Genomic DNA, 113,964 nt, shown 5'->3' with positions numbered 1-113,964 from the left:
AGCTAGCCGGCAAGGAACAGGTGAGTGTGCCCTATAAGGCCACGGCCATACGCACCGTCAAGATACTGCCCTGAGTATTCAGGTGTCGTTTTTTTTATGTTCAACGTGAGTGGCCAGGCGTGGGCCGAATGCCAATACTGCCCACGCCACCAGCGTGCTAAGCACGGCCGTGCCTTCGCGGCCCAAGCCTGCTGCAGTACCAATGGCAGCGGTCATCCATAGCCCTGCGGCCGTGGTTAGGCCCTTTACCTCGTGCGCGCTAAGGTTCTGGCCTTTAAGAATGGTCCCGGCACCCAAAAAGCCCACCCCCGCCACGATACCCTGCACCACGCGACTCAGCGCATCGGCTTCAGACCCCGCCAACTGCGGCACCATCACGAATAGCGCCGCGCCCACGGATACCAGCATATGGGTACGCACGCCGGCAGCCTTGCCTTTGTTCTCTCGCTCATAACCCAATATGCCGCCCAGTAGCGCAGCCACTATCAACCGCACAGTAACGCGGGTGATCTGCTCCAGGTCGGTTATGTCAGCAAACTCTGATTGAAGCGCATCCACTATTTGCATCCAGCCGCCGCTCATCATGACTCCGCTTTTATCAATAACGCGCTTGGACCTCCCACCTGGCTGATAAGTGCCAGCATCGGTTAGAGAAGTGCGTTAAAGCGAGGCGCCATTGAAATGCGATCATTCCGGCTGCACGTGGCGTCAGCGTTTGGCACACTATGCAAACAGTGGAGACCAACATGCCAAGCCTTGCCCCCCTTTCCGACGGTTCACAACAGACGCGAAAAGCCACCGCCAGTGGCTGGGTAGGTTCAGCGCTGGAGTATTACGACTTCTTTATCTATGCCCAGGCCGCCGCCTTGGTGTTTCCGCAGATTTTCTTCCCCACCACTGACCCCAAGGTTGCGATCGTGGCGTCTTTAGCGACCTACGGTGTGGGGTACGTAGCGCGGCCGATAGGCGCGATGGTGCTGGGCCACCTGGGCGACACGCGCGGTCGCAAAAACGTGCTGCTGGTCTGCATGTTTCTTATGGGCTTTGCCACCATGGCGGTGGGTGTGCTGCCCACCTACAGCCAGGTGGGCATGCTTGCCCCGACGCTGTTGGTGGTACTGCGCCTGATCCAGGGGTTTGCAGTGGCCGGGGAGATCTCTGGAGCCAGCGCGATGATCCTGGAGCACGCGCCGTTTGGCCGGAGAGGCTATTACGCCAGTTACACATTGCAAGGCGTGCAGGCCGGCCAAATACTGGCCGCTGCCATCTTCCTGCCTTTGGCGTACTTTATGCCAGATGAAGCCTTCAACCTATGGGGCTGGCGCATTCCCTTCTTGCTTAGCGCGGTGGTACTGATTGCAGGCGTCATCATTCGGCGCGAGGTGCATGAAACCCCAGCCTTTAGCCAAAGCGACGTCGGTGACACCCCCCAACGGCTGAACCTGCGGTCCCCGGTGGCGGAGGCTTTTCAAAACAGCTGGCAGAACATGGGCTTGGTTACCTGCATGGCCCTGATGAATATTATCCCTGTGGTGGCAACGGTCTTTGGCGCGGCCTATGCCGTGCAGCCGGCTTATGGCGTGGAGTTTTCAAAGAGTGTGTACCTGTGGATACCCGTCGTCGGTAACCTGGTCGCCGTACTGGTGATCCCCTTTGTAGGCAACTGGTCAGACACAGTAGGCCGTCGCCCTATGATCATCAGTGGCGCACTCGGGGCGGGTGTGTTGTCCGTGGCTTACCTGTATGCCATCAGCCTGCACAGCGTGCCCTGGGCGTTCGCGCTGTCCATCCTGATGTGGGGCGTGGTGTATCAAGGCTACAACGCGGTGTTCCCCAGCTTTTATCCCGAACTGTTCCAGACCCGCTACCGGGTATCTGCCATGGCGATTTCCCAGAACCTGGGCACGATGGTCACTGCGCTGCTTCCGGCCCTGTTCGCAGCAGTTGCCCCGCCAGGCTCGGACAACATACCGCTCACGGTTGGCAGCATCGCCTTGGCGGTCACCCTGGTAGCAGCCCTTGCAGCGTACAGCGCGCGTGAGACCTACCGGGTTCCCCTGCACGCGCTGGGCAATCCCAACGCCAAGGCAATGGGCAAAGCTGAATACGACACTCTGCGGGCTGAACCCACCCGGCCTCGCTCGCGCTAGAGTACGCACTGCACAAGACGCCAGTATGGGCGCCGATGGCGGCCATGAACCGCATGGCCGGCTCTGGTCGGCCAAACAAATAGCCCTGCACGCCATCACAACCCAAGCGCGTGAGGAAGGCTTGTTGATCGGGGGTCTCCACCCCTTCGGCTACCGTACGCAAGCCCAAGGCCTGCCCCAGTGCCGCGATTGCGCCGACGATGGCCGCATCGTCACTGTCTTGGGGTAAGCCCTTCACAAAGCCCCGGTCGATTTTCAACTCACTGGCAGGCAGCCGCTTGAGGTACATCAGACTGGAATAGCCTGTGCCAAAGTCATCGATGGAAATATCTACGCCCAGGTCGGCCAACTGCTGCAAGACCGCCATGCTGGCATCCGGGTCGCTCATGGCGGTGGTTTCCGTGACTTCCAACGTCAGGTTGCTGAAAGGCAGCCAGGTGCATGGCGTCATCAGGGTGATGCAGGGAGACCAGCCCATCGCGGCTTAACCCACGTGCGCCATCAGCGGCGCAGCAGCTGCCTTCCGGGAAGCGTACCGCCGCCATGGCGGTGTAATGCATGCCGGCCATGCCCGAACCCAGTATCAGCGCACCCACTGCCAACCGAGGCCAGGATAAGACGGCGCGGCTGATGACCCAAAGTGCAAAGCCTGCGCTGGCGACCGCGATGGCCAAGGCAAGCGACGTAATATCCAGGTCATAACCCAGCGCGATAGGTAAGTTGAACGCAAGCATGCCAATGAAGTGCATCGACCAGATGCCGATACCTAGCGCCAATGAGCCACCGCAGATCCACAGCGCAGCGGCGCGGCCAGTGGCGGCTACAAATACGCCCAGCCAGGCTCAGCGCCGTATAGGCGGCCAGCATGGCAACCAGGCAGGAAATAACGACTAGGGGTGAAGAGTACGTACCTGTGAGCATGCGGCTATTCCACACAACCTTTGATGAAAGAGACCTCTGCCCTGCCATGGCCTAGCACTGGCTACACGACCGGATGCTACAGGCGCTATGCAACTGTATTGAGCGATTTTAATTCGCGCGCTAAATAATTAACAAACAGTCTGCATTATGGTGTTGATTGTAAATTTCTATTCAACGAATTACCCAATCCATGGTTTGCGCCGCCCTGCCAGGCTGAGTAGCAAGGGGCCGCTCCATCCGCCAAAAGCAGCTGTCTTCGCCTACCATCGCCAGCCGCTTACGGGCGTACAGCTTTTGCGCCGGGTTGTCTTTGAACACCATTAGCCTCAATCGCCTGAGGTTTCGCTGCTCACCCAGGGTGACGGCGTAGTCCAGCAACGCAGCGCCGGTGCCTTTGCCCCGTGCCACCTCGATCAAATGCAGCTCACGGATATACAGGGCCTGGGCATCGACGCTCAGGCTGACAAAGCCCAGCGGGCCCTCACCTCGGTAGAGGAGGTAATTCTCGCGCCAGCCCCAGCCTGTGTCGAAGTCATGGTCACGCCACAGCAGGCCGTGGCGGGTGTAATAAGGCATCATCGTGCGTCGAGCCAGGGCCCGCGCGAACGGCAGGTCTGCGTCACTGGCGGGCTTCAAGACAAGTTCCACAGGCCGCTCCAAGGTATAAACAGATGGCACCAAAGCATTGCGATGGCTGAAGCGCTCACGTAAGCTTTCTGCACATCAGGAGCCCTTAGCATGCCCGCCCTTATCCTCACTGCCAACCCTTCCCCAGCCTGCGCACAGCGCATGGCGGGCACAGGTGTGGCTGTTGGTCAGGCACAAGGCGGCGCGTATTTTAGCTATTGGTTTAGCCAACGGCGCCTCTGAGGTTCAGATTCAGGCGCCCCGCAACCGGGTAGCCTGACAGCGTTTTCAACAACCCCCGGTCGGCTAGCTGATCGGGGGTTTTGTTTTTTCTACGTGCAATCGCTGGAGCACCACCATGCCTTACGCCACTTACCGCAACGCGTCGACCGACACCTGGCGATTTACCCACTGCACTGCCCTTCACACCCGCGCGCACATGCGGCCTCGAACACCCTCACCTGCCCGTTTGCGTGCCTGACACGCAACGGGCGACAAGGATCGCCCCATGAATACCCAGGTAGCACTTTCCCTCTCCACGCGTAACTCGCCGACATCACTGCCAGCGCTAACGGCATCATCCAGTGGCCACGTACTCCCTAGCGTGCGCCAACTGCGCCAGGTTCTCCCCCTTCCCGATCATTTGCACCAGCAGGTAACCGGTCATCGCCAGGCCATCCGCGACATCCTGACGGGCCGCGATTCGCGGCTGTTGGTGATCGCTGGCCCTTGTTCGTTGCACGACCCCAAGGCCGCCCTTGACTACGGCAAACGCCTTGCGGCCTTGGCCGACGCGCTTAAAGACAGGCTGTTGATCGTGATGCGTGCGTATGTCGAAAAGCCCCGCACGACCGTGGGCTGGAAGGGGCTGTTGTACGACCCCCACCTTGATGGCAGCCACGACATGCCGCACGGCCTGAGGTGTGTCCGTGAGCTCAAGCTGGCGCTGCTGGAGCTGGGCCTGCCCTTGGCGGGTGAGTTGTTGCAGCCGCTTGCCAGCGCGTATTTCGACGACTTGCTGGCCTGGGCTGCGGTTGGCGCCCGTACCACTGAGTCGCAAGTGCACCGCGAGATGGCCAGCGGCCTGGCGCTGCCGATTGGGTTCAAGAACGGCACCGATGGTTCGCTGAGCGTGGCCTGCGACGCCATCCGTAGCGCTGCCCATGCCCACAGCTACTTGGGCATCAACGCCGACGGGCAGCCAGCTGCAATCGAGAGTGAGGGCAACCCCGACTGCCATCTGGTGCTTCGGGGCGGCCATGGCGGGCCTAACTACGACGCCCTTCATGTGGCCCGTGCACAGGCAGCCTTGCTCAAAGCCGGCGTCAACCCGCGCGTGGTGGTGGACTGCAGCCATGGCAACAGCGGCAAGGACCCGCTGCGCCAACCGCAAGTGCTGGCCGAGGTACTGCGCCAGCGGCGGCAGGGCAACGCGGCGGTGGTGGGCGTGATGCTGGAAAGCCACCTCTTCGGCGGGGCTCAGCCCCTCGGGCCCACCCTGCGCTACGGAGTGTCGGTCACCGATGCCTGCCTGGGCTGGAGCGCGACCGACGCTGCGCTGCGCGAGGCGTGCCAGTAGCCAACGCCCCTACCGCCAGCAATCCCGCTGGCCTCATGCGCCAGCGCGGGTTAGGCTAGCCCGTTCATTTAACGAGGAGTACTTCACATGGCTAAAGCCACCGCACGCCACATCCTGGTTTCCAGCGAAGACAAGTGCAACGAACTCAAAGCGCAAATTGAAGGCGGCGCCGACTTCGCCGAAGTCGCCAAGGCCAATTCGTCCTGCCCGTCGAGCCGTCAAGGCGGCGACCTGGGCTCCTTTGGCCCAGGCCAGATGGTCAAGGAATTCGATACGGTCGTCTTCAGCGCACCGGTCAACACCGTGCAGGGCCCGGTAAAAACCCAGTTCGGTTATCACCTGCTGGAAGTCACCAGCCGTCAGGATTGACCGCTGGCGTGAGATAAAAGCGGCTCGCTCTATGGCGGGCCGTTTTTTTTCCACGCGCGGGCGTGCATGATGGCAACCAGGCATTTCCCCGAACCTGCTCAAGGCTGCCAATGCGATCGGTTTTAGTGTTTCTAGGTTGCGCGCTCGCGCTCTGTTCAACCGCTCCAGCCCTTTGCATCGCCGCCGCCCAGCACGCCCTCACGGTCTATGGTGAGCCCGCCAAATACCCGGCCGGCTTTGAGCACTTTGCCTACGTCAACCCCCAAGCCCCTAAAGGCGGTAGCTTTCGGCGCGCCGCGCTGGAGATTGGCCAGTTCGATCACCTGATGCCCTTCATCGACAAAGGCACAGGCGTGTCACAGATCGACGGCTTGGTGTACTCGCCCCTCGCGGTGCGCTCGCTGGACGAGCCTTACACGGTATACGGCTTGGTGGCCCATGCCATGGCATTGAGCGAGGACGGCCTCACTCTCCGCTTCTACCTGGACCCTCGTGCCCGCTTCGCCGATGGCACGCCTATCACCGCTGAGGACGTGCGCTTTACCTTCGAGTTGCTGATGACCCAAGGCAGCCTTCGCTACCGGGCGCAGTTCGCGGACGTGGCCCGTGTTGAGGTAGAGGGCGAACGCCAGGTGCGTTTTGACTTCAAGCGCCGTGACAGCCGGACCCTGCCGCTGGACGTGGCAACGTTGCCGGTTTTCCCGGCGCACTGGTGGAAAACCCGCGACTTCGCCAATGGCGGAGGCTTCGAGCCGCCTCTGGGCAGTGGGCCTTATCAGGTGAGCAAGGTCGATAACGGCCGCAGCCTGACGTTCCAGCGAAACCCCAACTGGTGGGGCAAGGATCTACCTGCAGCACGGGGCATGTACAACTTCGACCAGGTCAGCGTGGAGTATTTCGCTGACATCGACGTAGCCCGCCAAGTACTGCGAGGCGGCGGCTTTGATTACAACCGGGAGTTTTCAGCCACCGGCTATACCCTGGGGTATGCCGGCCCTGCCTTGGACGACGGCCGCCTGCAACGCGCGCACCTGGCGCCCAAAGGGCTGCAATCCGCCCAGGGCTATGTGTTCAATCTGTCACGGCCGCTGTTTCAGGACCGCCGGGTACGCCAGGCCCTGGCCCTGCTGTGGGATTTCGAGTGGAGCAACCGGCAGCTGATGCGCAACCTCTATATTCGTCAGCAGAGCTATTTCTCCAACAGCCCACTGGCGGCCACGCACGCCCCCAACCCGGCGGAATTGGCTATTCTGGAGCCCCTGCGCGGCCAGGTGCCCAACGAGGTGTTCGGCCCGGCCTTCAAGGCGCCCATCACCGACGGCACCGGCTACATTCGTGACAAGCAGCTGCAGGCCCTGGCACTGCTGGCCGACGCCGGGTGGCGCCCCGAGGGCGACCGGCTGGTAAATGCACAGGGCGACCCCTTGAGCTTTACCTTTCTCAATACCCAGGCCAGTCTTGAACGCCTGCTACTGCCGTATAAGCGCACGCTTGCACAGATCGGGATCGACCTGCAGATCCGCAGGATAGACCCTTCGCAATACCTGAACCGCCTGATGGCCCGCGACTACGACATGATCGTTGCCGGCTACCCGGTGTCCGCCTCGCCAGGGCTGGAGCTGTACAACTATTTCGGGTCGGCTGCGGCCACCGATACAGGGTCCGGCAACTACATGGCCTTGCGCGACCCTGCCGTGGACACGCTGATCGATGGGGTGGCCAAGGCCACCACCTACGACGACATGGTCGACCACGCCCATGCCCTGGACCGGGTGCTGCAATGGAATGACTACTGGATACCCAACTATTACCCACCAGGCACCTCCACCGTGTGGTGGAACCGCTTTGGCATGCCGCGCGAACAGGCCGCTTATGAAGAGGCGCCAGACACGTGGTGGGAAGTGAGCCCGCAGCCACTGACCAGCGCCCAGATGGCCGCCCGCCTCAGCACGGCGCCACGGCCATGAGCGGGTACATCCTGCGGCGCCTGCTGTTGATCGTGCCCACCTTGGTAGTGATCTTGCTGGTGAACTTCGTGATCGTGCAGGCCGCGCCGGGCGGGCCGGTCGAACAAGCCATCGCGCGCCTGCAAGGGCTAGGCGAGGGCCAGGCTGGCGCGAGCGGGGGGGAGGCGGTGCAGGGCAGCTCGCGCGCGAGTCGCGGCCTGGACCCGGCGATGATCAAGGACATCGAACGCCAGTACGGCTTTGACAAACCCGCACCGGAGCGGCTCTGGCTGATGCTCAAGCACTATGCAGTGTTTGATTTCGGCACCAGTTTTTTCAAAGGCCAGAAGGTCACTGACCTGATCGTGGAGAAGATGCCGGTCACCTTCTCCTTGGGGTTCTGGGCCACGCTCATCACGTACCTGGTGTCTATCCCTTTGGGCATCCACAAAGCGGTACGCCATGGCAGTGCCTTCGATGTGTGGACCAGCAGCGCCGTGGTGATCGGTTACGCGATGCCGTCTTTTCTGTTCGCCATGCTGCTGATCGTGGTGTTCTGCGGTGGTACCGGGCTGGACTGGTTCCCGGTACGAGGCCTGGTGTCCGAGGGCTTTGACCAGTTGTCGCCCTTGGGCAAGGTGGCCGATTACTTCTGGCACCTGGTGCTGCCGGTGTCGGCGCTGGTCATTGGCGGCTTCGCCAGCCTGACCATCCTCACTAAAAACGCCTTTCTCAACGAAGTGACCCGCCAGTATGTGGTCACCGCCCGCGCCAAGGGCGTCAGCGAGCGGCGGGTACTGTACGGCCACGTGCTGCGCAACGCCATGCTGCTAGTGGTCGCTGGCCTGCCCCAGGCCTTCATCAGCGTGTTCTTTGCAGGCTCCCTGCTGGTCGAGGTGATCTTCTCCCTGAACGGCCTGGGCCGCATGAGCTACGACGCCGCTGTGTCTCGGGACTACCCCGTAGTGTTCGGCTCGCTGTTTTTATTCACCCTGTTTGGGCTATTGATCAAACTGCTGGGGGACCTGTGCTACACCCTGGTCGACCCGCGCATCGACTTTTCGAGGCACCGCTGATGCGCCTCTCTCCCCTGGCGCAGCGACGCCTCAAGCGCTTACGCCAGCACCGGCGTGGCTGGTGGTCCCTGTGGCTGTTGGCACTGCTCCTGCTCATCTGCCTGGGCGCAGAGCTGGTGGCCAATGACAAGCCCCTGGTGCTCAAGGCGGGTGGGCAGTATTACTTCCCGGCGTTCACTCGCTATACCGAAGCCCAACTGGGCGGCGTCTTGCCCTTCCAGCCCGACTACCGCAGCGACTACGTCCGCCAACTGGTGGCACGCCAAGACGGCTGGATGCTGTTCCCCCCCATTCCTTTCGGCCCGGACACACCCAACTACGACCTGACCCAACCTACCCCCAGCCCGCCCAGTGCAGTGAACTGGCTAGGCACCGATGACCAGGCCCGCGATGTGCTCGCCCGGGTGATCTATGGGGCGCGGGTATCAATTCTATTCGCCTTGGCCCTTACCCTGCTCAGCTCGCTGATCGGGATCGCGGCCGGTGCCTTGCAAGGCTATTACGGGGGCTGGGTAGACTTGCTTGGGCAACGGCTACAGGAGGTGTGGTCAGGCCTGCCGGTGCTATACCTGCTGATTATCTTGTCCGGGTTCGTGGAGCCTAGTTTCTGGTGGTTACTAGGGATCATGACGCTGTTTTCCTGGCTGGCCCTGGTCGACGTGGTTCGCGCCGAATTTCTGCGCGGACGCAACCTTGAGTACGTCAAGGCCGCCCGGGCCTTGGGCGTGCCCAGCCGCACCCTGATCGTGCGGCACATTCTGCCTAATGCCATGAGCGCTACCCTCAGTTACCTGCCGTTCATCCTCACCGGCGCAATCACAACGTTGAGCGCCCTGGACTTTCTGGGTTTTGGCATGCCGGCCGGCAGCGCGTCGCTGGGCGAACTGATCGCGCAGGGCAAGCAGAACCTGCAGGCCCCGTGGCTTGGGCTGACAGCGTTCTTCTCGTTAGGGGTCATCCTTTGCCTGCTGGTATTCATTGGCGAGGCGCTGCGCGATGCGTTCGACCCACGAGTTTGAAACGGAGGCTGCCATGAGCGCGCCCTTGATCGAAATCCGCGACCTGTGCATTGCCTTCGACGGTGCACCGGTGGTGCGCGGCCTTTCGTTGGACATCGCCGCCGGTGAATGCCTTGCATTGGTCGGCGAATCCGGCTCGGGCAAATCAGTAACCGCCAACGCCATCCTGCAATTGTTGCCCGGCAACAGCCACAGCCAGGGCAGCATCCGCTACCGAGGGCAAGAATTGCTCGGCGCCCCCGCGGCCACCTTACGGCAGGTACGGGGTAACCGTATCGCGATGATCTTTCAGGAGCCCATGACGTCCCTGAACCCCTTGCACACCGTAGCCCAGCAAATCAGCGAAACCTTGCTGGTGCACCGCGGCCTGGCTGGGCCGGCAGCCAGGGCCCGGGTGCTCGAACTCCTGGCCCTGGTCGGCATCGCAGACCCTGCGCAGCGGTTGAAGGCCTACCCCCACCAGCTCTCCGGCGGGCAGCGCCAGCGGGTAATGATTGCCATGGCACTGGCCTGTGAACCCGACCTGTTGATCGCCGATGAGCCCACCACCGCGCTGGACGTCACGGTACAGCGCACGATCCTCTTGTTACTCAAGTCGTTGCAGCAACGCTTAGGGATGTCGCTGTTGCTCATCAGCCACGACCTGAACCTGGTCCGTAGCATCGCCCAGCGCGTGTGTGTGATGCGGGCCGGGCAGATCGTCGAGCAGGCCCCGTGCGAGACACTCTTCCAAACCCCTCAGCACCCCTACAGCCGCCTGTTGCTGGACGCCGAGCCCGCAGGCGAGGCGCTGCCCGGTGGCACGCGCGACACCGTCTTGCAGGTGGCCGATCTGAAAGTCTGGTATGCCTTGGGCGGTGGCCTGTGGCGTAAGCCCTGGCGGTACATAAAAGCCGTGGACGGCGTAAGCCTGGAGGTGCAGCACGGCAAAACCCTGGGGATCGTTGGCGAATCGGGCTCGGGTAAATCAACCCTGGGCCAGGCCATTCTCAGGCTGATCGATGCCCAAGGCAGCATTCATTTTCAGGGGCACGACTTACAACGCTTGAGCCAGAAGCAACTGCGGCCGTGGCGCCGCACGATGCAGGTGGTGTTCCAAGACCCTTACGGCAGCCTGAGCCCCCGCATGACCGTGGCGCAGATCGTCTCCGAAGGCCTTGAGGTTCACCTGCAGGCCAGTGCCCGTCAGTGCGACGCCGCCGTCATCGAGGCGCTTGAAGAGGTGGGCCTGGACCCAGCCACCCGTCACCGTTACCCCCATGAGTTTTCCGGCGGCCAGCGGCAACGTATCGCCATTGCGCGCGCCTTGGTGCTCAAGCCTGAACTGATCTTGCTGGACGAGCCCACGTCGGCATTGGACCGTACCGTGCAGAAGCAGGTGGTGGCGTTGCTGCGGGACCTCCAGGCCAGGCACGGCCTCACCTATCTGTTCATCAGCCACGACCTGGCCGTGGTCCGCGCCCTGGCCCATGACATTCTGGTGCTCAAGGATGGCCAGGTGGTGGAGTACGGCGCCAGCCAGGACCTGTTCACCGCGCCACGCCACCCCTATACCCGTGAGCTGCTCATGGCGTCGGCGCTGGGCGACCCCACCAAGGGCCCAGCTTGATGGCCCGGCGAACGTCAGCCAGGTATGCTTGACGCTCGCCGTCGGCTTGCCGGGCCACCCTGCCAGCCTCTACTTGCCGGACACTGACATGACCCAACACCCTCACGATCACGCCCCACTAACGTCCGGGCTGGTACTGCTTTTTGCCTTTTGCTGTGGCGCTATCGTTGCCAACATTTACTACAGCCAACCCATCATCGAGCTGATAGCCCCAGCGGTTGGCCTGTCGATGCACGGCGCCAGCCTGGTGGTGTCGCTCACCCAAGTGGGCTATGCCCTGGGGTTGTTCCTGCTGGTGCCGCTGGCTGACCTGCTGGAAAACCGCCGGCTGATTCTGGCCACCGTGGTAGTGGCTGCACTAAGCCTGCTCGCGGCTGCCTTCAGCGCGAAAGCCAGCCTGTTCCTAGGCATTTCCCTGCTCATCGGCTTTAGCTCCGTGGCGGTTCAGATGCTCATTCCCATGGCGGCGCACATGGCGCCCGAGGCACGGCGTGGGCGGGTAGTGGGCAACATCATGAGCGGTCTGCTGCTGGGCATTTTGCTGGCGCGCCCCCTCGCCAGTGTGGTGGCCGACCACCTCGGCTGGCGTGCGGTGTTCATCCTCGCTGCGCTGGTGATGGTTGCCATCCTGGTGCTGCTGGCCGTCACCCTGCCACGGCGCCAGCCTGCCCACTCGGCCACCTACTGGCAATTGCTGTGGTCCATGGCGCAGTTGATCAAGCGTTACCCGGTGCTGCGCGAACGGGCCTATTACCAAGCCTTGATGTTTGCAGCCTTCAGCCTGTTCTGGACCACGGTCCCTCTGCAGCTATCGCGGGTCCATGGCCTGAGCCAGACGCAGATCGCCCTCTTCGCCCTGGTAGGCGCCATGGGCGCCGTGGCTGCACCCGTGGCAGGCCGCCTGGCCGACGCCGGCCATAGCCGCGCGGCCACCCTGCTGGCTTTGCTGCTGGCGCCGGTCGCGTTCCTGTGCGGCGTGCTGCCCGGCAATGGGGTGTTCTGGCTGGGCGTGACGGGGGTGCTGCTGGATTTTGCGGTGCAGATGAGTATGGTCACCGGCCAGCGCATCATCTACGCACTCGATGCCCAAAGCCGCGCACGCCTGAACGGCCTGTACGTGACCAGCATCTTTATTGGCGGGGCCGTGGGCTCGGCGTTTGCCAGCAGCCTGTACGAGCGCGCAGGCTGGGCCGGAGTGGTGGCCCTTGGCACCGCGCTACCGCTGCTGGGGCTCGGGTTGTTTCTGGCGCGGCCACGCAGCAGGTCATAGGGCACTGCCCAATTGCTCACGTAAAAACTCCACCAGCACCTGCACCGCCCTTGAGGCCTGCCGGTGCTGCGGGTACAGGGCGGACAGCCCTAGCGCCGGTGGCCGCCAGGCGTCGAACACCCGGACGAGCTGGCCGGCCTCCAGCGCCCGGCGCACGATGAACAACGGCAGGTACGTGATGCCCAGCCCCGCCACGGCCGCGTCGCGCAGCACCTCACCGTTGTTGGCACGTAACCGCCCATTGACGTTCACCACCTGCGGCTTGCCGTCCCGTTCGAATCGCCATTGCGCCGTGCGGGCATGGCCGTAGGGCAAGCAGGCATGGGCCGCCAGCGCCGCGGGGGTTTCAGGCAGCCCCCGCGCCGCCAGGTACGCCGGGCTGCATACCCACACCCGCTCCACTTCAGCGATGCGTCTGGCGATCAGGGTGGAATCCTGTAGCTCACCGATGCGCAAGGCCAGGTCGAACCCCTCGGCCAGAAGGTCGACGGAGCGATCGCTCAAGTCCACCTCCAGGGTAATGGCAGGGTAGCGTTGCATGAATAACGGCAATAACCCGCTGAGGTGTTCAACCGCAAACGACAGCGGTGCGCTTACGCGCAGTGTTCCCTGAGGCTGCCCTTGCTGACCCGCGATGCGCTGCTCCACCTGTTCTACGTCGGCGACCAAACGCAATGCGGCCTCATGGTAGGCGTGCCCTAAGGGGGTGACGTCCAGGCGCCGGGTGGAGCGGTTCAGCAGCCTGACGCCGAGGCGCGCCTCCAGTTGCATGATGCGCCGGCTGATGAACTGCTTGGACACACCCAACTGGTTGGCTGCACCGGTGAAGCTGCCGGCCTCCAATACCTGTGCGAACAAGCGCATGTCTTCGAACGGGTTCATGGCACTGCCTATTGTCAACCAAGGTGAGACAGTATGGCCCGAGCTGCCTACTTAATACAGGCGCGGCAGGACAGTACACTGGCCGCACGCACCGTTGATCGAGGTAACTCACATGCTGACCTTACGCAAAGCCCACGACCGCGGCCTGGCCAACCATGGCTGGCTCACGTCCTTCCATACGTTTTCCTTCGCGTCTTATCGCAACCCGGCTGAACAAGGGTTTTCAGACCTGCTGGTCATCAACGATGACCGCGTAGCGCCTGGGAAAGGCTTCGGCCAACACCCCCACCGGGACATGGAGATTTTCTCCTATGTGCTGGAAGGCGAACTGGCGCACGAGGACAGCCTCGGCACGGGCTCGGTCATCGCCCCCGGCGACGTGCAGCTCATGAGTGCAGGCAGCGGTGTGACCCACAGCGAATTCAACCACTCCGACCACGCACCGGTGCATTTTTTGCAGATCTGGATCGTGCCTGATGCTCAGGGCGCACAGCCGCGTTACCAGCAGCAGCACTTTACCCCTGAAGCCAAGCGCGGGCGGCTGTGCCTGATCATCTCGCCAGACGGCGCTGATGGGTCGTTGCAGGTGCGCCAAGACGCCAGGGTGTATGCGGGCGTGTTCGACGGTGAGGAGCAGGCTGAGCTGAGGCTGGCGGCCGACCGCTACGCCTATGTTCATGTGGCCCAAGGCAGCATAACCCTCAACGGCCAGGCCCTGAGCGAGGGTGACGGGGTGCGGGTACGCCAGGAGCAGGCCCTGACGTTCAGCAAGGGCAAAAGCGCCGAGGTATTGGTGTTCGACCTTCGCCCCAACGAGTTGCCTGGCATGGCGTGAGGGCACTGACCCTGCGTTCTTCATGCACACCAGGTACCGACAAAAGCAACTCAACCGTCCCCTCGCGGTCAGCTTCATAACCAGCACGGTTACGGAGCCGGCCGCGCGCCGGTCCGCTAATCGACTCACCGTCGACCAAGGACCTGAACCATGCAAGCACCCTCCTCCCTGTCTACCGCTGACCGCGACGCACGCGACCGCCTGTGTACCGACACCATCCGCACGCTGAGCATGGATGCGGTACAAAAAGCCAACTCCGGGCACCCGGGTACGCCTATGGCCCTGGCACCGGTGGGCTATACCCTGTGGAGCAAGTTCCTGCGCTACCACCCCGACCACCCGGATTGGCCCAACCGCGACCGTTTTGTACTGTCGGCGGGGCATGCTTCGATGCTGCTGTATTCGCTGCTGCACCTGGCCGGCGTGATCGAGATAGACGCCCATGGCAAGCCCTCCGGGCAACCGGCGGTGAGCCTGGACGACATCAAGCAATTCAGGCAGATGTCTTCAAAGACGCCAGGGCACCCTGAGTACCGCATGACCACGGGTGTGGAAACCACGACCGGCCCCCTTGGGCAAGGCTGCGCCAACAGCGTAGGCATGGCCATGGCCAGCCACTGGCTGGGCGACCGCTTCAATCGCCCGGCCGGCACGCTCTTCGATTACCGGGTGTTCTCACTGTGTGGGGACGGCGACATGATGGAAGGCGTCAGCAGTGAGGCCGCCTCCCTGGCGGGCCACCTCAAGCTGGGCAACCTTTGCTGGATCTACGACAACAACACCATCAGCATCGAAGGCCATACCGAACTGGCCTTTAGCGAAAACGTGATCACACGGTTCAAAGGCTATGGCTGGGACACCTTGCACGTTAAGGATGCCAACGACATCGCTGCGCTGACGCAGGCGTTCGAGCAGTTCGATGGCAAAGGCCAGGCCCCCTTGTTGATCGTGGTAGACAGCGTGATCGGCTATGGCGCGCCCACCAAGCACAACACGGCGGCGGCTCACGGCGAGCCGTTGGGCGAAGAAGAGATTCGCCTGGCAAAAACCGCCTACGGCTGGGACCCGGACGCTCAGTTCAGCGTGCCCGAAGACGCCAAGGGGTGGCTGCAAGCACAGCTGCGTGAACGCAACCAAGGCGCCTATGACGCTTGGGAAGCCAGCCACAAGGCCCTTGAGGCCAGCGATGGCAACCTGGCAGATCAACTGACGCGCATGCGTGCCGGAGAGATGCCAGAGGGCTGGAACGCCAGCCTCGAACTGTTCCCCACTGACACCAAAGGCATTGCAAGCCGCCAGGCCGGCGGCAAGGTACTCAACGCCTTTGCGCAACAGATCCCCTGGTTGTTGGGCGGCTCAGCCGACTTGTCGCCCTCTACCAAAACCAACCTCACCTTCGAGGGTGCCGGCAGCTTTCAGGCGGGGCAGTACCAAGGGCGTAACCTTCACTTTGGGGTACGCGAGCATGCCATGGGCGCCATCGCCAACGGTTTGGCCCTGTGCTACCTGCGGCCCTACACCTCAACCTCCCTGGTGTTCAGCGACTACATGAAGCCGCCCATTCGCCTGGCCGCGATCATGGAACTGCCCGTGGTGTTCGTCTTCACCCACGACTCCATTGGCGTGGGCGAGGATGGGCCTACCCACCAACCTATCGAGCAGTTGGCGCAATTGCGCGCCACACCTGGCGTGCTGACCCTGCGCCCAGGCGATGCCAACGAGACCGCCCAAGCCTGGAAGGTGGCGCTGGCCCAGACGTCCCAGCCCTCCTGCATCATTCTCAGCCGTCAGCCCCTGCCCACCCTGGACCGCAAGCGTTATGCCGCCGCCGAAGGGGTAGAGAAAGGTGCCTATGTGCTAGCCGATAGCGACAAGCCGCAGGTGCTGTTGCTGGCCACCGGCAGCGAGCTGAGCTTGGCCGTAGAGGCGCACGAACACCTGTACGCCGAAGGAATCGGCAGCCGCGTGGTGTCGATGCCGTGCTGGGAGTTGTTCGAAAGCCAGGATCAAACCTACAAGGACAGCGTCTTGCCCCCTGCCCTCACCGCCCGAGTGGCGATCGAACAGGCCGGCCCGCTGGGCTGGGACCGGTACGTTGGGATGACCGGAGCGAAAGTGGTGATGAACAGCTTTGGCGCGTCTGCGCCAATCAGCAAGCTGCAAGCTCAGTACGGCTTTACCGTGGAAAACGTCGTGAAACTGGCCAAGGCGCAAGTGGCCCAGGCCACCGGTAAGTAAACGGTTGGGCGCCAGGTTGCCTGGCGCCCAACCCTGGGTTTTACAGTGGCAGTGACGCGCTGACCACGCGCAGTGCCAGACCCTCGTAAGGGTCCAGGCTGATGGTAAAGGCACCTTCTTCGGTCAAGTCGCCTTCCACCCGCTCATTGATGATGTCTACCACCGGGCCTGGGGCGATGCCTGGCAGGTGCAGGGTCTCGACCAAGGCTTCGCTGCCGAAGTTGAGCGCAGTGATCTGCGTGCCTCGCCCCGCTGGCAACTCATGCACCATGATCAGCAACGACGGGTGCTCCGTGTCCGGCACCATGATCTGCTTACTGGCGGCAATGTCATACGCACGCCGCACGGCGAGGATTTTCTTCAGCTGGGAGGCGAAGGAATCCGGGCGTTTGAGTTGGTCCACCAAGCTCCCGTAGAGGCTGCGCGCCATAGGCATGCCGCCTGAGGACACTTCGGCGGTGGGGTCCAGCCCTGTCAGGTCGTAGGCACCCCGATGAATCCAGCGGGTGTCACCGTCAGTCATCAAGTGCGCTACCTGCTCGGCAGGCAACGGCAAGGCACCGGCCAAATCCCAGCCTGACAACGCAAACACGCCCGGCTGCATGGCGTTGTACATCACCAGCAACAGGTGAATGTGCTTGATGCGCTCAATGTCTTCATCGGTCAGGGTGTCCAGGTCACGGATACCCAGCGCGGCGGTGATGATGCTGGCGGTGGTACAGGACACGCCGTTGGTGACGAACTTGAGGTTGTAGGGCGCGTGCTCACCCGCCAAATGCTCGTACATCTCCTCACGGATGTGTTCGCGCAAGATGTTGCCGGGGAACGTCTGGCCCTGGTACAGGAACTGGTCATGGGCGTGCAACGTCCAGAAATGCACCAGCTCAAGGGTCAGCTCGTCATGGTTTTGCAGCGCATGGATCAGCGACGCCGGGTCAATGCCAAAGCGGTGCATCTCTTTGAGCATCAAGCGCAGGAACTCAGTGCGCCCGGTGAGCAAGGCGTGCTGGTAAGCAGGCCGCGTAATGAAGTCGTACGACAGATCCGCGCCGCCATGGGACATGGACGCGATGTCGTCGATGGTCAGGTTCAGCTCCTGGAAGCTAAACCCACCGGCTTTACGGATAGCCCCACCCAGCAGTTGGTTGCCGTTCACGGACAGCGGGTGGCTTTCAGACCAGGCATTACCTTCCGGCCGGCGCTCTACCCCCAGGAAGCCGTTGGCGTCCAGGCGCAGAATGCGCGCACCCACCACATCAATGGCGTGCAAGGCATCACCGATGATCATCTGCTGTGCTGCGAAGCTTGGGTCCAGCCAGTTCAATGACGGCTGGCCTTCCTTGAAGTAATGCAGGTACACCCAGCGCCGAGGCTTGCCGTCGACGCCTACCACTACGGGGGTAGCGCTCCAGTCGGTTTCCTTTACGCCGGGCTCGAAGAAGATCACCCGCTGCAGTTGCCCAACGATGTAATGCTTGTCTCGCAGCAGGTCTACCAAGGCTGGAGGCAGGTTAATAGCATCGCGGCCTTCGGGTATTTCAGGCAATAGCGACCAGTCTTCCTCACGGATCTCCACCATGTGGAACAGCCCTGGGTACTCTTCGTAGGCCATCTCGGCCAGACGGAAGTCTGCGCCTTTGCCCGTGTGAGACGGGATGGCATCCTCGATAACCACGGCATTGTGTGCCGCAGCCAGGCGCGCCAGGGACACCAGCTCTGCCTCGGTGCCCAAAGTAGGGTCGATCTCAAAGCTGATACGGTCGAAGTTGCCGTCGATGGTAGGCGTCTGGGTTTTGCCACGCAGCCCGCCGGAAAGTTTCAGCGGGCCGTTATGGATGCCCTGGATGCCCACCTCGGACAAGGCGTGCCAGAGGGCTTCATCACCCAAGGCCTGCAGCACCGAGCCGCCCTCTCGGGTCACGATCGACGCGGGGTAGGCGGTAAACCAAACGGAGGCAATGGCCGAGGCGTCACGTGGGCGCGCATGCGCGAACGGCCGCTGCCACAGTCGGGCCTGGCCTGAGTACAGCTTGGCCCGTTGCTTTGCGGCGTTGAGCATCGAGCGCTCCACCAGCCAACGTACGTGATCCGGATCCGGGGGGGTCATAGGCTACCTGCGGTTGAAGGGGTCTTGTTTCAGAGTGCGGGCAGCGACGAATGTTGCATCGGCCATGTGCGGCACTCACAGCACCTTGCTATGCCCCTGCTACACACGTGTCAGGCCCGTGCTACACAGGTGCAGCCTGCGCAAGAATGCGGCCTTTCGGTTGCGGGCGTTCGGGATCACGGTCATGATTCGCGCCATGCCCGATCATCCCCTCACCGCTCCCGCTCCCAGCCAGAATCCGGTCACCCTTGCGCTCGCGCTGATTGTGGTGATGGTGCTGTCATTGGTAGGCCTGGACCTCTGGCAGAGCTGGACGTCGCGCCAGCAAGCCTTGGCCAGTGCGCAGGCAAACGTGTCCAATCTGGCTCGCTCGCTGGCCGAGCATGCGGGTAACACAGTAGAAGAAGCCGACATCGTCTTGCTGGGCCTGGTGGAGCGCGTCAGGGTCGATGGCACCAGCGAAGCCACGCATCGGGCACGCCTGCATGAGCTGATGAAGCGGCTCACCGGGTCACTGGAGCAGTTGCACGATGTGTTCATCTACGACCGTGAGGGGCGCTGGCTGGTCACCTCCAACGACAATGCCCCCTCAGACGGCAACAATGCTGACCGCGAGTACTTCATTTACCACCGCACCCACGAGGACCTGAGCGCGCACCTTGGGCCGGTGATCCGTAGCCGTTCGAGCAATGAACTGATCTTTACCCTGTCGCGGCGCATCAACGACCGCCAAGGCCAATTTGCCGGGGTGGCCCTGGCCACCCTTAACGTGGATTACTTTCGGCGCTTCTACCACGCCTACGCATTGGACCCTGACGGGGTCATCACCCTGGCCATGGCCGACGGTACGCTGCTGGCACGCCGCCCCTACGCGCCTGCACTGATTGGCACCAGCATCGCCAAGGGCGTGATTTTTTCGCAACTGTTGCCCCTGGCCGGTGCCGGCACGCGCATGTTGCCGTCGGTGGTCGATGGCGTAGAGCGCCTGTACGCTTACCGGGCAGTGGGCCGTTACCCACTGGTGATCCTCGCGGCAGAATCCAAAGCGTATCTATTAGCCGACTGGCGGGCCAACCTGCTGCGCACCGCATTGGTCATTTGCCTGCTGCTCACCACCACCTGCGCGTTTGGCGCGATATTGATTCGGCAACTGCGCCAAACGGCCCGCACTGAAGCGCAACTGCGCGACGCCCATGCCGCGCTTGAGCAGATGGCAATGCAAGACAGCCTCACCGGGCTTGCCAACCGGCGCCAGCTCGACGAGGCGTTGCCGCGAGAAATCAGCCGGGCCCGGCGCAACGGCCTGCCGCTGGGGCTGATCATGCTCGATATCGATCACTTCAAAGCGTACAACGACCTCTACGGCCACCCTGCCGGCGACACCTGTATCCAGCAGGTCAGCCAGGCCGTCAACGCCACGGTAGGGCGCGCCAGTGACCTGGTGGTGCGCTATGGCGGCGAAGAGCTTCTGGTGCTGCTGCCTGAGTGCGATTGGCCCGGTACGCTGCGGGTGGCTGCGCGGATCGTTGAAGCGGTGCGTGACCTAAACATCGGGCACGCCGGTAGCCCTTATGGGACCGTCACGTTAAGCGCAGGCGCTCATGTATGGTCCAAGGACGATACCGTGCCAAGACCGCAGGCGTTGGTCGAGGCGGCTGATGCGGCGCTGTACCGGGCCAAGGCCCAGGGCCGCAATCGGGTGTACCCTCCGGCGCCTGAGGCGTGACGCCTGGCCCTGTCATCGTCAGGCAGGTACCACTTTCAGCTGCCCTAGCTCCAGCAGGCTGAAGTACCCCTCGCTCCAGCCGGCAGTGTCTATGTGCCAGACGTTGCCCAGGCGCTTTGGCCTGCGTAGCGGGGTATGCCCTACCACCACCGCCCTCACGTCGCGCACCGGGCTTTCGTCACGCTGCTTGAGCCGCGCCCGCGACCATTGGAAGGTGCTCTCCAGCTCGATGGCCGGGTCTATCGCACCACTGAGGTACTCACGCAATGTGGTCCAGCTACTGAAGGGGCAATGGGCATGCACCAGCCCTACCAGGCCCAGCGCCGTCTCCACTTCAAGGGCCACCGGCAAGCCCGTGAGGCGCCGGGCGCACTCACGCTGGAAGGCGGCAGGGCTTTCCATGAACCAGGTGCCGCCACTTCGCCGGTAGTCCACAGGGTCCAATTGCGGGTCACGGTCTACATACTGCTGGGTCAGCACTTCGTGGTTGCCCTGCACGGCGCAAAACCAGGGCTGGTCCAGCCATTCCAGTGCACGCGGGCTCTCCGGCCCTCGGTCGACCAAGTCACCTACGCTGAAAAGACGGTCTTGCGTGGGGTCGAACCCCGCACGGTCCAAGGTAGCTTCGAGGCGGCTGAAATGCCCATGGATGTCCCCTACCGCGTAGTCGCGGCCTACCGGGTTCGGCCCATAGTGTTCGAATCGCGCCATTGCCTGCTCCTTTACCGGCCGATCATTGTTGTGCATTGAGTACGAGCGAGCTGCGGATCTCCAGCACCGCCCCCTCATTGGCCAGGTAGCCGGCGGGCGTGCCGGCGTATGACAGCCCCCACGCCTGCGTAGGGCCAGCCGCCGCAAGCAGGGTCTGGGTAATCACATGCCCGCCGTTAAGCGTGATGGTGCAGGTGGTTTCGGCAGCCGGTACGTTATCGAGGCTACTGGTTTTGATTCGTGTGCAGGCACTTTGATAGCCGCTACGGGAAAAGTTCTGTTGGATTGCCTTGCGCATCTCTAGCACTACCCCCGCCACGTTGACCACGTGACTAGGCTCTACCGGGCTTTGGCTCAATTCCACGACCATTTCAGGGTCGCCGTTGGCGTTGGGCTTGACTGCGCGCTCTCGAATTACCTCGCTCCCCGGCTCTGCGGGCACAGGCTCGACGTTCCAGCCGGCAGGCCAAATGATTGAAAGTGCGTCCGCGCGCGCGGGTTGCGCTGCCGCACATGACATGCAAAAGGCGCCCAGGATAACGGCGCCGTGGGGCTGCCAGCGGTTCTGCATCACGATGCTCAGTCTCGGAAAATGCGGCAGTTTCGCAGCCTACCGTCGCTTCGTACAGCGGGCCGTTGCGGTGGGCCTCGCTTGGGGCCCATGAAGGCTCAGTGGGAACCTTCTGCAATGATCGCCTCTCCTTAACCTGAACCCCTAGTCAGAGGCATCAGCGTATGAACCCCCTTACCGAAGGCACCGAAGAACACGGCCCGAGCGGCGTTCCTTTTATAAATGACCCTGCAAAGCCTGCAAACCAAGGCAAACCCGGCACAGTGAATGACCCAGGCAACGAGGACCCAGGCTCGACCCTGGACGACGCTCAGGTGCCCCTGCTCGATGATGACGAAATGCCCGAGTAACGCTCAGATCCTCGAGCCGTTGCGTTGTTAAGCGCCAAATAGAGGCCTCGCCGGGAACCGCCGAGGCCTGGCCTGGGTCGGTATCTTTTCACGCCAACTGAGGTCTGCTCCATGGATTTTATTCCGCCTTCCTGGCTGGACCGTATCCCCCTGCCCTGGCTGAGCACGCTCATCGCCGCAGCAGCGGCCGTGGCGGTCGTGCTGTTGATCCGCTGGGTAGGCTACGTCGTGCTGATGCGCCTTTCTCGCCATCTGATCCTGGCCCGTCAGTTCGTCGACCACGCCAAACGCCCTTCCCTGTGGTTGATGCCGCTGTTGGCACTGCAATCGGTCTGGACCTCCGCGCCTGACGACCTGTTGCTCATCAATACCGTCCGGCACCTGAACGGCCTGCTGGTCGTGATGGCCTTCACCTGGCTGGGCCTGAGCTGCGTGGCCGCGGTGGCCGACACCATTGCAATCAGAAACCCGCTGGACATCGAAGACAACCTCAATGCCCGACGTATCCAGACCCAGGTGCGGGTGCTGGTGCGCTGCCTTAATGTGGTGGTGATCCTGTTCGGTAGCGGGCTGATCTTGATGAGTTTCCCCGCCGTTCGCCAGATAGGCACCAGCCTGCTGGCCTCCGCCGGGCTGGCGGGGCTCGCGGCGGGCTTTGCCGCAAAACCTGTGCTGGGCAACCTGATCGCAGGTTTGCAGATTGCGATTTCCCAACCGATTCGTTTGGACGACGTGGTAATCGTCGAGGGCGAATGGGGGCGTATCGAAGAGATCTCAGGCAGCTATGTAGTGGTCAAGATCTGGGATGAACGCCGCCTGGTAGTGCCGCTCACCTACTTTATCGAGAAACCCTTCCAGAACTGGACCCGCAGCGCGTCCAGCCTGATTGGCTCGGTATTTGTCTGGGTGGACTATTCCCTGCCGCTGGAAGTGCTGCGCGAGGAGGTTAAACGCATCTGCGCAGAAATCCCGCACCTGTGGGACGGCCGCGTGTGCGTGCTGCAGGTGACTGACACCAGCGAGAAGTCCATGCAGTTACGGGTGCTGCTCAGCTCGGCGGACTCCTCACGCAGTTGGGACGCCCGCTGCCATATGCGCGAGCGGCTGATCGCCTTCATTAATCACGAGTACCCCCAGTGCCTGCCTCAGTTGCGCGCCGAAATGCAGACGAAAACAGTCCGCCCCGATGTCCATCAAGCCATCAGGCCAGAAGATATCGAGCGTCAACCACCGGTATGAGCATTATTGTTGTAGGCATGCCGTGCCCTTCAGGGGCGCGGATGAAGCGAGGCGTAGCAGCGGAGTCAGAGCGTTTGTTCGGTCGCGGCCATGGATTGAATCACCACGGTCTTCTGCGCCTCGGTCAAATGATCCCAATAGTGCGTCTTGGCAAACATCCCCAGGCCGCCAGCGATATACAGGCTCAGCACGACCACGGCGAGGATGGCCAACGGTGAGAAGCTGTCTTCGGGATCGTCACGGCCGGTGGAGGTCAACAACTCTTGAATGCGTTTGAAGAAGTGGGACAGGTACAGCAATACTTGGCGACCCATGATAGGTATTAGAACCTCGGAAAAGATGCACTCAAATGGCCTGCTCGCGTTAAAGCGCCTTGGGGCAGAGGTCAGCGCGGCAGGGCTGAAGGAAATAATCTGTAACAGTTGTATGATAACCCAGGCTGCGGCAGTCAAATAGTTAGCCTGCTAGGCATTACGACGAACGTCGTGCGGCAATACGCCTCACCCCCAACCGGATACGTAGTGGTTAGCCCCCGCCGCGAACGGGTTTATACATCCTGCCCACCGGCTTGCCTCACGCGTACGCCTGGGCCCTACCTAAGGAGCATTCATGCACTATCGCGTATTGGGTAACACCGACCTGAAAGTGAGCGCCATTGCGCTAGGCACCATGACCTGGGGTGAGCAGAACACCCAGACCGAAGCCTTCGAGCAGATCCGCCTGGCCAAGGACGCCGGCGTAACCTTTATGGATACCGCCGAGATGTACCCGGTGCCGCCACGCGGCGAAACCTATACCAAGACCGAGCAGATCATCGGCAATTACTTGCGTGAGCATGGCGACCGGGCTGACTGGGTACTGGCCAGTAAAGTGGCAGGCCCAGGGCGCATGGACCACATCCGGGACGGCAACCCGCGCCTGGACCGCAAGAACATCACCGCCGCCCTTGAAGCGTCCCTGACGCGCCTGAACACCGATTACCTGGACCTCTACCAGTTGCACTGGCCCGACCGCAAAACCAACTTTTTCGGCCAGCTGAATTACCAGCACCACGCCGATGATGCATTCACCCCTATCGAGGACACCTTGGAGGTACTTGATGAGCTGGTGAAGGCAGGCAAGGTTCGTCACATTGGCCTATCCAATGAAACCCCCTGGGGCACGCATCGCTTCCTGCACCTGGCAGAAACTCGCGGCTGGCCACGGGCAGTCTCGATCCAGAACCCCTACAACCTGCTCAACCGCACCTTCGAGGTGGGCTTGGCGGAAATCGCCTTACGCGAATCGATAGGCTTGCTGGCTTATTCACCCTTAGCGTTTGGTGTGTTATCGGGCAAGTACCTGAGCGGCGCCCGGCCAGAAAAGGGCCGGCTGACCTTGTTCGAGCGCTTCCAGCGCTACAACAACCCACAGGCGCAAGCCGCCGCAGCTGCCTATGTAGCACTGGCGCGCGAGCATGGCCTGGACCCTGCGCAAATGGCGCTGCAATTCGTGACCCAGCAGCCGTTCGTGACCAGCAACATCATCGGCGCAACCACGTTGGAGCAACTGCGCAGCAACCTGGCCAGTATCGACCTCACCTTCACGGACGAGCTGCGCGCCGCGCTGGATGCCATCCATACCCAGCACCCTAATCCCGCTCCCTGAACCATGCCCGCCATTGCGCCCCCCACTAGGCGCAATGGCCGCGCACCTGGACCGAACCTTTACCCGCTTCGCCACGTCGTAACAAATTATGACTGCGAAGAGCCACCCTCATGCGCCTGCATCCTCACGCTCGCTTTAAGCCTTATACTCACGCTGCTGGCGGCTGGGGGTCGGCGTATTCCGTGGCCAACATACTGCTGCGTGAAAAAGCCTTGGGTAAGGGCCCGGCGGCGCTGCTCAAGCAAAATAAACCCGGAGGGTTCGCCTGCGTAAGCTGTGCCTGGGCAAAGCCGGGCAAGCCTCACGCCATGGAGTTTTGTGAAAACGGCGCCAAGGCCACTGCGTGGGAGCTAACCTCCCTGCGCACCGCGCCAGACTTCTTCAGCGAACACACCCTCACTGAGCTGCGCACCTGGCCAGATCACGACCTGGAGCAGCACGGCCGGATCACCCAACCCTTGCGCTATGACGCGGCGACGGATAAATACCAGCCCGTGGCCTGGAACGAAGCCTTTGCCGCCATTGGCGACTCTCTGAAGGGGTTGCCGCCTGAAAGCGTGGTGTTCTATGCCTCCGGTCGCGCCTCCCTCGAAGCCTCGTTCATGTACCAGTTGCTGGCGCGCAGTTACGGCAATAACCATCTGCCCGACAGCAGCAACATGTGCCATGAGAGCACCTCTGTAGGCTTGCAAGAAAGCATTGGCGTACCCGTGGGAACCGTGACGCTGGCAGACTTCGCGCAAACCGACTGCTTTCTGTTTTTCGGCCAGAACGTGGGCAGCAATAGCCCTCGCATGCTGCACCAGTTACAGGAAGCCCGTGAGCGCAACGCAGAGATCCTGACCTTCAACCCGCTGCGCGAGCGTGGGCTTGAGGCGTTCGTGAATCCGCAGAACCCGGTGCAAATGCTGGGCCCTGAATCGACCAAGGTCAGCACCCAGTACCATCAGGTGGCAATCGGTGGCGACCTTGCGGCGATGGCCGGGATCATCAAGGCCTTGTTTGCACTGGATGCCGAGGCCTTGGCGGCAGGCCAGCCTGGTGTACTGGATCGGGCCTTCATTGCAGAGCACACCACCGGCTTCGAGGCGTTGGTCGCACAAATCAATGGCTACGCTTGGAGCAGCCTGGAGCGCCGCTCTGGCTTGACCCGTGGTGCGCTGGAAGCAACCGCCAAGGTGTACGCACGAAGCGAGCGGGTCATCGGCGTGTACGGCATGGGCCTGACCCAGCACCGCCACGGTGTAGCGAACGTGCAGATGCTGGTGAACCTGTTGTTGCTACGCGGCAATATCGGCAAGCCTGGTGCAGGTATCTGCCCGGTGCGGGGCCATTCCAATGTGCAGGGCCAGCGCACCGTTGGCATTACCGAAGACCCCAAGAAAGTACCCGTCGAGAACATCAAGGACGTACTAGGCATCGACGTGCCGGAGCAGAAAGGCTTCTGTACGGTGGATGCCTGTGAGGCAGTCCTGGACGGGCGAGTAAAAGGGTTTATCAGCCTGGGGGGCAACTTTGTTCGGGCCGTGCCCGATACCTTGCGCATGGAGCCCGCCTGGCAGGGCCTGGCGCTCAACGTGCAAATTGCCACCAAGCTCAACCGCAGTCACCTGTTGCCAGGGGCAAGTCAATGGCTGTTGCCCTGCCTGGGGCGCATTGAAATCGACCGGCAAGAGGGTATCGAACAGCGCTGGGCCACGGAGGACAGTACAGGCTGCATTACCGGCTGGAAGGGCCAGAGTGAACCGGCCAGTGAACACCTGCTGTCCGAGCCGGCGATCATCGCAGGTATCGCTCAAGCCACGCTGCCCGCCAACCCCAAGCTGGACTGGGACGCTTGGCGCCGTGACTACCGCAGAGTGCGGGCCGCCATTGCGCAGGTGTACCCCGAGACTTTCCATGACATGGAAACCCGCATGGACGAACCTGGCGGCTACCACCGGCCGCTCGCTGCAGCCCAGCGCCAATGGAATACCGACAGCGGCAAGGCGCAATTCACGCTGATGCCTACCCTGGACGCCGACGACGACATGCAGGTGGGCGGCGAGCACCGAGCCGTGCTGCAACTGATGACCCTACGCAGTAACGATCAATTCAATACCACCATCTACGGGTACGACGACCGCTTCCGGGGTGTGAAGGGCACACGCAAGGTGCTGTTCATGAACACCAATGACATCACCCGCCTAGGCTTTAGCGCAGGTGAGTGGATCAAGGTCACCACTGCGGTGGAAACCGATGTACCCCGTACAGTAGGCCCCTTCCAGGTATTGCCGTATGACATTCCACAAGGGTGCTGTGCAGGCTACTACCCTGAATGCAACCCGCTCGTACCGCTGTGGCACTACGCGGAAAAGAGCAAAGTGCCTGCGTCTAAATCCATCCCGGTTACGCTCATGCGGGCCTCCATGGAGCCGGGCGCAGTGCCCATCGAGCTAAAGCGCGGCCAGCAGTATTAGCTGTATATTTATCCAGATAAACCCTTGCAACCTGTCACTCGCCCAGCCATCCTTTCGAGGTCTGGCAATGGGTGAGTGAGATGCGGCTGTTCCTGTGTGAAAAACCGTCCCAGGCAAGGGACATCGCCAAAGTGTTGGGGGCCACCGGCAAGGGAGACGGTTGCCTGTTAGGCGCCGGGGTAACTGTAAGTTGGTGCATTGGTCACTTACTCGAAACCGCGCCCCCCGATGCCTACGATCCACGTTACAAGCAATGGAGCCTGGATCACCTGCCTATCGTGCCCGAGCAATGGCGCATGCAGGTCAAACCCAAGACAGCGAGCCAATTCAAGGTGGTCAAGCGCCTGCTAGGGCAAGCCCATGAAGTGGTCATCGCAACCGATGCCGACCGCGAAGGCGAGATGATCGCCCGTGAGCTGCTGGACCACTGTCGCTATAAGGGCGCAGTACAACGGCTGTGGCTGTCGGCGCTGGACGATGCCTCCATTCGTAAGGCACTGGCTGCCCTGCGCCCTGGCGCCGCTACCTTCAGCCTGTACCACTGCGCCTTGGGGCGGTCGCGGGCGGATTGGCTTATCGGCATGAACTTGAGCCGACTGTTTACCCTGCTTGGGCGACGCTCGGGGTACCAGGGCGTGCTGCCCGTGGGCCGGGTGCAAACCCCTACCCTGCGCCTGGTGGTCGACAGGGACCGTAGCATCGAAGCGTTCGACCCCAAACCGTGGTGGGGCATTGACGTACACCTGGAAGCGCCAACGGTCCCCAAGAGGGCCAGGCAATCGGCTGCAGCCAGACCGAGTGCGGCCGGGACTTTTCTCGCCCAGTGGAAAGCGCCGGTGGAAGTCAGTGATGACGAGGGGCGCTGTGTGCAGCAGCCGGTCGCCCAGGCAGCAGCCACTAAACTCGCAGCCGCCGCCACTGCCAAGGTACGGGAGGTACGCACCGAGCGAGTGAAAGAAGGCGCTCCCCTACCCTTCGACCTGGGTACCCTGCAGCAGGTGTGCTCCCGCAGGCTTGGCCTGGGGGCACAAGAGACCCTCGACATCGCCCAAGCGCTCTACGAAACCTACAAAGCCATTACCTACCCGCGCAGTGATTGTGGCTACCTGCCCATCAGCCAACACGGCGAAGCCAAGGTGATTCTGCCGCGGCTTACGGGCGCAGATACCACCCTGGCTGCCCTTTCAACCTACCTGGACCCTTCACGCCGCTCACGGGCGTGGAACGACGCCAAGGTGTCGGCGCACCACGGCATCATTCCCACTGCCGCTGTTCCTACGCTGTCGCGCTTGCCCTCGAAACATCAGGCGGTCTACAGCCTGATACGCGCCCGTTACCTGGCGCAGTTCCTGCCCGACCACACCTACGACCGCACCCGCGCCACCTTCGAGTGCGCAGGCGAGACCTTGCAGGCCGTGGGTAAACAGGTGCTGGACCTTGGCTGGAAGCGCGCCCTGCCCGAGGCGCTGGCGAGCCAACCAGGGCGAGAGCCGCCACAAATGCTGCCCCTGCTTGAAGCAGGTAGCGCCTGCCCTGTGCGCGATGTGCAACTCAAGGACAACTGGACTCAACCGCCCAAGGCATTTACCGAGGGCGACCTGATCAGCGCCATGAAAAATGTCGCTCGGCTGGTCGATGACCCAAAGCTTAAGCAGAAGCTAAAGGACACCACCGGCATCGGCACCGAAGCCACCCGCGCTGGCATCATTCAAGGGCTGTTGGACAGGGGCTATGTGCAGAAGGCGGGAAAGGCCCTTCAAGCCACGCCGGCCGGCCGTGGGCTGGTAGACGCCGTGCCTAAAGCCATCACCGACCCCGGTACGACCGCCATCTGGGAGCAGGCGCTGGACATGGTGCAAAGCGGAGAAATGTCGCTGGACGACTTCCTCGCCCGGCAGTCTGCCTGGATGGGCAAGTTGGTAGAGCGCTGCCGCGGCCTAAACGTGGTGATACACGGCCAGGCCCCTGCGCCTGCATGGGGCAAAAAACGAAAGGCTAGCGGTTCGCAACGCACCACCCCCCGCAAAAAACGCCCTGCCAAACTGTAGCAGCCCGCCTTGGCGGTGCTGCTTCAATACGGTGTGGGGCCTGTCGCCGCCAAGGCAGGCTGCCACAGCGTGCTTACTCAGGTTCGCCGTCGTACGGCGGGTAGCTGTCACCCTCGGCGCGCTTGTTGGCGTCATCTACAGGCCCTGCAGGAGGCTTTGCGGGGTGAGTTGGGTCTACCTGAGGGTCAGCCAGGTCAGGGGACTCTTGGTCGAACCCCAGCGAATCGTCATCTGGCGTGTGCTGTGCGCTGAGCGTGTTAGCCCCTTCAGGGAGGGTGCGATGCGGTGAATCCTTGCCTTCGATAGCCATGATGATCTCTTTTATCTAGGAACCTAAGGGCTTTGAGGCCCATGCCGTGGATTGGTGCCCGTTAAATACCAGGGATCAGTCCAGCCGTGCCTGCATCTGCGCCTCGCTGGTCTCCAGCAGCGCCCTCAGCTCTCGCGCCGCTTCGCCAGTGGCCAAGGCGTTGACGGTGTCGCTGTCGCCCCGCTCCAGGGTGGCCTCCAGCTTGCCGGCACGGGCAGAGAGCGCTTTGGCACCGATGTTGGCCGCACTGCCTTTAATGGCGTGAAAGATCGCCCGGGCAGCGGCACGGTCGCCACTGGAGGCCACGTCTTCCAGGCGCTGAAGCAGCTCGCGCGTGTCAGTAGCAAAAATCGCTAGCACATTGCGCAGCAGTTCCAAGTCACCGCCAAAGCGGCCCGTCACCGTTGGCCAGGCCTCTAGCAGCCCCTCCGCTACGGGGGCAGGCAGTGCAGGCGCAGGCTGGGTGCGGCCGCCATTGACCCAGTTGTCCAGGCAGGTCACCAGGCCCGCGAGGTCTACCGGCTTGCTGAGGTGATCGTCCATACCGGCGAGCAGGCAGGCGTGGCGGTCCTCGGTAGAGGCGTTGGCTGTCATGGCGATGATAGGCAGGCTGGTAAAGCGGGCATCGATACGGATCCTGCGCGTGGCTTCGAGGCCGTCCATTTCAGGCATCTGCACATCCATCAAGACCGCATCGTAGGTATTGGGCGCATTGTCCAGGGCTGCGATGGCTTCATACCCATTGCCCGCCAAGGTAACGTTCGCGCCTTCCAGGTGCAGCAGGCCGCTGGCCACCTGCCGATTGACCGCATTGTCTTCCACCACCAACACATGCAGCCCGGCCAAGCGTTTAGGCTGGCGCTCTGGCGGCAGCGGAAGTGGCGGCATGGCGCGGCCCTCTACCACCCCCAGTACGCAGTCGCGGAGCTGACGTGGGGTCACCGGTTTGCTAAGGGTGGCAGCGAACAGCTCCCGATGGGCCGACGGGGTGAGCAGGGACAGGCGGTCTGCGTACGCCGTCACCATAATCATGTGCGGCACTTGCCCCTCGGGTAACTCTGCGCGTAACTGCCGCGCAGTGGCGACGCCATCCAGCTCCGACATCCGCCAGTCCATCAGTACTACGTCATAGGGGGCAGCAGTGCCCGCCACGCGGCGTACCCGCTCGACCGCTTCCCGGCCGGACAGCGCATACTGGCCTGTCCAACCCAAAGCCTGCACGGTGCGCGACAGCACGTCAGCGCTGGTAGGGTTGTCGTCGACCACCAACAGCCTCAGCGGTAAACGCCGCCCTGGCAAGGGCAGCGGCACTTCGCCGCCGTCCTGTATTCCCAGGGGTATGTCAAACCAGAACCGGCTGCCCACGCCTACTTGGCTTTCCAAGTGGATAACACCGCCCATGAGCACCACCAGGCGGTTGCTGATCACAAGCCCCAGCCCGGTGCCGCCAAAGCGCCGGGAGGTGGAGGTCTCGGCCTGGCTGAAGCCTTCAAAGATGCGCCCCTGCTGCTCGGCACTGATGCCAATACCGCTGTCGCTGACGCTGAACCGGAGGGTCACGTGCCCGTCTTCCTGATGCACCACGCTCAGCCGGATCACCACCTCGCCACTGAGGGTGAACTTCAGAGCATTGCCCACCAGGTTCACCAGTACCTGCTTGAGGCGCAGCGAATCGCCCACCAACATCGACGGCACGTCGGGGTCGATGTCGAACACAGCCTCGACATCCTTGCCCCCCTGGTTACCGGCGATGATAACGGCAAGCTCGGTGAGCAACTCATCGAGTTCAAAGGTGTGGCAGTCAAGCTTGAGCTTGCCAGCTTCGATCTTGGAGTAGTCAAGAATGTCGTTAAGCAGCTCGAGCAGTGAACGCGCCGCCTGCCGAGCCTTGGCCACGTAATCCCGTTGCTGGGCGTCCAGCACGGTGCGTTGGGTCAACTGGAGCATGCCCAGCACGGCATTGAGAGGTGTGCGGATCTCATGGCTCATGTTTGCCAGGAAGGCCGACTTGGCAGCGCTGGCTTCATCGGCGCTCGCCTTGGCCTGGCGCAGGGTTGCTTCGATTTCCTGTTGTAGGGTGATGTCGCGGTTGATGCCCGTAACCCGAAGCGGCTTGCCGTCGGCGTCCAGCTCAACCCGGCCGCCGGCCTGGATATGGCGAATCTGGCCATTGGGCAAGAGCGCCCGGAACATCATGGTGTAAGGCTCCTGCCGCTCCTGCAGGCCGCTCATGAAGGATTCACAGCGGGCTATATCATCCGGGTAGAGGCAGCGCAGCCAGTCCTCATAGTACAGCGGGCGCTCCGGCTGTGAGGGTGCCAGGCCGTACAGCTCGTACATGCGGCTGTTCCAGCTAAGCGAACTGTCGCCGAGGTTATAGCTCCAGATGCCCAGCTCTGCCGCATCGGCAGCCAGCAGCAGGTGGTCGCGCGCGGCCAACAGTTCGTTGCGCTGCTTGATTTCGCTGCTGATATCAGTGACCACGCACACGAATACCCGCGCATCGCCGCTGTGCTTCATGCCCACCGACACACGCGCCGGGAAGGTGCTGCCGTCTTTGCGCAAGCCATGGATTTCCTGGCTGCGCGAGAAGGGCGCGGTGCGCTCGCCGCTATGGGCCACAAAGCGCTCATAGGCCGGCCACTGGTGCTGAGGGATCAGCCGTGTCACATGCTGGCCGATAATTTCCGCCGCCTCATACCCAAATACGCGGGTGCTGGCCGGGTTGAACGACAACAGCGTGCCAGCCCTGTTGATGCTCAGTACGGGGTCGATCACGGTGTCGAGGATTGCCTGAGTCGTGGCCTGGCTGTCCTGCACCTGCTCTTTGAGGGCTTCGTTCTGGCCTTCGATACGGGCGGTTTGCGCTTTTTGCAGGGTGATATCACGGGCGGTTACCGAGGCCCCGATGATTTGGCCGTTGATGCCATGCACGGGGGATGAGGTGATGTCCACTTGCAGCAGCCGGCCACTCTTATGGATACGCACTGTCTCGAAATGCTCGGACGATTCGCCCTGGGCCACCCGCACCAGCATCGCAGCCTCTTCGGCCGCGCGGTCCTCTGGCACGATTAGCGAAGTGATAGGCCGGCCAATCGCCTCACTGGCAACAAAGCCGAACAGCTGCTCGGCGCCTCGGTTCCAGCTACTGATAACCCCTTCGAGGGTCTTGCCAACGATCGCGTCGGAGGTGCTTTCAACGATGGCGCCCAACTCCATCCGCGCATAGGCAATTTCTCGCCGCTGCGCCCGGCTCACCGCAATGGCCCCCGCGAGGCCTGCGAGTACCAGGCTAATCAGCAGGCCGCCCAGCCACAGGTACGCGGGCGCAATAATGCCCTGGCGGGTAATAAAGGTTGGGGTCACGCTAAATTCAAAGCGCCACTGACGGCCGAACATGTCGTGCTCGACGTGCCGTGCATACAGCGCCGGGGCGGGCGCGCGGTCACTGTGGTTGTCAAAGAAGATCACGGGCAAAGCGTCGCCGCCGGAGAGGTCTGACAATTGGACGTGTAGCAATTGGTTGTCGATGCGCAGCCCTTGCAACACCTCGCTCATCAACAGCGGCGCATAGCTCATGCCGATAACCTGTTCACGTCGGGCCTCAACCGTGGCGGGGGTCTTGGGGCCTTGGTAGATCGGCATCAGCATCAGGAAGGATTGCTGCGGCTTGGACTGCTCCTGCATCAGGGTGATGGGCTGAGTCAGTCGCACCTCACCGGTATCCACAGCCTCCTGCAGCGCTTTGCGTCGATGAGGCTCGGAGGCAATGTCAAAGCCTAATGCATTGCGGTTGCCTTGATTGGGCTCTATGTACTGGATGAACCACCTGTCGCCGTCGTGAGGGCCCAGGCTGCTGGTGGCGAAACCCGGCCCACTGTCGGTACGGGCCTTTGCCAGGAAGGCCGCTTCGCCGCCACCGGGCACTCTGCGCACAAAGCCAAAGCCCCTCGCGCCGGGGAACTCCACGTCGATATCACGGGACTCGGCGTAGCGCTTGAACAGCGATTTACTCAGGCTCGCCTCACCGGCCGTCAGCACCGCGCCGCGTACGCCCCTGAGGCCGTACTGGTAGAGCTGCACCCGATTGAACACCGCATCGGTCGTGTCCTGAACAATGTCGTCCACGGCTTGTTGCACCCGTGTTTGATTAGCCTTGGCCATCAGCCAGGCGCACCCTGCCGACAAAATCAGCCCGATGATCAGGGTGACCAGTGCGGTGGGGTAGAAACTGGAACGCGTCCGTGTGGTCATCGCGCTTCTTCCCTAGGGGCTTTGGAGAACGCCCTGCCCAATGTGTTCAGGATAGCCTCCTACAGCGCACAACAGCATGGTGAAGATCACAGCAGGCTACCGATGCTGAACGGTTAAACAGGCTCAACCGCCCGCCATTCCGTCGTATTATCAGCTATGCACTACAGCGGTGCGTCTGTCGAGACTCAAAGAGTAGAACTGGGTCACACTTCCTGCAATCTGTTACTCAGAGGGCTGAACCTCCTACCCCGACCACAGTCTCTTTGCTGACGCGCCAAACGGCGTGGTTGTTCGCCCGGAGTATGAACGATGCCGCTGCCCGCTTTATTTCTCAATGCTGTGTTTTGTACCAGTGAAGCACACACCACCTGCATGCCGCCTCAGTTTGTATGGGCCGCTGAAAGCTTTGTTCGTCAAGAGACGCGCATCGAGCAGTGCACCACCAAGGCCGCTGAACTCAATGCACGCCGTGACGACTTGTCCGTCCTGTATCGCTGCGACACCACCAAAGGCGTCTAGCGTCTCCAGCGGCACCTGCCCCCAACTGCGCAGGTTCACGGTCGGCCAGGGCCGTAAAGCCGAAGCAACACCAGCGTCACGCCGTTGGTCCAGCCGAAGCCATCCTGCAAGGCATACTCGCCCCCGCCGCCGCCCTTGCCCCCTTCGATATCGTACTTCTCCACCAGCTTGCCCTCATGGGCATACAAGTGCTGAACCTGCGCCAGGAAGCGCTCGCCAAGGGTACGCGCCAGTGCCTCATGCCCATAGGCCCTGAGCCCCTCTACAGCGATCAACTGCAAAGGCGCCCAGCCGTTAGGGGCGTCCCACTGCTGGCCATTGGTGACCTCCGTGGTGGCAAGCCCCCCCGGCCGCAACAACCGTTGGCCGACGCACGCTGCAACCTGAGCCGCTCGCGCCGGGTCGGCGAGCCCTGCGTACAACGGGTAGAGGCTGGCCGCTGATAGCCTGGCGCTCAGTTGTTGAGGGGCCCAGTACAGATCAGCGTAGTAGCCTGCGGGGTGCCAGAGGTGCTGCTCCACCGCCGTCTGCCGGGCGGTGGCCAGGCGCTCATAGCGTTGATGGCAGGCACTTCGCCCTACGCGGTCACAGGCCTTGGCCAGCGTGCGCTCCAGATGGAACATCAGGCTGTTGAGGTCCACCGGCACCAAGGCGGTGGTGCAGATGCTGGCCAGTGTCTGGCCGTCTGCCAGCCAGCGCGAAGAGTAATCCCAGCCGCTCTCCGCGCCAGCGCGCAAGTCGCGGTACACCTGCGCCGCAGGCCGGTGTGGTGCCAGCGCGGCGGTTGCGCGGTCCTGCGCCCAGGACTCCTGACGTGGCGTGTCGTTGGCATCCCAATAGCGATTGAACAGGCTGCCGTCCGCCAACCTGACCACATGGCGAACCGCTTCCCCCGGCTTGAGATCATCGGCGCCCTGCATCCAATAAGCATGTTCTTGCTCAAGCTGCGGCAGGTAGCGCGCATAAACGCTCTCCCCCTGCAACCCCGCCAGCAGGTCAACCATGTAGGCAAAGAAGGGTGGTTGTGAGCGGCTGAGGTAGTAGGTGCGGTTGCCGTTGGGGATATGGCCGTAGGTGTCGATCAGGTAAGCGAAGTTCGCCACCATGTCGCCCACCTGGGCGGCGCGCCCGCCCTCCGCCAGCCCCACCATGGTGAAGTAGGAATCCCAGTAGTACATCTCGCGAAAACGCCCGCCGGGCACTACGAATGGCCGTGGCAGCGGCAGCAGGCTGCTGTAGGCCGGCACCTGTTCGAAATGACGGCTCAGTACCGGCCATAAGTCGTTGATGTGCGTACCCAGGTCGGCGCCGGCCCGCGGTGGCTGCACATCAGCGGTGCCAGCCTGCTCGAAGTTTGCCTCAATGAAGGCCTTGAGGTCGAAACCCGGTTGGCCCTTATGGGCCTGGTAGACAGCGCGAATCTGGGCCGGCGGCCGGCGCGGCAAAGCGTCCACAAAGTGTTTCTGGTCGGTGAACAGGTTGCTGTGCTGCACGGCTAGAAACAGCTCGGGGTACGCCAGGTCGGGCGGCAGCTCGCGGCCGGGTTTCACACCGTGCCAGGACCACAGTGGGCATGGCTCGGCACGGCATGCATCCGCACACGCTGCTACCCTGGCCAGGTTGACCGACGCCGCCAGGGCGGTAGCACGAAGGGGCGATGACATCGGTACTCCTTGCAGGGAATGCGGGCACCAAGATCGACCGGCAAAGCGCCGGGTGGTTCGCCGGAGATTTACGAAGAAATGTTCAGGCGGGGCTAGTGCATCAGGCGCTCCAGGGCACCGGCCAGCCCCTCGGCCATCTGCCGTTGCCAGCACAGCATGTAGGGGTTGGCCAGTAGGCAGTCTTGCCATACGAAACTGCGGATGATCACGTTATAGCCTAGCCAGCGCAGGGGCTAGGGCGCGCTACTCGTGGCAAGATGGCAACCGACGCCAGAGGAAACGCGGCTCATGATCACCCAACTCACACCCTACTCAGCACTCACCGCGCAGCAGGCGGAAACGCTCAAGCGCCTGCGGGTCACCCCTGAACAGCAAGGGGCCTGCGGGCGAATCGAGGACGCGCTGTACACCCTCGCCCAAGGCCCCGCTCACGCCGTGACCGGATGGGCGCTGGTAGCGGACGGCCAGCCCCGTGCCTTTCTGTTACTCATGCGCGCCCCTTGCTTACCCCCGTGGGCCGCGCCTGGAGCGGCCTTGATGATGTCTCTGCAAGTTGACTACAGCTATCAGCACCAAGGCCTAGGCAGGGCGTGCTTACAGGCCCTGCCAGGCGCTGTGCACGCGCATTGGCCAGAAGTGACCCACTTGGTGTTGTCAGTGGCCCCTGATAATACGGCCGCCAATGCGCTGTACTTGAGCGAAGGCTGGGTGACGCGCGGTAATGGCCACCGAGCCCGTGTGGGCTATGAACGTCAGTATGTGTTGGGCCTGTCTTAAGCAGCGGGTGTCTTGAAATTTGACTAAGCTCAAAGTTGGAGCCAAGCTGATCGGCAGCCTGGCCTTAGCAGTGCTCACCGCAGGCTGCCGTTTACAGGACGTTGACGAGCGCTTCTGCTCACGTCACGCCGCCCTTTAATCTGGAAAGGCGTGTTACATGGCCACCCCCCCTAAAGCCTCACCCCTGCCTCAACGGGCGAGCATCGTCCCGAGCGACCTTCCCTTTCCCGTGGTGGGCATCGGTGCCTCGGCCGGCGGCCTGCAAGCGGTTCGCAGCTTCTTCGAGCACATGCCCAGCGACCCTGGCATGGCCTTTGTGGTGGTGCTGCACCTGTCGCCGCACCACCAGAGCATCGCGGACCGGATCATTCAGGAATCCACCCGCATGCCGGTGCAGCAGGTCACCCACCCCGTGCCTATCGAGCGCAACCATGTGTACGTGATTTCGCCTGGCCTGCAACTGGTGATGAACGACGGTTACCTGAGCGTGATCTCCCCCCTGCCTCGACGCGGCGGGCATGTGGCGATTGATCTGTTCTTCCGTGACTTGGCCGAAGTGCACAAGACCCAGGCCATGTGCGTGGTGTTGTCCGGCACGGGCACTGATGGCGCCGTGGGCCTGTCACGGATCAAGGAGCAAGGGGGCATTGCACTGGCGCAGAGCCCGGACGATGCCGAGTACGACGGCATGCCGCGCAACGCCATCGACAGCGGCTTCGTGGACTTCGTGTTGCCCGTGGTGGACATGCCAGACAAGCTGCTGGAACTGTGGGCCAACATGCAACACATCGCACTACCCGACGCCGCCGTAGCCGCCAGCACGGCTAACGACTACACCCCTCAGGACGCCACCTCCGACGAGCACTTCATCCAGGACATCCTGTTGCAGCTGCGTTCGGCCACCGGGCATGATTTCCGCCACTACAAGCGTGCCACGGTGCTGCGGCGCATTGAGCGCAGGCTTCAGGTCACCGCTCAAGCCAACCTGAAGGCCTACTACGCCTACCTGCTGGAGCATGCCGAAGAGACCAAAGCCCTGCTGGGCGATATGTTGATTGGCGTGACCAATTTCTTCCGCGACCGGGACGCCTTCGAAGCCCTTGAGCGGGATATTCTGCCGGCGCTGGTCGCAACCCCTGCCATAGGCCAGGCCCGAGAAGAGCTGCGGATCTGGTCCGCGGGGTGTTCCACGGGTGAGGAAGCCTACTCTTTAGCCATGCTGGTGGCCGACCAACTGCAAATAGAAGGGGCCTCTACCAAGTTTCAGGTGTTTGCCAGCGACATCGACGAGCGCGCTATCACGGTGGCCAGGTCTGGGAGTTACCCCGCTGCGATCGTCACGGATGTGCCCCCTGCCCGGCTGCGGCAGTATTTCGTGAAAGAAAACGACCGCTACAAGGTACGCAAGGAAATACGTGAGCACATGCTGTTCGCCCAGCACAGCTTGCTGACCGACCCGCCGTTCTCGCAGATGGACCTGATCGTGTGCCGCAACCTGCTGATCTACCTGGATCGGGACGTGCAGCGAGAAATCCTCAACACCTTCCACTTTGCCTTGCGCCCGGGCGGCTACCTGTTCCTGGGCTCCTCGGAATCCGCCGACTTCTGCTCGGACCTGTTCGCCCCACTGGACAAGAAGAACCGGATCTTCCGCGCCCGCGCCGCGACCGGTGCGACATGCCGCCCCGCCGCCATGCCCCGCAATGGCTACGTAAAAATGCCGCCCGTCACGGCTGCCGAGCCCGGTGCTCCCCGCAAGCAGTCGGTGCATGACCTGCACCGGGGGGCTATCGAACGGTTCGCGCCGCCTAGCCTGATCCTTGATCCGCAGGGTGACATCCTGCACATGACCGAAAGCGCAGGCGTGTTCTTGCGCCATGCCGGTGGCGAGCCGTCTCGCAATTTGCTCACGCTGATCCAGCCCGACCTGCGCCTGGATTTTCGCACTACACTCTTTCAGGCCCAGCAAAGCCATCAGCGCTCTACGTCACGTGCCATGCCCTTCAATACGGCCAGCGGCCATCCGCTGGTGCAAGTGGTCATCGAGCCGCACCGAGACCCAGGCACCGATGAAGAGTACCTGTACGTGGCGTTTCAGCCTGTAACGGGTGAAAGCCAGGGCGCGGCGCAACGCTCCGGTAGTGCGGCCGAAAACACCGTGATCGCGGCCCTGGAGAACGAGCTTCACCGGGCCAAAGTGCATTTGCAGGAGACCATCGAGCACGCCGAACTCTCAAGCGAAGAGCTCAAGGCGTCCAACGAAGAAATGCAAGCGGTGAATGAGGAACTGCGCTCGGCCACCGAGGAGCTGGAAACCAGCAAGGAAGAGCTGCAGTCCATCAACGAAGAGCTGCTCACGGTCAACCATGAGCTGAAAACCAAGGTCGAGGAAACCGACAAGGTCAATGACTACCTCACCAACCTGATCGCCTCCACGGACATCGCCACAGTGTTCGTCGACCGGGCTATGCGCATTAAATGGTTCACGCCCAGGGCCACCGACATTTTCAGCATGCTCCCGGTGGACACCGGGCGCTCTCTGCTGGACATCACTCACCGGCTGAACTACCCCACCCTGGCGCGAGACGCCGAAACCGTGTTCGACACCCTGTCGATTATCGAGCATGAGGTCAGCAGTAACGACAACCGCTGGTACATCGCCCGGCTATTGCCTTACCGCTCCAGCGAAGACCACATCCATGGCACGGTGCTGACCTTCATCGACATCACCAAGCGCAGGGCGGTGGAGGAGAAATTCCGGGCCGAAGAGGAGCGCCTGCGCCTGGTGGCCGAAAGCACCCGAGACCACGCCATCTTCATCATGGATGAGCACGGTGTGATCACCGACTGGTACAAGGGCGCCGAGCTGCTGTTTGGCTACCCTCGGGCCGAGGCTGAAGGCCGCACGCTGGACTTCCTCTACACCGAAGAAGACCGCGCCAGCGGTACGCCCGAGGCCGAATTGCGCACCGCGCAAGAAACCGGCCGTGGCGAGGACGAGCGCTGGCATGTACGCAAGGACGGTACGCGGGTGTTCTGCAGCGGCGAAGTGACGGCCATGTGCAGCGATGACCTTAAAGGCTTCGTGAAAATCGCCAGGGATGTGACCGGCCAGCGGCAATTGAACGAAGCGCGTTCCCAGCGGCTGATGGAAAGCCAGCTGAACAACCAGCTCAAGGATGAGTTTTTCGCGGTCATGTCCCATGAGCTCAAACACCCACTGAACCTGATCCAGCTCAACAGCGAGCTGCTTCAGCGTATACCGGCGTCAGTAGTCAGCCCGCCGGTACGCAAAGCGATCACGGTGATCCGGGAAGCGGTCAAGGGCCAAGCCAGGATCATCGACGACCTGCTGGACGTGGCCCGGGTACAGACCGGGAAGCTGAACCTCGATTGCCGCCCCATCGACCTGGCCAAGGTATTGAGCGACATCAAAACGCTGGCTGCGCAGTCAAACGCCGACCGGGTGATTACCCTTGATCTGGCGCCGGCCGACGGGGAGCTGTTGATTTCGGCCGACCTCACCCGGCTGGAACAGGTGATCTGGAACCTGATCAGCAACGCGATCAAGTTCACCCAAAGTGGCGGCCACATTCAGCTTCGCGCCTGGGCCTGCGACCCCCGTGCCTGTATGGAGATCATTGACGACGGCGCGGGCATCGACGCAGCCTGCCAGGACAAAATCTTCGACCTGTTTGGCCAGGCAGGTAACCAGCGCAGTTGGCAGGAGCGCCAGGGGCTGGGCATCGGGCTGTCACTGGTCAAGCAGTTGGTCAATGCCCACGGTGGCGAGGTACAGGTGCGCTCTGCGGGCCTGGGTCATGGCGCAACCTTCAGCCTCACGTTCCCACTGATCGCGCCGGCAGGCATGCCAATAAGCGTCCTGCCTGAACAGGCTGCGCCCAAACTCGCTGGGCTCAGCCTGTTGCTGGTGGACGATGACCCGGATGTGCTCGAGGTGCTCCAACTGTTGCTGGAGACTGAAGACGCCATCGTCACGGCGTTCTGCGAACCGCAGGAGGCCCTCGAATGGGCGAAGGCGGCAACCGCTGATGTAGTGATTTCTGACGTAGGCATGCCCGGCATGAATGGCCACGAACTGGTGCGCGCCCTGCGTGCACTGCCAGGGTGGCGCACGGTGCCGGCCGTCGCACTCACAGGGTTTGGCGAAGCGAACGATCCGCTGGGCGAGCACGCTTCACCCTTCACCCACCGCCTCAGCAAACCGGTGGCCTTCGATGCATTGGTCGAAACCCTGGCCGGTGTACGCAGCGCGCTGGGTAAGCTCAGGCACAGGGCCACAGGCTAAAGATTCTGGGCCGGAGGGCGATAAGCCTAGGAACCCCAACCCAGGATGGCCCTCATGTTACTTAGGAAGCTAAACCTAGCCTCTCGTTCTGCCGTGTGCTTCGGCTTCTTTTGCCTAATGATTGCGGCCACCGGCTTACTGGGGTTGCGCCAGGCGTCCCTGCTCAACGACGCAGAAAAATTTGTCGAAACCAACGTGGTGCCCAGCGTAAAGCTGCTAGGGCAAATTGACCGGGAATTCGTCAACATTCGGGCTAACAACGCGCGTTTACGCAACCCTATCGAACCGGAGGACAGAAAAGCTAAATCGCTCACTGATGTCCAGCAGGCGCGGCAAACCATTACCGGCTTTGTAAACGGGTTGGATGGCCTGATCGTTACGCCACAGGACCGTGAGGCCTTCGTCGAGTTCACCCAGGCGCAGGCGCGTTACAACAAGGCGCAGGATGAGTACCTGGCCTCGGTTACCCAGGGGCAGCTTGAAACCGCCGTGGCTATTGCCAACGGCGAGATGAAAGACGCTGCGGCAAGCGTGGATGGGTCACTCAAGAAACTCATCGCGGTTAATGAGGCCAAGGCTCAAAGTGCTGGCGAAAACGCGCAAGCCACCTATCAGGCGACGCTGTGGGCCGTAGGGGTCTTTATCGCGCTCGGCGTATTGGCTTCTTTGATCCTGGCCATGCTGTACACCCGCAGCCTGGCTGTACCGATTGGGGAATCCTTGAGCATCGCCGAGCGCATTGCCGCCAATGACTTGGGTAAAGACATCAAGCTTGAAGGCTCGGACGAGCCCGCCCGCTTGATCGCAGCCCTTGCCAAAATGCAAGCCAACCTGCGCAGTGCGCTGTCGCTGATCGGTGACTCCTCTACCCAACTGGCCGGCACCTCGGAAAAGATGCACGCAGTGACCGAAGGCGCTTCTCGAACCCTTCAGCGCCAAAGTAACGAAATCGAAATGGCAGCCACGGCAGTCAACGAGATGAGCGCTGCGGTGGAGGAAGTGGCCAGCAACGCTGGCTCCACGTCTGAACTCACGTCTCAATCGACCACGGCGGCGATGGCCGGCCGGACTCAAGTGGACGACACGGTAAGCGCCATTAACCAGATGGTGGCCAATGTACGTACCACCTCCACCGAGGTTCAAACCCTGGCGACCATGGCCACGGACATCAGCAAGGTGCTGGATGTGATCCGTGCGATCGCCGAACAAACCAACCTGCTGGCACTGAACGCTGCCATCGAAGCGGCACGCGCCGGTGAAGCCGGCCGGGGCTTTGCGGTGGTCGCTGACGAGGTACGAGCCTTGGCGCACCGCACCCAGCAATCGACGCAGGAAATCGAGAAGATGGTGGGGTCGATCCAGACCGGCACGAACAACGCAGTCTCCTCCATGAAGCAAACCAGCGAACAAGCGCAGCGAACCCTTGAGATGGCCCACGGTGCCGGTGCGGTACTGGTCGGCATCACCGATGCCCTGAACCAGATCAACGAACGCAACCTGATGATCGCCACCGCTGCCGAAGAACAGGCACAGGTTGCCCGTGAAGTGGACCGCAACCTGGTGAGCATTCGCGACCTGTCCAGCGAGACCTCAGAAGGCGCCAGCCAAACGGCCATCGCCACGGCAGAGCTGTCGAATCTGGCGTCGGGCTTGAGCCGCTTGACCAAGCAGTTCAAGGTATAGCCTATTCCCAGGCAGTAACCGGGGCGATCGCCTCGGCCTTATCGTAGGAGCTGGCTTGACGCCCTGACGTTGGGGTTTGCGAAAGGCCGTCGGCGCATGCTGCTCGCATGCCGCGGGATCTTTCATTGCTGGTGCGGTCCACCTTTGTAGGTAGCCCTGCGGAGATTTAGAAACAATGTGCGGACGCTTTGTGCAAAATCGAAGCCTGGCAGATTACGTGGACTGGCTAGGCAATACCCCTGCGGGCGGCTACGACGGCATCGGCCGGGGGGATGAAGGCTTCGTAATCCTGACCGCCGATGCCTTGGGCGGCATGGTGGACATCCATGACCGGCGCCCGATTGTGTTACCCCCTGACCTTGCAAAGGAATGGATGGACCCGGCAACCACACCCGAGCGGGCAGAGGTAATCGCCCGCACCCTCGGCACTGTGCCTGACGCGTTCGAGTGGTACCCGGTAGACCGCGCAGTGGCAATGTGAGGAACCAAGGGCATCAGCTCGTTCTGCCACTCGATCAAGCGCCAGGGCGGTAAAGCCCCTATCCCCTATAGACCGCCATTCCCCAAAACTTGATTGCTGATGATGGAGTATTCAGGGCGTGCATAGCCTGAGAAGTTACGGGGTTATTGATCGCCTTGTGCTTGACTGAGTATTGGGATCCGCGTGCACAATGCGCGCGATGTCAGCAGTAACGACCTTCGTTGAATTGACAACTACTTCAGATGGCCTATCAAGGCCACACTGCTTGTTGGTGAGGAGGAAACATGGAACGGTGGAAGGCGGCGTGGGAAATTGTCGAAGAGCAAACCACGTGTCGTGTATGCGGTGCACGCCAAAATATGCAAGAGGCTCAGCGCCCCTTCCAGCACCACCAGGGCTGTACGGCGGCGATTCCCGCTCAGCAGATGCCATGGCGTGACCTTGCAGCCTTGCTACGAATGCAGGTGCTGCGCTCCAGTAACGACCAGCCCGGCTGACCGGCACCGGCACGCGCGCGCGCCCCACTTACCTGTGTTGCACACCCCGGCCCTGCCTGGATAATACGGCGCACACAGGCTAAGGGTAGTGGATGATGGCGGCTTACAATCTCAGACAGCTCAGGTACTTCGTGACCGTGGTGGAGTGCGGCAGCGTGGCGGAGGCGTCACGCAAGCTGTACATCGCCCAGCCGTCGGTATCAACGGCCATCCGCCAGCTCGAAGATAGCTTTAATGTGCAGCTGTTCATCCGCCAACACGCGCAGGGAATGGCGTTGACGCCGGCCGGTGCGCGCTTCTATCGCAAGGCCCAGGAGCTGCTGCGCATGGCCCATGAGTTCGAGCAGAACGCGTTGGCTGATAATGACGTGGTCGCGGGGCAAATAGACGTGGGCTGTTATGAAACGGTGGCGCCCCTTTACCTGCCGCGCTTGATCGCCGGGTTCCGCCAGCGCTGGCCTGGCGTAGACGTGCGAATCCGCGATGGCGAACAACAAGAGTTGGTGCAGGCGCTCACGGCAGGCAGTATCGACTTGGCGATGCTGTTCGAACATGACCTGGACCATACCTTGGAGACCGTGCCGCTGATGGCCCCCCAGCAGCCCTATGCGTTGTTGCCAGCCGGTCACCGCTTCGCTCGCCAGGCCAGCGTATCCCTGGCAGACCTGGTGCTTGAACCCATGATCCTGCTAGACGTTGCGCCCAGCCGAACCTATTTCGTGAGTATTTTCACTGAGCGCGGCCTGAGCCCGCATATCACCTTCAGTTCGCCGTCCATCGAGATGGTGCGTGGAATGGTCGCCCAGGGCTTTGGCTTTTCCATTCTGGTGACCAAGCCCTTCTCGAATCACACCTATGACGGTCAGGAAGTGGCTTGCGTACCCTTGACGGAAACCGTAACCGGCTCAGGCCTGTCGGCGGTGTGGCTGCGCCGGTCACAGCTCACTAAACCCGCGCAACTGTTCATCGACCACTGCATCGAGCACCTGGGCACCGCTAGCTAGGTGAACCCTGGGCAAAGGCCAGCACGCGCTGCAGCATCGCGTCACAGCCGGCCAGTTGCGCCACGCTCACGAACTCATCGGGCTTGTGCCCTTGCTCCATGCTGCCAGGCCCACATACCACCGTGGGCACGCCCGCCTGGTCGAACAACCCGCCTTCGGTGCCAAAGGCCACGGTGCCGAACTCACGAGAGCCACAGAACTGCGCCACCCATTGCGCCGCCTGGCTCTGGGCCGAGGTGTACAGGCCCGGGTAACTGGACAGCTCGCTAAAGCGGATGCGGCACTGGCCACTGACGGCCTGCATGGCAGGGAGCAGCGTCTGTTGCGCATAGTGCTCCAGCTGCTGGGCGACCTGCCAAGGGTCCAGGGCTGGCACGGCCCGTACCTCGAAGTCGAAACGGCAATCCTGCGGCACGATGTTCAGCGCCTTGCCTCCGCTAATCACGCCGGTTTGTACCGTGGAAAACGGCGGATCGAAGCGCTCGTCCAGCTGCTCTGGGGCACGCAAGGCCTCCCCTAGGCGGCCCAGCTCCGCGATCAGCCGCGCCGCGTACTCAATGGCATTCACCCCTCGGGGTGCATAAGCCGAATGACAGGCAGCGCCCTGAACGTCGCAACGCATGGCCAGCTTGCCCTTGTGGCCCAGCACAGGTTTGAGTTCAGTGGGTTCACCGATCACGCACAGCAACGGCTTGACCGGCTGACGGGAAAGCACCTCAAGCAGCGAACGTACACCCAGGCACCCGACTTCCTCGTCATAGGACAGCGCGAGGTGCAACGGCAGGCGCAGCGGCGATTTGACGGCGGCAGGCACCATGGCCAGCACGCACGCCAGGTAGCCTTTCATGTCTGCCGCGCCACGGCCGTAGAGCTTGCCGTCAGCCTCGGTAAGCTGAAACGGTGGCACGGTCCAGGGCTGGCCATCCACCGGGACCACGTCAGTGTGCCCTGACAGCACGATACCCGGCAGCTCGGCCGGCCCGATCGTGGCGAACACGTTTGCCTTGGTCCGCTCAACGTTGTAGATCAGCTCGCTGGTAACCCCAAAGCCGGCCAGGTAGTCGCGCACGAACTCAATCAGCGCCAGGTTCGATTCGCGGCTGGTGGTGTCGAAGGCGATCAGTCGCGCCAGTAGGTCGCGGCTGGTACTCACCGGGCGTCACCCGGCACGCCGTAGCCCGGCGCCTGATCGGGAGCCAACGCGCGGTCTACGTACGCTTGTAGCTGCGGGCGGTAGGCGACCCAGAGGTTGTCCAGGGCGACGATGGGGTCTGTTTCGGCCCAGTCCACGCGCAGGTCTACGATGGGCCAGGTTAGCTCCCCCACTACTTTCAACGCCGCCGAATGCACAGGCCCGGCTTCCCCACCCGCTGCCACGCCGGCACTCAGCGCCACCAGTAACCGGTCAGCCAACTGCCCTTCGGCCTGCTCGAAAGCTTGAACCATGGCCATCACCACCTCGGGGCTATGGAGCATGTTGCCCGCCGCCACGCACTGCACGCCGCTGACCGCACTGTGAATGCCCAAAGTCTCGCTACCGCTCACATGAGCGGTACGCCCCAGGTGATCGATGGCCGTGACCTGGCGATATTGACCATGGCCATTGCGGGCCAGGGCTTGCGCCACCGCCTCCTCCGGGGCCAAGCCCTGTTGGAGCAGGTCCAGGGTTTGCGGGCCGAGCGCTGGCAAGGTGATGTTCTGCGAGCTTACCGCGCCAACGCCTGGGCGCAGCCACGGGCAGCGGGCACCTACGGCAATGCTTGACGAGCTGATGGCAATGCCCAGCTGGCCGGTCTCCGCGCAGCGCGCGGCAATCGAAAAGGTCATGGGGTGCGCCTCACTCAGGAATTACGGCAATCACGTCGATTTCCATCAGCCACTGGGGCTGACCCAAGGCCGAGACCACCAAACCGGTGGAGATCGGAAAGACGCCCTTCAACCATTTACCCACTTCCTGGTACACCGGCTCGCGGTAACGCGGGTCGATGAGGTAGGTGGTGGTCTTGACGATATGCGACAGGTCGCTGCCCGCCTCTTCCAGCAGCTGCTTGACGTTCTTCATGGCTTGCTCGGCCTGTGCCCGCGGGTCGCCCAAGCCCACCAGGTTACCCTCGAAGTCAGTGCCCACCTGGCCACGGACGTACACCGTGTTGCCCGCGCGCACGGCCTGGCACAGGTCGTTATCCAGGCTTTGGTTGGGGTAGGTTTCTTTGGTGTTGAACATGCGAATGCGGGTATGCGTGGGGGTAGCCATAGAACATCCTCATCAAGGGCAGGCGCGCCGGCCTGCCGGGGTAAAAGGTTTCACGCGTGGGAAGCGGATTGCGCCGGGCGAACCGCCGAAGCGGGCGCCTGGTAATGGGCGTAGCTGCGCTGGATGGCAATGTGGTCGGCCACGTGCCGGGCGTCGTGCCACACACCCCAGATAAAGGCCGAGCCGCGCCGAGACAGCCAGGGCAGCCCTACGAAATAAATGCCGGGTTCGGCCGCAACGCCGCGTTGGTGCCGGGGCTTGCCGCGTTCATCGAAGGTGTCTACGTGAAGCCAGCTAAAGTCGGTGGCGTAGCCGGTGGCCCAGATCACTGAAGTCACGCCCGCCTCGGCCAGATTCAGTTCGGTGAGCGGGTTGCGAATGCAGTCGGCATCCGCCACGCGTTCACGGGCAGCGGGTTCGGGTGGCAGGTCCAGGCCGTTACGCTCGATATAGGCATCGGCGGCGTCTAGCAGGCTCAGGTAGTTTTCATCGCCTCGGTTGAGGTTATCCACCAAGTCGGGGCGGAAGGTCACGCGCGGGCCGTCGAAGGCTTCGGTCAGGCCTACCAGCACCATGCCTGCCTGCGCCAGCCTGCGAAAATCTACCGTATGCCCACCGCGAGCGCCGCTCACGGCGATGGTTACATGTTCGCGCCCCGGTTGGACCACCTCGCTGTCCCACAGGCCCAGCACGCCGAGCCACCAGCAGAAGTCGCGCCCACGGTAGGCCCGTGGCGGCCGGTCATGGGCGCCCACCGACAAGTACACGTGCCGGCCCGCCCTTAACAATTCTTCGGCGATCTGCACGCCTGAGGAGCCCGCGCCCACCACCAACACCGCGCCCGCCGGAAGCTGCCCGGGATTGAAGTACTGCGCCGAGTGCAACTGCTGGATGCCGGTGCCCCGAGGGGCGATGGCGGGAATGACCGGTTTCTGGAACGGGCCGGTAGCGGCGACCACGCGGTTGGCCAGTATCGTGCCTTCGCTGGTTTCAATGGTGAAGCCAGGACGGCCCTGATTACGGGTAACGCTGCGCACCTCCACGCCGGTACGAATGGGCGCATTGAAGCGCTTGGCATAGGTTTCCATGTACGCCGCCACCTGCTCCTTGCCTGCGAAGGCGTCGGGGGCCAGGTCGAAGGCCATGCCGGGGAAGCGGTCGTGCCAGGCAGGCCCATTGGCGACCAGCGAATCCCAGCGGCCGCTACGCCAGGCTTCAGCGACCCGGTTTTTCTCCAGCACCAGGTGAGGAATGCCCAGGGCAGTGAGGTGTTCGCTCATGGCAATGCCGGCCTGACCGGCACCAACCACCAGGGTGTCTGTTTCAATGGGCGCTAACGACATGTCGAAGGTCCTTTGCCAAAACAAGGTATGCGGAGTGGGGCAAGCGAGTGCCCTGTTCCCGCAGAGTAAGCAGCGCCCTGACGAGGGGTAAAATATTATTAAACTGTTGCTTGGCAATAATCCGCGTATAGGGAAGGCACCGCTGCACAGGTGCTCGTCGCCCGGGTCGGTACAGCCGCCCTAGGAAACTTTTTCCTATTGGCACAGGACATTTTTAATAATTTGCCCCTCCGGGCGTTTCGCGCAAGATCGAATCACGCCTGCGCTGCGCCCTTCTCGGCGCGCAGTTGGGGCTAACAGGACCAAGCGCCCACGAGCGCATGGCCACGATGCTTCTTTTTCAACTGCCTCGAATCACAATCACAACAGTCGTGAGGGAGTTACATGCGCGCCACATCGCCCCCTAGGGTGCCCCTCCGACTGTCGATTCAACTCATGCCCGCGGTAGGTGGCCGTGCGTTGTGATGTCGACTTCTATCCTTCGGAGATTCCATGGCACCCTCTACCCCTCAAGCACCGCTCATTGAAAAGCACACGATTGGCTACGTACCGCCCGAAGACCGCCATGGGAGCGTACGGGACCTGTTTACCCTTTGGTTTGGCGGCAATATCGCCCCGCTGCCCATCGTCACCGGCGCCTTGGGCGTGCAGTTGTTCCACCTGAACCTGGTGTGGGGCATCGTGGCCATTCTGGTGGGGCATCTGGTTGGCGGCGTGCTGATGGCGTTGCACTCGGCCCAGGGCCCGCAGATGGGCATTCCCCAGATGATTCAGAGCCGGGCGCAATTTGGCTCGCTCGGCGCCCTGCTGGTGGTGGTGATCGCTGGCGTGATGTATGTGGGGTTCTTTGCGTCCAACATTGTGTTGGCGGGCAAGTCGCTGCATGGGATAGCGCCTGCTATACCGGTACCCGTGGGTATCGTGGTCGGGGCGGTGGGCTCCGGCATCATCGGCATCATTGGCTACCGCTTCATTCATGTGCTCAACCGGGTAGGTACCTGGGTGCTGGGCATCGGCATCGTGGTGGGCTTTGGCTATATCTTCACCCACCTGCAAAGCGCGGACTTCTTCACCCGTGGCAGCTTCAACCTGCCGGGCTGGCTGGCCACGGTCTCGCTGGCAGCCCTTTGGCAGATCGCCTTCGCCCCGTATGTGTCCGACTACTCCCGCTATTTGCCGGCCAACGTGCCCGTGGCCTCGACCTTCTGGGCCACCTACCTGGGCACCACCCTGGGGTCGAGCCTGGCCTTCGTGTTCGGGGCAGTCGCCGTGCTGGCCGTGCCGGTTGGGGTGGACACCATGGACGCGGTCAAGCAGGCCACCGGGGCCATCGGGCCACTGATGCTGGTGCTGTTCCTGCTCAGTGTAATCAGCCACAACGCGCTCAACCTGTACGGGGCGGTGCTGTCGCTGATTACCCTGGTACAGACCTTCGCCTGGCGCTGGATCCCCACTGGCCGCAGCCGTGCGGTGCTGTCGGTGGTGGTGCTGCTGGCCTGCTGCGTGGCGGCAGTCTCGGCGGCAGCGGACTTCATCGGCCATTTCGTTGACCTCGTGCTGGCACTGCTGGTGGTGTTGGTGCCCTGGACGGCCATCAACCTGATCGACTTCTATGCCATTCATAAAGGTGACTACGACATCGCCTCAATCTTCCGCGTGGACGGCGGGCTGTACGGGCGGTATAACCCGCAGGCGCTGCTGGCCTATGCCATCGGCATCGCGGTGCAAATCCCTTTCATGAATACGCCGCTGTACGTAGGGCCGGTGTCTGCTCACATCAACGGTGCAGACCTGTCCTGGCTGGTGGGCCTTGCGGTCACCTCGCCGCTGTATTACTGGCTGGCCAGCCGTGACAGTGCCTATCGCCGCCGACAGGTGGGCATGAAAGCCAGCCTGGGGCTATAACCGCAAGCACGAAGGACGTGGCGCCTTACACCAGGCGCCTACGCTTAGTCGAGCAACGACGGATCGGCCTCGATCATCAGCGCTTTCATCTCCTCGAAATGCCGCCGCGAAAAGTCCGTGATGCCCTCCCAGGCCCGTGCGGTTTTCTCGGCCACCTCATCGGACAACACCCGCAGGGGTTGCCCGGTGGACCACGCCGTGACCAGGATCTGGCAGGCACGCTCCAGCGTCCAGATGTCATCGAACGCCTCGCCGATGTTCGGCCCGATGACCATCACGCCATGGTTGCCCATCAGCAGCCGACGCTTGTCCCCCAATAGCCCCGCCAGGCGCGCCCCTTCGGCCTCGGTGTCGGCCATGCCGCCATACAGGCCATCCACTGCCACGCGGTTGAAATAGCGGGCGGTATTCTGATCGATGGGTAGCACTTGGGGCGTCGCCAGGCAGGCTACGGCTGTGGTGTAGACCGGGTGCAGGTGCAGCACCGCCCGGGCGTCGGGCAGCCGTTGGTGTATTTGCCCGTGGATGGCCCACGCGGTGGAATCCACCTCCGGGTGCGCGGCGCAGCCGGGGTCGTCAGCGTCCAGCAGCAGCAGGTCACTGGCCCGTATGCGCGAGAAGTGCTTCCACTTCGGGTTGATCAGGAAGCGTTTGCCGTCTGCCGAGACGGCTGCGCTGAAATGATTGGCCACCGCTTCGTGCAGGCCCAGGTGAGCCACGATCCGAAAGGTGGCCGCCAGGTCGATACGCGCCTGTGCTTCGAGTGATAACGCCATGCGGGTACTCCGGCAGGTTACCGCGCCAAGGGGTAACCCGCGTCAGGGGGCCAGGATCAGGGTTTAGGCATCAAGGTCGCGAGGTCGTCGTCGGTCGGGGCCTGGAAGTTGTACTTCTTCAGCAAGGCCGCGTATTCCGGCGTAGCGCGGTAGGTGTCCAAAGCGTGTAGCACAGCAGTTTTTACCTCGTCATTGCCCTTCTTGATGCCCAGGCCGTTGAGCACGGGGTAAATCAGGCTGTCGGAGGAAATCACCACGCGGCCGCCCAGCTTCTCGACCACGCCACGGGCCACGGCGGCGTCGGTGATCTGGGCCTCCACGGCGTGGGAAAGCAGCGCCTGAGTGGTTTGTGGGTCGGTGGCGTACTCACTGATCGCAATGGGTTTGAGCCCCTGCTTCACGCAGTATTCCTCAGACAGCTTGTTCATTTGTTGCAACCAGGACGTGGCCGCCATGGAGCCGATCTTGTGCCCGCAGAAGTCTTCCGGGCGCTTGGGTTGGAAGGGCGCCCCCTTGAGGGCCAGAATGGACTCACCGCTCTTGAGGTAAGGAATCATGTCGATCACCTTCACCCGCTCGGCGGTGATGTACATGGACGAGTTGAGCAGGTCGAAGCGCTCGCCCTGCAAGCCGGTGATTAGGTTGGGGAAGCGGGTGTCCTGGGTGTCTACCTCGCGCCCCATCACCTTGGCCAGGCCCTCCATGAATTCGATATCGAACCCAGCGGGCTTGTTGTCGACCATGTATTCATAAGGGAAGAAGGTGACGTCTGAACCCACCACGAGCTTGCCGTTGTGTTGGAAAGCCGAGGCCGTGAGTGCGTGGGCGGCCAGTACGGTACCGAACAGGCCGAAGGCAATGGGGCGAAAGAGGCGATGCAACGTAGTCATGGTCATTCCCTGCGCGGTGTTGGAAATCATTGAGGGCCGTGGTCTTGCCCGGCCTGCTGTACGAAGAAGGACGCGCCACGGGGCTTTTGCGGCAGCCGCAGCGCATTGGCCGTGCTGCGCACCTGCCCGCTTTCCGCCCCTGCCACCATCACGCCCGCGTGCTCGCTAGGCAGCGGGTTTTCACTGAAGGGCAATGCGTCTTCGGCGGCATAGACGCTGATAAACAGCGTGCGCGGCCACTCGGTCTCGTTAGGGCTAGACGCGTGCAAAAGCCGCGTGTGCATGAAGCACACCGAGCCCGCCGGGCCAAAACAGGCGACCGGTTGCTGGCACTGGGCAGCCACCACCTCTTCGCTCACCGCGCCGGTGAAGCGCTCGCCGCGCCAGTGAGGCCACAGCGGGCCTTTATGGCTGCCGGGGATCACGTTGAGCGGGCCGTTTTGCGGCGTGACCTCGCTGACCATCAGCAAGGCGGTGACGAGGTCGTCGTTGCTGTGAGGGGTAAATAAAAAGTCCTGATGCCATTCCACCCGCGTGGCGGTATGAGGCAGCTTGGAGTTGATCTTGCTGTGGTGGAAGCGAAGGCCTTCACCTCCGATCAACTGCGCCGCAACGATGGCCATGGCAGACTCGAATGCCACCCGGCGATAAGCCTCGGAGATCTCAGTCGGCGAGCTGACCCGCCGCAGCGAAGGGTGGTCCGCGCGGTGGTCGCCTTCCAGGTCGAAACGCGCGCGACCATCCACCGTGGCGCCCCAACCCTGCTCATGGCCCCGGCTCTCCTCCACCCAGGCGTCGAAGGCCTGCTGGAGGGCTGCAATGTCGGCCGCCGCCAGTACGTCTTCTACCACCAGGAACCCGTCCCGGTGAAATTGCTCAACCTGCCATTGCTCGATCATGTGTAGTTCCTCGTTCGTACCCGCAGCGAAGGGTTAGGCCAGCGAGACATCCTTCAGGAAGGATTCAACGCGGGGGTTGTGGCCACTGCGCAGTGCCTGGGGGGTGTCATCGCACACCACGCGGCCTTTCTCCATGAAGACGATGCGGTCGGAGACCTTGAAGGCGAAATTCATTTCGTGGGTAACGATCACCATGGTGATGCCCTCCTTGGCCAAGGCCTCGATCACTTGCAGCACCTCGGTGACTTTTTCCGGGTCCAGGGCCGAGGTGGGTTCGTCGAACAGCATGATTTGCGGGCGCATCATCAGGGCACGCGCGATGGCCACGCGCTGCTGTTGGCCGCCAGACAACTGATGGGGGTATTTCCAGGCGTGGTCGAGCATGCCTACCTTGTGCAACAGCGCGTAAGCCTGCTGCTTGAGCGCCGGTGCGCTATCGAGGCGGTGGTAACGCGGCGCCATGAGAAGGTTGTCCAGCACACTCACGTGGGGGAACAGGTTGAAGCTCTGGAACACCATACCGATGTTCAGGCGGTGCTCTGCATGCTCCACGTACCGCGGCGGCTGTGCGCCCTGCCGGGTCAGGTGAATGAACGGCTTGCCGTTGATGCGAATGTCGCCGTTATCAAGCTGCTCCAGGCCGTTGAGCAGGCGAATCAGCGTGGTCTTGCCCGAGCCGGAGGGGCCGATGACCGAGACCACCTCGCCTGGCTGGATCTGCAGGCTCACCGCCCCCAGCACTTCGATATTGTTGTAGGCCTTGTGCAAGCGCGTGGCTTGTAGCGCGGGCACCTGCGGCTCGGTATTTAGCGCACGGGGTACGGTTGCCTGGGGCTCGGTGGCCAAGGCCAAAATGGCGGCGTCCGGTGCTTTGGACACGTTGCGTTGACTGACGTCCAGGTAGCGCTCCAGGCGCTTGAGCAGGTAATCGAACACCGTGACGATCAGCACGTAATAGAACGCCACGCCGGCCATGGTTTCCATCACCAGGAAATTCTGCGAGTACAGGCGCTGGCCCACCATAAGGATTTCGGTGAGCGAGATCACCGACACCAGCGAGCTGAGCTTGACGATGGAGATGTATTCATTGGCCAGCGACGGCAACGCCACCCGCAGCGCCTGAGGGACAATCACCCGCCACTGGGTACCGAGAAACTTCAGCCCGAGCGCCCTGGCGGCTTCGGCCTGGCCTTTGTGGATGGCCAGCAAGCCACCGCGGTGGATCTCCGCCACGTAGGCGGTTTCGCATAGCACCATGGCAAACAACCCGGCCAGGAACGGGTCGCCCAGCACCACCGAGGTTGCCGGGAAGGCCTGCGGGATGTTGTAGACAAAGATCAGCAACACCAGCAGCGGGATGCTGCGAAACAGCCAGATATAGGCCCTGGCCGGCAGGCTTAGCAGCGTGCGCCTGGACTGCTTGGCCAAGGCTACGAAAAACCCCAGCCCTATGCTGATGACCCAGCAGGCGAAGCTCAGTTTGATAACAGTCCAAGTAGCGCGCCAGAACTGGGCATCGAATAGCAGACCAAAGAGGTACGTCCAGTCAAATGTCATCGTCACCGCGCTCAGCAAAGTTGAAGGGTGCGCCGGCCAGCCCCTTGGCTGACCAGGGGCTGCTCACCTGAAACGAGAGTCGTGGAGAGCAGCCGGTGCGGTCAATTAGGAATAACCGGGGCACTGAGTAGGTAGAACCGATGCAGCCGGGTCAGGGTGGCGGAGCGCTGCAGCCCTTGCGCCATAATCGCGCAATGGCAGGTTCGGGCCCTGATACGCAGCGCATTTTGGTGCGCCGCTCATACCTTGCGGTTAGCCTACGGCGCTGACGTGAGGCACCACATGGGGGTCGAAAAAGCTGGGCGCTGCCATGCCGGGAATGTACTGGTCGGAGACAAACATTCGGCAGCGTTCGGTGAAGGCGGATACCACCCGTGATAGCTGGGTGTGGGTGGGCGTGGCATAGCCGAGCTGCAACGGGTGCAGGCCGCCTGCCAGGCGCAACCGTACCAGGCGCTTGCCGTCTTGGGACAGGTGGCTCTTGGGCCGTGCGTTGGCGATGGTATAGCCCAGGCCGTTACCCACCATGGCGCGCACGGTTTCAAGGTTGCTGGAACGCAACGCCACGTTGGGCGTGGCACCTGCCTGGAGGAACAGGCCGAGGAAATAGTCCCGGCTCCAGGGGATGTCCAACAGCACCAAGGGGTAGGCCTCCAGGTCATGCAGCGTAACGGCTGACAGGCTGGCCAACGGATGGCCTTCACCCACCGTCACATAAGGCGGCAGCGTGGCCAGGGGTTGGAAGTCGATGTCAGCGCTGCTGACCAGGTCGTAGGTCAGGGCAATGTCAATCTCGGCGCTGCGCAGCCGTTCCAGCAGGTGCTCATGGTCACCCTCGATCTGCGTGATTCTGACCCCCGGAAAGGCCCGCCCGAAGCCAAACACCAGCTCGGGCGTGATCATCGGCGCCAGGGTATGAAGACAGCCCACCCGCAGCGGGCCGCGCACCGTGTTGAGCGACTCCGCAGCGATCGTATAGAGGTTGCTCGTCTGCTCCAGGATGAGCTTGGCCTCTTGCAGCACCTGCCGCCCTACCGCCGTAAGGGAGATCCCCTGAGCATGGTGCCGGACGAACAACTGAATGCCCAACTCGGCCTCCATGTGGGTGATCGCGGCCGAAATCGACGGCGACGATACATGAATGCGTTCGGAGGCCGCGCTGATGCTGCCCGCCTCCCCCGATGCCACGAAATATTCCAGTTGTCGTTGAGTAATCCGACTGAGCATCGCGCCCCTCCTCGGTATGAACGAGCCGCCTGAACACCGCAGCGTTGGCCTGCGCTGTTCACGTTGCAGGGTTCATGCCGGGTAGCCTGACGCAACGGGCGGCCTGGCGGCTCAAAGGGCCTGCCGACGGCCCCAGGGCCCCTGGCTTCGGTTTTACCTAAGCGTTACGTTCAAAAAGCAGAATTCCTCTGTACGCCGCCCTTGATCACACTGCCTGCGCGGACGCTCGCTAACGCTTAAGCCGTGTCGGCACGCCCGATCCAGGTCGCTTACTTAGGAAACTCACATGTCAGTGGAAACCATCAACACCGTGGTAGTGGGTGCGGGCCAGGCAGGTATCGCAATGAGCGAACACCTGTCGCTGATGGGCGTGCCCCACGTGGTTTTGGAGCGCAAGCGGATTGCCGAGCGCTGGCGGTCCGAGCGCTGGGATTCGCTCGTTGCCAATGGCCCCGCCTGGCATGACCGCTTTCCAAGCCTGACGCTTGAGGCCGTGGCGCCGGACGCCTTCGCGCCGAAAGAGCACGTGGCCGATTATTTCGAACGCTATGCCACGCTTATCAACGCGCCGGTCCGCACCGGGGTGGAGGTGCTCAAGGTGGCGCGTTGCGAGGGCCGCCCAGGTTTTGAAGTCACTACCTCGACCGGGGTAATCGAGGCTGCCAATGTGGTGGCTGCCACAGGCCCCTTTCAACGCCCGGTGATGCCGGCATTAATCCCGCAGAGCCCAAGCCTTCAACAGCTGCACTCGTGCACCTACAAACACCCCGGCCAACTAGCGGAGGGCGCCGTGCTGGTGGTGGGCGCCGGGGCCTCGGGTTCGCAGATCGCCGAAGAGCTTCAACAAGCGGGCAAGCCGGTGTACTTGTCGGTCGGCGAACACTACCGACCGCCCCGCGCTTACCGAGGCCGTGACTATTGCTGGTGGCTAGGTGCGCTAGGGCTCTGGGACGAAGTGCGAATCACCCCCAAGAAAAAACACGTGGCCTTTGCCGTGAGCGGCTATGACGGGGGCAAGACCGTAGACTTTCGCCGCCTGGCCCATCAAGGCATCACCCTGGTAGGCCTGACCCACGCCCACGATAACGGCGTGGTGCACTTTGCGCCGGGCCTGGCCGAGCACATTGCCGAAGGCGACCGGGCCTACTTCGACATCCTCCGTGACGCCGACGCCTACATCGAGAGCAACGGCCTGGCCTTTGCCCCCGAGCCTGACGCCTGGACCTTGCTGCCCGACCCGCCTTGCCTCACCCACCCGCTGTCGAGCCTGGACCTGGCAGCGGCGGGCATCACCACGGTGCTATGGGCCACCGGCTTTACCTCTGACTTCAGTTGGTTGCAGGTCAACGCCTTTGACGAGCACGGCGAGCCCTTTCACAAGCGTGGCATCTGCGCGCAGAGCGGCGTGTATTTTCTAGGGCTGCCCAACCTGGTCAACCGCGCTTCATCCTTTATCTACGGGGTGTGGCATGACGCAAAATACATCGCCGACCACATCGTGCTGCAGAACGACTACCGGGCGTATGCACCCTCATGAGTACAACGGTATTTTTCCTCAACGGCCCCAACGCCAACCTGTATGGGCTAGACCGCAGCGGTACCTTTGGCCGCGAAAGTTTCACCAGCCTGGAAGCAAGCTGCCACGCACACGCGCGGGCGTTGGGGCTGCACCTTGAGTTCCGCCAGAGCAACCATGAAGGGGTACTGGTGGACTGGATACAGGAAGCGCGCCTGCACGCCAGTGGCCTGGTCATCAATGCTGCCGGGTTGTCATATACGTCTATTCCGATCCTGGATGCACTGTTGGCGTTCGAAGGCCCGATAATCGAGGTGCACATGAGCAATATCTGGCGGCGCGAGCCCTTCCGCCATCACTCCCTCCTGTCTAGCGCTGCGACGGGGGTGATTGCAGGCCTCGGCGGGCTTGGGTATCGGCTGGCACTGACGGCAGTGGCTCAAAGCCTTGCACCCACGAGCGGCAGCGCCTGATTCTGCGTTCAAGAAAACGCAACGATAAACAAAATTCGCGCTATTGGTTCGGCCCCACCTGCCCGGGCATACTCGGGCCGAGCGGGCCAAAGACCACGCCACCGCTGTACGCCCGATAGCACGTCGGGCCTTGAACTGCCCTGGGTGTTTCACGACACCCCCTGAAAACACAACAACTCTTGATTCGGCCGCCACGGCCATCAGCAGGCCAGGGGATTGATATGCACCACATCGACGCCACTCCAATGGGTGAAAGCCGCGCTGTCTCGGCCACCGTCAAACTCTATGGCTGGGCCGCGCTTATTCTGGTCCTGGCTGAACTCATCGGCGCCATCAGCATTCCCATGGGCCCTGGCAAAGTTGTTCTGCTCCCGATGGTGTGGGCGCTGTTGCTAGGCGCTGCGGTGGGCCTGGCCAGCCGCAGGCTTCCTGGGACGATCGGGGTCGATGTGGGCGCGCAGCAACGCGCAGCCTCCATCCTGCAACCCGCGCTGCTGGTGTTCGTCGCCAAGCTGGGGCTAGTGGTAGGCGGTTCCTTGCCGGTGGTGTTCGCCTCGGGCTGGGCGTTGGTATTTCAGGAGTTCGGTCACTTTGTAGGCACGGTGATTCTCGGCTTGCCGGTGGCCTTGATGCTGGGCATCAAGCGCGAAGCCATTGGCGCGACCTTCTCCGTAGGCCGCGAGCCGAGCCTGGCGATCATTGGCGAGCGCTACGGCATGGACTCTCCGGAAGGGCGCGGGGTGCTGGCGGAATACCTCACTGGCACGCTGTTCGGCGCGCTGTTCATTGCTTTGGTGGCCGGCTTCATTGCCAGCCTGGGCATCTTCCACCCCAACTCTCTGGCCATGGGCTCGGGTATCGGCTCCGGCAGCATGATGGCCGCCGCGGCGGGCGCCATCGCCGCCCAGCAAACGCCCGAGGTCGCCAAAGATATTATGGCACTGGCGGCCGCCTCCAACCTGATCACGACCACCATCGGCACCTACTTCACGTTGTTCATTTCACTGCCTTTGGCGGTGTGGGGCTACCGCGTGCTAGAGCCGCTGATTGGCCGCACCACCAAGGCTTCGCACGCAGACCATGGCCCTCGTCATACCGAAGTAGCACTTGAATCCGTAGCGCTAAGCTGGGCGGGCAAGGCCAGCGCGTGGTTGGCCGCTGGTGCGCTGGCATTGATCGCCAACTACGTGGGCTACAAGACGCTATCCGGTGACGCCTTTGCGGGCATGGCGCTGATGATTTTCGCGGTGTTCATTGGCGAGAGCCTGTGCACCCTGTTCGGTCGCAAGCTACCTGCAGTGTGCCTGGTTTCGGTGGTTGCCATGCTCATGACCTCGCCCCTGTGCCCCTGGGCTGCGCAGGTGTCAAAGATGACTGGCGCCGTGAACATCCTGGCAGTGATTACACCAATGCTCACCTTCGCCGGGCTGTCCATTGCCAAGGACCTCACCGCCTTCCGCCGCCTGGGGTGGCGCATCGTACTGGTGTCGTTCCTGGCCAACTTCGGCACCTTCATCGGTGCGGTGATGATTGCTGAGTTCTTTCACTGAACCAGCCTGGTACAGCGGCGTTTTGCGGAAGGCGATACAGGGCACAGAGGGAAGCAACGTAGTTGGCGAACGCGGTTGGACACAGGCCGCCACCTTGCGTTGGTTAGTACACCCAGCAGCCCCATAACTCCGCTGCTCAAGGCCTGAAAAAACCCCGCTAATGAGCACAATGCTGTTCACTTAAGCGGAGCAGCCTTGCGGTTAACTGGATACCGGGTTTTTGACATCTTCACCGCCCTGGGCCTTGCCGGTCTGGGGCGTTTTGTTATGAAGAGCACGCCGATACTGCCCCGAAGTTCTTCCAGGCGCCTTGGGGTATGGGACGGCGATACCGCCCCAGCCATGACCACCAAATGGCTGGCGATGTGCTGACAGGCAAACTTGAAACTGACTTCGCTCGGCGCTCGCTTGTGAGCAACCGCAGCCTGACTGGCTTCCCGGCGAACCACGTTATAAGCCAGCAATACCCCCCATAATTCCTGATACACCAAATCCACGGTCTTGCTGCGAAGCGTCAGTGCATTGTCTTGCATCGAGCTTTTGATATCCCTGAACCCCAACTCGATTTCCCATCGCTCGTGGTAAAGCGTTGCGACCTGTTCTGCGCTGAGTTTTGCGGCCGGAAGCGAGGTAAAGACCGTCTTCTCTTTTCCTTCGACGTCGTAGGTCACCGCCCAAAGCGCCATCTACGGCAAAAACCTGGAGCCCATGCCAGTCGTCTTGCGGGTAACGCTCGTATCCCCAGGCATTGGCGCACTGTCGAAATAGCCATTGCACAGGCTGATTGCCCAGGCGCTGACGCGCCTGTGACAAGCCGCTTTTTGCCAGGAGCACCTCATTGGCCAAGCCTTCGGCGCAGATATTGAGTCGGCGCGCGACCTCGACGATCGGCTCGCCTCTAAAAAGCGCCATCCCGACAACTAGCCAGAGCACCATGTCAGAGGGCAGGCGTCGACGTCGGATGGTCGCCTTCTCCGCCAAAGTTACGGCAGTGCTGATCCACTCTTGCGGAATGTGATCGGTAAAGACGTCGAGGCGCGAGAGAGGCTGCTCAGCAAAGTCCAGAACAGTGCCTAAATCCTGAGCGACAGACATAAAAAATCCGGAATCCATAATTAGATTCCGGATTTTCCTGCTGCCTGAGGATTAGTCAACAATCCTTAAGTGAACAGCATTGCGCTAATGAGCGGGGCTTGCCTTACCTGACGTGCTTGCCGGCCTTCACCCCTGAGGCAACGCCTGCTCCACCAACCGTGACCATAACCGTACGCCTGGCTCTATCACGTGGTCGTTAAAGTCATAGTAGGGGTTGTGCAGCGGCGCAGAGGGTTGGTCGCCATCCACGCCCAGCCACACGTAGGCACCTGGGCAGGCCTGGAGCATGAAGGCAAAGTCTTCGGAGGCCATTGATGGGTTGCAGCCCCATTGCACATTGTCTTCGCCCACCGCCGCGATGGCCGCCTGGCGCACCGTGGCGGCAGCGCCTGGGTGATTCTCGGTGACGGGGTAGCCCACCGTGTAAGCCAGCTCACCGCGTACGCCAAAAGCCCGCGGCAACTGCTCGACGAATTCAGTGATCAACTGCTGCACCGTGGCCCGCACCGGGGTTTGCAAACAACGCACGGTGCCCTTGAGGGTGGCGGATTCAGGCAATACGTTGATCGCCTCGCCACTGTTGAACTGGGTGACGCTGACCACCGCGCTGTCCAGCGGCGACAAGCGTCGCGAGACGATGGTCTGTAGCCCCAGAATCAACTCAGCACCTGCGACGATAGGGTCGGCGCCCTTCTCGGACATGGCGGCATGGCAGCCCTTGCCGGTCAGGGTAATTTCGAAGGTATCCAGCGAAGCCATCATTGGGCCAGGGTTGATGACCACGCGGCCCGCCGGCACCCCAGGCCAGTTGTGCAGGCCGTAGATAGCGCTCATGGGGAAGCGCTCGAACAAGCCGTCCTCGATCATCTTCCTGGCACCGGCGAGGTTTTCTTCGGCGGGCTGGAACACAAAATGCACCGTGCCGCTGAAGTTACGCGTCGTGCTCAGGTGCTGCGCGGTGGCCAACAGAATGGCCGTGTGGCCATCGTGACCGCAGGCGTGCATGCAACCCGCATGGGCGGATTTGTGCGCGGGGTTGCCCAGCTCCTGGATGGGCAAGGCGTCCATGTCGGCGCGCAGCCCAATCGTGGGGCCGGGGCCCGTGGTCAAGGTACCGACGATACCGGTGCCACCCAGGCCCCGGTGTACCTGAAGGCCAAAGCCTTCCAGCAGTTCGGCCACGCGCTGGGAGGTTTGTAGCTCGTTGTAGCCAAGCTCGGGCATGGCATGAAAGGCTCTACGCCAGGCCACGGCATCATTGATGAGTGAGGTAGCGATCGTCATGGTGCTTACTCCAGATTGGCCCCGTAGCCGAAGCTAGCAGCCGGCGTGGCCGCTGTCTCCACCCACACGCTTTTCACTTCGCTGTACTCGCGCAACGCGTCCAGGCCGGACGACCGGCCGTAGCCGCTGTCGCCGTAGCCCCCAAAGGGCGAACTGACGTGGATCGTCTTATAGCCATTGACCCAGAAGGTGCCGGCGCGTACCTGCCGCGCCACACGGTGGGCCCGGCCCACATCCCGCGTCCACACGCCGCCCGCCAACCCGAAGCGGCTGTCATTGGCGATGCGAATGGCCTCGGCTTCGTCCTCGAACGGGATGGCCACCACTACCGGCCCGAAGATCTCCTCCTGAGCGCAGTGCATCGCGTTATGCCCACGCAGCACCGTGGGGTTGACGTAGTACCCGGCGCCTTGGGGCACCGACACCGCATCGCCTACCTGCGTGGCGCCCTCGCGGGCAGCGCTGTCGAGCATTGATCTGACGTGAGCGTACTGCTTGGCATTATTGATCGGGCCGATCTGGGTGTCAGGGTCGGCCGGGTTGCCCACCTTGAACTGCGTGGCAGCCACCGCCAGCGCCTGGGTGAATTTCTCGAAAACAGACGCCTGCACCAGCAGCCGCGAGCCAGATACGCAGCTCTGGCCCGCGCCGGCGAAGATCGCGGCTTGGGCGCCCCGCAGGGCGACGTCCAGGTCAGCGTCCTCGAACACGATGTTGGCGGACTTGCCGCCCAGCTCTAGCACGGCAGGAATGCACCGCTGGGCAGCAGCCACCGCGATGTGCCGCCCGGTCGCCGGCGACCCCACGAACACTACCTTGCGAATAGTCGCCTCGCGAATGAACGCCTGGCCAATGGTATGGCCGCAGCCTGCGATCACGTTGACCAGCCCTTTGGGCGCGCCTGCCCGCTCCACCAACACCCCCAGGGCCAGGGACGTAAGCGGTGTAAGCTCGGACGGTTTGAGCATGACCGCGTTGCCCGCCGCAATGGCCGGCGCTATCTGCCAGCCGGCGGTGAAAATGGGCGCGTTCCAGGGGGTGATCTGTAGCACCGTGCCCAAAGGCTCGTAGGTCACGTAGTTGAGGTGGGTGGTGGGCACGGGGATCACCTCACCGTGCAACTTGTCGGCCCAACCGGCGTAGTACTCGAACATCTCGGCAACCTTGAGCACTTCTACCCGTGCATCGCGGATAGGCTTGTTGGCCGTGGCCGATTCGAGCAGCGCCAACGCCTCGGCCTGGGCCCGCACCTGCGCCCCCACCTGGTACATCACGCGCCCTCGGGCCTGGGCGGTCAGCGCCCACCACTGCTGCTGCGCAGCGCTGGCCGCGGCATCGGCGCGGGCCACCAAGGCGTCATCGGCGTCGGGGTAGGTCATCAGCAGGGTGTCGTCATGGGCGTTGCGCACCTCAACGGGCGCGCCCTGGCCGGTGACGAACTCGCCGCCCACATAGCTGCCCACAGCGGTGGTATCGCCCCAGAAGGGGCGCATCAGGTCCAGAATCTGTTGTGAGTTCATCGGTTATTCTCCACGGCCATACAGGTCGGCATCGCTACGCTGAACGATTGCACAGAAGTCTTCGTTGTCCGCCAGGGTCTGGGCGCTGTCCTGCCACAGGTCCGCGACTTTTTTCGACAGCGGCAGGTCAAGGCCCAGGGATTGCACCAGATCAGCCGCCAGGCCCACGTCCTTGCGCATCAAGCCCATGGTGAAGCCTGAGTCGTAGGCGTTGTTGAGGACCCAGGCAGGGAACATCACTTGGGTGGCGCCGCTGCGCCCGGAGCCGGCATTGAGGCCGTTCAAGAGTTTTTCCGGGTCCACCCCGGCCTTGGCTGCCATGCTCACCGCCTCGGCCGTGCTGATGAGGTGGCAGGCCGCGAGCATGTTGTTGGCGATCTTCGCAACGTTGCCCGCACCTACCGGGCCAATATGCGTGCGCACGCCGCTCATGCCTTCGAGTACCGGCATTACCCGGTCAAGGTCGGCCTGCTCTGCACCAATGACCATGGACATGGTCCCGGTGGCCGCGCCTTTGGGGCCGCCAGACACCGGCGCATCGATGAAGGCAATGCCCTTTTCTTTAAGGGCAGCCGCTACCCTGCGGCTGGCCTCGGGGGTGGAGGTGGTGGTGTCCACGACGATCAGGCCCTGGGTGCCCAACGCCAGCACGCCGGCTTCACCCAGGCAAACCGCTTCCACATGCTCGGCCTTGGGCAAGGACAGGATCAGCACCTGCGCACCACGAATCAACGCGGCGCGATCCTCTACCGGCGTCACGCCCTTGGCCTGCGCAGCGGCAAGTGCGGCTTGCGACAGGTCGAAACCACTCACATCAAAGCCTTTGGAAGCCAGGGTCGCGGCCATACCACCGCCCATATTGCCCAAACCGATCACACCCACCTTGATTGTCATGCGCCTACCCGTGTCTGGTGAACTCGCTAAAGGCCGAGTATGGACATCGGGCTGGGGCACCAGCAATAATCCAAAAATTGGAAATTTGTTGCGCAATACGCAACACAGGAATGCCATGAGCCTCGTACAAGATCGCCGGATACTGTATTTCTTCGAAGCCGTGAGGCTGGGCAGCGTACGTGCCGCCGCTGATGCCCTGGACGTGGCACCCTCGGCCGTAAGCCGACACATCGCCCAGTTGGAACAGGAACTCAGTGCCCCGCTCATGGAGCGGCACCGCCGAGGCGTACGCCCTACCGAAGCCGGGGAGCGGGTGCTGGACTACTACCGCCAGCGCCTTGCCCAACAAGAGGTGTTGCTAGATTCGCTTCAGGCGCTGCGTGGGCTGCAGTCCGGCAGCATCGTGCTGTCGGTGGGCGAAGGTTTCATTGACGGGCTGACCGCGCCCCTCGCTGAATTTTCTGAGCAGTACCCTGCGATCGAACTGCTGATCAACGTCTGCGGCAGTAATGAGGTGATCCGCCAGGTGGTGGAAGACGAGTCCCACATTGGCCTGGTGTTCAACCCCGCCAGCGATGCCAAGACCCGAGCCCATGTGCGCCGCAAGCAGCCGGTGCGTGTGGTGGTGAATGCCCAGCACCCTCTGGCGACCAGGCAGGCCCCCCTTGCACTGGAGGGGCTGGACCGCTACCGCCTGGCCTTGCCCGGCGTGTCTTACGGCATCCGTCAACTGCTGGGGTTGGCAGAGCACCAGCTGGGCCTTTCGCTGAAACCTACCCTGACCTGCAGCACCATTGCCATGCTCAAACGCTACGCGCTGGAAGGGGGCGTCACCCTCCTCCCGCAGTTCGTGGTGGAGGAGGAAATAAAAGCCGGGCACTTGGTGGCGTTACCGCTGGCCCACGAGGTGTTCAGCGGCTCAGAGGTTCAGCTCATCACCCGCCTGGGCCGGCAGCTGAGTGCCGGTGCCAGCCGCTTGCTCGCCATGCTGTTGCAGGACATGAGTGCGTTCAGGGCATAGTGTCATTTGCCAGGCTAAGACACGTGCGTACGCAGCAGCGCACGCCTCTTTTGCCATGGCATGTTCAGTGAGAAAGTCATCAAAATCGGAGCCAAGGTGTGGGGTCATTAGGCTAGTACCTCCCTCGTTGTAGCTTGCATAAAAAAGCCTCCAGCGTCTCACGCCCTGGGCACGTGGCGGGGCCGCGCCGGGTCACGGCCAAGGCAGCGGCGGCATTGGCGCGGCGTGCAGCCTCTCGCTCCGTCAAGCCACTGGCCAAGCCTGCAAGCATTACACCGGCATGGGCGTCGCCTGCGCCGTTGGTGTCGATGGCTTCAACCCTGAAGCCGAGCACCTGCTCTCGCCAACTGCCCCGTGCCAACCAGCAACCGGCGTCGCCATCGCGCACCACGACCAAGGCATGGTCAGGCAGCCGCTGAACCAATACGTCAAGGGCCTCTTCCAGGCGATGGGTTGAGGTGAAGCGCAGGGCCTCCTCCCGGTTGCTGCTCCACAGGGTGACCCAAGGCAACAAACGCGACAGGGCCGCGTCGCCGGGCGCGCTTACCAGTGGGCCTGGGTCGAACGCCAGCAGGCACCGGCCGGCGTGTGACGCCAGCCATTCCAGCAAGCCATCGGCCTTGCCGGGGTGCAGCAGGCTGTAACCGCTCACCATGATCCAGTCTTGCGGCTCGGGTACCTGCGTGCTCAAGTCAGCGGCAGCCAAGCCGCCTTCCGCCCCCACATGCGAGATAAACGAGCGCTCGGCGCTGGCATCGGTCAGCGCAACTGACAACCCTGTGTCCTGGCCCTGCGTAGGCGCCAGGCAGGCCTCGATTCCCTCTTGCGCCAAGGCCTGGCGCGCGAGGTCACCGAAGGGGCCGCTGCCATGACGCCCCAGGTAGCGGGTGGTCAGGCCATTGCGTGCTGCCGCCGACATCACGTTGAAACCACCACCAGCTTCGAAGCTGGCGCTCTGGGCCATTACGTCCTGGCCCGCAGCGGGCAGCGTGTCCACGGCCATCACCAAATCGATCACTACCTGGCCGGTGTAGAACAACCTAGCGGGCATGAGGGTGCTCCACAGACAGAACGGCCGGTTGGCGGTCACGGCAACCGCCCAGTAGGGCGTAAAGCCCGCCTGCGATAAGGAAGGTCACGATCCAGCCAAGGCCGTTCTGGCCGAACCAGGAGTCGGCCAGCCAGCCGTGGAACAGCACGTTGCTGGCAGTGGTCTTGATGGTGGTGAAACTAAAGCCCAGCACAATCGCCACCGCCCAGGCGCCCAGGGCGCGCCATTCCACCCCGCCGGTGTACCAGTAGGCGCTGCCAGGGCCGACGTTCATCAAGTCAACAGGCACGTAGCGGTGACGGTGCAGCAGGTCCACCAGGAAGATCCCGACCCACGCGGTGATAGGCACGGCCAGCAGCGAAATAAAGGTAATGAACGGGCCGTAGAAGCTGTCAGCGAATAGCATGAAGTAGATGGAGCCGGCAAAAATCGCGACCACGTCCACCACCACCGCGTGTACGCGCTTGATGTTGAGGCCCAGGGTAAGGGTGGTGAGGCCTGCCGAGTACACCGACAGGTTGTTGGACAGCAACAGGCCACCGAACGCAGTGATCAGGTAAGGCACGGCCATCCACGCCGGCAGCAATTCCCGAATCGCCACGATAGGGTCGCCAGCGGACGCCAAGTGATCGTTGCCCACCGAGATCAACCCGCCCAAGGTAATCAGCAGCACCAGGGGGATGCCTGCGCCGAAGGCGGCTGACGCCACCAGGCCACCGGCCTTGACGGCCCGGTGCTGATAACGCGACATGTCCGCGCCAGCATTTGCCCAACCGATGCCCGTGCCCGCCGCCATGGTGCCCACGCCGATCAGCACAGCGGACAAGGGCGCGGGCGCAGCGGCCCACACGGCCGACCAGTCGATATGCAAGGCCAGAAAGCCCCCTACCACCAGGTTGAGTGCGCCAAACACCCAGGTCGCCCACTTTTGAATCACCAACAAGGTGGCATGGCCAAGCCCTGATACGCAGAGGGTAAGCAGCACGAACAGCCCGATGAACACCAGCGTAAGCAGCGGCGCTGACTTGGCCTCTACCGGGCTGCCTCTGAGGATCGACACTAACGACAACAATACGAAGGCTGCGGTGGTGGTGTTCACGGTTTCCCAACCCAGGCGCGAACCGAGCGAAACCAGCGTGGGCCCGATATTGCCCCGCACGCCGAAAATTGCGCGCGACAACGTGAGGCTCGGTGCCCGCCCCCGGCGCCCGGCGATGGACAGCACGCCCACTACCGCAAACGAGCCGCCGGCGCCGAGGACGGCCACCACAAACGCCTGGCCAATCGACAACCCCTGAAAGGCCACCAGCGTGGCCCCCAGTGGCAGGCCGAGAATGCTGATGTTGGCTGCGAACCATACCCAGAACAGCTGCAAGGGGTGGCCATTGCACTCCTGCTCGGGTACCGGCTCGATACCTCGCGTTTCCAGTTGTCCGGCGTTATTGGGCGTACTCATGCAACACTCCTGCAATAGGTTGTTGTGATTGGGGGCAGGTGAAAAGGGAACATGCAAGGCATGTCAGGCCCGTTGTTGAGCGCTCTTACTGCGCAAAACCAGCAATTGCTCGGTGAGCAAATCCAGGTCCAGGCTGTTAACGGTCTTTACCTGAATCACAGCCTCAAGCGGCCAGGCCTCAAGGCCATGAGTAGCGCCCAGCATCGCGCCCAGCATGGCGGCGATGGTATCGGTGTCGCCGCCCAGGCTTGCCGCCATGCACAGCGCCGGGTACACCTCAAGTTCGCCCTCGGCCACGGCATACGCCAGGGCGAAGGCGGCCACCACGGATTCTTGCGACGCCACCGAAGTGCCGATCACGTCGTAGATCACGTCAGGCAAGGTATCGCTGCCACAACCGGCGCAGATAGCGCGGGACCCACTGATACGCGAAGCGATGGAAGCGCCTGCGACCCAGTGGCCGCGGCCCTGGCCCCAGCGTGCCGCTTCAACCCCCAGCGCCAGCGCAGTGCTCAAGTCGGCCCCTTTCACGCCGGCCGACACGACCGCCGCCACCGCAGCGGCGCTGGCGATGCCCAAGCCGGTGTTGTGGGTCACCTGGCAGGCTTGCACCACCTGGTCCATGAAATGAACGCGGTCAGTGATATCTGCCGCGATGCCGATGGGCGTAATGCGCATGGCAGCGCCGTTGGTGGTACCAAAGCGCCCCGCCTCTTCAGGGCTGGCGCCGGCCAGGATCATCTCGATGGCGCGCTTGGTGGACGGCCCCAGCAGGTCTTGGGAGCCCTTGGCGCGCATGGCGGCTTCCCACTCGATCAAGTCCTGAGCCAGCGCCTGCGGTTCGATGTGCCCGTGCCCCGCGACCAGCCGATGCCCCACCAGGATGGCTTGCTCGGTGTCATCAGTGATGGCGCCCGCCGGCATGTTCGGCGCGATCGGCTGCTGGCTGTCGGCCGCTTGCAAGTTAGTAATTCGGCCGTAGCGCGAACGTATCTGTTCGCGCGACATCGACTGCGTGGGCATGCCCAGCGCGTCGCCCAGGGCCAGGCCGTAAAAAGCGCCGAGGGCACGGGCGCGGGTGTGTTCGTGGCTGATCATTGCAGGCTTCCGAAACTTAAGTGAAGTTGAAAATGGGCAGGGTCCAGCAGGCTTTCTACCTGCTCCATGAAGCGCCCCTGGGTGTCGAAGGTTTCACGCACGGTGCGCAGGAACACCGTGCCGGGCGAGCGTTGCAGTGAGGCGGCGGCGGCTTCATCCAACGGCCCGGCGCCTATCGTCTGCCGGCCACGCCGCCCCTCATAGCCATAGGCAGCCAGGGTGGCGGTGAGCGAACGATCGACCAGCCCCACCTCTGGCAGGCGCTCAAGCCCGTCGCGCGCGGGAATCCAAGCGTGTTCCAGCGACACGAAGTGGCCCTGCGCCGCACGCCGACGCCGCGCTACCAGCACGAACCGCGCAGTGTCAGCTACGGCCGCCAGTGCAGGGCGCTCTACCAAGTGGATGCCAAGCAGCTCGGTGTCCATCTGCACTGCCCCCGCCGCCAAGGCGTGCGCCCAGCCTACGCCTTGATCCAGAGGCACGTCGTCGTACGTCACCACCGAGCCCACGCCGCTTTGGGTCGCGATGTAGTTGCGCCGCTTCAGCTCCGACAGCGCCTCACGCAGCGTGCCACGGCTGACGTCGAACTCCGCCGCCAACTCATGCTCGCCAGGTAGGCGCTCACCCGAACCCAGTTCGCCGCGCTCGATGCGCTCGACCAAGGTTTGGACCACACGGGATTTCTTATCAAGCCGAACATGTCTAGTCATGTACAATTTGATAGCAGTTTGGGGGCCTAGCTGGCAAGCCCTTTAATCAGTCAGCGACGCCGAAGGGCTGTTGAATGACAGCCCTCTAGCGCTCAGGTTGCGCCTTTCAAGGGAACGCGAGCGCGCTGGCGATAAAGCCCCGGGCTAGATCACTCGTCAGCGACCGCACCTCTTCGAGGCCAATGTGCAACCGGATCACCGAACCGGCAGCCTGGACGGAGAACTGCCGATCCGCTGTATCCGCCAGCGTGACCAGGCTCTCGAACCCACCCCACGAAGCCCCAAGCCCGAACACCCGCAATGCATCGATAAAGGCTTCGGCGCGCCCTGCCCCAGGCTTGGCGAACTCAAACGAGACCAGGCCATTGCAGCCCCTGAAATCTCGACGCCACAGGTCGTGGCCTGGGTGGCCCGCCAACCCTGGATGGAACACACGGGCCACCTCGGGGCGTGCTTGCAGCCAATGGGCAACCTCAAGCCCTTGTCGCTCATGCACCTCAAGACGGCTAGCCAGGGTGCGCGCCCCACGCAGTACCAGCCAGGCATCATCCGGGCTTACGGTATGGCCAAAGGTATCGCTCATGCTAGACAGCGCGTTGAACGCGGCTTGGGTCGTACACACGCTGCCCATCACCACATCACTGTGGCCGGCCAGGTACTTGGTCAAGGCCATGACAGAAATGTCCGCGCCCAGCTTCAGCGGCTGGTACAGGTAGCCACTGCCCCAGGTGTTGTCGACGGCCAGCAGCACCTCACGGGCCTTGCACAGGGCGGCGATGGCCGGCAGGTCCTGCAGCTCGTATAGCAATGAACTGGGCGTCTCGGTGTACAGCAATCGGGTATTGGCCTTGAATGCGTGCTCCAGCCCCGCGCCGTCGGCCCGGAAGTAGCTCACTTCGATACCGAAGGGCTGCAAGAAGTCCTTGGCCAGCCGGCGTACCGGATTGTAGACGCCATCCGTGATCAACACATGGTCGCCAGGGCGCAGATACGCCAGGAAGGTTTGCGCGACCGCCGCAAGGCCGGTAGCGAAGAGCTTGGTGCGGTAACCGCCTTCCAGCTCAGTGACCAGATCCTCCAACACAAAGGCCGTGGGGTTGCCCCGGGTGCCATAGCTGAGCACCTGCTCTTGATCGCGTCGATCACGGGCATCGTGCATCTGCGCCACGTTGTCGAACAACACCGTACTCAAGCGCACCACCGGCGGATTTACACCGCGGGCGCCGCCGCCTCGTGGCGCTCGCCCACCCTGCGCCAAGCGAGTACGCACCGGCTCGGCCGCCACTAACGGGGAAAAACTGGCGCGTTCCTGTTCGGTCATGTGCTCGATCAGGCCGGTTTCCCACGCCAGGTACTGGCACGCGGCGTCCTTGTTGCCGGCATGCCGGTCATGCACAAAGAACAGAAAATCGATGCACTGCTCATCACTCAGCGAACCGGCGCCCTCCACCTGCGGCCACCCGGTGCCTTGCCAATCGATCAGCATTCGAGCGCCGTGGCGTTGCGCGGCGGGCAGCTCGCTGGCGGCCAATTGCGCCACCGCTGGCTCATCCGCGACCAACACCAAGGGCCGCTGCTCATGACTGAGGTGCTCGGCCAATAGCGGCCGAATCGACCACTGCGCCCCTTGTAGATGGCGCTTGCGATAGTGGCTGCTGGCCCGAAGGTCGATGATGGCCGCGCCGTGCAAGCCTTCAGCATCAGCAAGCGGCAAGTTTACGCTCACCTGAGCCGGCACCGGCAAGGCCAGCCCACTGCTCAACCCCTCCTCCAGTACATACGCCTCATGGCCCAACTGCCGCAACCAACTGGCAATGACCGGCGCTCGGGCGCCATCGTCGTCGAAGACCACCACCCTAGCCCTGCGCACACCGATGTAAAGGTCGGTGCCCTGGATCAACTGCCCACCCGGTGTGTGCTGGGCCCCTTCCAGGCTGCCGGCGGCAAACTCTTCAGGCGTACGCACATCGCCCAGAAACAGGCTGCGTTGGTCGTCGTCGGCCCACTGGCGAACCTGTTCAGCGCTCACCCAGCGCACCCCTGCTCGCTCGGCCAGGTGCCGCGCCCGCGCTACCTGCTCGACGGTCGCGGGCCGGCCAGCACGCGGTGGATAGTGCTCATCATTGCCGTGGCCCAATGGCTGGTCAGCCAAAAACCAGCCCTGAGTACCGTTCTCCAACGCATACACCGGGTTTTTCACCCCGAGGTTCAGCAGGGTTTGCGCACCGATGATGCTGCGCGTGCGCCCCGCGCAGTTGATGACAATGGGCGTGTGGTCATCGGCCACTAGGTCTTCCAGGCGCAGGCTCAGCTCTCCGTTAGGGCAGCACCGGGCACCAGGGATATTCATCTTGCGAAACTCCTCCAGCGGCCGCCCGTCCAGCACCACAGGCGGGTGCGCCCCTTGTTGCCACTCCAGCAGGTGAGGGGCAGTCAGGCAAGGCGTATGGCAGGCGTGTTCAACCAGTTCGCCAAAGGCCTTGGAGGGCAGGTGTACGCCGGCGAAGAGTTCATTGCCGTCGGCCTTCCAGCCGTCCGCGCCGCCAGCCAATGCCCAGGTATTGCGGTAGCCTAGCTCCGCCAAACGGGCTACTGCCCGCTGCGCCAGGGGCCCGCCGTGCTGGTCGTAGACCACCAGGCGCACGCGGGTGTTAGGCGCCAAGCGCGGCGCTTCGATTTCCAACCGGCTATAAGGCAGGTTCACGCCGTAAAACAAATGGCCCTCACCGTACTGGCCGTGCTCGCGCACATCGAACAGGGCAAGCTCCTGCCCATCGAACAGCCACTGTTTGAGGTGCGCGGGCGTTAGCGTCTGGCTCATAAAGGTACCTTCAAGGCTGGAAGAAAAGGCTTATTCAAGGACGAGCGAGCGCTCCGCCGGGGCGATTTCACGGCCCTTGGCGTAAGCGCGCTGCACGGCCGGGCGGGCTTTGATCGCCTCGCGCCAGGCATGAAGGCGTGGGTACTCGGCAAGCATGATGCCTTGGCGGGCTGGCTGGATCCAAGGAAAGATAGCCATGTCGGCAATCGAGTAGTCGCCCGCCACGAACGGGTGCAGCGCCAGCTGCCGCTCCAGCACACCGTACAACCGCACGGCTTCGCGCTGCAGCAGGTCAAGGGCAAAGGGAATAGGCTCCGGCACCTTTTCAAGAAACACCTGCAACTGGCTCAAGTAAGGGGTCACGTGCCCCACTTGCCAGAACAGCCACTCCTGCACCCGCTGGCGCTCGGCACTGCCCGCCGGGGGCAAAAAGCGCCCTGCCTGCTCCGCCAGGTAATTGAGGATAGCGCCCGATTCGAACAGGCTAAGTGGGCGGTTGTGCGCACCGGCATCGACAATGGCCGGAATCCGCCCATTGGCGCTGATCTGCTGAAAGCTTACGGTTTTTTGTTCACCCTGGCGGATGTTGATCGGGACCACACGGTAGGGGACTCCCAGCTCTTCGAGGGCGATGCTGATTTTTAGCCCGTTGGCGGTAGGCCAGTAATAGAGGTCGATCACAGGCCGTACGCCTCGATGGAGGGCGCCATCTGCGACCGGTTGTAATTGAGCACCGTGCCATCTGCCTTGACGCCGTAGCGGTTTTCCAGCGCCTCCAGCGGGCGGCCGTACAGGTGGAAGTGCAACGTGGCCTGCTCGCCGTCTACCCGAATACCGTGCAGGTCCTCACCCAGAAACGCGATCGAGGTGCCGGGCTGCACGATCACTTCCTGGTCCAGGTACAGCTTGGCACGGGTGGCATCGCGGCCATCATCGGCGCGGCGGAACACCTGATTCAGCTCCTGGCCTTCGATGGCCACGATCACCGCCCAAGTTTCGTGATTATGGGGGATGGTGCTTTTACCGGGCAGCAGCGAGTTCACATACAGCGTTGGTGTATCGCCATCGTCGTTGAGGCGATAACGAAACTGGGTGCTGCCCTCTCCGGCCGTAGGCGCTGGAAAGCGCTCGAAATTGAACAGGTCGCGGCGCTCGGCAAGCGCTTCGAGCAGCCTAACGATCTCGGCCAAGGCGGCGCGATCGACGCCCCGCTGGTGGATGGCGCGGATGGTGTCCAAAAACGGTTGTACAACGGCATCGGCAGGCATAGTCGCGTCTCTTGTGTAGGTCATCAAATGGGTAACCAGGGTTATACGGAAAGGCTGTAACGGCCCAGATTGCTCAACAGGTCAGGCGAGGCGGGGTAGTGGCGGCGCCCGCCCTCCCCCTGCGCGTGACGAAGGAACGCCTGGGTACGCTCGTGATGGGGGTGCTGGAAGATCCGTTCGGCACTGCCGAACTCGGTAATCACGCCGTTCTCGGTGAAATACACCAGGTCGCTGATGTCTTCGGCAAAACGCATTTCATGGGTAACCAGCACACAGGTCATGCCTTCGTCGGTCAGCTCACGGATCACCGCCAGTACCTCGCCCACGGTTTCTGGGTCCAGTGCCGAGGTCACCTCATCGAACAAGATCAATTCCGGGCGCATAGCCAGGGCGCGGGCAATGGCTACCCGTTGTTGCTGCCCGCCAGACAGCTGCCCAGGGTAGGCATCGGCCTTGTGTTCCATGCGCACCTTGGCCAGCAGCGCCCGAGCGTCACCCTCGGCCTGAACCCGGCTGCGCCCTAGCACTTTGAGCGGCGCGATCACCAGGTTCTCCAGTACCGACAGGTGGGGGAACAGGTTGTACTGCTGGAATACAAACCCTACGCGCTTGCGCAGGGCAATGAACTCAGCCTCGCTGCTTAAGGCATGCACGGCCGTGTCACCCACTCGCACACCACCCGTCTGGGGCCGCAATAACCCGGTAATGCAGCGCAGGATGGTGGATTTACCTGAGCCTGAAGGGCCAATGATCGACACCGCCTGACCGGCGTGCACGTCCAGATCGATACCCTTGAGCACTGGGTTGTCGCCGAAAGCCAGGTGCACGTCACGCAGGCTGATCAGGGGTTCAGAAGGCATAACGGCGCTCCAGGCGTTGGGTGAGGCGTGAAATCGGATAGCAGTAGGCAAAGAACAGCGCCAGCAAGCTGAAATAGATCAGCACGGTGAAACCAGTGAGGTTGACGGTGTTGCTGGCGATCTGAGCGGTGTCGATCACGTCGTGTACGCCTACCAGCGAAGACAGCGCCGTGCCCATGGTGACCACCGCATACAGGTTCATCCAGGGCGGCAGCATGCGCTTGAAGCATTGGGGCAAGATGATGGAGCGGAAGATCTGGCCCCGGTCGAACGCCAGCGAGCGCGCCGCCTCCCACTGAGTGCTCGGGATGGAGCCGATAGCGCCGCGGAAAATTTCCGCCACATTGGCGCTGGCCGGTAAGGCCAGGCCGACGGTCACCTTGAGCCAATCAGGGAATGGCAGGTAGTGGCCGCCCACTTGAAGTTCTAAGGGGAATACGTAGGTGGTGAAGTAGATCAACACCAGCCAGGGTGCATTGCGAAACACCTGCACCCACGCCCTGGCCAGCAGGCGCACGGGTGGCAAAGGGGACATCGCCAGGGCGCCGATCAGCAGCCCGGCAAGGGTGCCCAAGGCAATGGCGGTGAGGCTGATGAGGATGTTCTGCATCAAACCAACACCCAGCGCGGGCGACCATTGCCACAACCTCAGAAAGATTTCAGTGACCATAACCGGGCATCCTCAGGCGTGCTTCCAGCGCGCGACCGGCGCAATTGACCACAAAACTCAGCACGCCGAAGAACGACAGCAGCAGCACCATCAGCTCGATCACATTGTCGCTTTGGGTCCAGATCATGATGGATGCATAGGTGATGTCGTTGACCGCGATGGCCGACGCCACCGCAGTCATCTTCACCAGGTCAATCAGGTTGTTGACCAGCGCGGGCAGCGCGAACCGAAACGCCAGTGGCAGCTGTACGTTCCACAACAGTTGGCGCCTGCCGAACGCCAGCGATCTGGCCGCCTCCAGTGTCACCGTCGGCACCGCTTCGATGCCCGAGCGCAGCGATTCGGCATGAAAGGCGCCCTTGTGCAGCGAAATCACAATCACCACCCAGGCAAAGGGGGTAAAGGGGTTGGCGGCGCCTACCGCCTGGCTCAGCAGCATGTTCAAAACCAAAAAGGCGCAGTACAGCTGCACCAGCGTGGGGGTGTTGCGGGTAACTTCGATGAACGCCCGCGCCGGCAACGCTAGCCCTCGCTGGCCACTGGTCAGGGCTGCGGCCAGCGCTACGCCTACTGCCAGGCTCCCCACAATGGTCAGCAGGCACAGCGATGCGGTGGTCAGTGCGCCGTCGACCAGGCTGCCTCGCTGATAGGCATCCAGCAAAAACTGGTAGTTGAGGCCAGCCCTGGCCATGACGTCGACGAACACTTGCAATCCAGCGTTCATGCCTGGGCCTCACGTAATCGGGCACAGGCTGCCGCGATGCGGTGGCCGGCTTCGATCACCTGCTCGGTGGCGGCGGCAATGGACAATCGGAACCACGGCGAAAGGCCGTAGGCGCTACCTGCAACGACTGCAACGCCTTCCTCCAAAAACCAGTCAACCAGGTCCTTGTCTGTGGTGATCGTCAAGCCATCGGGCCGTATCTGCCCCAGTAACCCGGCGCAGCGCACGAATACGAAAAACCCACCCTCAGGGCGCACCACTTCAAGGCCCGCAATAGTGCCCAACATCTCAAGCAGCACGTCTCGACGCTGGCGATATGCAGCCACGTGTGGCTGCAAAAAAGCCAAGCCTCCCTCAAACGCGGCCAGCGCCGCCGCCTGCCCCACCGATGACGCACCGGAGGCTGATTGCGACTGCACCACCGTCATGGCATGGGTGAGCGTGTGTGGCCCGGCGCCAAAGCCTATACGCCAGCCCGTCATGGCATAGGTCTTGGACACGCCGCCCACTAGCAAGCAGCGATGTTGTAAATCCGGCGCCACGTTGAGCAGGTTGAGCGGCGTGCCTGAGTCGAAGCGGATGTGTTCATACAGCTCATCGAGCAGTACCCAGATCTGAGGGTGCCGGCGCAGTACCACGGCCAGCGCCCGCAGCTCATTGGCACTATAAACGGCACCACTTGGGTTGCTGGGGCTATTGAGGATCAGCCAGCGGGTACGCTCGCCAATGGCCCGTTCGAGCTGCTCAGGGGTGAGCTTGCACCCCTGTTCGAGGGGGCATTCCAGCAGTACAGGGCGGCCGCCATTGAACCGCACGCTATCGGGGAACGTTGGCCAATAAGGCACCGGCACCAGCACTTCATCGCCGCTGTCCAGGGTCGCGGCAAAGGCATTGAAGATCACGCCCTTGGCACCGTTACCCACGACGATCTCCGCTAGCTCGTAGTTCAGCCGGTTTTCAGCCTTTAACTTGCGCTGGATGGCCAGGCGCAGGGCCTTGACCCCGGGGGTGGCGGTGTATTTGGTGGCGCCTTGTGCAATGGCGGTATAGGCCGCGTGCTTGATGTGCTCGGGCGTATCGAAATCCGGCTCACCCGTGGTGAGGTCGAGAATCTCGCGGCCTTGCTCGCGCAGCTCGGTCACCCGCGACTTGGCTGCGGCATTGGCCGACAGCGTGACGCGCTGCACCCGCTCTGACAGCCGCAGGGTCATTGGTGCCTCCAGCGGCAAGACTTTGCCGGGGTTAAGCAGGTTGTGAGGGTCCAAAGCGCGCTTGATGCGGCGCATCAGGGCCAGCTCAACCGGGCTTTTGTAGTGCGCCAGCAGGTCACGCTTGCGTTGGCCCACGCCATGCTCGGCGCTGATAGAGCCCCCATGGGCGTGGGCGGCGTCGTGTACCAGGCGGCTGAGGGCGGCGTAATTGGCCATGTGCGCCTCTACCGTGGAATCGAGCGGATGGGCCACGTTGTAGTGCAGGTTGCCATCGCCCAGGTGGCCGAAAGTGAAATGGCGCACGCCGGGAAAATGCGCTTGCAGCAAGGCGCCGGTGTGCTCGACGAATGCCACGATGCGCGACACGGGCAGGGAAATATCGTGCTTCATGTTACGCCCCGCGCGGGCTTGGGCCTCGCTCATGTTTTCGCGCAGCTGCCACATGGCATCGCTCTGGGCCAGGCTCTGGGCGATCACCGCATCCTCGATGAGCCGGGTTTCCAGGGCCTCGCCCAATACCGCTTCAAACAAGGCGCGGGCGCTGCGCTCGTCCTGGGAATGAGACAGCTCGATCAAGGCATACCAAGGCTGAGTACGTGGCCCGAAAGGCAATACCGCGTCAGGAAACTGCTGCTCCAGCAGGGCCAGGCACTGCGCAGAGAGCAATTCGAACGCCGTCAGGCTGGCACCAAAGCCTGCGCGTGCATGGGATAGAAACGCCACCGCACCGGGCAAGGACTCAAAGGCGACGAAGGCCGTGCAGCGTGACACCGGTAACGGGAACAGCTTCAGCGTGGCAGCGGTGATGATCCCCAGCGTGCCCTCACTGCCGATGTATAAATCGCGCAAATCGTAGCCGGTATTGTCCTTACGCAGCCCGCGCAGCCCATGCCAGGTGTCGCCCTCGGCAGTGACCACTTCCAGGCCTAGCGTCAGCTCACGTGCGTTACCGTAGCGCAACACGCCAGTGCCGCCGGCATTGGTGCCCAGGTTGCCGCCCAAGGTGCAACTGCCCTCGGCGCCCAGGCTCAAGGGGAATAAGCGCCCTGCTGCCCGAGCTGCCGCTTGTACCGTGGCCAGTATGCAGCCGGCTTCGACGGTCAGCGTGTCGTTATCGGTGTCCACCTCGCGTATGCGGTTCATGCGGTCGAGCAATAACAGCACCGAGCGGCCGCTGGCATCCGGCGTTGCCCCGGCCATCAGGCCGGTGTTACCGCCCTGTACCACCACCGGCGCACCATGGGCGGCGCACAGGCGTACTACACTGGCCACTTCTTCCGTTGAGCCTGGATGAACGATGGCCGCTACCTGGCCATGGTATTGGCGGTGCTTGTCGCTCAGCACGGGTGAGCCAGGCTCGCCGGCCTGTACGTGACGCTCGCCCAACAGCGCCTGAAGGGCGCAGAAAAAGGTGAGATCACTCATTGGGCGACCTGCAGCGGTGGGGCATCCTTGAACCGCTCATGCAGTGCGCGCAAGGCCGCCGAGGGTGGCATACCGGTGCGTTCACCCAGCGTGAGCAGCCAGCCCGAACGGTGCCAGTCGCGGACGATGGCGTCGATACGCGCCTGGGTATCGTGCTCGCCCTTGCGCACCCAGATCACCGAATCCGAAGGGATCAGGTCGTCGCTCAAGGGGATTTCATACTCAGCCCATTCGGGGTTGTCCAACAGCCCATGCAGTGTGGGGCTGACATGCACGGCCGCTACGCAACCGTTACCGCGCAGAGACAACAACGACTCGGCCTGGCTACGGAAGGCCTTGATCTGCGCACCGTAGCGTTGCTGCAACGGCTCGATGAAATTGCTGCCCTGGGACACGCAGACCGACTTGCCCTTGAGGTCTGCCCAGGTATGCATACCGGCGCCCTTGCGCATCAACGCGGCCCCGCCTACCTGCTCGTACGGGGTTGCCACGTAGTCCAGTATCTGCGCGCGCTCGTCGGTGTACTGCATATTAGCGATCAGCACATCGACCTTGCCTTGCTGCAAGAACTGCACGCGGTTAGGCGCAAGCACCGAGACGGTCTGGGTTTCAACTCCCAGGCGCTCACCCAGGGCTTTGGCAAGCTCGACGTTATAGCCTTGATGCTCACGCGTTTGCGGGTCGATGGTGCCGAAAGGCGCGCCGGTGAGCATCACCCCAACGCTGATAACGTGACGGGCTTGAATCTTGTCGAGGGTAGCGTCGGCATGGGCCATGCTCACCGTCATCGCGCAAAGCAGTGCCGCCAGGGCCGGGGCCGGGAAACGGATCTTCATCGTCAGTCCTTAAAAGGGGTTCGTGATCAGGCGCCATAGGCTCGCCGTAGCGTCACCAACGCAGGCGAGGCCGGTGTGATGCTATTGCTGCGCTCGTGGTCGATCAGCCAGCCGCTGCGGTGCCACTCCTTCACGATAGGGTCCAGGCGCGCCTGTGTGTCGGTTTGGCCAGGGCGCGTCCAGATCACTGACGGCGCGGGGTTCAGCTCCGGTGTAAGGGCGCGGTAGCCCTGCCATTCGCCGCCACGTGCAATCAGCGGGTTGATCAAGGTGGCGTCATGCACCGCCGCCACGCAGTTGCCACCGCGTAGCGCCAGTAAGGATTCGGACGAGCTTTTAAAGGCTTTCAGGTTCACACCCAACTGCACCAGCGCCTGGGTATAGCTGCTGCCTTGAGAGGTGCAGACGGGCTGGCCCTTGAGGTCGGCCCAGCGTTGATAGGGGCTGCTTGCCAGCACCGCCGCAGTGCCGCCCACTGTGTAGAACGGCGTAGGCACGTAGCCCAGCAGCTTGTCACGCTCTGGCGTCCATTCCATGTTGGCGATCAGCAGGTCAACCCTGCCCTGCTGCAGAAACTGCACCCGGTTAGCTGGCAGCACAGGGACCAATTCAAGCTCGACACCTAACTGACGCGCCAGGTCGTTGGCCATGTCCACGTTCAAACCCACTGGTTTTTGCGTGGCCGGATCGACAGAGCCAAAGGGGCCGCCGGACAGCATCACGCCGACGGCCAGGCGATGGCGATCCTGGATCTTATCCAGCGTCGGGTCCGCATGGGCGAACGTGCAGGCGCCCAGGGCGGCTACTGTGAGCAGCGCCTGGGTAACCCGCTTTTGATATGTGAACCGCAGTGACATGACCAACTCCCCTACCGGAACGACCGGTGCAATGGAGAGGATGCTAGGGACTAAGCGGCGCGGAAGGAAATTCGCATATCTCATATTGTTATAACTTAAATCGCACTAAGAACTACTTTCACACCAAAACCCTCTGTTTACAGGGTTGAATGGGCAAGCGCTTGCCGCTTTACAGGCAGTAACATAATGATCTCTAATGAATTGACCTCAATTCGTAATAACACTTGGCCTGCTCATGAGACAACCTACCCTTGACCTCGCACTGCTCAGAACCTTCGTAGCCGTGGCAGACCAAGGCAGCTTCGAGGCCGCAGGCCGGCACTTGAGGCGTACTCAGTCGTCTGTCACCCAGCACCTGCAGCGGCTGGAGCAGCACGTCGGCGTGAGCCTGCTGCACAAACAAGGGCGGCATAAAGCGCTCACTGATGCAGGCAGGCAGTTGCTACGCCACGCTCGGCAAATGCTTGCGCTCAATGATGATGTGCTGGGCCGGCTGCGGGACAACAGCCTCAGCGGCGTGCTGCGCATTGGCTCGCCTCACGACATCGCCGATACCATCCTGCCGCCCATCCTGAGCCACATCGCCCGTTCGGCACCGAATTTGCGGTTGGAGATAGACGTGGGTCGCAGCCCCTTTTTGATGGATGACCTACACCGCGGCAAGGTCGACATGGTGATCTCCACCCTGACCGACTCTACCCTGGAAGGCTTTGCACTGCGCACCTCGCCGGTGTGGTGGATCTGCGCCGCGCAGTATCAGCACGATCACACCCAACCCCTGCCCCTGGTGCTGGTGGACGAGCCCAGCCTCTACCGGCGAATCGCGCTGCAGGCGCTGGAAGCCCATGACATCCCCTGGCGGCAGGCGTACCTGGCCTCGAACCTCATCGGTATCAAGGCTGCGGTTCGAGCGGGTTTAGGCGTAACGGCTCGCAGTATGGAAATGGTGGGGCCTGATATGCGCGTACTTGGCGAGAGCGAGGGCTTGCCGCACCTGCCAGATGTGACCTATTACCTGTGGGTGCGGGCTAACACCGTCAATCCGCTGATCAAGCGGGCGTATGAGTTGATTCGAGCGAGCCAGCTGTTGCCGCTGTTGGCGACCTAAAGGGCCTGCGCCGCTAGCGTTCACCGCCAAAACGGTGCCATTCGCGAACGCTGCCCCTACCCGCCCGTCGGCCCTGCGGCACTCGCACTTAAGAGCGCCGCTCCGATTCATAGGTGCAGATGCACTGCGCTTTGAGCAAGGAGAATTACCTATGGCAATCGCAAACAACGGGCCAGGTGCTGCCTACCCAGGACCGGATGAACAAGCGCCTGATACAGGTGCCGACCACGACTCTGGGCTGGACCAGGTCTCATCCGAACCCAAACAAGGCACCGGGGAACACCCGGCTGACTGGACACCACCGCCAGGCAACCCAGGCTCGGACCAAGACGCTCAGACCGACCGCGATAATGGCGGTGCGGCCTCTTCTGGAACGCCCCCTTCACGCTGAAACGCTTGTCGTGCCTTCGACGCACAAAGTGCCTCTAGCCCGTCGCGCACCCCTGCGCTGCGGGCTTACCCGCCTCCAGATAGCGCAGTAACCGCCCAGTCGCTGCCTCCTCGACTGACGCCTAACCAGCCGGCGGTCTGCTAATTACCCCAATGCACAGGCTCTATGAGAGAAATTAAGGCAGTCATGAGATGATGGCCATGCGATATCATTTCGTGCGACTTGGCCTGCGAGGCCTACCATGACCGACCTTCACCGCTCCAGCCCTTATCGCTTACCCACGCTCGTATTGCTCAGCGTACTCACCATGGGGGCGCTCTCCATCCTGTGGAAGTTCAAGCTCGAATATTGGACGATGAATGGGCTAGGCATAGCCTACGATGATTTTGAAACCATGGAGCGATGGAGGTGCGTGGCCGCTGCAACCTGCTTGTCCATGCTTTCGTTGATCGCGCCCACGGTCATGCTCAAGCGCTTGGTCCGCAATACCCAGTCGAGCTATCGTCGCCTGCAGCGCATGCAGTCTCAAACCGAGACGTTGGCCAAATACGATTCGCTCAGCGGCTTGCTCAACCGCCGCGTGTTCATGGACTTGTTACGCAAGCAGCTCGATCAACATCAGCCGGTCGCCTTGATGCTGATCGACCTAGACCACTTCAAAGAAATCAACGATCAGTACGGGCATTCGTGCGGGGACGCTGTGCTTATCAAGGTAGCGCGGCGGCTGGAAAGCATCGCTGATACGCACGGTGGCATGGCAGTACGGCTGGGCGGTGATGAGTTTTGCCTGATGTTTTTATCCTACAAAGCGGACTGCGACCTCTCTCAAATTGCTTCGGACGCAATCATCTCGCTCAGCGCGCCGGTATTGGACGCCGCAGAGTGCGGTCAATTGGGCGCTACCATCGGAATTTCACGGTCTTGGCTGGACGCGCAGGATGCTTCTGCGTTACTGCATTGCGCAGACACAGCGATGTATCGCGGTAAAAACAGCGGCCGCTCGACCTTCAATTTCTACGACGATGCCTATGAGCAGCAACGCCGAGCGCAGTCCACACGCGAGTACGCCCTGCGCCAGGCCATCGAGAAGGAAGAAATCATTCCGTTCTTCCAGCCTATCGTCACCCTGCCCTCCCAAGCGGTCGTAGGGTTTGAAATCCTTGCGCGGTGGGTACAGGCAGACGGCAGCGTAGGCATGCCTGGGGATTTCATTCCGGTGCTTGAGCGCTTGGGGTTGATTCCCGCCATGACGCGCTCACTCGTAAAGCAGGCCTGCCGTGCCACCAAGGCGTGGGACGATCGCTTACATTTGTCGTTGAACGTCAGCGCGGCCATGATCACCGACGAGCAGTTCCCTGACCAGTTGCTACAGCAGCTAAGGAATGAGGGCTTTCCGTTCGACCGCTTTGAGGTAGAGATCACGGAAGAAGCCTTGGTCGGCAACCTTGACGCTGCGCAGCGCAACCTGAGCAGGCTTCATGAGCACGGCATTACCGTGGCCCTGGACGACTTTGGAATTGGTTATTCGGGGCTCTATCACCTGACGCGGCTGTCCATCGACAAGATCAAGATCGACCGATCCTTCTTCGAAGCGGGCCAGACGGACCATATGCCGATGGTGGAAGCTATCCTAGGGATGGCGCGCAGTCTGAAAATGAAAGTCACCGCTGAGGGCATCGAAGAGTTTCACCTGCCCTATTTACCGTCCTGGCTCGCTGACAACGGTTGCCACTATGCCCAAGGTTACCTGTACGGCCGTCCTCAGGCACAGATGGAACATACACAAGGGCGTGCCCCGCAATGTGCGTACTCGCCCTTATGAATGGGCCAAGACATTAAAATTGTCTCGAAACAGGATTTTTATCAAGATCAAAAAGACTGATAAAAATTTATTTTGCGTACATTTTTCTGGAGCCCGCACCGAATGCCAACAAGTACCTGGCTTCGCCAATAACTTCGGCAATCGCCCTACTGGACGTTAGCGAATCCAGCTCAATATCTGGAAGGACAATAAAACGCTCAGGGTGCTTTGCACTGATTAAAGAAACACTGAATTTATTGCCTTCCTGTATTTCACAAACGCACCGATCCGGCAGCAATGCCTGCTCGATCAAGTGCTTTATTTCCAAGGTGGAAAGACCGTACCCGTTCATGCTTGTCATCCTTTTTCATAGATAATTCTAAGACGACTCAAGTATCAGGAAAATTCAGATATTTTTGGACTTACAGGCCAGTTATGGGAAGCACCCGCCAAACGGCGGGCTTTATAGAATAATAGAATGTACGCGCGATAATTACAGGCCCACAATAACTAAGCCTCAATTTATAGATTGCACTAATATTCAAAAATGTATTCTTTTAGATTCTACCTGCCGTGCTCCCTGCCTTAAAAGTTTGCACGACAAATTTTTAGCTTCCACCTATAAACTTCATTCACAGAGTGGGCTTGAATATCATCCACAGCCCCATGGCAACCATGATCAGGTTTTCAGTTAAGGAGACAAAACCAAGCGGTACCTGGCTGTCCCCTCCTACACAGGCACACTTAAGCGAGCGTTTATCAATATAAACGGCCTTGAATACCGAAACAGCTCCAACGACTCCCAGCACCAGTGCGATAGGCGCTGCGATCCACAGTAAAGCCCCCGTGATCATCAGCAAACCCGCCAGCGCTTCACCATAGGGGTAAGCATAGGCGTAAGGAACATAGCGCTGCGCCAGTAAGTCATAGCCTAAAAACATGTTCGAGAAGCGTTCAACATCCTGAAGCTTGAGCATAGCCAGTAGTGTCATTGTGATTGCCAGGAACCACTCGACAGACCGCGCTGTGTAAACCGTACCGAAGGCTACATAGCCAGCCGCCATCGCAATGAGCAACGCCAAAATAAACACAACAATCACTGGCCGATACGGTGACGATTTGGGAACGCCTTTTCCTACCATCTGACGAACGTCGTCATAGCCGCCGATGCGCTTGCCGTTGATATAAACCTGTGGCGTAGTTTCGACATGCTCCTTTCGTTGAAATTCGTCTGTCTGTTCGCGAGTCTTCAGCCAGTGATCATCGACGCCGTATCCCGCATGGCGGAGCAGGTAGCGCGCCTTCAGGCCGAAGGGGCAAATATGCTCTTTCATTACCATACGGTAGATGACTGCGGTTTTCTCTGTAGACATACAACCTCCTTTACCTTTTATAAATGAATTATAAGCACGCGATAGTTTGCCTCTTGAAATACCTGTCAGAGTTCACCCCGCTTCGCTAGATCCGCAATCCGGTCTGCTGTGCGACAGGCCACCGCCTGGATGGTCAGCGATGGATTTACGCCGCCAACGGTAGGAAACACTGAACCGTCGCATACCCATAGGTTTGGGATGTCCCAACTCCGACAATCCGCGTTTACAACACTATTGTCGCGGTCGAACCCCATTCGGGCGGTACCGTTTAGGTGGCACGTATCGTCTTCTTCACGCCAGATATCGCGTGCCCCTGTGGCAACCAGCCCTTCTTGCATGAAGTTCAGTGCGTGATCAATCAGTCGTTGATCATTCTCGCAGCGAGAGAAACTGACGCGAGCAATGGGCAGCCCATAGGCGTCCCGACGCTCGCTCAACGTGACCTGATTAGTAGTCTGGGGCAATGTTTCACCGACCATTTTCAACCCCGCCAAGTGGTTGTAGCGTGCCATTTCACGGATAAGCGCATCGCCCCACAATCCGCGTCCCGCTTGCGTGGCCGCCCACGCCATCGGCAGCGGCCCCTGGCTCATGAATGCGTAGCCGCCATGAAAGTCCTTACCCTGATCCTCGTAGTTCCAGTGCTCGCAGATCGCTAAGGAGGGTGGTCCTTTGTAGGATCGTACGGCCTTAGGCATGTGCCCCCACACCGCCTGGTTGCTCTGGACCATTAAATACTTGCCTACCAGCCCAGAGCGATTTGCCAGCCCCTCAGGGAAAAGTGAATTGGCGGAATTAAGCAGAAGCCGAGGCGTTTCGATGGCATAGCCTGCGACCACGACGTGGCGCGCACGCTGAAAATGCCATTTGCCCTGTCGGTGGAAGTGCACGCCATTCGCCAGGCCGCGCTGGTCCGTTTCAATTCGCCCGACCATCGCCAGGTCACGGATCTCTGCACCCGCCGCGAGGGCACCAGGTATCCAGGTATTGAGTACACTTTGCTTGGCGTTAGTCGAGCATCCACTTACGCAGAAGCCGCGGTAAACGCAGGGTGGCGCATGCCCACGCGGCGCGGAGAGGGTCGCCAAAGGTGTCGCACACCAGCCGACCCCGAGGGCATCGCAGGCTTCAGCCAATACCAGGCCTGCCGCGTTGATCTCATGCTGACGATAGGGGTAGCGAGGCCGTTTTGGCCCCCAGGGATAACGCAATGGCCCTGAAATCTTCAGCATTTGCTCGACTTCTCTATAGTAGCGCCACATCTCTTGCCAATGGATTGGCCAGTCCACCCCATAGCCGAGCATTGAATGCGACTTGAACCATTCTGGACGGAACCGCAGCGATACCATGGAAAAATGTACCGTGCTCCCCCCTACGGCCCGGCCGCAATTATTCGAACCCAACTTGATTGGATGATCGCCCGCGCATTCACGGTCCTCCAGCCAAAACAGCTTTTGCTGATGCGCCTCATCGGAAGCGAACTCTTCCAACGGCCGCCACCATGCACCGGCCTCGAATGCAACGACTGAAAACCCTGCCCGCGCCAACTTGTAGGCCAGCGTCCCTCCTCCTGCGCCAGTGCCGACAATGGCGAAGTCAACGGCCTCGTCCAGGCGATGCTGACGCATCGGCACCCAGCCGGCCAGCGTGAATACGTCGGGCGCCCGCCCATTGATGCCACGCGGTACGTGCAAAGCTTCCGACAGTACATCAGCGGACATGGCTATTGATCTCCTGGGCAGTGATGACATCGCCGCCCTGTATCTCGACAGGCTCCCACGCATCACGCTGGTCAAATCCAAGCCTTACGTACCCTCGTGGGCTGGCGGGACCGCCGAAGCCGATTTCGCTCCACGCATCAGGATGGCTGTAGTAAGCGCACACCAAGTCATGCAGCAAGCGCGACCGAAACAGCAGAGCACTGGGTAACCCGCGCCAGGCTTTGGCACATACCGCATCGGTGGCAACAGCATCCACCAGACGGCGCTGATATTCGTCAGTTAGCACATCGAAGCGTGCGCCAAAGCAGGTTAGCGCCTCGGCTTCCAACGCAGCCAACCCCCGCCGCCAGGCTTGGTCGGGAGGAGGCAGCCGGACGTCCTGATAACCATCGCTACGGCCGTCGAATAATTTGGCATCGACCATTGCGGTCACAGGTATTGCGGGGCGATCCATAGGTTGAGGCAAGACACAGTCAGCCAAGGCCTGTGCCGTACGCCATTCGCAGGCATTGAAGAACCGATGCTGAACAGGCAAAGCCAAGCGTTGGTCAACGGCGGCGCGGGTCGCGCTGTTCCAGGACGGTGTGTGGCGTTTATGCGTAACGTCATAACCGGGATAGCGCGTAGTCATTGTGAGCCCCGCAATGCACGAATCTGCGCTTGCACATCCAGCAGCCTATGTGCCGCCAGCCCGCCAAGCGCCAACGCGGTAAAAGCCGGCGGTGCAGGGATCGGCGGGCCAACCTGAAGGTTTTGCCGCCAATTTCGCCAGCCGCCGAAATTACGACCCACCCCTACGCTGTGAAACAGGCTGCCGAGACCGCCCATCACGGCAGTCATGCGTAAGCCCAAGCGCGATAACCAGCGGATTCCAGGCTTGGCGTCTCCACCCATCACCGTGGCCACCAGCAGCGCTGCACTGGCGGGGGGCAATGTGACAGGAAGGTACATCGCTGGATTCTGGAACGAGCCACGCAGATGAAGCAGGCCCGCTTCTGCGGAAGTTCCGAGCAAGCCACAAGCGACCATTAACGCCACTGCTTCCCCAGCAGGCAGGCCAAAGACTTTGGGCAGGCTGTCGTTGGACGCGTCTCGGACCCGTTCCGCATAAAACCCCACCAAACCGGACAGCGCCATGGCCGCAGGCGCTCCGAGCGGCGCGCCGTAGAACAGGTTACCCATGCTGTAGCCGCCACGGCGGCGCCCGACGTTATAGAGGTGAAACAGGGTGCCTGCCAACCCCGTCAGAGCGCCACCGGTATACACGGCATCGCGCAGCCAGTGCGCAGCGGCAGTCTTGTCGCGTAAGCCGTGGGCACTCACCGCTATCGATAAACCCGACACCAATAGGGGGGTGAGCATGAACCGATTGTAGAACCCCCCTCGGTAATGCTCCAAAGCACTATCAGCTGCCACGCAGGCTGCCAATATACCCGCGCTCCGGTTGAGCCTTCGTGCGGCTTGTACATGGCTGGACGGGGATTGCCGCGCTGCGCGTTGCGCGTGCTGTCGGCGATCACCCTCCTGGCGCTGCCACACGAGCGCAGTTGTACCAAGCACGCCCACCGCACCTGTTGCCAAGGCCTTTAGTAATGCGCGAGATGCCATCTACTGCCTCCTAACCTCTTAAGAACCAGGCATCGTGCGATTAACTCGCCACCAGGGTAATCAATGCACTAAAAAAGAGAAGCCGCTGGTGAGCCTATTACGTGAGCTGACGCATAAAATGGGTCGCTAGCCAATTAGGGCCATATGCCTTGCTGCCACTGTAATTATCTTCCTGATAGAAATGCGCACTTTTTTGTCGCTTTTAGCCTGGCATAGCCAGCCTATAACTAAACGCAACTATCTTTTATACCAACGGTTATTGCATTAAAGACAGGGCCAACGCCTATACAGCGAGCTGTTGGCCGGGCCATGAATGGCGCAGGAGATTGCAGGCGTGCCCACAGTTAATGAGGCCGTGCGACCTGCTGTTGAAAATCATGTGTGTCCGCACCGCTGTTGGTGACGTTAGCGAGGCTGAGAATGCCTACCAACCGCTTATCGCGGTTCACCACCGGTAACCTACGCTCTTGCAAGTCACCCATGTTCTGGGCAACGTGTTCCACATCTTCATCGTCGAAACAGTAATGCACCCCTGAACTCATTAACAGGACTTCCTCAAGCTAGAGCGGGCAGTATTAGCCCGTACTAGTCTGAGTTAGCTAATAAAGAAAATGTCCATCGGATGTCACCTTGTACGACCCTCGGTAGCAATCACGCTAAAACGTTACAAATATGCCGTTTCGTATAAGACGGCGCTGTTGGGCAGTCGACAAAGATACGGGAGCGCGGTGGTCAGCGCCCGTGCGGAAAACCCTGACTAGGTTCAGTCATGAATTAGGTTGGGTTCGGGGGCTGGAATGATTATCTGAGGCAATGAGCTGCTTGGCCACCTCATAGACGTCTCCACCTATCAGGTCAGGTTGCATGCCAACGGGATTGAGTACCTTGCCTGGACGCTCCACAAATGCAGTCTTGCATCCGGCATGTGCCGCGCCCGCGATGTCCCAGGCATGTGCAGCGACCATCGTCATCTGCTGGGTGGCAATGCCTAAGCGCTGGGCAACCATCTGGTACGCCTTCAGCGCTGGCTTGAATTGGTTGATTTCGCCTGCCGACATCACGTAATCGAAGTGGGCCATCAAGCCGGCTGACGTGAGCTGCTGCTGCACCGCCTCTAGCGCGCCATTACTCAAGGCCACAAGCACATACCCGCCGTGTTTTAACAGTTGCAGCGCTTGAGCCACATCCTGATGCGGCGGCAAGGCCTTGAGCCCTTCGGCAAGTGCGTGGCACTGGGCTTCGCTCACACTCACTTGGTGCCGCGCGCCAACCATCCTCAAGGCGCCTTGGGCCAGGTCGCTGAACGCCTGATACTGGCCCGTGATTGAGTTGGTCATCCAACACTCCTCCAAGGTCAGAAACCATTCAGTGCGTAAGCGGCTGTTGCCAAACAACCTCTTAAAGAAAGGGTCCAGCGCTGCCATATCCAGCAAGGTCTCGTTTACGTCAAAAACCAGGGTGTTGGGCATGTTCTCTCCATCATAGGGGGCCGATTACAGGGGCCACGCCGGGGCGCTCACTTATCAGTGCCCCTTATCAGCAAGGCCGTGAACGATTTGAGAGGCCGTATCGCGTCTAGGTTCAGCTAGACATAGGCGGCCCCTCACCGCCATTTCACCAGACCGCCTTGAAAGTTGGCTATTTTTTAACCTAACCCCGCCAACGCCAGTACGCCTTGCCCTCCACGTCCAAGAAAGCGGCTTATCCACAGACTAATCCCCGGATTTTGTGTATAGATTTTTCAGCTTAAGCGCAGCGGATCCTGGCAACGGGTGGGCGCGCCTACCGAGAGTACCCGATACAGAGCGCACCCAGCGCCACGACAGCGCAGGCCAGAATACGCCAGAGGGTTAACCGCTCGTGGAGAAACACCCTGCCGATCAAGGCTGCGAACACGACGCTGGTTTCACGAAGCGCCGACACTGGCCCCATAGGGCCTCGCGACATGGCGAAAATGATAATGCCGTAAGCAACCATCGATACGATACCGCCCCCGGCAGCGACCCACGTTTCCCGCTGCCCTCTGATGAGGCCACGCCAGCCTCGCCAGGCGACATACACCCACACCTCCAGCACGCACCAGATCAGGCACATCCACAGGGTGTAGCCTACCGGCGTGCCTGATAGGCGAGCACCGATGCCGTCTACCACACTGTACGCGCCAATGAAGCACCCGGTGCCCAGTGCGTACAGCAGGCTCACGCGACCGATCCCGCGCCCTTGGAAGGCCAGCGAGAAAATGCCCGCGCAGATCACCAACACGCCGGCCATTTCCAGTGGGCTGGGAAGCTCGTGTGCAAATACCGCAGCGCAGAGCGACACCAGAAGCGGTGAGGAACCCCGCGAAATGGGATAGGTTTGCCCAAGGTCGCCATGCCGATACGTGCGGATCAGAAAGAGGTTATAACCGACATGCAGCATCCCCGAGAGCACTGCATACACCCAGCTGGGCGGCGAAGGCAGGGGCGCAAACGGGATCAGCCCGAGGCACAAACAGGCGATCCCCAGGCACATCACCGTCATGGACCAGAACTTGTCTTCTCCCGCACGCAACAGCGCATTCCAGCTGGCATGAAGCACTGCAGCCAATAGGACGATCAGGCTAATCCCTAGCGACATGCTGACTCCGTAGTTGGATCGACCGAGCGCCCTCAACGGGGGCGGAGCCTGCCAGGATTACGCCTGATCGTGGGCGTTGATCCAGGTGAGGCCTTCGCTTTCCAGTACCTTGGCTGCACGTAGACACGCCTGTTCGTTAAAGGGGGATGCGATCAACTGCACGCCTATCGGTAAGCCATTCGCACAGCGCAGCGGCACACTCACCACTGGAAGCCCGAGGAATGAGATGGGCTGGGCCAGCATTCCCATACTCGCGCGGATCGGTAGGTCAGTTCCACTGATACGCATGGTCTCCTGGCCTATAGGTGTGGCGCAGGTGGGCGTGGCGGGTGCAATCAGAATATCGATCCTCTCGAACAGCGGCAGCACCTGGCGCTGGAAGTGCCTACGAAAACGCTGGGCTTGCACATACCAGGCACTGGGAATCATCGCGCCTGCCAGCAAGCGCTCACGAGACAGCGGCTCGAACAGTTCCGGCGATTGGCGCAGCGCCGGCAGGTAACTATTACCGCCTTCAGAGGCGCTCACGATGAAGGCGGCGGTACGCGCAAGCTCGGCGTCGGCCAGTACAACGCCTTCGTTTGCGCCCAACGCCTTGGCCACCTGCGCCACTGCTGTGCGGGCACTGTCGTCGCACCACTGCTCGAAGTAGCCCCCCAGCACTGCGCAGCGAAGGCCATTGAGCCCTTGCCTGAGCAACGGCAGCACCGGTTGGGGTGCTTGTGCGGCCTGAAAAGCATCATTGGCATCATGCCCTTGCAGCAGGTCGTAGACGTGGGCCAGGTCATCCACTCGCTGCGCCAGCGGGCCAATATGGTCCAGGCTCCCTACGAAGGGGTGCGTGCCGCTGCGGGACAGCCGCCCAAAGGTAGGCTTCATCCCAAAGACGCCGCACAACGAGGCAGGCACCCGTATCGAACCGTTGGTATCACTGCCCAAGGAAAAATTCACCAGCCCTGCCGCTACCGCCGCGGCCGAGCCACCGGAGGAGCCGCCAGCGATGAGCGCCCTGTCGTGTGGGTTACGGGTAGCGCCAAAATGGCTGTTCTCGGTGGTGAAGCCGTAAGCGTAAGCGTCCATGTTGAGCATGCCCGACAAGAGCGCACCACTGCTTGCAAGCCGGGCCACCGCCCAGGCGTCCTGGCTGGCTGGGGCATTTGCCTGCAGCAAGCGCGCACCTGCGAGGGTCGGGAACCCGGCCACGTCGAACAGGTTCTTGACCGCATAAGGCACGCCACATAGGGCCGGCAGCGCGAGGCCCTGCTGGCGCTGGCGGTCCAGCGCATCGGCCTCATTGCGCATGCGGCCATGGGTGATCTCGGTCCAGGCATTGATGGACGGATTCTGGCGCTCGATCTGCGCCAGGCTGTGCTCGGCAATGTCCCGAGCACTTAATTGCCCACTGCGCAGCAGACCCTGCAACTGGGCGATCGACAGCGTTGCTGGATTCATGCCTTGTACACTCCAGCAACTTCCACATGGTGGTCCAGCGGATAGGCCATTAGCGGCTCGGCCATCGCCGCGATGCGGCTGAACTGGATCAATAACTCGCGTTTGCGCTCTTCGTCCAGCGCTAAGCCAAGCATGTGTTCCATCTGGGCGATATACGTTGCCCAATCGGCCGGGGTCTGTGTCATGGTCAATTCCATTCTGGCGTAAATACTCAATGGCGGTAGCAAATACCAACCCTGGATATTCATACCTGCAAGAGACGTGCTATATCATCGGCTCACTGGAACAAAAGTTACAAGGCGCTTTCATGGATCAGTTGGACGCTCGTCTTCGCGGTCACTATTCGCAGCTTTCTCCTCAGGAACAACGCATCGCTGACTTTGTACTTGACCACTACGATGACCTGGTCAGCTACAACAGTGCGGAACTGGCCCGAGTGACCGGCGTGTCCAAGGCGACCGTCAGCCGCCTGTTCAAGCGCTTGGGTTATGACAAGTACAAGGATGTGCGCGAAGAACTGCGCGGCTTACGCCAAAGCGGCATGCCTGTAGCGGATAGCCGCGAGGTGGTACAGGGCAATACCCTGCTGGCCAGGCACTACAAGCAGGAGCTGGCCAACCTGGCCAAGTGGGTCAATGCCATCGACGCGCAGCAGTTCACTGAGGTTGTGCAAGCGCTGGGTAACAGTCGGCGGGTGTTTGTGGTTGGCATGCGCAACGCCTACCCTACGGCCTTGCACCTGCGCCAACAGTTACTGCAGGTCCGTAGCGCCGTGCATGTGTTGCCCCAGCCTGGTCAAACCCTAGCCGAAGAGCTGGTAGACCTGCGCGATGATGATTTAGTCGTGGTGTTGAGCTATCGCCGGCGCCCGCGAAATGTCCAGCCGCTGCTGCAAAGTCTGCATCGCCAGCACATACCTACCCTGGTGATCTGCGAGCCTCAGGCGCAGGCAGTGATCGCGCTGGCCCGTTGGCACCTCTGTACTCCGCTAGACAGTGTGTCAGCCTTCGACAGTTATGCCAGCGCCAACAGCCTGATCAACCTGCTGGTAAACGCCGTACTGCATGATCAGTTGAGCGAAGGCAGGCAGCGTATCCATCAGATCGCTACCCTCTATGGGGACCTGGACGAGCTGGAACAGCGTTAAGCACCAATACAGGTCACCTAGCCATCTAAAGCGCCAAATCGGCGCTTTTTTTAGAGATACACCACAGCACACTTTGTGTCTGACTTCCCCAGCAGCCTGGGTTCAAACGCGCCTACTACTGCCCGCACAGGGCCCAACCCAAGGCGGGTCGAGGCTAAGCACTTATGGCACGTTGGTTGCAAAAAATCTTTAAACGGATCTTTCGTTTCATACCCATTGAAAGGAATGTCGAGCATGAAGAAGACGCTGACCGCGTTATTGACTGGCGCTTTGTTGTTGACTCAAGCCGCCACAAGCTGGGCAGACCAGCTACAGGACATTGAAAAGCGCGGTGTGATTCGTATCGCCGTGCCTCAAGACTTCCCTCCCTTTGGCTCGGTGGGTACCGACCTGCAACCCCAGGGCTATGACATCGACATGGCAGAGTATCTGGCCAAGCAGATGAAACTTAAGTTGCAACTGGTGCCGGTCACCAGCGCCAACCGCGTACCTTACCTGCAAACAGATAAGGTTGACTTGGTCGTGTCCAGCCTCGGCAAGAACCCTGAACGCGAGCAGGTGATTGATTTCAGCGACGCTTATGCGCCCTTCTTCCTGGGTGTATTCGGTAGCAAGGACAGCAGCCTGAAAGATGCGGCCGGGCTGACAGGCAAGTCCATTGGCGTAACCCGCGGGGCAGTAGAGGACATGGTGCTGACTGAAGTGGCACCGCAAGGTAGCCAGCTCAAACGCTACGAGGATAACAACACTACCCTGTCGGCCTACCTCTCCGGCCAGGTGGATTACGTTGCCACGGGCAATGTGGTGGTGGCCGCGATTGCCCGCCAGCATGGCGATCAGGCCCCAGTGGCTAAGTTTATGCTCAAGGATTCGCCCTGCTACATCGGCCTGCGCAAGAACGAGCCGGCACTGCAGCAGAAGGTCAATGCGCTGATCAAACAAGGTATGGAAGACGGCACCCTCAATCACCTGTCCGAAGAGTGGATGAAAGCGCCGCTGCCGGAAAACCTGGGCGCATAAGGGTGTAGTGATCATGGCTCAGCTGAACTTTCCTGCCCTTTGGCCCTATTGGCCAGAGCTGCTGCACGGGCTGTGGGTAACGATCCAGCTCACCTTCTTCGCCACTATCGGTGGCGTGGGGTTGGGCCTTCTGGGGGCGGCCCTGCGTAGCGGGCGCCCCACGGTGTTCAGCCGCCTGTGGGGCCTGTACGTCGAACTTATTCGTAATACGCCCTTCGTGGTACAGCTGTTCTTCATTGTATTTGGCCTGCCCAATCTGGGTTTGAAGCTAACGGCAGGAGAAGCCGCGCTACTGGCCATGCTGATCAACTTGGGCGCCTACTCCACCGAGATCATTCGGGCAGGCGTTCAGGTCACCCCCCATGGCCAGTGGGAGGCTGCAAGGGTATTGGGGCTGAGCCGTGTGCAAACCTTCTTGCGCGTAGTATTGCCACCGTCGCTGAAGCGCATTTACCCGGCGCTGGTGGGCCAATGCATCATCGTTATGCTGGGCTCATCGGTGGTTTCGCAGGTGTCTCATGAAGAGCTTACCTTCGCCGCCAACCTCATCCAGTCGCGCACCTTCCTCAGTTTCGAGGTGTACCTGATAACGACGCTGATGTACCTGGCGCTGTCGATCGCTATGCGTCAGTTGCTGCTGGCAGTCGGGCGCAAATGGTTTGGAGAGCAGCCATCATGACGACCTTTACCGACTGGGACATCTTGCGCAACCTGCTGCTGGCCGCGCGTTGGACGCTGCTGCTATCACTGACCGCGTTCATTGGCGGCACTCTGGTAGCCATCCCTCTGGTGATAATGCGGCTGTCCAAGCGGGTCTGGCCCCATCGGTTGATCCGCGCCTATACCGAGCTATTTCAAGGCACCCCTCTGCTGATGCAGTTGTTCCTGGCCTTCTTCGGCGTAGCGCTGCTGGGAATCGATGTATCGCCATGGACTGCGGCGGCCCTGGCCCTGACCTTCTATACCAGCGCGTTTCTAGTGGACATCTGGCACGGCAGCATCCGGGCCCTCCCCAGAGGCCAATGGGAAGCCTGCCGGTGCCTAGGCTTGGAGTTCAGCCAAACCCTGTTGCGGGTCATCCTGCCCCAGGCGGTACGCATCGGTGTAGCGCCCACCGCAGGCTTTGCCGTACAGGTAATCAAGGGCACCGCTTTGGCCTCGATCATTGGTTTCGTGGAGCTGACCAAGGCCGGCACCATCCTTAACAACGTGACCTACGCGCCGTTCAAAGTGTTCGGTCTGGTGGCCTTGGGGTATTTCCTGATGTGTTATCCACTGTCGCGCTACAGCCAGTATCTGGAGAAGAAATTCAATGCCGCTCATCACCATTGATCAGGTACAGAAGTACTACGGCGACAACCACGTACTTAAAGGGGTCGACCTCGACATCGAGGTCGGTGAGGTGGTGTCCATCATCGGCCGCAGTGGTTCGGGCAAAAGTACCTTGCTGCGCTGCATCAACGGGCTTGAAGGCTATCAGGAAGGGAGCATCAAGCTCGGTGGCATGACGATCACCGACCGTGATTCCCAGGCGCCGACCATCAGCCGCTCGGTAGGCATGGTGTTTCAAAGCTTCAACCTGTTTCCCCACATGACCGCCCGCGAGAACGTGATGCTGGCCCCGCGCAGGGTGCTGAAGAAAAGCGACGCAGAGTGCCGAGAACTGGCGGCGCGGATGCTGGAAAAAGTGGGGCTGGGCGACCGCATGGAGTATTACCCGGCTAACCTTTCAGGCGGCCAGCAGCAGCGCGTGGCCATTGCCCGAGCGCTGGCGATGGCGCCTAAGGTTTTGCTGTGTGACGAGATCACTTCGGCCCTCGATCCGGAGTTGGTAGGCGAAGTGCTCAAAGTACTGGAGCAGTTGGCTAAGGAAGGCATGACCCTGATTCTGGTCACTCACGAAATGAATTTCGCCCAGGAAGTGGGAGACCGTGTGGTGTTCATGCACCAAGGTCGCGTTTGGGAGCAGGGCCCTGGCCGGGCGCTTTTCGCCAACCCGCAAACCGCTGAGCTCAAGCAGTTCATTTCGTCAGTACGCGGCCTTAACTGACCCTTGAAAACTTTCAAAAGAAGCGATTCGATGAATACCTCGCGTTTGCCCGTCAATCCACCGCAACGCCTGCTTATGGGGCCAGGGCCGATCAACGTCGACCCGCGCGTGCTGCGCGCCATGTCCACCCAGCTGGTTGGCCAGTACGACCCCGCCATGACCCACTGCATGAATGAAGTGATGGGGCTGTATCGCGGCGTCTTTTATACTCAGAACCCGGCAACACTGCTGGTCAACGGCACCTCGCGGGCCGGTATCGAAGCCATTCTGATGTCGACAATCCGCCCCGGTGATCGGGTACTGGTGCCGGTGTTCGGACGCTTCGGGCTTTTGCTGTGCGAGATCGCCAGGCGTTGCCGCGCCGACGTACACAGCATCGAAGTTCCCTGGGGGGAGGTGTTTACCCCTGAGCAGATCGAGGACGCCATTAAACGGGTCAAGCCACGCCTGCTGCTGACCGTGCATGGCGATACCTCCACCACTATGCTGCAACCCCTGGAGGCGCTGGGTGACATTTGCCAGCGTCATAACGTGCTGTTCTACACCGATGCGACGGCCTCCTTGGCTGGCAACCGGCTCGACATCGACGCCTGGGGGCTGGACGCGGTGTCCGCTGGCCTACAGAAGTGCCTGGCTGGCCCGCCTGGCAGTGCGCCCATCAGCCTCAGCCCGGCCCTGGAAGCGCTGATACGTCGGCGTAAATGCGTCGAAGCGGGCATTCGCACCGCCGCTCACCAAGACGGTGAAGATGAGATGATCTACTCCAACTACTTCGACTTAGGGATGATCCTCGACTATTGGGGCCCCGAGCGCCTCAATCACCATACCGAGGCCAGCAACGCGCTGTTCGCCGCCCACGAGTGTGCCCGCGTGATTCTCGAAGAAGGGCTGGAATCGACTATCGCCCGCCACAAGCTGCATGGCGACGCCCTCCTCGCAGGCATTCGCGGCATGGGCCTGGAAACCTTCGGCAACCTGGACTTCAAGATGAACAACGTGCTCGCGGTGGCCATCCCCGCAGGTATCGATGGTGAACAGGTACGCAGGCTGCTGCTCGAAGATTTCGGCATTGAGATCGGCACCTCCTTCGGCCCGCTGGCGGGCAAGGTATGGCGCATCGGGACCATGGGCTACAACGCCCGCAAAGACTGCGTAATGCAAACACTCTGCGCGCTCGAAGCCGTATTGCAACGCCTGGGCCGCCCTTCGCCGCAAGGCGCGGCCATGCAGGCTGCCTGGGATCATTACGGTCGCGAGCAATACTTATGAATGACCGGGCGTTCGACGTCACAGCAGTAGCGGCACGGGTAATGACGCGTTGCGACGAGTTGGCGCTGATCAGCGAGACGCCCGGCCTGCTCACACGTGTTTATTTGTCGCCCGAGCACCTGCGCGCCAACGCTTTGGTAGGCGAGTGGATGCGCCAGGCTGGCATGCAGGTATGGCAGGACGCGGTCGGGAATATCTGCGGTCGTTACGAAGGACAGCGCCAAGGCGCTCAGGCGGTACTGCTTGGCTCGCACCTCGACACGGTGCGCAATGCCGGGCGCTACGACGGCATGCTCGGGGTGATCGCTGCCATTGAGGTGGTGCAGCACTTCCACGAGCAAGGTGTGCGCCTGCCGTTGGCCGTTGAAATCGTAGGCTTTGCCGATGAAGAAGGCACTCGCTTCGGTATCACCCTGCTGGGCAGCCGAGGCTTGGTTGGCAACTGGCCTGAGCAATGGCTTGAGCAGACCGACGCCGAGGGCACCCGCGTAGCCGATGCGATGACCGTCGCAGGCCTGCAGCCCGCTGCAATCTTGACCGCGGCCCGCGCGCCCAGAGACTTTGCAGCCTACCTTGAGCTGCACATTGAACAAGGCCCCTGCCTGGAGCGCGAAGGGCTGGCGCTCGGGGTCGTGACTGCGATTAATGGCGCTCGCCGCCTTAATTGTTCCTTCGTGGGTCATGCTGGGCATGCCGGAACGGTGCCCATGAGCCATCGTCAGGACGCCCTGGCGGCCGCCGCGCAATGGATGGTGTGGCTAGAGCAGCATACGCGCGACAGTGGCCCCCAACTGGTTGCCACGGTCGGCACCCTGCAGTGCCACCCTGGGGCGGTCAACGTTATACCCGGCGAGGTTTCCCTGACCCTTGACGTTCGCGGGCCCGAAGATCAGCCCCTGGATGCGCTGCTCGGCCGTTTGCTCAGCGGCGCTCAGGACATCGCGCAGGCACGTGGCTTGGTGTTCAACGCCGAGATCTACTACAACATGTCGGCCACAGGCTGTGACCGAGAATTACAACATAGCCTCGAACAGGTAGTGCAATCCGTTCAGGGGCGCAGCGTGTCATTGCCAAGCGGCGCCGGCCACGATGCTATTGCCATGGCCGAAAAATGGCCCGTAGCGATGCTGTTTGTGCGCTGTGATCGGGGCATCAGCCATCACCCCGCCGAGGCAGTCCTGGCACAGGACGTAGGGTTGGCGGTGCAGGCCTTGAGCCAATGGGTTCAGGCCATCGGTGATGGCGCGGGCTTGCAAGGTTTCCCCTCAGCCTGACCCCCTGTTAGTGCCGCAATAGGCGGCCCCGCGCGGGGGACCCGCCTGGAAACGCAGCGCAGAGCCTAAGCCCTCTAGAGGCCGGCCACCCTGCCGTCACTGCGCGGGGCCGATGCCCCTTCGAATGTGCCGTCGGCACGCCGGACAAGCGCCCCAGCATGGCCCATGACATCACTGAAGGCTTCGCTAATCACCTCCACATCATACCCTGCGCTGCGCAAGGCCTCGACCAACGCTGGGGCCGCACGAGCCTCAAGCTTGAGGTTGGTGCTTGCCTCGCCCAGCGCTCTTAACCAGGGGTCGCGTGCACGTGCGCCGGTACCCAGGGCCCACGTACCGGAACGTCGCTATAGGCGTTATCGAGTACGCAGAGGCTCACGTCCTTAGGCGTATTGTCCTCCTCCCCCTGGATACTGACGATGTCCTGCGGGCAGGCAGAGAACGCAACGAAGCAATCCATCTCGGCGCGCAGGGCAATGTAGTCACCCGGCCGCGTGACCGTGGGCAGGGTATGTAAGTGAATGTTGTCTGGCTGTACGCGGATGTTCATGAAAATATTGAACGAGGCCAGGTTGCGCCGCGGTGGGGTGACGCCCAGTTCAAACATGCCCTCAAAAAGGTTGTCTGCGCAGTTGCGGTGGTAATGGGTGCAGCCCAGCAGTTCGTATCTGCGACGATCGCAGGCCGCCATAAAGGTGTCATGTACGCCGGGTGACGTGTCTTCGACAACAGTCAAAATCGGATGCCGCTCGCTGGTCACGAAGCTGTCACCCACCACCGGGTTAAGGTGCTGGTTGTAAACACGGGTAGTCTCCATGCACATGTATTCGTTGAGGTCATAGGCGTTCCAGGCCCAGCAATCGACCACTTGGGTGCCGTAGGTGTTGATGACTTGAACCGACTGGCCTGCGCGCAACCGAACGGCCTTGCCGTGGCCAGCGGGAATAACAAGGGATGGGTTAGACATAATGATTACTCGTGGAGGGTTAAGCTGGGCGATGGCGCGTAAGGTGCCGCTCGAGCGAGCCGGCGAGAGCGTCTATCGCCAGCGTGACCAGCCAGTAGCACAGGGCTACGGCCAGGTAAATTTCCAGGGGGGCATAGCTTTGGGAAATAGCCTGTTTGGCGGCGTACATGAATTCTTCAACGGACACGATCGACAGCAATGCCGAGTCCTTCACCAGGCCGATCAATAGCCCCGTGGTTGGGGGAATCGCTATGGGCAGTGCCTGGCGCAGGGCCACCTCCCGAAAGGTGCTCCAGCGCGACAGCCCGAGTACACGGCAGGCCTCGAACTGCCCTCGCGGGATTGAGGAAAACGCTGCCCGCAACACCTGCGCAAGGTACGGCCCGTAGTACAGCGCCAAGGCAGTCACCCCCACCACCGGCGAGGACAGCGTGATGCCGTACTCGGGCAGGATGAAGAACATCACATAGATCAATATCAGCAATGGCAAGCCTAGGATGAAATCGCAATAGGCCCGGCTTAGGCGTCTGAGCAGCCAGCTGCGGGTGCAAAGGTCGATCCAGGTCAGCCCTGCGGCAAAGCCGATTGCTGCAATGGCGGCCACCAATGACAGCGCCAGGCTGTACGCCAGGCCGTCCAGTAACGCCGGTGCGTATTTACCGATGACGGTGAAATCCATCAGGTTTTCCTCGCCTTGTTCAAGCGCGCTTCCAGGCCACGGGCCAGCAGCAGTATCGGCCAGCAGATCAGCAGGTAGCCGAGCACGATGGGCATCATCACTGGAGTGGCTTCGTAGGTTCTGGCGATGATCAGTTGCCCGGCGTAGGTCAGTTCAGTTACCGCGATCACCGAGGCCAGGGGTGTAGTTTTCACAATCAAGGTAAATTCATTCACCAAGGCTGGCAGGCTGGCGCGCAGGGCCTGGGGCGCCAGAACGTAACGCCAGCATTGAAAACGTGTGAGCCCGGATACCCTCGCGGCCTCGCGCTGGCCACGGGGTATAACGCCGTAGTTCGCCCGCAGGATTTCGGCGGTATAGGCCGCGCTGTTCAGGCCAATAGCCAGGATCGCCGCCAGCACGGGGTGGCCGCCCAACCCGATCATGGGCAGCGAGAAGAACACTAAAAACAGCTGCACGATGGAGGGCGTGCCGCGCATGAAGCTAACGTAGAGCCCGCCCACTTTGCGCAAGAACCAGAAGCGCCGCTCGCGTAACCACCAGATCACATGGCCGAACAAAAAGCTGATGATCGCCGCGGCGGCCGTCAGCTCAAGCGTGACCAGCAAGCCGGCCGACAACTCTGATATCACCTCGAGCAGGTGTGCAAGCACGGCTTACTCCGCAAAGTCACTCAGGTTTTCAGCCACTGAGAGGGCGATTGCGCCAGGGCGGTCGTTGCCCGCAATCCCCGTACAGCAGGTCGATACCACGAACAGCATGTCCTGAACCACCCGGCAGGTAATCGCGTCGCCAGCCCGGACGGTGTTCGGCTGCGGGTGGAGGCTGCCGTCACGCTCAAGGCTTACGTGCATGAACAGGTTGACCGGGTCCGGCAGCTTCGGCTGCTTGCGACCCAGACGGTCCAGTTCAGCCTGCAGCGCCTCCACGCAACCTGTCCCCTCATAGCCTTTGTCGCGCAGATAGGCCGTGGTGGACGCCGGCAGTAGCAAGTCGTGCTTACCGATGCTGTCCTTACCCAGCACCATAACGGGCCGACGCCGGTTGTTCACCAAGCGCATGCCCGAGCCGAGCAGGTAAGAATTACTGAACACACGGGTGTGATGCACTGAGAGGTGGATCATCGGGTCAGCGTCGCTGAAACCAAACAGGCTCGCGACGGCGCCATTTTCCAGGGCCTGGATACGCAGCAACTGGCCACGCTTGACTGCGATCGAGCCGGCGCTTCCGGCCGCTACCTGGATACGACGGGTCGGCAGGGGCGCACGATCGGCGATGTGATCTTTCATAATCAGCATGGTTCGGTCCTCAGGCCTGGGCCGGTGCATCGTCGGTGATGCGAATGTCGATGGGCGTTACCTGCAGGCCGTTACCCGGGATGATGTCCTGCGGGCAGGACGATACGGCGCAGACCAGGTTTTTCAGTGCTTTGAATACAACGTAATCGCCAGCGCGGCTGATTGGGTCTGTGACCTGCATGCGGCCGTCGGCGGTCACCGGGCCGTTCTGAAACAAATTAAAAGGCTCGGGCACATTCACCGCCAGTACGCCGTAGTCGGCCAAGCCTTCGTGCATGTTTTCAAGGCAGTTACGGTGACCGTCTACCCCGAAATCGACACTGAAGCGGGTCGCATCACAGGCCGGTACGTTGGCGTCGTGTACGCCAATACTATCGGCCAGCACTTCTAGCAACGGCTCATCCTGGTTGGAGTACAGGCAGTGGCCTACCTTAAAGAACAGTGAGCTCAACCGCCGCCGGGTATGCACGGGCGACAGGTACTCAGCGGTATCGCCCAGGACCATAGCGACGAAATCTGCAGCTTGCTGGCCCTCGGCGTCGACCACGGTGATGTATTGGCCTGCGCGAACTTCGAAGGTACGGCCATGGCCGGCAGGCACATGGACGTGGTGATGTTGACAAGACATTGGCTGGCTCACTTGGCTGGAATGAAATCGGCGGACGGCAATTCGAAGGTGACGCCAAGGTATTGCTGCTGCAACGTTGCCAATTCCCCCGAGGCCTTCAACGCAAGAATCTCATCGCTGATCACTTTGTTAAGGCGCTCGTCGCCCTTGCGAGTAGCCCAGCTGATCCACTGGCTGTCACCCAGCTGGCCCGCTTGTTTCAGCTTGCCCGGCAGCTTCTGGGAAAGGCCGCCTAATACCGTAATGTCGTCGAATACAAAGTCGGCACGCCGGGTCATCAGGGTGGCCAGGGTCTGATCGACGCTATCCACGCTGATGAGCTTGATAGGCTGCAACCCCTTGGCCTCCAGCTCGGTATTGAACTGCTTGAGCAAGCGCTCAGGCGCTGTAGTGGTTTTTACCGCAGCTGTAAGGCCTGCAAGCGACTCGACCGTCAGCGGGGTCGCAGCCAGGCGCTTGTCGTCAGCACGAACCAGCACAGCGTTAACGCTCTTGCCGAAGGGGGCGGTGAACAGCACCTTCTCCGCACGTTCGGCGGTCACGTTAAGGGAAGACCCCTCAGCATCCACCGAGCCTGCGATCAGTGCAGGGATAATCCCGCTGAAACCCATCTTCTGATATTCGAGCTGAACACCCAGTGTGGTGGCTACGCGTTTCATGATTTCGGGGGTATAACCGGTGATAGTGCCGGCGGCGTCGGTGTATTCGTAAGGCGCGAAGGTGGGGTCGATGGCGACCACCAGCTTACCTTTGGCTTTCACGTCATCGAGGGTATCGGCGCTGGCGCAGTGGACAGCAAAGCCCAGGGTCAGCGCAGCTAAGGTGATGGCAAAACGGGAACTAAGGGTCTTCATAGCAAGTGCCTCGGCTGTGGAGGTGGCCAAGATCACATCGCAGGAAGTGTGCCAGAGTTCAGCCATGAGGCCCTCGAGCCCGGCAAAGTCTTTAGAAATTGACGTTTCCTTATATTAATTTATGGAACATACGTTTCTTCTCCGGTTGCTATTTTGCCCAAGTACGCTCCAATGCTGGGCGTGGTCGCCTTTATTTGGTGCTTTATTCCTTCGCGTCTAGCTCATTGAGTTGCTGATGAAGCAGTTCAGCGCGCTCCAGGTGGGATGCCGTGCGCCCGCTAAGGGCCTTACCTACCAGCGAACACAGCAGGTTAGTGATTGCGGCGACGCCTGCATTGCTGTCGAACATCAAGGTACTTTCGGTATGGCACCGAACGACCCAGCTCGCCAGCCGCGCTGGGCTGCCCGCCATCACGTCCGCTATATAAAGCAAGGGCATGCCCATCTCCGCCATGGCACTCATGCTGGCCTCCAGGGCTGGCATACGCCGCCGCAAGCCAATGCAGATAGCCAAGTCCTCCTTGCCCAACACCGCGAGATACTCCGCCAGGCTATCGCCTGGGGCCGGTAGCAAGAGTACGTCGCCGCGTACCTGAACAAGGTTGCTGCGAAACATATGGGCAATGGCTTGGCTGTGGCGAAACCCAATGATCACCACACGCCGAGCATTGGCAATCGCCTGGGCCGCGGCCAGCAGTTCCGGGCGGTTCAGCGATTGGTAAGTTTGATAGATATTGTCCAGCTCCTGATCCAAATGGTGCTGAATCAAGTCGTCCATAGAGCGCTCAGTACGCCCGCGATGCTGCAGGTAAAGTGGCGACCCGCTTCTATGGGAATCCCGAGCCTCACGTCGAGCCTCGTCGTAAGAGGCGTACCCCAACGTGCGGAAAAATCGCGTGGTAGTTGCCTTCGACACGCCTGCACAACCTGCAAGCTCTGTTGCTGTTTGCATTGCCATCTGACCCGGTGAAGCCAGAATCACATCCGAAAGCTTCTGCTCCACTGAGGTCATCGCATCGTAGCGCGCCTTGATCCGGCCTTCCAAAGAAGTAAGCCGAGCTGCTACCTGCTGGCTTGATTTAATAGATGACATTGGAGGGACTCTAGCGCAGTCGGGTTAAAAGGAGCCTATGTAGGGAGATCCTATCAAAACCTAGGACGTGCGCTGAGGCCGAGATCCATCAAACCTGGCGCTGCCCCCTAAAAAGGGAACATGCAGACGGAGATAACGCACACCCCGCCATGCCAGAGTGATGAACGTACCTGCACCGACAACACTGTGTAAAGCGGGACTCACATCGGCGGGACCTCGCGCGATGGAACAGGTGTGCTCAGGTGGCCGTGCTAGGCTCTGTACGAAAAGGTTTGGAACGAAGGTCAGGCCGGGCCGCGTAGGCGAGGAAGCGGACCGGGCTGGCGATCCACCGGGCTGGCGATCCACCGGGCTGGCGATCCACCGGGCTGGCGATCCAGTTTACTGGTCGTAAATGAGCATTTCCGAGCCTGACCGGCCGTGCCGGTTTTTAACGCAGCATCACCGAGTGCCAATACTTTACGTACAGAGCCTAATACTGCCGAGCAGAAGAAGGTATAGCTAACCCGCAGTCTGCCTGGGTGACCCGCAGAAACATCAACATGCCAATTTGACTATCTGATGTTGGCACGCTTGGCAACGCGTTGAGCCAAAGGTACACACTGGTCCGCGTACGCCTGCGGCACGGGCTCCAGGGCCATCGACGACAGCTGACCCGCCGCCTGGCACGCCGAGTGCCAGCGCTTGTGTGCCTCTGTCTGCCAAGCAAAAGCTTCTTCCCACGCAGCAGTGCCGATGCTGCCACGCTTGGTCAGCTCTGCCACTGCGATCATCGCGTAGCGCAGCTCCCGAGCCGTTTCCGTGAGGTGTTTGATCGCTGGGCTCATGCCGGTGCCTACTTCCTGAGTGACGGATAGACAGTCATAGACCAAGTAGGGCGGGTTTGCCAGTGTGATTTGGGTAACTGGCTGGCTGTTAGATCAAATGTTGTACGACCAAAGGAAAACCTGTAAAAATTATAAACTTGGGGCCTGTCAGATTTTTTGTGTGCGGGCCAATAACGGCCTGCCGTTAGGCAAGCCATGCTTTACCAGGTCGGCCTGATAAATCGATCTCCGTACAGAACTGCGAACTGATTCATCGCGCTTTTCCAATCATGGGCTGCGTTGCCCCATTTGGCCGTGATATTGCGTAACCCCAGCCAGATCAGCTTGGTCGCGGCCTCGTCGGTCGGGAAGTGACCTCGGGTTTTAATGATCTTACGCAACTGCGCATTGATGCTCTCGATAGCGTTGGTCGTATAGATCACTTTGCGGATGGCAGGCGGGAATACAAAGAATGGAATGACTCGATCCCACGCGCGTCGCCAAGCCGCCACGACTGTGGGGTACTGCTTGCCCCAGGGCCCCTGTTCAAAGGCATCCAGCGCTTGCTCGGCCGCTTCGGCGGTGACTGCCTGATAGATCGGCTTGAGCGCCTTGGCCAATTCGCGGCGCTTATCCCAGGCCGCGTAATCAAGGCTGTTGCGGATTAAATGAACAATGCAGGTCTGCAAGGTCGTCTCTGGAAACACGGCGCTGAGGGCTTCTGGCATGCCTTTGAGGCCATCGGTCACCGCGATCAACACGTCTTCGACGCCGCGTGTCCTGAGGTCGTTGAAGACCTTCATCCAAAACTTGGCGCCTTCCGTGGTTTCGATCCAGATACCTAGGATATCGCGGGTTCCGTTGGGCAATACACCCAGCGCCAGGTAGATCGCCTTGTTACGGACCAGCCCCTCTTCACGGATTTTGACCCGCAGGGCATCGAAGAAAATAACGGGATACATCGGCTCCAGGGGCCGCTGTTGCCACGCGCCGATCTCTGCCATGACCTCGTCAGTTACAGAGCTGATGAAGTCCGGCGACACGTCCGTGCCGTACTGCTCGCAAAGAAACGCACGGATCTCTCTGACGGTCATGCCACGGGCATACATGGCGATGATCTTGTCGTCAAAACCGGTGTAACGGCGCTCGTGCTTGGGAATCAGGATGGGGGAGAAACTGCCATCTCGATCACGCGGAATCTCCAGCCGAATCGGGCCATCGCCGGTTAGAACCGTCTTGCCGCTTTTACCATTGCGCTGGTTGGTTTCATCCTCCGGCCGCTGCGCGCCCGATGGATAGCCCAGATGGTGACCCAGTTCGGCACTCAGGGCGCGCTCGATCAAGGCCTTCTTGAACGCCGCAGAAGCCATCTCGATGGCATCGGCGGTCATCAGCCCTTCACCGAAAGACTCAAGCAACTCTTTCGGGATTTTGGGCAGATCTCTCAGTGGTTGGCGCGCAGGTTTCTTTTTGGTCGGCATACAGGCTCCTTTCGCTCATGTTATGCCCGAACACAAAATTTCTGACAGTCCCTAAACTTGTAGCGCTTTATCGATAAAACCTCTACCACGTGTTCCTATTACAGCCTAAATCCTTATACATTTTTATTGAGTAAAAATGCTTTAGAACCTATAGACAGTTCCAAATTTATATTTTCTGGTCAAGCGTTAAAAACATGGCAAGGGGCCAAAAAATTCCAGCCTTAGCAAGGTTAAAAAACATGTCTTACCGGCCCACTCGGCAGGATTACGATACAGCCCTGCGCTTTCATATCGTTAATCACCGCTACGCTGTCACCTTCAGCGAGCGGGGGTTCGCGCTAACGTTACGGTGTCCCGAAACGGGATCAGTGGACGCACAGACAACGCTTTTTGCAGAGGTCTGGGCTAACAAAGAATCCTTGGAAGGATACATGGCCCAGTTGCCGCCTGTGAGTGACCAGGCGGGCGTACCGGACCCCTTAGATAATCAGGCATGAGCGGAAGGATAGTGTTCAGGCGACAGCGTTGTTTGAGTTGAACGCTGGGGTAGAAAACGTTGCGGTGTAGTTTTGCGCCAGTTTTGCGCAAGCACAAAAAAGCCGATCTAGCTGATCGGCTTAAGTGTCTGATTTTACTCAGGAATAAATGGTCGGGACGGAGTGATTCGAACACTCGACCCCTTGCACCCCATGCAAGTGCGCTACCGGGCTGCGCTACGCCCCGACTAGGCGTTTTAAACCTGCTCTCGTTAGCAGCGAGAACGGGGAGAAAGATACCTTAACCTTTTGAATTATGGAAGCTTTTTCTCCGCTTTTTTTCGCCTACTTCTTGAGCACGTGCAACACATCTTCCAGTTCGCTGATCATTTGGCGGATCAACTGCTTGTATTGGGTAGTGTCGTCCTTGGCTTCATCACCGGAGAGGCGCAGACGTGCCCCGCCGATGGTAAAGCCCTGATCGTACAGCAATGCCCGAATCTGCCGGATCATCAGCACATCCTGGCGCTGATAATACCGACGGTTGCCGCGACGCTTTACGGGGTTAAGCTGAGGAAATTCCTGTTCCCAATACCGAAGCACGTGCGGCTTTACCGCACACAAGTCGCTGACTTCACCAATGGTGAAGTAGCGCTTGCCGGGAATCGGCGGGAGTTCGTCGTTATGACTTGGTTCCAGCATAGGCTTCCACTCGGGCTTTCAACTTCTGCCCTGGACGAAAGGTGACGACACGGCGTGCGGTGATCGGGATCTCTTCACCCGTTTTCGGGTTGCGGCCCGGCCGCTGACGCTTGTCTCGGAGGTCGAAGTTGCCGAACCCGGATAACTTGACCTGTTCGTTGTCTTCGAGTGCATGCCGGATTTCCTCGAAGAAGAGCTCGACCAATTCCTTGGCTTCGCGCTTGTTCAGGCCCAGCTCCTCATAAAGACGTTCTGCCATCTCAGCTTTCGTCAGAGCCCCCATACGTCACTTCCTTAACGTGGCGTTCAACCTGTGTTCGAGTGAGGTGAGGATTTCCGAAGTGGTCGAGTTCACCTCATCGTCGGTAAGAGTGCGCGATGGATGCTGCCAGGTCAAGCCAACGGCAAGGCTTTTTCTATGTGGATCAACACCTTTACCCTGGTAAACGTCAAAGAGCCTGAGGTCAGTGAGCCACTCCCCTGCATTCTCACGGATTACCTGCAACACCGCTTCGCCTGCAACCGTTTGATCCACGACCAATGCCAGATCACGACGCACTTCAGGGAAGCGTGATAACTCCTTAAAGGCTGGAAGCCGCCCTTCCACCACGGCCTCTAGCAATAGCTCAAACACATACACCGTTCGATCCAAGCCAAGCTTCTTCTGCAACTCTGGATGCAACGCGCCCAAGTAACCTACCTCTACCCCGTTACGTTCGATACGGGCTGTTTGGCCAGGATGAAGCGCAGGATGAATGCCGGGCACGAATTGGAAGGCTGCCAATGCGCCCGCCTGGCCTAGCACGGCCTCGACGTCTGCCTTGATATCGAAGAAGTCGACTTTGGCGTCACCCTGGGCCCAGCCTTCAGGAAGGCGGCTGCCGCAGACCACGCCAGCCAGCATAGGCTCTTGCTTGAGCTCACCCAACTGGCCAACGAAGCGTAGGCCGCTCTCGAACAGCCGCACCCGGCTCTGCTGCCGGTTGAGGTTGTGCTCAAGTGCCTGAATCAACCCTGGCCAGAGCGAAACGCGCATGGCGGCCATGTCCGAAGAAATCGGGTTGGCCAGCATAAGCGGGGTGACGCCTGGGTTAAACAGCTCGAAGCGTTTGGGGTCGATGAAGCTGTAGGTGATTGCCTCCTGATAGCCACGAGCAACCAGCAAACGCCGCAGCGCTGGCAACTCGGCCTTGGCTTCAGTGCGCAGTTGCGGTGCCAGCCGTGCCTGAGGGTAACGAACCGGCAGGCGGTTATAGCCGTATAACCGGGCCAGCTCCTCGATGAGGTCCACTTCGAGGCTGATATCAAACCGATGACTCGGTACAGTCACCGTCCACTGCCCTTCTCCCTCGGCACTGACACCCAGATCAAGGCCTTCGAGCAGCGACTGGATGGTGGCTGTGCCTAGGTTCAGGCCTAGCATTTTCTCGACGCGCTCGGCGCGCAGCACAATAGGGGGGAACGACGGCAGGTCCGCTTCGCTGGTCACTTCGACGATAGGCCCGGCGTCACCGCCCGTAATTTCTAACAGCAAGGCCGTCGCACGCTCCATGGCCAGGTGGGCCAGGTTGAAGTCCACGCCGCGCTCATAGCGGTGCGAAGCATCAGTGTGCAGCCCATACGAACGGGCCTTGCCCGCGACCGAAATAGGCTCGAAGAAGGCGCTCTCCAAGAAGATATCCCGCGTAGCTGCGGTATTCACGCCACTGTGCTCGCCACCCATTACGCCTGCAATAGCCAGTGCTCGAACATGGTCGGCAATCACCAGCGTATCGCTGCGCAGTGCGATTTCCTGGCCATCGAGCAGTACGAGCTTTTCGCCCTCCTCGGCCATGCGCACGCGGATACCCCCATTGATGTGAGCCAAATCAAAAGCATGCATCGGCTGGCCCAACTCAAGCATCACGTAATTAGTGATGTCTACGGCCGCATCGATGCTGCGTACTTCTGCGCGACGCAGGCGCTCGACCATCCATAGCGGCGTCGGCCGAGTGAGGTCTACACCGCGTACCACACGACCCAGGTAACGCGGGCATGCGGCCGGTGCCAGTACCTCTACGCTCACCACCTCTTCGATGGCCGTGGCCACCGAAGGGATCTGCGGCTGAGTCACCGGGACACCATACAGCGCGCCTACTTCACGGGCCAGGCCAGCCATTGACAGGCAGTCGCCACGGTTGGGCGTCAGGCCTAGCTCAATGATGACGTCGTCAAGCTCCAGGTAGTCGCGCATGTCCTTGCCAACCGGCGCGTCATCGGGCAATTCGAACAACCCGTCGTTGCCCTCGCCTACATGCAGCTCAGCTTGAGAGCACAGCATGCCGTTGGACTCGACACCGCGAAGCTTGGCCTTTTTGATCTTGAAATCGCCAGGCAGCTGCGCGCCGATCATGGCGAATGGAATTTTTAGGCCGGGGCGTACGTTGGGCGCCCCGCAGACCACCTGAAACGTGTGATCGCCGCTGCTTACCTGGCAGACGCGCAGCTTGTCAGCGTCCGGGTGTTGTTCAGTGGACAGTACCTCGCCCACTACGACCCCGCTAAACGCCCCTGCCACGGGGGCAACGCTATCGACTTCCAGCCCGGCCATCGAGAGGCGGGCCACCAAGTCATCGCGTGACACCTGCGGGCTCACCCAGCCCCGCAGCCATTGTTCACTGAATTTCATACTGTTCTCCTGAAAATGTCGTTACGGCTAGCGGAATTGCGCAAGGAATCGCAAGTCGTTGTCGAAGAACAGGCGAAGGTCGTTTACACCATAACGCAGCATGGCCAGCCGCTCGGCGCCCATGCCAAACGCAAACCCGGAATAGGTCTCCGGGTCAATCCCGGACATGCGCAGCACATTGGGATGAACCATGCCGCATCCCATCACTTCCAGCCACCCGGTCTGCTTGCAGACACGGCAGCCGCCGCCGCTGCAGATCACGCACTGAATGTCCACTTCCGCCGAGGGTTCGGTAAAGGGGAAGAACGATGGCCGGAAACGCACGGCCAGCTCTTTCTCGAAGAACACGCGAAGGAATTCTTCGATGGTGCCTTTCAGGTCAGCGAAGTTGATGTCACGGTCGATCAACAACCCTTCCACTTGGTGAAACATGGGAGAGTGGGTCAGGTCGGAATCGCACCGGTATACGCGGCCAGGGCAGACAATGCGAATAGGCGGCTGCTGGGTTTCCATGGTTCGCACTTGCACCGGCGAGGTGTGGGTGCGCAGCAGCATGTTCGCGTTGAAATAGAAGGTGTCGTGCATGGCACGCGCCGGGTGGTGGCCCGGAATATTCAGCGCCTCGAAGTTATGGTAATCGTCTTCTACCTCAGGGCCTTCGGCAATGCCGTAGCCGATATGGGTGAAGAACTGCTCGATGCGCTCAAGCGTGCGGGTAATGGGGTGAAGCCCCCCCGTAGCCTGGCCTCGCCCCGGCAACGTAACGTCGATTTTCTCAGCCGCCAAGCGCGCGTTGAGCGCAGCGTGCTCGAACTCAGCCATACGGCCATTGAGCACCTCGGTCACGCGTTCCTTGGCCTCGTTGATCAAGGCGCCAACCTTGGGCCGTTCCTCTGCTGGCAAATTACCCAAGGTTTTCATAACCTGGGTCAGCTCGCCCTTTTTGCCCAGGTACTGAACCCGGATCTGCTCCAGGGCATTGATATCTTGCGCAGTGTGCACGGCCTCCAAAGCTTGGCTGACCAGCGCATCCAGGTTTTCCATGTAAAGGCTCCAGATACGAAATAGGGGAAGAGCGCAGGCCCTTCCCCTATTCAAAGACGTTCAACACCGTTGCTTACAAAAGCAGACAACGGTGATTGTCGGGGGTACTTAAGCCAGCGTGGCTTTAGCTTTCTCGACAATCGCAGCAAACGCCGCTTTCTCGTTCACTGCCAGATCGGCCAGTACCTTACGGTCGATCTCGATGGCTGCCTTTTTCAGGCCAGCGATCAAACGGCTGTACGACAGGCCGTTGGTACGAGCACCCGCGTTGATACGGGCGATCCAAAGAGCGCGGAACTGGCGTTTCTTCTGACGACGATCTCGGTAGGCGTACTGGCCAGCCTTGATGACGGCTTGCTTGGCAACACGGAATACGCGTGAACGCGCGCCGTAGTAGCCTTTAGCAAGTTTCAGAATTTTCTTGTGACGCTTACGGGCGATGACGCCACGCTTAACACGAGCCATGAGTTATATCCTCTATCTTTGACCGAAACCGAATCAACGAACGCGCAGCATGCGCTCCACTTTTGCAACGTCAGACGGGTGCAGCAGGCTGCTACCACGCAATTGACGCTTACGCTTGGTGGACATCTTGGTCAGGATGTGGCTCTTGAAAGCGTGTTTGTGTTTGAAGCCGGAAGCCGTTTTCAGGAAACGCTTCGCGGCGCCACTTTTAGTTTTCATCTTTGGCATGTTCGGTACTCCGCATTCAGTGAATTAACATAACCACAAGGCCTGCCGTGCCCTGGAGGTTACTTCTTGCGTTTGGGGGCGATGACCATAATCAGCTGGCGTCCTTCCATCTTAGGATGCTGCTCCACGGCGCCGTATTCGATCAGGTCAGCTTCGACCCGCTTCAACAGCTCCATGCCCAGCTCCTGGTGGGCCATCTCACGACCACGGAATCTCAACGAGATCTTAGCCTTGTCCCCTTCTGTCAGGAAACGTACCAGGTTGCGCAGTTTTACCTGGTAATCCCCTTCTTCCGTCCCTGGACGAAACTTGATTTCTTTAACCTGAATCTGCTTCTGGTTCTTCTTCGCGGCCGCAATCTGCTTTTTCTTCTCGAAAATGCTTTTGCCGTAGTCCATCACCCGACAAACAGGCGGCAGCGCGTCAGCGGAAATCTCCACCAGATCCAGCTTCGCTTCTTCAGCGATACGAAGCGCTTCATCAATAGAGACGATGCCAACCTGCTCACCATCCGCCCCGATTAACCGAACCTCGCGGGCCGAGATATTTTCGTTGATCGGGGCCTTAGGCGCAGTTCGTTTATCCTGTCTCATTTCACGCTTAATAATGATTACTCCAAATCTTGGCGAGCACGCCGGGATACCGCCTGTGCAAGGTACTCCTTGAATTGCACGACCGGCATCGAGCCAAGGTCTGCGCCTTCACGGGTACGCACAGCGACAGTTTGCGTCTCTACTTCACGGTCACCAATGACCAACATGAACGGTACCTTGAGCAGAGTATGCTCGCGGATTTTAAAGCCAATTTTCTCGTTTCTCAAGTCGGACTTGGCACGGAAACCGCTTCCATTAAGATTTCTTTCAACTTCTCGAGCAAAATCAGCCTGATTATCTGTGATATTCATGATCACGGCCTGGGTGGGCGCGAGCCATGCGGGGAACGCACCCGCGTAGTGCTCGATCAGCATACCCAGGAATCTCTCGAACGAACCAAGGATTGCCCGGTGCAGCATCACCGGCCGCTTACGGCCGTTGTCCTCGGCAATGTAGCTGGCGTCAAGTCGCTCAGGCAGGTTCGGATCGTACTGCAGGGTACCGCACTGCCAGTTACGGCCCAGGCAATCCTTGAGCGTGAACTCGATTTTGGGCCCGTAGAAGGCGCCCTCGCCTGGCTGGTACTCCCATTCCAGGCCTGACTCGTTCAACGCGTCAGCCAATGCTTTTTCAGCACGGTCCCACAGCTCTTCAGAGCCCACTCGCTTGACAGGCCGAGTAGACAGCTTCATCGACACGTCGTGGAAGCCGAAGTCTTTGTAAACCTGCAGGGTCAGCTTGATAAAATCGGCCGACTCACGCTGAACTTGATCCTCTGTGCAGAAGATATGAGCATCGTCCTGGGTAAAGCCGCGAACGCGCATGATGCCGTGCAGCGCCCCGGAGGGCTCATTGCGGTGGCAAGCGCCAAACTCGGCAAGGCGCAGTGGCAGGTCACGGTAAGACTTCAGACCCTGGTTGAAGATCTGCACGTGGCACGGGCAGTTCATCGGCTTTACCGCATAGTCACGGTTCTCCGAAGAGGTGGTGAACATGTTTTCGGCATAGTTGGACCAGTGCCCGGAGCGCTCCCACAGAATGCGGTCGACGACCTGAGGCGTGCGTACCTCAACGTAGCCAT

The 113,964-nt window shown here is 61.2% G+C and carries 104 protein-coding genes, 1 tRNA gene and 4 pseudogenes (2 of these 109 running past the window's edge); 40 read left to right on the top strand and 69 right to left on the bottom strand.

The window, feature by feature from the left end:
* On the top strand, positions 1–74 hold the end of the coding sequence (locus AC4LE2_RS09050; RefSeq protein WP_491825431.1) for a class I SAM-dependent methyltransferase. The gene continues 478 nt to the left of window position 1, outside the view; the window shows 74 of its 552 coding nt (coding positions 479–552); its start codon lies off the left edge, out of view; its stop codon occupies positions 72–74.
* Between the two features lie 4 nt (positions 75–78).
* Here AC4LE2_RS09050 and AC4LE2_RS09045 read toward each other — a convergent pair whose 3' ends face one another.
* Complete coding sequence (locus AC4LE2_RS09045; RefSeq protein WP_491825430.1) at positions 79–582, bottom strand: MgtC/SapB family protein; 504 nt, start codon at positions 580–582, stop codon at positions 79–81.
* 164 nt (positions 583–746) lie between these two features.
* Between AC4LE2_RS09045 and AC4LE2_RS09040 the strand changes: the two genes are divergently transcribed.
* Positions 747–2,150: an MFS transporter gene (locus AC4LE2_RS09040; RefSeq protein ID WP_491825429.1), complete on the top strand. Its 1,404-nt coding sequence runs from the start codon at positions 747–749 to the stop codon at positions 2,148–2,150.
* Between the two features lie 34 nt (positions 2,151–2,184).
* On the opposite strand, the pseudogene AC4LE2_RS09035 reads toward AC4LE2_RS09040, so the two are convergent.
* The 4 genes and pseudogenes from AC4LE2_RS09035 to AC4LE2_RS09020 form a co-directional block, all read right to left on the bottom strand.
* Positions 2,185–2,583, bottom strand: a pseudogene (locus AC4LE2_RS09035) (EAL domain-containing protein); the annotation flags it as partial.
* The gene (locus AC4LE2_RS09030) at positions 2,465–2,926 is read right to left on the bottom strand and encodes an MHYT domain-containing protein (RefSeq protein WP_491825428.1); all 462 of its coding nucleotides are present in this window, start codon (positions 2,924–2,926) and stop codon (positions 2,465–2,467) included. The pseudogene AC4LE2_RS09035 and the gene AC4LE2_RS09030, both read right to left, overlap by 119 nt.
* Positions 2,847–3,071, bottom strand: coding sequence for an MHYT domain-containing protein (locus AC4LE2_RS09025; protein ID WP_491825427.1), 225 nt, complete (start codon positions 3,069–3,071; stop codon positions 2,847–2,849). Before AC4LE2_RS09025 ends, AC4LE2_RS09030 begins: the two co-directional genes overlap by 80 nt.
* A 171-nt stretch (positions 3,072–3,242) precedes the next feature.
* Positions 3,243–3,719 (bottom strand): GNAT family N-acetyltransferase, encoded by a 477-nt coding sequence (locus tag AC4LE2_RS09020; RefSeq protein ID WP_491825426.1) that lies wholly within the window; start codon positions 3,717–3,719, stop codon positions 3,243–3,245.
* A gap of 90 nt (positions 3,720–3,809) precedes the next feature.
* On the opposite strand from AC4LE2_RS09020, the gene AC4LE2_RS09015 reads away from it, so the two are divergent.
* The 8 genes from AC4LE2_RS09015 (at position 3,810) to AC4LE2_RS08980 (ending at position 12,566) form a co-directional block, all read left to right on the top strand.
* Entirely contained in the window at positions 3,810–3,941 is a 132-nt protein-coding gene (locus AC4LE2_RS09015; protein WP_491825425.1) for a hypothetical protein, read from the top strand.
* A 265-nt stretch (positions 3,942–4,206) separates the two neighbouring features.
* Positions 4,207–5,277 carry a 3-deoxy-7-phosphoheptulonate synthase gene (locus AC4LE2_RS09010; protein WP_491825424.1) on the top strand — a complete coding sequence of 357 codons (1,071 nt, stop codon included), beginning with the start codon at positions 4,207–4,209 and terminating at the stop codon, positions 5,275–5,277.
* Positions 5,278–5,364: 87 nt separating this feature from the next.
* A complete protein-coding gene (locus tag AC4LE2_RS09005; protein ID WP_430327818.1) occupies positions 5,365–5,646 on the top strand; it encodes a peptidylprolyl isomerase in 282 nt (93 codons plus the stop codon).
* A gap of 110 nt (positions 5,647–5,756) precedes the next feature.
* Positions 5,757–7,613, top strand: a complete 1,857-nt coding sequence (locus AC4LE2_RS09000) for an extracellular solute-binding protein (protein WP_491825423.1) — start codon at positions 5,757–5,759, stop codon at positions 7,611–7,613.
* Positions 7,610–8,668: a microcin C ABC transporter permease YejB gene (locus AC4LE2_RS08995; RefSeq protein ID WP_491825422.1), complete on the top strand. Its 1,059-nt coding sequence runs from the start codon at positions 7,610–7,612 to the stop codon at positions 8,666–8,668. Before AC4LE2_RS09000 ends, AC4LE2_RS08995 begins: the two co-directional genes overlap by 4 nt.
* Positions 8,665–9,687, top strand: coding sequence for an ABC transporter permease (locus AC4LE2_RS08990; RefSeq protein WP_491828099.1), 1,023 nt, complete (start codon positions 8,665–8,667; stop codon positions 9,685–9,687). Before AC4LE2_RS08995 ends, AC4LE2_RS08990 begins: the two co-directional genes overlap by 4 nt.
* Positions 9,688–9,700: 13 nt before the next feature.
* The gene (locus tag AC4LE2_RS08985) at positions 9,701–11,296 is read left to right on the top strand and encodes an ABC transporter ATP-binding protein (RefSeq protein ID WP_491825421.1); all 1,596 of its coding nucleotides are present in this window, start codon (positions 9,701–9,703) and stop codon (positions 11,294–11,296) included.
* Positions 11,297–11,384: 88 nt separating this feature from the next.
* Complete coding sequence (locus AC4LE2_RS08980) at positions 11,385–12,566, top strand: MFS transporter (protein ID WP_491825420.1); 1,182 nt, start codon at positions 11,385–11,387, stop codon at positions 12,564–12,566.
* On the opposite strand, the gene AC4LE2_RS08975 is transcribed toward AC4LE2_RS08980, so the two are convergent.
* Positions 12,561–13,448: a LysR family transcriptional regulator gene (locus AC4LE2_RS08975; RefSeq protein WP_491825419.1), complete on the bottom strand. Its 888-nt coding sequence runs from the start codon at positions 13,446–13,448 to the stop codon at positions 12,561–12,563. The two genes, AC4LE2_RS08980 and AC4LE2_RS08975, sit on opposite strands and share 6 nt — an antisense overlap.
* A gap of 112 nt (positions 13,449–13,560) precedes the next feature.
* Here AC4LE2_RS08975 and AC4LE2_RS08970 point away from each other — a divergent pair, with 112 nt between their 5' ends.
* Positions 13,561–14,283 carry a pirin family protein gene (locus AC4LE2_RS08970; RefSeq protein WP_491825418.1) on the top strand — a complete coding sequence of 241 codons (723 nt, stop codon included), beginning with the start codon at positions 13,561–13,563 and terminating at the stop codon, positions 14,281–14,283.
* Positions 14,284–14,433: 150 nt separating this feature from the next.
* Positions 14,434–16,521, top strand: coding sequence for a transketolase (gene tkt / locus AC4LE2_RS08965; RefSeq protein WP_491825417.1), 2,088 nt, complete (start codon positions 14,434–14,436; stop codon positions 16,519–16,521).
* Between the two features lie 40 nt (positions 16,522–16,561).
* Here tkt and treS read toward each other — a convergent pair whose 3' ends face one another.
* Entirely contained in the window at positions 16,562–18,628 is a 2,067-nt protein-coding gene (gene treS, locus AC4LE2_RS08960) for a maltose alpha-D-glucosyltransferase (RefSeq protein ID WP_491825416.1), read from the bottom strand.
* A gap of 196 nt (positions 18,629–18,824) precedes the next feature.
* On the opposite strand from treS, the gene AC4LE2_RS08955 reads away from it, so the two are divergent.
* Complete coding sequence (locus AC4LE2_RS08955) at positions 18,825–20,354, top strand: sensor domain-containing diguanylate cyclase (RefSeq protein WP_491825415.1); 1,530 nt, start codon at positions 18,825–18,827, stop codon at positions 20,352–20,354.
* A gap of 18 nt (positions 20,355–20,372) precedes the next feature.
* Here the strand turns inward: AC4LE2_RS08955 and AC4LE2_RS08950 are convergent, their stop codons facing one another.
* Complete coding sequence (locus AC4LE2_RS08950; RefSeq protein WP_491825414.1) at positions 20,373–21,065, bottom strand: metallophosphoesterase; 693 nt, start codon at positions 21,063–21,065, stop codon at positions 20,373–20,375.
* Between the two features lie 22 nt (positions 21,066–21,087).
* Positions 21,088–21,636, bottom strand: a complete 549-nt coding sequence (locus AC4LE2_RS08945) for a DUF4946 domain-containing protein (protein ID WP_491825413.1) — start codon at positions 21,634–21,636, stop codon at positions 21,088–21,090.
* Between the two features lie 164 nt (positions 21,637–21,800).
* On the opposite strand from AC4LE2_RS08945, the gene AC4LE2_RS08940 reads away from it, so the two are divergent.
* Both AC4LE2_RS08940 and AC4LE2_RS08935 read left to right on the top strand, forming a co-directional pair.
* Positions 21,801–21,986 carry a hypothetical protein gene (locus AC4LE2_RS08940; protein ID WP_491825412.1) on the top strand — a complete coding sequence of 62 codons (186 nt, stop codon included), beginning with the start codon at positions 21,801–21,803 and terminating at the stop codon, positions 21,984–21,986.
* A 111-nt stretch (positions 21,987–22,097) separates the two neighbouring features.
* The gene (locus AC4LE2_RS08935) at positions 22,098–23,225 is read left to right on the top strand and encodes a mechanosensitive ion channel family protein (protein ID WP_491825411.1); all 1,128 of its coding nucleotides are present in this window, start codon (positions 22,098–22,100) and stop codon (positions 23,223–23,225) included.
* Positions 23,226–23,290: 65 nt separating this feature from the next.
* Here the strand turns inward: AC4LE2_RS08935 and AC4LE2_RS08930 are convergent, their stop codons facing one another.
* Positions 23,291–23,539 (bottom strand): hypothetical protein, encoded by a 249-nt coding sequence (locus AC4LE2_RS08930; RefSeq protein ID WP_491825410.1) that lies wholly within the window; start codon positions 23,537–23,539, stop codon positions 23,291–23,293.
* A gap of 295 nt (positions 23,540–23,834) precedes the next feature.
* Between AC4LE2_RS08930 and AC4LE2_RS08925 the strand changes: the two genes are divergently transcribed.
* The 3 genes from AC4LE2_RS08925 to AC4LE2_RS08915 all read left to right on the top strand — a co-directional run bounded on the left by AC4LE2_RS08925 (position 23,835) and on the right by AC4LE2_RS08915 (position 29,379).
* The gene (locus tag AC4LE2_RS08925) at positions 23,835–24,872 is read left to right on the top strand and encodes an NADP(H)-dependent aldo-keto reductase (RefSeq protein ID WP_491825409.1); all 1,038 of its coding nucleotides are present in this window, start codon (positions 23,835–23,837) and stop codon (positions 24,870–24,872) included.
* A 110-nt stretch (positions 24,873–24,982) separates the two neighbouring features.
* Complete coding sequence (locus AC4LE2_RS08920) at positions 24,983–27,331, top strand: FdhF/YdeP family oxidoreductase (RefSeq protein WP_491825408.1); 2,349 nt, start codon at positions 24,983–24,985, stop codon at positions 27,329–27,331.
* An 80-nt stretch (positions 27,332–27,411) separates the two neighbouring features.
* A complete protein-coding gene (locus AC4LE2_RS08915; protein WP_491825407.1) occupies positions 27,412–29,379 on the top strand; it encodes a DNA topoisomerase III in 1,968 nt (655 codons plus the stop codon).
* Between the two features lie 73 nt (positions 29,380–29,452).
* On the opposite strand, the gene AC4LE2_RS08910 is transcribed toward AC4LE2_RS08915, so the two are convergent.
* Together AC4LE2_RS08910 and AC4LE2_RS08905 are read right to left on the bottom strand one after the other, a co-directional pair.
* Positions 29,453–29,689, bottom strand: a complete 237-nt coding sequence (locus AC4LE2_RS08910; RefSeq protein WP_491825406.1) for a DUF6021 family protein — start codon at positions 29,687–29,689, stop codon at positions 29,453–29,455.
* 75 nt (positions 29,690–29,764) lie between these two features.
* Positions 29,765–33,943, bottom strand: coding sequence for a PAS domain-containing hybrid sensor histidine kinase/response regulator (locus tag AC4LE2_RS08905; protein ID WP_491825405.1), 4,179 nt, complete (start codon positions 33,941–33,943; stop codon positions 29,765–29,767).
* A 309-nt stretch (positions 33,944–34,252) separates the two neighbouring features.
* On the opposite strand from AC4LE2_RS08905, the gene AC4LE2_RS08900 reads away from it, so the two are divergent.
* On the top strand, positions 34,253–34,462 hold the full coding sequence (locus tag AC4LE2_RS08900) for a hypothetical protein (RefSeq protein WP_491825404.1): 210 nt from the start codon (positions 34,253–34,255) through the stop codon (positions 34,460–34,462).
* A gap of 35 nt (positions 34,463–34,497) precedes the next feature.
* On the opposite strand, the gene treA is transcribed toward AC4LE2_RS08900, so the two are convergent.
* Entirely contained in the window at positions 34,498–36,126 is a 1,629-nt protein-coding gene (treA, locus tag AC4LE2_RS08895) for an alpha,alpha-trehalase TreA (RefSeq protein ID WP_491825403.1), read from the bottom strand.
* 288 nt (positions 36,127–36,414) lie between these two features.
* Between treA and AC4LE2_RS08890 the strand changes: the two genes are divergently transcribed.
* From AC4LE2_RS08890 to AC4LE2_RS08865, 6 genes are all read left to right on the top strand, one after another.
* Positions 36,415–36,903 (top strand): GNAT family N-acetyltransferase, encoded by a 489-nt coding sequence (locus AC4LE2_RS08890; protein ID WP_491825402.1) that lies wholly within the window; start codon positions 36,415–36,417, stop codon positions 36,901–36,903.
* Between the two features lie 157 nt (positions 36,904–37,060).
* Positions 37,061–41,212: a CheR family methyltransferase gene (locus AC4LE2_RS08885; protein ID WP_491825401.1), complete on the top strand. Its 4,152-nt coding sequence runs from the start codon at positions 37,061–37,063 to the stop codon at positions 41,210–41,212.
* 45 nt (positions 41,213–41,257) lie between these two features.
* Positions 41,258–42,895, top strand: coding sequence for a methyl-accepting chemotaxis protein (locus AC4LE2_RS08880; protein ID WP_491825400.1), 1,638 nt, complete (start codon positions 41,258–41,260; stop codon positions 42,893–42,895).
* Positions 42,896–43,085: 190 nt separating this feature from the next.
* On the top strand, positions 43,086–43,376 hold the full coding sequence (locus tag AC4LE2_RS08875; protein ID WP_491825399.1) for an SOS response-associated peptidase family protein: 291 nt from the start codon (positions 43,086–43,088) through the stop codon (positions 43,374–43,376).
* A gap of 284 nt (positions 43,377–43,660) precedes the next feature.
* Positions 43,661–43,873 (top strand): hypothetical protein, encoded by a 213-nt coding sequence (locus AC4LE2_RS08870; protein WP_491825398.1) that lies wholly within the window; start codon positions 43,661–43,663, stop codon positions 43,871–43,873.
* Positions 43,874–43,968: 95 nt separating this feature from the next.
* The gene (locus tag AC4LE2_RS08865; protein ID WP_491828098.1) at positions 43,969–44,877 is read left to right on the top strand and encodes a LysR family transcriptional regulator; all 909 of its coding nucleotides are present in this window, start codon (positions 43,969–43,971) and stop codon (positions 44,875–44,877) included.
* Here the strand turns inward: AC4LE2_RS08865 and argE are convergent.
* The 4 genes from argE to AC4LE2_RS08845 are packed head-to-tail and all read right to left on the bottom strand — an operon-like array spanning position 44,870 to position 48,474.
* A complete protein-coding gene (gene argE, locus AC4LE2_RS08860) occupies positions 44,870–46,030 on the bottom strand; it encodes an acetylornithine deacetylase (RefSeq protein WP_491825397.1) in 1,161 nt (386 codons plus the stop codon). The genes AC4LE2_RS08865 and argE overlap by 8 nt on opposite strands.
* The gene (locus AC4LE2_RS08855; RefSeq protein WP_491825396.1) at positions 46,027–46,704 is read right to left on the bottom strand and encodes a DUF1028 domain-containing protein; all 678 of its coding nucleotides are present in this window, start codon (positions 46,702–46,704) and stop codon (positions 46,027–46,029) included. Before AC4LE2_RS08855 ends, argE begins: the two co-directional genes overlap by 4 nt.
* A gap of 10 nt (positions 46,705–46,714) precedes the next feature.
* A complete protein-coding gene (locus AC4LE2_RS08850; RefSeq protein ID WP_491825395.1) occupies positions 46,715–47,131 on the bottom strand; it encodes a RidA family protein in 417 nt (138 codons plus the stop codon).
* A gap of 50 nt (positions 47,132–47,181) precedes the next feature.
* A complete protein-coding gene (locus tag AC4LE2_RS08845; protein ID WP_491825394.1) occupies positions 47,182–48,474 on the bottom strand; it encodes a flavin-containing monooxygenase in 1,293 nt (430 codons plus the stop codon).
* A 492-nt stretch (positions 48,475–48,966) separates the two neighbouring features.
* On the opposite strand from AC4LE2_RS08845, the gene AC4LE2_RS08840 reads away from it, so the two are divergent.
* A complete protein-coding gene (locus AC4LE2_RS08840) occupies positions 48,967–50,379 on the top strand; it encodes a purine-cytosine permease family protein (protein WP_491825393.1) in 1,413 nt (470 codons plus the stop codon).
* Positions 50,380–50,423: 44 nt separating this feature from the next.
* Here AC4LE2_RS08840 and AC4LE2_RS08835 read toward each other — a convergent pair whose 3' ends face one another.
* The 5 genes from AC4LE2_RS08835 to AC4LE2_RS08815 form a co-directional block, all read right to left on the bottom strand.
* A complete protein-coding gene (locus AC4LE2_RS08835; RefSeq protein WP_491825392.1) occupies positions 50,424–51,155 on the bottom strand; it encodes a class II aldolase and adducin N-terminal domain-containing protein in 732 nt (243 codons plus the stop codon).
* 56 nt (positions 51,156–51,211) lie between these two features.
* Complete coding sequence (locus tag AC4LE2_RS08830; protein ID WP_491825391.1) at positions 51,212–52,045, bottom strand: ABC transporter substrate-binding protein; 834 nt, start codon at positions 52,043–52,045, stop codon at positions 51,212–51,214.
* A 26-nt stretch (positions 52,046–52,071) separates the two neighbouring features.
* On the bottom strand, positions 52,072–52,944 hold the full coding sequence (locus tag AC4LE2_RS08825) for a phytanoyl-CoA dioxygenase family protein (protein ID WP_491825390.1): 873 nt from the start codon (positions 52,942–52,944) through the stop codon (positions 52,072–52,074).
* 33 nt (positions 52,945–52,977) lie between these two features.
* Positions 52,978–54,501 carry an amino acid ABC transporter permease/ATP-binding protein gene (locus AC4LE2_RS08820; RefSeq protein WP_491825389.1) on the bottom strand — a complete coding sequence of 508 codons (1,524 nt, stop codon included), beginning with the start codon at positions 54,499–54,501 and terminating at the stop codon, positions 52,978–52,980.
* A gap of 252 nt (positions 54,502–54,753) precedes the next feature.
* Positions 54,754–55,728 (bottom strand): LysR family transcriptional regulator, encoded by a 975-nt coding sequence (locus AC4LE2_RS08815; RefSeq protein ID WP_491825388.1) that lies wholly within the window; start codon positions 55,726–55,728, stop codon positions 54,754–54,756.
* 286 nt (positions 55,729–56,014) lie between these two features.
* On the opposite strand from AC4LE2_RS08815, the gene AC4LE2_RS08810 reads away from it, so the two are divergent.
* The 3 genes from AC4LE2_RS08810 (at position 56,015) to AC4LE2_RS08800 (ending at position 59,267) form a co-directional block, all read left to right on the top strand.
* Positions 56,015–57,265 (top strand): flavin-containing monooxygenase, encoded by a 1,251-nt coding sequence (locus tag AC4LE2_RS08810; protein ID WP_491825387.1) that lies wholly within the window; start codon positions 56,015–56,017, stop codon positions 57,263–57,265.
* On the top strand, positions 57,262–57,717 hold the full coding sequence (locus AC4LE2_RS08805; protein WP_491825386.1) for a type II 3-dehydroquinate dehydratase: 456 nt from the start codon (positions 57,262–57,264) through the stop codon (positions 57,715–57,717). Before AC4LE2_RS08810 ends, AC4LE2_RS08805 begins: the two co-directional genes overlap by 4 nt.
* A gap of 221 nt (positions 57,718–57,938) precedes the next feature.
* Positions 57,939–59,267, top strand: a complete 1,329-nt coding sequence (locus AC4LE2_RS08800; RefSeq protein ID WP_491825385.1) for a DUF3100 domain-containing protein — start codon at positions 57,939–57,941, stop codon at positions 59,265–59,267.
* 176 nt (positions 59,268–59,443) lie between these two features.
* Here the strand turns inward: AC4LE2_RS08800 and AC4LE2_RS08795 are convergent.
* From AC4LE2_RS08795 to AC4LE2_RS08780, 4 genes and pseudogenes are all read right to left on the bottom strand, one after another.
* Positions 59,444–60,380 (bottom strand): annotated as a pseudogene (locus AC4LE2_RS08795) (transposase domain-containing protein).
* A gap of 108 nt (positions 60,381–60,488) precedes the next feature.
* Positions 60,489–61,646 carry a M20 aminoacylase family protein gene (locus AC4LE2_RS08790; protein WP_491825384.1) on the bottom strand — a complete coding sequence of 386 codons (1,158 nt, stop codon included), beginning with the start codon at positions 61,644–61,646 and terminating at the stop codon, positions 60,489–60,491.
* Positions 61,647–61,651: 5 nt separating this feature from the next.
* On the bottom strand, positions 61,652–63,166 hold the full coding sequence (locus AC4LE2_RS08785) for an aldehyde dehydrogenase family protein (RefSeq protein ID WP_491825383.1): 1,515 nt from the start codon (positions 63,164–63,166) through the stop codon (positions 61,652–61,654).
* Between the two features lie 3 nt (positions 63,167–63,169).
* Positions 63,170–64,060 (bottom strand): NAD(P)-dependent oxidoreductase, encoded by an 891-nt coding sequence (locus tag AC4LE2_RS08780; protein WP_491825382.1) that lies wholly within the window; start codon positions 64,058–64,060, stop codon positions 63,170–63,172.
* 115 nt (positions 64,061–64,175) lie between these two features.
* Here AC4LE2_RS08780 and AC4LE2_RS08775 point away from each other — a divergent pair, with 115 nt between their 5' ends.
* The gene (locus AC4LE2_RS08775) at positions 64,176–65,081 is read left to right on the top strand and encodes a LysR family transcriptional regulator (RefSeq protein WP_491825381.1); all 906 of its coding nucleotides are present in this window, start codon (positions 64,176–64,178) and stop codon (positions 65,079–65,081) included.
* Positions 65,082–65,193: 112 nt separating this feature from the next.
* Here AC4LE2_RS08775 and AC4LE2_RS08770 read toward each other — a convergent pair whose 3' ends face one another.
* From AC4LE2_RS08770 to AC4LE2_RS08705, 14 genes and pseudogenes are all read right to left on the bottom strand, one after another.
* Positions 65,194–66,132: a PfkB family carbohydrate kinase gene (locus AC4LE2_RS08770; RefSeq protein WP_491825380.1), complete on the bottom strand. Its 939-nt coding sequence runs from the start codon at positions 66,130–66,132 to the stop codon at positions 65,194–65,196.
* Entirely contained in the window at positions 66,122–67,588 is a 1,467-nt protein-coding gene (locus tag AC4LE2_RS08765; RefSeq protein ID WP_491825379.1) for a purine-cytosine permease family protein, read from the bottom strand. The genes AC4LE2_RS08770 and AC4LE2_RS08765 overlap by 11 nt, the downstream gene beginning before the upstream one ends.
* A gap of 63 nt (positions 67,589–67,651) precedes the next feature.
* Positions 67,652–68,686 carry an ADP-ribosylglycohydrolase family protein gene (locus AC4LE2_RS08760; RefSeq protein WP_491825378.1) on the bottom strand — a complete coding sequence of 345 codons (1,035 nt, stop codon included), beginning with the start codon at positions 68,684–68,686 and terminating at the stop codon, positions 67,652–67,654.
* A complete protein-coding gene (locus AC4LE2_RS08755; RefSeq protein WP_491825377.1) occupies positions 68,683–69,396 on the bottom strand; it encodes a GntR family transcriptional regulator in 714 nt (237 codons plus the stop codon). The genes AC4LE2_RS08760 and AC4LE2_RS08755 overlap by 4 nt, the downstream gene beginning before the upstream one ends.
* 106 nt (positions 69,397–69,502) lie before the next feature.
* Positions 69,503–72,217 (bottom strand): cystathionine beta-lyase, encoded by a 2,715-nt coding sequence (gene metC, locus AC4LE2_RS08750; protein WP_491825376.1) that lies wholly within the window; start codon positions 72,215–72,217, stop codon positions 69,503–69,505.
* Positions 72,218–72,247: 30 nt separating this feature from the next.
* A complete protein-coding gene (locus tag AC4LE2_RS08745; RefSeq protein ID WP_491825375.1) occupies positions 72,248–72,898 on the bottom strand; it encodes a glutathione S-transferase family protein in 651 nt (216 codons plus the stop codon).
* Positions 72,895–73,509, bottom strand: coding sequence for a cysteine dioxygenase family protein (locus AC4LE2_RS08740; protein ID WP_491825374.1), 615 nt, complete (start codon positions 73,507–73,509; stop codon positions 72,895–72,897). Before AC4LE2_RS08740 ends, AC4LE2_RS08745 begins: the two co-directional genes overlap by 4 nt.
* Before the next feature lie 17 nt (positions 73,510–73,526).
* On the bottom strand, positions 73,527–74,345 hold the full coding sequence (locus AC4LE2_RS08735) for an amino acid ABC transporter ATP-binding protein (RefSeq protein WP_491825373.1): 819 nt from the start codon (positions 74,343–74,345) through the stop codon (positions 73,527–73,529).
* Positions 74,335–75,015: an amino acid ABC transporter permease gene (locus AC4LE2_RS08730; RefSeq protein WP_491825372.1), complete on the bottom strand. Its 681-nt coding sequence runs from the start codon at positions 75,013–75,015 to the stop codon at positions 74,335–74,337. Before AC4LE2_RS08730 ends, AC4LE2_RS08735 begins: the two co-directional genes overlap by 11 nt.
* Positions 75,005–75,739, bottom strand: coding sequence for an amino acid ABC transporter permease (locus tag AC4LE2_RS08725; protein WP_491825371.1), 735 nt, complete (start codon positions 75,737–75,739; stop codon positions 75,005–75,007). Before AC4LE2_RS08725 ends, AC4LE2_RS08730 begins: the two co-directional genes overlap by 11 nt.
* Positions 75,736–76,950 (bottom strand): aminotransferase class I/II-fold pyridoxal phosphate-dependent enzyme, encoded by a 1,215-nt coding sequence (locus AC4LE2_RS08720; RefSeq protein ID WP_491828097.1) that lies wholly within the window; start codon positions 76,948–76,950, stop codon positions 75,736–75,738. Before AC4LE2_RS08720 ends, AC4LE2_RS08725 begins: the two co-directional genes overlap by 4 nt.
* 6 nt (positions 76,951–76,956) lie before the next feature.
* Positions 76,957–78,375 (bottom strand): annotated as a pseudogene (locus AC4LE2_RS08715) (FAD-binding oxidoreductase); the annotation flags it as partial.
* A complete protein-coding gene (locus tag AC4LE2_RS08710) occupies positions 78,372–79,211 on the bottom strand; it encodes a transporter substrate-binding domain-containing protein (protein WP_491825370.1) in 840 nt (279 codons plus the stop codon). The pseudogene AC4LE2_RS08715 and the gene AC4LE2_RS08710, both read right to left, overlap by 4 nt.
* Before the next feature lie 26 nt (positions 79,212–79,237).
* The gene (locus tag AC4LE2_RS08705; RefSeq protein WP_491825369.1) at positions 79,238–80,068 is read right to left on the bottom strand and encodes a transporter substrate-binding domain-containing protein; all 831 of its coding nucleotides are present in this window, start codon (positions 80,066–80,068) and stop codon (positions 79,238–79,240) included.
* Between the two features lie 235 nt (positions 80,069–80,303).
* Here AC4LE2_RS08705 and AC4LE2_RS08700 point away from each other — a divergent pair, with 235 nt between their 5' ends.
* The 3 genes from AC4LE2_RS08700 to AC4LE2_RS08690 all read left to right on the top strand — a co-directional run bounded on the left by AC4LE2_RS08700 (position 80,304) and on the right by AC4LE2_RS08690 (position 83,389).
* Positions 80,304–81,176, top strand: coding sequence for a LysR substrate-binding domain-containing protein (locus AC4LE2_RS08700; RefSeq protein ID WP_491825368.1), 873 nt, complete (start codon positions 80,304–80,306; stop codon positions 81,174–81,176).
* Between the two features lie 151 nt (positions 81,177–81,327).
* Positions 81,328–81,567: a hypothetical protein gene (locus AC4LE2_RS08695; RefSeq protein ID WP_491825367.1), complete on the top strand. Its 240-nt coding sequence runs from the start codon at positions 81,328–81,330 to the stop codon at positions 81,565–81,567.
* A gap of 241 nt (positions 81,568–81,808) precedes the next feature.
* Positions 81,809–83,389 (top strand): putative bifunctional diguanylate cyclase/phosphodiesterase, encoded by a 1,581-nt coding sequence (locus AC4LE2_RS08690; protein ID WP_491825366.1) that lies wholly within the window; start codon positions 81,809–81,811, stop codon positions 83,387–83,389.
* 67 nt (positions 83,390–83,456) lie between these two features.
* Here AC4LE2_RS08690 and AC4LE2_RS08685 read toward each other — a convergent pair whose 3' ends face one another.
* From AC4LE2_RS08685 to hpxX, 10 genes are all read right to left on the bottom strand, one after another.
* Positions 83,457–83,720, bottom strand: coding sequence for a DUF1652 domain-containing protein (locus AC4LE2_RS08685; protein WP_491825365.1), 264 nt, complete (start codon positions 83,718–83,720; stop codon positions 83,457–83,459).
* Positions 83,721–84,000: 280 nt separating this feature from the next.
* Complete coding sequence (locus tag AC4LE2_RS08680; RefSeq protein ID WP_491825364.1) at positions 84,001–84,741, bottom strand: MauE/DoxX family redox-associated membrane protein; 741 nt, start codon at positions 84,739–84,741, stop codon at positions 84,001–84,003.
* A gap of 65 nt (positions 84,742–84,806) precedes the next feature.
* Positions 84,807–86,462, bottom strand: coding sequence for a GMC family oxidoreductase (locus tag AC4LE2_RS08675; protein ID WP_491825363.1), 1,656 nt, complete (start codon positions 86,460–86,462; stop codon positions 84,807–84,809).
* The gene (locus AC4LE2_RS08670) at positions 86,452–87,093 is read right to left on the bottom strand and encodes a gluconate 2-dehydrogenase subunit 3 family protein (protein ID WP_491825362.1); all 642 of its coding nucleotides are present in this window, start codon (positions 87,091–87,093) and stop codon (positions 86,452–86,454) included. Before AC4LE2_RS08670 ends, AC4LE2_RS08675 begins: the two co-directional genes overlap by 11 nt.
* Positions 87,090–88,070 (bottom strand): hypothetical protein, encoded by a 981-nt coding sequence (locus AC4LE2_RS08665; protein WP_491825361.1) that lies wholly within the window; start codon positions 88,068–88,070, stop codon positions 87,090–87,092. The genes AC4LE2_RS08670 and AC4LE2_RS08665 overlap by 4 nt, the downstream gene beginning before the upstream one ends.
* 344 nt (positions 88,071–88,414) lie before the next feature.
* The gene (locus AC4LE2_RS08660) at positions 88,415–88,612 is read right to left on the bottom strand and encodes a CBS domain-containing protein (protein WP_491825360.1); all 198 of its coding nucleotides are present in this window, start codon (positions 88,610–88,612) and stop codon (positions 88,415–88,417) included.
* Positions 88,613–88,837: 225 nt separating this feature from the next.
* Positions 88,838–89,539 (bottom strand): haloacid dehalogenase type II, encoded by a 702-nt coding sequence (locus AC4LE2_RS08655; RefSeq protein ID WP_491825359.1) that lies wholly within the window; start codon positions 89,537–89,539, stop codon positions 88,838–88,840.
* 313 nt (positions 89,540–89,852) lie between these two features.
* On the bottom strand, positions 89,853–90,689 hold the full coding sequence (locus AC4LE2_RS08650; protein WP_491825358.1) for a DMT family transporter: 837 nt from the start codon (positions 90,687–90,689) through the stop codon (positions 89,853–89,855).
* Between the two features lie 57 nt (positions 90,690–90,746).
* Entirely contained in the window at positions 90,747–92,141 is a 1,395-nt protein-coding gene (locus tag AC4LE2_RS08645) for an AtzE family amidohydrolase (protein ID WP_491825357.1), read from the bottom strand.
* Positions 92,138–92,326, bottom strand: a complete 189-nt coding sequence (hpxX, locus tag AC4LE2_RS08640) for an oxalurate catabolism protein HpxX (protein ID WP_491825356.1) — start codon at positions 92,324–92,326, stop codon at positions 92,138–92,140. Before hpxX ends, AC4LE2_RS08645 begins: the two co-directional genes overlap by 4 nt.
* Before the next feature lie 122 nt (positions 92,327–92,448).
* On the opposite strand from hpxX, the gene AC4LE2_RS08635 reads away from it, so the two are divergent.
* The 7 genes from AC4LE2_RS08635 to hpxK all read left to right on the top strand — a co-directional run bounded on the left by AC4LE2_RS08635 (position 92,449) and on the right by hpxK (position 98,901).
* Positions 92,449–93,288, top strand: coding sequence for a MurR/RpiR family transcriptional regulator (locus tag AC4LE2_RS08635; protein WP_491825355.1), 840 nt, complete (start codon positions 92,449–92,451; stop codon positions 93,286–93,288).
* A 225-nt stretch (positions 93,289–93,513) separates the two neighbouring features.
* Positions 93,514–94,308 (top strand): transporter substrate-binding domain-containing protein, encoded by a 795-nt coding sequence (locus AC4LE2_RS08630; protein ID WP_491825354.1) that lies wholly within the window; start codon positions 93,514–93,516, stop codon positions 94,306–94,308.
* A 10-nt stretch (positions 94,309–94,318) separates the two neighbouring features.
* Positions 94,319–94,987, top strand: a complete 669-nt coding sequence (locus tag AC4LE2_RS08625; protein ID WP_491828096.1) for an amino acid ABC transporter permease — start codon at positions 94,319–94,321, stop codon at positions 94,985–94,987.
* A complete protein-coding gene (locus AC4LE2_RS08620) occupies positions 94,984–95,640 on the top strand; it encodes an amino acid ABC transporter permease (RefSeq protein WP_491825353.1) in 657 nt (218 codons plus the stop codon). Before AC4LE2_RS08625 ends, AC4LE2_RS08620 begins: the two co-directional genes overlap by 4 nt.
* Entirely contained in the window at positions 95,621–96,358 is a 738-nt protein-coding gene (locus tag AC4LE2_RS08615; RefSeq protein WP_491825352.1) for an amino acid ABC transporter ATP-binding protein, read from the top strand. Before AC4LE2_RS08620 ends, AC4LE2_RS08615 begins: the two co-directional genes overlap by 20 nt.
* A gap of 30 nt (positions 96,359–96,388) precedes the next feature.
* A complete protein-coding gene (locus AC4LE2_RS08610) occupies positions 96,389–97,627 on the top strand; it encodes a pyridoxal-phosphate-dependent aminotransferase family protein (protein ID WP_491825351.1) in 1,239 nt (412 codons plus the stop codon).
* Complete coding sequence (gene hpxK, locus AC4LE2_RS08605) at positions 97,624–98,901, top strand: allantoate amidohydrolase (protein WP_491825350.1); 1,278 nt, start codon at positions 97,624–97,626, stop codon at positions 98,899–98,901. Before AC4LE2_RS08610 ends, hpxK begins: the two co-directional genes overlap by 4 nt.
* A 289-nt stretch (positions 98,902–99,190) precedes the next feature.
* Here the strand turns inward: hpxK and AC4LE2_RS08600 are convergent, their stop codons facing one another.
* The 19 genes and pseudogenes from AC4LE2_RS08600 to thrS all read right to left on the bottom strand — a co-directional run.
* Positions 99,191–99,868, bottom strand: a complete 678-nt coding sequence (locus tag AC4LE2_RS08600; RefSeq protein ID WP_491825349.1) for a DUF1989 domain-containing protein — start codon at positions 99,866–99,868, stop codon at positions 99,191–99,193.
* A gap of 19 nt (positions 99,869–99,887) precedes the next feature.
* Complete coding sequence (locus AC4LE2_RS08595) at positions 99,888–100,547, bottom strand: amino acid ABC transporter permease (protein WP_491825348.1); 660 nt, start codon at positions 100,545–100,547, stop codon at positions 99,888–99,890.
* Positions 100,547–101,200 (bottom strand): amino acid ABC transporter permease, encoded by a 654-nt coding sequence (locus AC4LE2_RS08590; RefSeq protein ID WP_491825347.1) that lies wholly within the window; start codon positions 101,198–101,200, stop codon positions 100,547–100,549. The genes AC4LE2_RS08595 and AC4LE2_RS08590 overlap by 1 nt, the downstream gene beginning before the upstream one ends.
* Before the next feature lie 3 nt (positions 101,201–101,203).
* On the bottom strand, positions 101,204–101,845 hold the full coding sequence (locus AC4LE2_RS08585) for an urea carboxylase-associated family protein (RefSeq protein WP_491825346.1): 642 nt from the start codon (positions 101,843–101,845) through the stop codon (positions 101,204–101,206).
* A 10-nt stretch (positions 101,846–101,855) separates the two neighbouring features.
* Positions 101,856–102,473, bottom strand: coding sequence for a DUF1989 domain-containing protein (locus AC4LE2_RS08580; RefSeq protein ID WP_491825345.1), 618 nt, complete (start codon positions 102,471–102,473; stop codon positions 101,856–101,858).
* A gap of 8 nt (positions 102,474–102,481) precedes the next feature.
* Positions 102,482–103,327, bottom strand: coding sequence for a transporter substrate-binding domain-containing protein (locus AC4LE2_RS08575; protein ID WP_491825344.1), 846 nt, complete (start codon positions 103,325–103,327; stop codon positions 102,482–102,484).
* A 202-nt stretch (positions 103,328–103,529) separates the two neighbouring features.
* Entirely contained in the window at positions 103,530–104,105 is a 576-nt protein-coding gene (locus AC4LE2_RS08570; RefSeq protein WP_491828095.1) for a MurR/RpiR family transcriptional regulator, read from the bottom strand.
* Between the two features lie 132 nt (positions 104,106–104,237).
* Positions 104,238–104,339: pseudogene (locus AC4LE2_RS08565) on the bottom strand (MurR/RpiR family transcriptional regulator); the annotation flags it as partial.
* A 635-nt stretch (positions 104,340–104,974) separates the two neighbouring features.
* Complete coding sequence (locus AC4LE2_RS08560) at positions 104,975–105,247, bottom strand: hypothetical protein (RefSeq protein WP_491825343.1); 273 nt, start codon at positions 105,245–105,247, stop codon at positions 104,975–104,977.
* A gap of 200 nt (positions 105,248–105,447) precedes the next feature.
* Complete coding sequence (locus AC4LE2_RS08555; RefSeq protein ID WP_491823437.1) at positions 105,448–106,707, bottom strand: IS256 family transposase; 1,260 nt, start codon at positions 106,705–106,707, stop codon at positions 105,448–105,450.
* A 646-nt stretch (positions 106,708–107,353) separates the two neighbouring features.
* Positions 107,354–107,430: transfer RNA gene (locus AC4LE2_RS08550), tRNA-Pro, on the bottom strand.
* A 98-nt stretch (positions 107,431–107,528) separates the two neighbouring features.
* On the bottom strand, positions 107,529–107,885 hold the full coding sequence (locus AC4LE2_RS08545; RefSeq protein ID WP_168080663.1) for a MerR family transcriptional regulator: 357 nt from the start codon (positions 107,883–107,885) through the stop codon (positions 107,529–107,531).
* On the bottom strand, positions 107,866–108,168 hold the full coding sequence (gene ihfA / locus AC4LE2_RS08540) for an integration host factor subunit alpha (protein ID WP_002553164.1): 303 nt from the start codon (positions 108,166–108,168) through the stop codon (positions 107,866–107,868). Before ihfA ends, AC4LE2_RS08545 begins: the two co-directional genes overlap by 20 nt.
* 3 nt (positions 108,169–108,171) lie before the next feature.
* Complete coding sequence (gene pheT / locus AC4LE2_RS08535; RefSeq protein ID WP_491825342.1) at positions 108,172–110,553, bottom strand: phenylalanine--tRNA ligase subunit beta; 2,382 nt, start codon at positions 110,551–110,553, stop codon at positions 108,172–108,174.
* A gap of 27 nt (positions 110,554–110,580) precedes the next feature.
* Positions 110,581–111,597, bottom strand: a complete 1,017-nt coding sequence (gene pheS, locus AC4LE2_RS08530; protein WP_491825341.1) for a phenylalanine--tRNA ligase subunit alpha — start codon at positions 111,595–111,597, stop codon at positions 110,581–110,583.
* 108 nt (positions 111,598–111,705) lie between these two features.
* Positions 111,706–112,062 carry a 50S ribosomal protein L20 gene (gene rplT, locus AC4LE2_RS08525; protein ID WP_491825340.1) on the bottom strand — a complete coding sequence of 119 codons (357 nt, stop codon included), beginning with the start codon at positions 112,060–112,062 and terminating at the stop codon, positions 111,706–111,708.
* A 33-nt stretch (positions 112,063–112,095) separates the two neighbouring features.
* Positions 112,096–112,290, bottom strand: a complete 195-nt coding sequence (gene rpmI / locus AC4LE2_RS08520; protein WP_009394045.1) for a 50S ribosomal protein L35 — start codon at positions 112,288–112,290, stop codon at positions 112,096–112,098.
* A 59-nt stretch (positions 112,291–112,349) separates the two neighbouring features.
* Positions 112,350–112,901 (bottom strand): translation initiation factor IF-3, encoded by a 552-nt coding sequence (gene infC / locus AC4LE2_RS08515; protein ID WP_491828094.1) that lies wholly within the window; start codon positions 112,899–112,901, stop codon positions 112,350–112,352.
* A protein-coding gene (gene thrS, locus AC4LE2_RS08510; protein ID WP_491825339.1) for a threonine--tRNA ligase crosses the window boundary here: on the bottom strand, positions 112,901–113,964 show its 3' portion. It continues 859 nt past the right edge of the window; the window shows 1,064 of its 1,923 coding nt (coding positions 860–1,923); its start codon lies off the right edge, out of view; the stop codon is at positions 112,901–112,903. Before thrS ends, infC begins: the two co-directional genes overlap by 1 nt.

Source organism: Pseudomonas sp. 9.3L, assembly GCF_058536285.1.
Note: the sequence above shows the minus strand (reverse complement) of the source record. Positions and strands in the feature narration are given on the sequence as shown.

Coding starts and splice junctions, on each gene's coding strand:
- AC4LE2_RS08840 (WP_491825393.1), top strand. CDS start 48,967: ATGGCACCCTCTACCCCTCAAGCACCGCTCATTGAAAAGCACACGATT.
- AC4LE2_RS08700 (WP_491825368.1), top strand. CDS start 80,304: ATGAGACAACCTACCCTTGACCTCGCACTGCTCAGAACCTTCGTAGCC.
- AC4LE2_RS08920 (WP_491825408.1), top strand. CDS start 24,983: ATGCGCCTGCATCCTCACGCTCGCTTTAAGCCTTATACTCACGCTGCT.
- AC4LE2_RS08670 (WP_491825362.1), bottom strand. CDS start 87,093: ATGACTACGCGCTATCCCGGTTATGACGTTACGCATAAACGCCACACA.
- hpxK (WP_491825350.1), top strand. CDS start 97,624: ATGAATGACCGGGCGTTCGACGTCACAGCAGTAGCGGCACGGGTAATG.
- AC4LE2_RS08735 (WP_491825373.1), bottom strand. CDS start 74,345: ATGCCTTCTGAACCCCTGATCAGCCTGCGTGACGTGCACCTGGCTTTC.
- AC4LE2_RS08805 (WP_491825386.1), top strand. CDS start 57,262: ATGAGTACAACGGTATTTTTCCTCAACGGCCCCAACGCCAACCTGTAT.
- AC4LE2_RS08825 (WP_491825390.1), bottom strand. CDS start 52,944: ATGATCGAGCAATGGCAGGTTGAGCAATTTCACCGGGACGGGTTCCTG.
- AC4LE2_RS08915 (WP_491825407.1), top strand. CDS start 27,412: ATGCGGCTGTTCCTGTGTGAAAAACCGTCCCAGGCAAGGGACATCGCC.
- AC4LE2_RS09040 (WP_491825429.1), top strand. CDS start 747: ATGCCAAGCCTTGCCCCCCTTTCCGACGGTTCACAACAGACGCGAAAA.
- AC4LE2_RS08780 (WP_491825382.1), bottom strand. CDS start 64,060: ATGACAATCAAGGTGGGTGTGATCGGTTTGGGCAATATGGGCGGTGGT.
- AC4LE2_RS08815 (WP_491825388.1), bottom strand. CDS start 55,728: ATGCTCAGTCGGATTACTCAACGACAACTGGAATATTTCGTGGCATCG.
- treA (WP_491825403.1), bottom strand. CDS start 36,126: ATGTCATCGCCCCTTCGTGCTACCGCCCTGGCGGCGTCGGTCAACCTG.
- AC4LE2_RS08680 (WP_491825364.1), bottom strand. CDS start 84,741: ATGTCTACAGAGAAAACCGCAGTCATCTACCGTATGGTAATGAAAGAG.
- AC4LE2_RS08575 (WP_491825344.1), bottom strand. CDS start 103,327: ATGAAGACCCTTAGTTCCCGTTTTGCCATCACCTTAGCTGCGCTGACC.
- AC4LE2_RS08800 (WP_491825385.1), top strand. CDS start 57,939: ATGCACCACATCGACGCCACTCCAATGGGTGAAAGCCGCGCTGTCTCG.
- AC4LE2_RS08910 (WP_491825406.1), bottom strand. CDS start 29,689: ATGGCTATCGAAGGCAAGGATTCACCGCATCGCACCCTCCCTGAAGGG.
- AC4LE2_RS08880 (WP_491825400.1), top strand. CDS start 41,258: ATGGCCCTCATGTTACTTAGGAAGCTAAACCTAGCCTCTCGTTCTGCC.
- AC4LE2_RS08810 (WP_491825387.1), top strand. CDS start 56,015: ATGTCAGTGGAAACCATCAACACCGTGGTAGTGGGTGCGGGCCAGGCA.
- hpxX (WP_491825356.1), bottom strand. CDS start 92,326: ATGACACAGACCCCGGCCGATTGGGCAACGTATATCGCCCAGATGGAA.
- AC4LE2_RS08995 (WP_491825422.1), top strand. CDS start 7,610: ATGAGCGGGTACATCCTGCGGCGCCTGCTGTTGATCGTGCCCACCTTG.
- ihfA (WP_002553164.1), bottom strand. CDS start 108,168: ATGGGGGCTCTGACGAAAGCTGAGATGGCAGAACGTCTTTATGAGGAG.
- AC4LE2_RS08980 (WP_491825420.1), top strand. CDS start 11,385: ATGACCCAACACCCTCACGATCACGCCCCACTAACGTCCGGGCTGGTA.
- AC4LE2_RS08740 (WP_491825374.1), bottom strand. CDS start 73,509: ATGACCTACACAAGAGACGCGACTATGCCTGCCGATGCCGTTGTACAA.
- AC4LE2_RS08545 (WP_168080663.1), bottom strand. CDS start 107,885: ATGCTGGAACCAAGTCATAACGACGAACTCCCGCCGATTCCCGGCAAG.
- AC4LE2_RS08705 (WP_491825369.1), bottom strand. CDS start 80,068: ATGTCACTGCGGTTCACATATCAAAAGCGGGTTACCCAGGCGCTGCTC.
- pheS (WP_491825341.1), bottom strand. CDS start 111,597: ATGGAAAACCTGGATGCGCTGGTCAGCCAAGCTTTGGAGGCCGTGCAC.
- AC4LE2_RS08695 (WP_491825367.1), top strand. CDS start 81,328: ATGGCAATCGCAAACAACGGGCCAGGTGCTGCCTACCCAGGACCGGAT.
- AC4LE2_RS08610 (WP_491825351.1), top strand. CDS start 96,389: ATGAATACCTCGCGTTTGCCCGTCAATCCACCGCAACGCCTGCTTATG.
- AC4LE2_RS08945 (WP_491825413.1), bottom strand. CDS start 21,636: ATGCAGAACCGCTGGCAGCCCCACGGCGCCGTTATCCTGGGCGCCTTT.
- pheT (WP_491825342.1), bottom strand. CDS start 110,553: ATGAAATTCAGTGAACAATGGCTGCGGGGCTGGGTGAGCCCGCAGGTG.
- AC4LE2_RS08760 (WP_491825378.1), bottom strand. CDS start 68,686: ATGATCAGCCACGAACACACCCGCGCCCGTGCCCTCGGCGCTTTTTAC.
- AC4LE2_RS08570 (WP_491828095.1), bottom strand. CDS start 104,105: ATGGACGACTTGATTCAGCACCATTTGGATCAGGAGCTGGACAATATC.
- AC4LE2_RS08940 (WP_491825412.1), top strand. CDS start 21,801: ATGAACCCCCTTACCGAAGGCACCGAAGAACACGGCCCGAGCGGCGTT.
- tkt (WP_491825417.1), top strand. CDS start 14,434: ATGCAAGCACCCTCCTCCCTGTCTACCGCTGACCGCGACGCACGCGAC.
- AC4LE2_RS08615 (WP_491825352.1), top strand. CDS start 95,621: ATGCCGCTCATCACCATTGATCAGGTACAGAAGTACTACGGCGACAAC.
- AC4LE2_RS08560 (WP_491825343.1), bottom strand. CDS start 105,247: ATGAGCCCAGCGATCAAACACCTCACGGAAACGGCTCGGGAGCTGCGC.
- AC4LE2_RS09005 (WP_430327818.1), top strand. CDS start 5,365: ATGGCTAAAGCCACCGCACGCCACATCCTGGTTTCCAGCGAAGACAAG.
- AC4LE2_RS08650 (WP_491825358.1), bottom strand. CDS start 90,689: ATGTCGCTAGGGATTAGCCTGATCGTCCTATTGGCTGCAGTGCTTCAT.
- AC4LE2_RS08975 (WP_491825419.1), bottom strand. CDS start 13,448: ATGAACCCGTTCGAAGACATGCGCTTGTTCGCACAGGTATTGGAGGCC.
- AC4LE2_RS09015 (WP_491825425.1), top strand. CDS start 3,810: ATGCCCGCCCTTATCCTCACTGCCAACCCTTCCCCAGCCTGCGCACAG.
- AC4LE2_RS08970 (WP_491825418.1), top strand. CDS start 13,561: ATGCTGACCTTACGCAAAGCCCACGACCGCGGCCTGGCCAACCATGGC.
- AC4LE2_RS08630 (WP_491825354.1), top strand. CDS start 93,514: ATGTCGAGCATGAAGAAGACGCTGACCGCGTTATTGACTGGCGCTTTG.
- AC4LE2_RS08665 (WP_491825361.1), bottom strand. CDS start 88,070: ATGGCATCTCGCGCATTACTAAAGGCCTTGGCAACAGGTGCGGTGGGC.
- AC4LE2_RS08580 (WP_491825345.1), bottom strand. CDS start 102,473: ATGTCTTGTCAACATCACCACGTCCATGTGCCTGCCGGCCATGGCCGT.
- AC4LE2_RS08655 (WP_491825359.1), bottom strand. CDS start 89,539: ATGCCCAACACCCTGGTTTTTGACGTAAACGAGACCTTGCTGGATATG.
- AC4LE2_RS08710 (WP_491825370.1), bottom strand. CDS start 79,211: ATGAAGATCCGTTTCCCGGCCCCGGCCCTGGCGGCACTGCTTTGCGCG.
- AC4LE2_RS08725 (WP_491825371.1), bottom strand. CDS start 75,739: ATGAACGCTGGATTGCAAGTGTTCGTCGACGTCATGGCCAGGGCTGGC.
- AC4LE2_RS08925 (WP_491825409.1), top strand. CDS start 23,835: ATGCACTATCGCGTATTGGGTAACACCGACCTGAAAGTGAGCGCCATT.
- AC4LE2_RS08600 (WP_491825349.1), bottom strand. CDS start 99,868: ATGTCTAACCCATCCCTTGTTATTCCCGCTGGCCACGGCAAGGCCGTT.
- AC4LE2_RS08950 (WP_491825414.1), bottom strand. CDS start 21,065: ATGGCGCGATTCGAACACTATGGGCCGAACCCGGTAGGCCGCGACTAC.
- AC4LE2_RS08885 (WP_491825401.1), top strand. CDS start 37,061: ATGGCCACCCCCCCTAAAGCCTCACCCCTGCCTCAACGGGCGAGCATC.
- AC4LE2_RS08790 (WP_491825384.1), bottom strand. CDS start 61,646: ATGACGATCGCTACCTCACTCATCAATGATGCCGTGGCCTGGCGTAGA.
- AC4LE2_RS08865 (WP_491828098.1), top strand. CDS start 43,969: ATGGCGGCTTACAATCTCAGACAGCTCAGGTACTTCGTGACCGTGGTG.
- AC4LE2_RS08585 (WP_491825346.1), bottom strand. CDS start 101,845: ATGCTGATTATGAAAGATCACATCGCCGATCGTGCGCCCCTGCCGACC.
- AC4LE2_RS08645 (WP_491825357.1), bottom strand. CDS start 92,141: ATGAATCCAGCAACGCTGTCGATCGCCCAGTTGCAGGGTCTGCTGCGC.
- AC4LE2_RS08720 (WP_491828097.1), bottom strand. CDS start 76,950: ATGACCCTGCGGCTGTCAGAGCGGGTGCAGCGCGTCACGCTGTCGGCC.
- AC4LE2_RS08765 (WP_491825379.1), bottom strand. CDS start 67,588: ATGAGTACGCCCAATAACGCCGGACAACTGGAAACGCGAGGTATCGAG.
- AC4LE2_RS08830 (WP_491825391.1), bottom strand. CDS start 52,045: ATGACTACGTTGCATCGCCTCTTTCGCCCCATTGCCTTCGGCCTGTTC.
- rplT (WP_491825340.1), bottom strand. CDS start 112,062: ATGGCTCGTGTTAAGCGTGGCGTCATCGCCCGTAAGCGTCACAAGAAA.
- AC4LE2_RS08755 (WP_491825377.1), bottom strand. CDS start 69,396: ATGACTAGACATGTTCGGCTTGATAAGAAATCCCGTGTGGTCCAAACC.
- rpmI (WP_009394045.1), bottom strand. CDS start 112,290: ATGCCAAAGATGAAAACTAAAAGTGGCGCCGCGAAGCGTTTCCTGAAA.
- AC4LE2_RS08985 (WP_491825421.1), top strand. CDS start 9,701: ATGAGCGCGCCCTTGATCGAAATCCGCGACCTGTGCATTGCCTTCGAC.
- AC4LE2_RS08685 (WP_491825365.1), bottom strand. CDS start 83,720: ATGAACGGGTACGGTCTTTCCACCTTGGAAATAAAGCACTTGATCGAG.
- treS (WP_491825416.1), bottom strand. CDS start 18,628: ATGACCCCCCCGGATCCGGATCACGTACGTTGGCTGGTGGAGCGCTCG.
- AC4LE2_RS08890 (WP_491825402.1), top strand. CDS start 36,415: ATGATCACCCAACTCACACCCTACTCAGCACTCACCGCGCAGCAGGCG.
- AC4LE2_RS08660 (WP_491825360.1), bottom strand. CDS start 88,612: ATGAGTTCAGGGGTGCATTACTGTTTCGACGATGAAGATGTGGAACAC.
- AC4LE2_RS08855 (WP_491825396.1), bottom strand. CDS start 46,704: ATGACCTTTTCGATTGCCGCGCGCTGCGCGGAGACCGGCCAGCTGGGC.
- AC4LE2_RS08770 (WP_491825380.1), bottom strand. CDS start 66,132: ATGCCCGCTAGGTTGTTCTACACCGGCCAGGTAGTGATCGATTTGGTG.
- AC4LE2_RS08620 (WP_491825353.1), top strand. CDS start 94,984: ATGACGACCTTTACCGACTGGGACATCTTGCGCAACCTGCTGCTGGCC.
- AC4LE2_RS08870 (WP_491825398.1), top strand. CDS start 43,661: ATGGAACGGTGGAAGGCGGCGTGGGAAATTGTCGAAGAGCAAACCACG.
- AC4LE2_RS08690 (WP_491825366.1), top strand. CDS start 81,809: ATGACCGACCTTCACCGCTCCAGCCCTTATCGCTTACCCACGCTCGTA.
- AC4LE2_RS08635 (WP_491825355.1), top strand. CDS start 92,449: ATGGATCAGTTGGACGCTCGTCTTCGCGGTCACTATTCGCAGCTTTCT.
- AC4LE2_RS09010 (WP_491825424.1), top strand. CDS start 4,207: ATGAATACCCAGGTAGCACTTTCCCTCTCCACGCGTAACTCGCCGACA.
- AC4LE2_RS08850 (WP_491825395.1), bottom strand. CDS start 47,131: ATGGCTACCCCCACGCATACCCGCATTCGCATGTTCAACACCAAAGAA.
- AC4LE2_RS09000 (WP_491825423.1), top strand. CDS start 5,757: ATGCGATCGGTTTTAGTGTTTCTAGGTTGCGCGCTCGCGCTCTGTTCA.
- AC4LE2_RS08785 (WP_491825383.1), bottom strand. CDS start 63,166: ATGAACTCACAACAGATTCTGGACCTGATGCGCCCCTTCTGGGGCGAT.
- AC4LE2_RS08730 (WP_491825372.1), bottom strand. CDS start 75,015: ATGGTCACTGAAATCTTTCTGAGGTTGTGGCAATGGTCGCCCGCGCTG.
- metC (WP_491825376.1), bottom strand. CDS start 72,217: ATGAGCCAGACGCTAACGCCCGCGCACCTCAAACAGTGGCTGTTCGAT.
- AC4LE2_RS09025 (WP_491825427.1), bottom strand. CDS start 3,071: ATGCTCACAGGTACGTACTCTTCACCCCTAGTCGTTATTTCCTGCCTG.
- AC4LE2_RS08900 (WP_491825404.1), top strand. CDS start 34,253: ATGCCGCTGCCCGCTTTATTTCTCAATGCTGTGTTTTGTACCAGTGAA.
- AC4LE2_RS08935 (WP_491825411.1), top strand. CDS start 22,098: ATGGATTTTATTCCGCCTTCCTGGCTGGACCGTATCCCCCTGCCCTGG.
- AC4LE2_RS08675 (WP_491825363.1), bottom strand. CDS start 86,462: ATGTCCGCTGATGTACTGTCGGAAGCTTTGCACGTACCGCGTGGCATC.
- AC4LE2_RS08955 (WP_491825415.1), top strand. CDS start 18,825: ATGCCCGATCATCCCCTCACCGCTCCCGCTCCCAGCCAGAATCCGGTC.
- AC4LE2_RS08845 (WP_491825394.1), bottom strand. CDS start 48,474: ATGTCGTTAGCGCCCATTGAAACAGACACCCTGGTGGTTGGTGCCGGT.
- AC4LE2_RS08820 (WP_491825389.1), bottom strand. CDS start 54,501: ATGACATTTGACTGGACGTACCTCTTTGGTCTGCTATTCGATGCCCAG.
- AC4LE2_RS08930 (WP_491825410.1), bottom strand. CDS start 23,539: ATGGGTCGCCAAGTATTGCTGTACCTGTCCCACTTCTTCAAACGCATT.
- AC4LE2_RS08775 (WP_491825381.1), top strand. CDS start 64,176: ATGAGCCTCGTACAAGATCGCCGGATACTGTATTTCTTCGAAGCCGTG.
- AC4LE2_RS08905 (WP_491825405.1), bottom strand. CDS start 33,943: ATGACCACACGGACGCGTTCCAGTTTCTACCCCACCGCACTGGTCACC.
- AC4LE2_RS08835 (WP_491825392.1), bottom strand. CDS start 51,155: ATGGCGTTATCACTCGAAGCACAGGCGCGTATCGACCTGGCGGCCACC.
- AC4LE2_RS09045 (WP_491825430.1), bottom strand. CDS start 582: ATGAGCGGCGGCTGGATGCAAATAGTGGATGCGCTTCAATCAGAGTTT.
- AC4LE2_RS08595 (WP_491825348.1), bottom strand. CDS start 100,547: ATGGATTTCACCGTCATCGGTAAATACGCACCGGCGTTACTGGACGGC.
- AC4LE2_RS08555 (WP_491823437.1), bottom strand. CDS start 106,707: ATGCCGACCAAAAAGAAACCTGCGCGCCAACCACTGAGAGATCTGCCC.